Source organism: Gilliamella apicola, from assembly GCF_000599985.1.
Taxonomy (GTDB): Bacteria; Pseudomonadota; Gammaproteobacteria; order Enterobacterales; family Orbaceae; genus Gilliamella; species Gilliamella apicola.
The window spans coordinates 1,901,922-2,017,264 of record NZ_CP007445.1 but is presented as its reverse complement, the minus strand read 5'-3'; the positions used below and the strand labels follow the sequence as shown (position 1 = coordinate 2,017,264).

Genomic DNA, 115,343 nt, shown 5'->3' with positions numbered 1-115,343 from the left:
CTTGGTTGCCGAGAATAATTCCATTTTTATTGGTACGAAAAGTACAATTGCCTGAAATTGTCATCCGATTCTTATCTTATGTGCCTTTATGTATTTTAACGGCTCTTTTTGTGCAAAATCTTTTTATTGTTAAAAAAGGCGAATTTCCTAACTTTAACATTGAGTATTGTTTAGCGGCTATACCAACTACATTGATTGCCATTTTGACTAAAAATTTAATGTGGATTGTCGTTGTTGGTATGTGCTCTATGGCGGTCATTCGGTATTTCTTGGTTTAAATAAACAGGCACAAAAAAAGACAGGGCAAACGCCCTGTTTTTTATGTTCTTTCTTTCGGTTCTAATTTGGTAATTGAATTAAGAATTTTATCCGCTTCAGCTGTTTGACCTAATTGATTAAGATAATTTGCCATCGCTCTTTTATAGGCAACATTATTAACAATCGCTTTGGGTTGTGAATTCCACCATTTTATTAAGGCTAATGGATCACTATCGGTTGATAATTGCTTGATACGACTGACATAGGCAACTTGTTTAAATTGGTCTAATTGCGACTCACTAAACGCTTCTGCTTTATACATAGCAGGCATGAGGTCAATGATTGCTTGATAATCTTGTGTATCATAATAGATTTGATCAGCAAGCCTTAGCACTTCTGGATTACGAGGTTTCTCATTTAATAAACTCTCAATTGTTACTCGTGCTGCATCATATTCACGGTTTTTAATTTGTAAACGTACTTGCACTAATTGAAAAGCAAATAATTCATTCGGCTGACAATGTTTAGCTGCTTGTTCTAGTGATTGATTAGCTGGAATTACTTCATCATTGTCGATTTGCGTCTGTGCAGCAAGTAAGAACGATAACGCTGTATTGGTTGACGCTTTAGCACTCTTCATAAAAAATTTACTGGCTTGTTTATAATCACCTTCAAGTAATGAAAGCTGTGCTTGCTCAAGTCGTTTAGCTGATTTTCTAGGTGATTTTGAGCGCAACCAGTTGCCCAACATTGTTTTGGAATTAAAGATTTTCTCAAATAGCCAATAGCAAATGTATAAACAAAGTAAACCCAGTAATTCTAAGATCACAAAGGATATAAATGACATACTGATTTTATAATTGGCGACCTCAAAAACTGCGGAGCCTTGGTGACCTTGTAATAATGGCCCTAGAAAAAATCCACCCACTAGCGCTAAGAAAATAATTAATATTTTAAGCATCATTATTCTCCTAGTTTGCCAACATTGAATGAACACGAGTTTGCATCAATTTTTCTAACTCACTGATACTTTCTAGTTTATTAGGTACAGATTGGTCGCTAATTGATTGGCTGAGTAAATCATCAAGGTCATCTACGAAAGCTTTAACCGTTGGTGCGTTATTATCAAAATAAGCATTAACCCAAAGTAAAGCATCACTAAGAGCTCTTTGATAGATTAAATCGTGATGTCGAGGTACTGCTTGAGCTGCTATTAAAAGACGAAAACGAATATTTTCTCGCAGATAAAGTGATTGTTCTAAAGTCAATGGTTCTTTAAAAATTTGGCATCTAAGCATCTGTTTTTCATCCAAGCCTGCTTTAGATAGGCAGGTTTTAAAATTATTTTCTTTTTCATCGAGGTTTTCGATGGTAATGAATTTAGCCATAAAGTTTTTCGTGTTAGTCAGTAAATTACTTGACCAATCTGAAATTGACGTAGTAATACTTTGCTTATCATTATGAGTCTTATCAGAATCAACTCCTGAATTTATGCCTTGCGCACTGGTTGTATCAGTATTTGACGATTCTGTATGATTTGAGGCAACTGCATCATCATGTTGTGTCATACCTAAATCTATTTGCTTATAGTTACCAACTAAAGGTAATTCATTCAGGGATTCTGAAAGTCCAATTAAATTCATGATAATGCCATCATAATCAATAAAACTTACCTGAGACAGTGAATTAATATCTTCAGTAATTGCTTGTCTTGCCGGTATTAAACTTGGATCATTTGTTTGTGCAAGACTTGCATCAGCATTTTTTAACAATAACCGAGCGGTCGCATAATCTTGCTCATTCCATATTTTTCTGCCAGCTAAATGCACTAAATAATTAGCTTGAGAAATTAACCAGACGTTGTAATTTGCTGCCGACATGGACGATAAGCGTTCATTAAGGTTATAAATATTTTGCTCATTGAGTTTTAATGCATCATTGATCTGATTGGTTAATTGTTGTTGTGCTTTTTGTTGTTCATTCAATTGATCATCAACTCGCTGTTCTAATGTTGCTAACTGTTGATTCTGTCTATTTACCGCTTCTGTAATATTATTTTGTAAATCATGAATAATACTATCTTTGGTGGTTTGCTTTAAATCAGCTAATTCAGTTTGTAAACTAGCAATCGTCTTTTTTTGGTTTTCAACTTGTGTATGACCGTGATAAAAAACAAAACCTCCAAGACCAAGTGTTAGCGCAATAGCTAAAAGGGATAGTTTTGATACAGGTGCTTTATTGACATTATTAGATGATGCAACTTTTTTTTCAACTGTAGGACTAGATTGGGCGGTTGTTGATGTTTTTTTATCTTCTTTCATAGTCTTGTTCGCTTTATCTAAAGTGGTGATAGTGGAAGATTGGCTAAATGAAGAGGTGCTGATGGTAGAAAGTGTAGCATTGGCACCATAATATCGTAATGGCATAATTGACCTCATTTAGCGTTGATATAATTAACAATATTATGACATAGAGTCATTATAGTTTTAAATAAAATTTGCTATTTGAATTAGTAAACGACCATAATAACTTTTTTTAGCCTTGCTTTGCTATTACTTTCAATAAATTAAAATTTTATTCGACAAAATTTTTTTAAAAATAATTATCCTTGCCATTTAAGCGATAAGCATTTTTCAATTCTATTAGGTTTATTATAACGAGGCAGGGAAGTGTTGTTTTACAGCATTAAAGATAGTTTGATTATCCGCACTTTTTACCAATAACACATTTTGCCATGTTAACTCTTTAGCTTTTGTAAAAATTCTTTGGCTGGTTACCAGTAAATAACTTTGCTTTTTGTGTTCATCACTGCTATAGGATTCAAGTTGGTTGAGGTGTTCAATACTGGTAATAATAATGAGTTGTTGTGAGATATGCTCAGATAAGATATCAGGTTGGTAGATTATAGGAATGCGAGTATAACACTCAATTAATTTTACTTTGGCTTGGCGATTCATTAAGGTTTGTGACAGTAAGGGGCGACCTGAATTACCACATAAGATTAAAATATTTCGTTGTTTTACTGATTGTTGTTGAAGTAATACTAATAATCCTTCACTGTCTTCTCTATCAGGATAATTAACTTCAACTTCGGTGAATTGCTTAAATAATTGTGCGGATTTTTTGCCTATTGCAAAATAACTAATGTTTTTGGGCAAGGTCAAATTGGTAGAATAGTGATTAATGGCATGAGTTACTTGGGGGGAAACCACTATCACGATATCATTGGGTAATAGCTGGTTTAAGTGATGTTGTAACTGTAAAATATCACGGCCTTGTGAAATTTTAAAAAATGGCAAATGTTGTGCAGGTCGATCAATTTTGTTTAATAACTCAGTTAGTTTTTCACCTTCGGGAGAGGGCCTGGTTACAAAAATCATGCGTCTAATAATTCCGTTAAAATTAAATCTGCACCTTGATTTAATAACTGTTGAGCAAGTTCTTCACCTAATGATTCAGCTTCGTTTATACAACCCGTTATCTGCTGTTTAATTATTTTTGAACCGTCAACACGACCCACTAAACCTTGTAACATTAATTGATCATTATTCAGACCGCAATAACCGGCAATGGGTACTTGGCATCCACCTTGTAAAGCGTTATTCATTGCTCTTTCGGCTTGGATACAAGCTCGACTTTTTTTGTCATCAAGAACTGAAATAATGTCCAATATTTGTTTATCGTCAGTGCGACTTTCAATGCCAATCGCGCCTTGTCCAACAGCGGGCAACATTAAATCTGTATCTATGTATTGAGTAATTCTGTGTTCTAAAGATAAACGTTTTAAACCGACTGACGCCAGAATTATGGCATCATATTGCCTATCATCCAATTTATTGAGACGTGTGCCTACATTACCACGAAGATCTTTAATTATTAAATGAGGAAAATGACTGCGCAACTGACATTGGCGCCGTAAACTTGATGTACCAACAATCGCACCTTCAGGTAAATCATTTAGAGAGGTATATTTATTAGCAACAAAGGCATCTCGAACCTCATCTCTTTGGCAGATTGTTGCTAGCATCAAGCCTTCTGGAAACTGGGCAGGAATGTCTTTGATTGAGTGAACCGCAATATCTGCTTCATTATTTAATATTGCTTGTTCTAACTGTTTAACAAAAAGACCTTTTCCACCAATTTTTGATAATGGACTATCAAGTATAATATCACCTTGAGTCACCATTGGAATAAGTTCAACCTTTAAATCTTTATGTGCTAATAATAGATTTTGTTTAACGAAATTAGCTTGCCATAACGCTAATGGGCTTTTCCTTGTTGCAATACGAATCTTCAATTCATTTTCCTAATTTTATAAATGAGGCTTTTGGTTTGGTTAACTCTGTTATTTTTATAGAACTAAGGATGATTATTGATAATCAATCCTTAGCAAAGTTGTTGTTATACGTAATAATTATTGAATTTTATAGCTTATCGACAAAACTGGCTGCAAAACCAATATAATTAGCAGGTGTTAACTGTTTTAAACGTGCTTTTTCTTCCTCAGGTAAATCCAACGATTCAATAAATAGTTGCATACCTTGGGCATCGACACGTTTGCCACGAGTTAGCTCTTTTAATTTTTCGTATGGTTTTTCAATTCCATAACGGCGCATAACAGTTTGTATTGGCTCGGCTAGCACTTCCCAATTACGATTAAGTTCTTCAAGCAAATAACTTTGATTTACTTCAAGTTTGCTTAATCCTTTTAACGTTGATTGATAAGCAATAACTGCATAACCAATACCAACACCTAAATTGCGTAAAACAGTTGAATCGGTAAGATCACGTTGCCAACGAGAAATAGGTAATTTACTACCTAAATGGTTCATGATCGCGTTAGCAAGACCTAAATTGCCTTCTGAATTTTCAAAATCTATTGGATTGACTTTATGTGGCATTGTTGATGAACCAATTTCACCAGCAACGGTTTTTTGTTTAAAATGATTTAATGAAATATAGCCCCATACATCACGATCGAAATCAATTACAATGGTATTGAAGCGGGCAATACAATCAAAAAACTCAGCAATATAATCATGTGGTTCAATTTGAGTAGTATAAGGATTCCATTCTAACCCTAATGAGCAAACAAATTCTTCACTCAATTTATGCCAGTCAACTTGTGGGTAAGCGACCATATGTGCATTGTAATTGCCAGTTGCACCATTAATTTTACCTAAAATCTCAACCGATTGGAGTTGTTTAAATTGACGTTGCAGACGATAAGCAACATTGGCAAACTCTTTACCGATTGTAGATGGAGTTGCTGGTTGCCCATGCGTTCTGGAAAGTAATGGTAAATCTCGATACTCTTTTGCTTGCGAAGTGATTTTATCAATAAGCTGTTGCCAATAGGGTAGTAACACCGTTTCTCTGGCGGTTTTTAGCATTAAAGCGTGCGATAAATTGTTAATATCTTCGGAAGTGCATGCAAAATGGATAAATTCATTGATAGCATGCAGTTCTTCGTTACTACTGACTTTTTCTTTTAAAAAATATTCAACCGCTTTCACATCATGATTGGTAGTTCTTTCAATCTCTTTAATTCGCTGAGCATCTTGCTCATTAAAATTTTCAATGATTTGATTAAGATGTTCAGTTGCCAATTGGCTTAATGCTGGAACTTCAGGAATATTTTCTTGAGATGCTAATTTTTGTAACCAACGGACTTCAACTTGAACGCGGTATTTTAATAAACCATATTCACTAAAAATGGTACGTAATTGTGTTGTTTTTTCTCCATAACGGCCATCAATAGGCGAAAGGGCAGTAAGTGCAGATAATTCCATCGGTTTAACTCCGTTACAATTTTGAAATATCAAATATAAGATATACGTTAATAAGCTGTATCAATTGTTTGTAATAACTGTTGAGCTGCATCACAAATGCGTTTGCGCTGAAACAAAAATTGTAGACGACCACCACCGACTTGATACCATAAAATGGTAGAACGAATACAGCCCAAAAGAGCAGTTCTGACTTTAGCCTGAATAAAAGCATTTTGTAAAAATTTGGCTTTACCCGTTATCTGTATTTTGGTGGATATAGGGCTGACAATATCAGAATAAATTCCAGCTAATGAATAGGATAAATCTTCAATATTATTACCAATTGTTTCATCATTTAAATCAGGATAAAGACTGGTAATGTGTTTTAATCGTTGATCTATCTTGCTTAGTGAATCATTATTTTTTAGTAATTTACTGGTAATATTTAGGGAACTAAAAACATAACGCATTATTTCCATCTGTTCTTTTTGTCCAGATGATAATAGCTCAATAAGTGTTTGTAACCCAATTTTAATGTTGTGTAGACCGCCATAAACATCTAATGTCGTTTTGGGTGAGGTTATAAACACACTTTTTACCGAGCGTTCGTATAATGTAGTATTGCAGATTCCTGAATTAGCTAATTGCGGAATTAATAATGCACTTTGCACAATTCCTGCAAGTGCAATAGCAATATGATGATATTTGCCGTCCATTCTATAACTCCTGTCTACCAATAATTCGCTCTTCAATGATACCGCCACCAAGACACACTTCTTCTTGATAAAAGACGGCTGATTGTCCAGGTGTTACTGCAGCAACAGGATGTGTAAATATCACCTCAATTTTATCTTCTGATAAAGGATTAACTTGGCAAGCGATATCTTCTTGGCGATAACGTGTTTTAACGGTGCATGTAAAAGGTTTACTAACAACTTTACGATCAACCCAATGTAATTGGCTAGCAATTAATCCATCAGAAAATAATGCAGGATGGTCATGTCCTTGCGCAACAATCAATTCATTATTTTGTAAATCTTTGTCTACAACATACCAAGGAGTATCATCAGCTTGCTTTAAACCACCAATCCCTAAGCCTTTACGTTGTCCTAATGTATGATACATAAGCCCTTGGTGCTTTCCAATTATTTCACCATCTACAGTACGAATTGAGCCTGCTTTTGCAGGTAAATAGCGCGCTAAAAAGTCACTAAATTTTCGTTCACCAATAAAACAGATACCTGTAGAATCTTTTTTAGCCGCCGTTGCTAAATCTAATTGTTGGGCTATTTCACGCACTTTCGGTTTCTCAAGTTCTCCCACTGGAAATAAACTTTGTTTAATTTGGGCTTCACTTAGCGTGTAAAGAAAATAACTTTGGTCTTTATTGTTATCCACTCCGCGCAATAATTCAAATTTGCCATTACTTTCTCGTTTGCGCACATAATGACCAGTTGCAATATAGTCTGCACCAAGATCTTCTGCTGCATATTCAAGAAAGGCTTTAAATTTGATCTCTTTATTACATAAAATATCTGGATTTGGCGTGCGACCGGCTTTATATTCAGATAAAAAATGTTCAAAAACATTATCCCAATATTCAGCTGCAAAATTGATAGTGTGTAATTTGATATTCAATTTATCACAGACGGCTTGAGCATCGGCTAAATCAACCGATGCTGAACAATACTCTTCGGTATCATCTTCTTCCCAATTTTTCATAAATAAGCCAACAACATGATAACCTTGTTGTTGTAATAGATAAGCTGATACAGATGAGTCAACGCCGCCAGACATCCCGACAACAACTTTTTTGGGGGTATTTACATTTGACATAATAACAAAATAATAGGCTTAACAATTTTGATAATTTTATCATACCCCAATAAAAAAGCATAAAGTTATACCTTATATTGTGGCTGTATTGACTAAAACATAGGGTTAACCTCAAACTTTTTTACATTTTTTAAACTTATTTTAAAGTTTATAAGAACGGAAAAAAACGAGTTAATAATTCTTTTAATAACTCAGACGTATAATTAGCGACAGAGTTATTAAAATATTATATGAAGGTATTTTACTAAAAATCTTTCAATAAATAGATGACATGTCCAATAATTTCTAAATTTTGTGGTGAATTTTTATCGATTAAAATTGTTGGATACTTAGAATTATCACATAACAAAGCTAAGTTAGTCCCCTGATTTTGAATTCGTTTAACACAAATTTGATCATCATATTGTACAGCATAAAGATAACCATCAATCGGTTTGCAATATGCTTTATTAATGATCAAAATATCATGGTTGGATATAGTCGGATCCATACTGTCACCTTTTGCCCAAATTGCAGTTAAATCCTCACTTTTACAACCTTGATTTTTTATTAAGTTTATTTCAAAAGGTATAGATTCAATTCGTGACAATGGATTAACGTTTTTATTCAAGTCATGAAAAGGAATACGAATTGATTCTGTACCTATAGGATCAGTAAGCAAACGACAATCTCCTTTTCCTGTCGCTAACCACTCAATAGGTACATCGCATTTTTGAGCAATAATAGCTAATCGATTTAAAGATGGGTAGGTTTTACCTGATAAATAATCTCGAATTACAGCTTCTGACATGCCAACTTTTTTGGCAAAAGCGTTACCGGATAGTCCTTCTAATAATAAAGTTAATCTATTTTTAAAATTTATTACGCCTGTTTTTGTCAAAATACTCGTTTTTTCTTGCTCATTTAGCGTTTTAAAATTATTTTCTTTCATTTTTTATTCCATTTTATGAATTTTTTTTGTTTTTATAGTTTTGTTTCGTTTTTTTATGTGTTATCCTTTTTGTGGTAACATTTTACCATTAAATTATTGTAATGCCGATAATCATTACAATAGTAAAGAATTAACCTTAAGAGGATCTCATAATGAGCGAACAAGATCAAGATTGGTCACCATCAAGAGTTGTCGGTGAAATTAAAATTAGAGGTGGAAATTTAAGAGCACTATCAAGATCAAGTGGCTTACAAGCTGATACTTTGAGAAATGCTTTATACAGACATTGCCCTAAATATGAACGAATCATTGCTGAATATTTACAAGTTTCTGTTGAAACTATTTGGCCTTCACGTTATAGCATCCAAGCAAAATAATTTTTTATTACTGTATCATTTTAAATTTTTCCTTAAAAATAGACGCCTTTTCAGGCGTCATTGTTTTATTTTTTAGCTTGTTCTGCCGCTCGAACAATTGCTGTAAAAGCATCTACTTTAAGTGATGCGCCACCTACTAAAGCACCATCAATATCAGGTTGAGTAAATAATTCTGCTGCATTTTTATCATTTACTGAACCGCCATATTGAATAATTACTTGTTCTGCAACTTTTGCATCTTGTTTTGCAATATGATCACGGATGAATTTATGAACAGCTTGAGCTTGAGCTGGAGTCGCAGATTTGCCAGTACCGATAGCCCAAACCGGCTCATATGCAATTACTGCACCGTTAAATGCTTCAACTCCTAACGTATTTATAACAGCATCAATTTGGCGCGCACACACTGATTGAGTTTGACCAGCTTCATTTTCAGCTTCAGTTTCACCGATACAAAGAACAGGTACTAAACCAGACTCTTTCAATATACCAAATTTTTTGGCAATAAACTCATCTGATTCTTTGTGGTAAGTACGACGTTCTGAATGGCCGATAATTACATGAGTTACACCGACTTCCTTTAACATTGTTGCTGATACTTCACCTGTATAAGCACCAGATAAGTTAACATCTACATCTTGGGCACCTAAAATAATATTAGAACCACCTAATTGATGTTTGACAAAGTCTAAATAAACTACTGGTGGAGCAATAGCAATATCACACGCTGCTTCTGTCGATAGTTCTTTTCTTAAACCCTCAACTAAATTTTTAGCCATATCAATACTACCATTGAGTTTCCAGTTACCCATAACGAGAGGTTTTCGCATAATTTTCTCCTACATAAGTTTTAAAAAGGTGTTGATTTCAGAATGAATTCGTTATAATGGTCAATATTATACATCAAATAATATGAGCTTGAGGAAAAATATGACATTAGAAATATTAAATCAGTTAGAAAATAAAATTCAGCATACCGTTAATACTATTACCACATTGCAAAACGAAATTGCGACGTTAAAGCACGGTAATCAAGAATTAGAACAGTTGATCAATGATAGTTCAGATGAAATGAAAGCATTACGCGAAGAAAATGAAAAACTTAAACAAGATCAGCAAGTTTGGCAGCAACGTATCCAAACTTTATTAACCAAAATAGGTGAAATCACACAATAAATCACACTATTTATAAACGCGGCTTATCTTGCGATTGTTTTATATTTCATTAATATAATTGTGAAAATTAACTATAATGCGAGAAGAGTTAAGATCGCTGTGGATTGCTCAGACTATTCATCTAATTGAAAAAGAATCTGGGCGATTTGCAGATCAAGATATTAATCGACAAGTAAGGGTGATTCAAACGTCACTAGTTGATCGTATCGTCATGCGAGCTGTCATGCTATCAAAACAAAATGGTTTGTATGCAGCGCAAAGAAATTTATTAAAAGCAATAAATCTCTCTTTTTTAGTATTCATTTTTTTATCTATTATTTGTGGTACATCATTGGCTTTTAGTACTTTAAGCCAAAATCCAATTAATTTGTATTGGGCACTTTTTAGTTTACTAGGTCTTCATTTAATCACTTTATTTATTTGGTTAGTATCATCTTTTCTTTTTACTAATTTAGGTGGTAGCTTTTTAGTTTATTGCTGGTTATGGTTAGCAAAAAAGTTCTCTCAAAAAAAGACTGTACAACAACTTATTCCTGCTTTTATTGAGTTATTCGGTGGCCGTATCCGTTGGCTAATTGGATTTGTACTTAATCTATTTTGGACAGTAATTTTAAGTAGTGCCTTAATAGTGCTTATTGCCTTATTTTCAACAAAACACTATAGTTTTGAATGGAAAACAACATTACTTAGCTCAGATACAATTATTAGCCTAACTCATTATTTAGGTTGGTTACCCTCTAAACTCGGGTTTATAATTCCTGATGATGATATTATCAGATTAAGCGAACACGCCTTAAATGCTGGAGAAATACGTTCTACTTGGGCAATTTGGTTACTCGGTGTTTTCATCGTTTATGGTTTAGCGATTCGATTTTTATGTATGATAATTTGTGGGATTAATTGGTTAATAAGTTGTCGACAAATTGAATTCAATATCCAACATCCCGATTATCAATTATTAGCAAATGATCTACAATCTGTATTGTTTAATGTTGAAGATGAAGACAAGAAAGATAACGTTAAATTTAAACAATCAATTCCGCATTTGGCTAAAGAGGGTGTAGGCACTTTCTTAGTAGCAATTGATATGCAAGAAGATTGGAATCCACCAACTTCGGTGAGTTTTTTAGGTTTTTTAAATACACGTGAACAACGTCGAAAAATTCTTGACTATTTACAATTAACACCTGCCAAAAAGTTATTAATCGCGATTGATACCGATAGGGCACCGGATCGGGGTATGTTAAATCTAATCAATCAACTGATCAGCAAATCGCAACAAAGTCGGGTATGGTTTATCAATCAAGGTAAACAATTTAATAATTGGCAAGCGTTATCGTTACAATCAGCTTTACCAACGTGGTTAGGCGAGGAATTTTAACATGTTAACAACATTGAAATTAGCTGTGGTTGGGCATGCAAATGTTGGAAAAACATCATTATTACGCACTTTAATTCGTAATAGTAATTTTGGTGATGTATCAGATAAGCCAGGTACAACAAGACATGTCGAATCAATTACCTTACCTGTCGATAGCCAAAATACCATTATTTTTTATGATACACCAGGTTTAGAAGACAGTTTGGCATTGTATGATTACATTCATCAATTAACACCTGCTAATAATAAAAAACTTGATGGTATTGATAAATTAACTTTTTTTTTAAAGAGTCCAGAAGCAGAAAATAGCTTTGATCAAGAAGCTAAAGTAATCAGACAATTATTAAAAAGTGATGCTGCCATTTATGTAATCGATGTACGAGAGCCAGTTTTAGATAAATATCATGATGAATTAGCTATATTAGCCAGTGGTGCCAAACCAATATTAGCAGTATTGAATTTTACCGCTAGCAAACAGCAAAATGAAAATAAATGGAAAAAATTGCTTTCACGGGTTGGTATTCATGCTATCATACGGTTCGATGCAATCGTGCCGCCAATAGATGGTGAAGAACGATTGTATAAAAGTTTATCTTTGTTAATTGAGCCAGCAAAATTGATTTTAGATCAATGGCTAAATAAAATTACGCAAATGCGAGAAACTCGCAATAAAAAGGCTAATTTGATTATTGCTAAAGCTTTGGTTGATGTTACTGCTTTTTATAAAATGGCAAAATCTGATGATAAACAAGCCATTATTGATATGCAAAATCAAGTAAGAACGCGAGAACAGTTGGCAATAAATGAACTGTTAAAACTCTATCAATTTAATTCTGCTTTAGAAAATGAAGAATGCTTGCCTCTGTTAAAAGGTCGTTATAATGCTGATCTATTTAATATAGATGCCCTAACAACAATAGGGATGCATTTGACGAAAGGTTTTGTGTCAGGAGCTACAATTGGAGCGAGTATTGATTTAGTTACCGGTGGCATTACGCTTGGCTCTGCAACGCTCATTGGCGGTGCTGTAGGTAGTTTAGTGCAAACAGCCAAGCATTATGGTTCCAGAATGCGGCATCAGCTTTCTGGTTATTATAAATTAAGTGTTGATGATGTTATTATTTGTTACCTTTCTTTACGACTTGTTAGTCTAAAAGAAAGTTTAAATCATCGCAGCCATGCGAACACTTGTCCCATTAAATTGTCCAAATTAGAGACTGAAGAATGGAAAAAAGGCGTGTTACCTAAAAGTTTAAAAGTAGCAAGGCGCTATTCGCATTGGTCGACGTTAAATAAAGGAACAAAAAGAAATGACAAAAAAAGAGAATCGACAATTGAAAATGTTGCCGAGCAACTTTTTTAGTGTAAAAAAGCGTTTTTTCGTAACATTGCTGTTTTCTATCTTTATGTTATTTGGTTGTAGCAGCACTACAACAGCTACTGTCAATACAAGTTATGGAGTTAAATCGGCAAAAGTGACTAAACAAGATGCACTGATGTTAGCCAAAATCGATTCCCACTATAAAAAATGGTATAAAACACCCTATCGTTATGGTGGTATGACTTTGGCTGGTAGTGATTGTTCCGGTTTGGTTGTTAATTTTTTTAAAAATAAACTTTCTAAAACATTACCAAGAAGTACTGCAGAGCAAGCTCAATTAGGTTACAAAGTTACCACCCCTAAAGCAGGTGATTTAGTGTTTTTCAAAACAGGTCGTAGTCGAAGCGGTTTACATGTTGGCATCTATTATGCAAATGGCAAATTTTTACATGCTTCAACGTCAAAAGGTGTAATTTATTCAAATATGAATGAAGACTATTGGAAAAAACATTACTGGATGACGCGTCGAGTGACCGGTGGTTAAGTTATAGTGTAAAATAGCTTTGTTTATTTAATTTTAAATATGGATAACTAAAAAGCTCTCTAAATCTTGTTCCATTTAGAGAGCTTAATTTTTGCCAATTACGATATTTTCTTAAGAACAATTATGAATTAAATTTTTCCCTTTTCTTTTAATCCACGCATGATATTAGCAACATAGAGCATTTCGCCAGGTGTACCAAGTGAAATACGACACCATTCCGTAGCAGGAGCAAAATCTCGGCCAATCAAAATAAAGTTATTTTTCATTAATTCCCGATACGCTTTTAAGTCAATCGGACTTTTATGAAACATAAAATTGGTTTCAGATTTTAGGTAATGTAAACCTAAATCAGATAAGACGTTTTCCATGATTTGACGTGAAACATCAACTGCTTTTTTTGAATAAGTTAAAAATGCTTGATCATCCATTGAGGTTAATGCTGCACAAACACCACAGTAGTTAAGCTTTTCCCCAGCCACATATCGTGTAATATTTTCGATATTTTCGATGGAACTAACTGCATAACCTACTCGTAACCCTGCCATAGCATGAATTTTTGAAAAAGTTTTTAGAAGTATTATGTTTTCACATCCTTGTGCAATAAGGTAATCGACTGATTTGTAAGCAGGATCGTTAACAAACTCAGCATATGCCTCATCAACAATAAAAATAGTATTTTTAGGTTTGCTTTTAATCCATGATTCGATCTCTTTGGTTGCAAAAACAGTCGAAGTTGGATTATTAGGATTAACTAAATAGACAATTGATGGTCCTTTGTAGTTCTCAACCGCTTTTTGTATACCTTTTAAATCCATTTGCCAATCTGGTAAACATGGTACTTTATTAATGCGCAAATTATAAATTTTAGCAAAATGTTCGCCATCACCGTAGGTAAGTTCTGGGATAACTAATTGGGTATCTGGCTTAGCATAGGCAGCAATGGAACAACGAATCCCTTCAGATGAACCATCTGTTAATAAAATTTGAGATTCATCAACATTATGGTGTTTAGCCAGCCGTTTATTAAGTAATGGTATTTCTGCTTTAGCATAACGATTAGCTTTAGGAACAGCATTAATTGCAGCTTGTTTAGCATTAGGTGACATGCCAAGGGCATTTTCATTAAAATTAAGCCTGACTGGATTGTTTACATCGGGTGTAACTACTTTATCAAGCATCGGCAGGTTATATGATACCGTGTTTTGTACTTCTTGCGCATAGGCTTTGGATAAAAATTGATTGATAGACAAACCAGCTATTGCTGCACTTGAAAATGTTAATAGTTTTCTTCTATTGATATTGATATTAGACACCATGATTCACCTCATGTTTTAGTTGATCCTTATGTGGTCAATAATTATTAATGCAAAAATAATACCAAGTTACAGAATTAATGAATCCTATTGATTTATAATAATAAAATAGTAAAAGAAGAGAGTTGTCAGTAGAGTTTTATTAAAAAACGCACAATATTGATGCTTTATTGCACAAAAAGGGTGTATAAAAAGACCAGTTATTATTTTTTAGTAATACTGGTCTGTTTCATTTTTTATAGGTAATGAATTCTTTATAATTAACTATCAGGTGGGGTTTCAATATCCGAATAGCTTGATAGCATTTGTAAGAATCTATATTTTGATTCAACCATTTTTGTCGAACGTTCATGTAGTATATTAGCAACAGTAGGTTCTAATGTTTCCAAACGTCGGAATCGTTGTTCTTTAAGCAGAATACTTGATAGTGCTTCACTATTTGGTGATTTTGAATCTAAAACTAATCCCGGTTTTCCTTCAGCACTACGGCGTGGATCATAGCGATAGAGAGGCCAGAACCCAGATTTAACTAAATCTTTCATCTGTTCGTGGGATTTAGCTAGGTCATAACCATGTTCCTCACACGGACTATAAGCAATGACAAGTGATGGCCCATCATAGGCTTCTGCTTCCTGTAGCGCTTTTAATGTCTGGTTTAGTTGAGAACCTAAAGCCACTTGAGCCACATAAACATGGCCATACATCATAATACTTACGCCTAAATCTTTACGAGCTTTATGTTTACCCAAATCCGCAAATTTAGATACGGCGCCCATAGGTGTCGCTTTGGACTGTTGACCGCCAGTATTAGAATAACATTGAGTATCTAATACTAAAATATTGACATTATCGGTTAAACTCATTACGTGATCGAGTCCTCCAAAACCAATATCATAAGCCCAACCGTCTCCACCAATTGCCCACACTGATTTATCAATCAGATAATTGGTATCTTCTAATAACTCTTTAGCCTCAGCAGAATCAATGTGTTTTAATTGCTCTCGTAATAAGTCAACTTGAGTTCTTTTTTCAGCAATGGTTGCATCAGAAGATTGCAAAGTGATAACAATTTCTGGCGAAATCTCACCTGCCAAGTGATCAAGTAGACGTAAGGCTCGTTTTCTATGTTGGTTATAAGTGATTCGATAACCTAAAGCAAATTCAGCATTATCTTCGAATAATGAATTAGCCCAAGCCGGTCCGCGACCCGAACGATCGGTGGTATATGGCGTTGATGGCAAATTACCACCATAAATCGATGAGCAACCTGTTGCATTAGCAATAGCCAGATGATCGCCGTAAAGTTGTGTTAATAATTTAATATAAGGTGTTTCACCACAACCTGCGCAAGCACCGGAATATTCAAACAATGGTGTAATTAATTGAGATGTTCGTATATCTATACGATCAAGTGATTTAATATCTCGATCTGGTAATGCAGAAAAGAACTCAAAATTAACTCTTTGTGTATCAAGATTATCAATACGAGGCTGCATATTGATTGCTTTAATATCAAAGTTATTACGATCACGAGATGGACACACTTCAACACATAAATTACAACCAGTACAATCTTCTGGCGCTACTTGCAATACATAACGTTGACCTTTCATATCGCGTGCTTTAACTTCTAGCGATTCTAGCGTATCGGGCGCATTAAGCATTGCATCAGGTTCGACCACCTTGGCTCGAATAGCTGCATGAGGGCAGGCAACAGCACAATGGTTGCATTGTGTACACAATTCTGATTTCCAAATTGGGATCTCTTCAGCGATATTACGTTTTTCCCATTTTGTGGTGCCTGTTGGCCAAGCGCCATCTGGTGGAAATGCCGAAACTGGTAAGCTATCGCCCAAACCTGCTAGCATAGTTGCCGTAACAGTTTTTACAAAATCTGGTGCATTGTTTGGAACAATAGGAGGCATTGATGGACTACTTTGATCCACACAATTAAGTGGAATTTGTTCAAGTGAAGTGATGGCTAAATCTAACGCTTTCCAGTTATTTTCAACCAATTCTTGACCTTTGCTACTGTAGCTTTTAGCTATGACTTCTTTTAGTTGCGAGATGCTAAAATCATTTTTGAAAATATCTGAAAGGTGAAAAAAAGCAGCCTGCATAACTGTATTGATTCTGGCTCCTAAGTTACATTCACGTGCAATTTTAGCTGCATTAATAATATAGAAATGGGCTCTTTTCTTAATTAATTGTACTTGCACTTCTTTAGGTAAGCGATGCCAAATCTCATCTTTGTTATAGGGGGTATTAAGTAAGAAAATACCGTCATTTTTGAGTTTATCAACAATCTGATATTTATCTATAAATTGATCTTGATGACAACCAATAAAATGTGCACTGGTAATCAAGTAAGGCGAATCAATTGGATCTAAGTTTACACGTAGGTGAGAGGTAGTTAATCCACCTGCCTTTTTGGAATCATAAACAAAATAACCTTGCACATAAAAAGGTGAACTGTCTCCAATTATTTTAATATTATTTTTAGTTGCCGAAACTGTTCCATCACTTCCCAAACCATAAAACAGTGCTTCTAACGCTGATTTTTGTGGAATTGTTTTATCCGGTAGTGGTAATGATAGACCCGTGATATCATCATAAATACCCACGGTAAAGCGTGGTCTTGGTTTTTCTAAACTGAGCTCATTGAAAATGCCAAGTACCGAGCGCGGATCAAATTCTTTAGAGGATAATCCATAACGTCCGCCTACAATCTGTGGAATAGTGTTACGTTCACCACGAGACAAGCTCTCAGCAAAAGCTGTCATAATATCCAAATATAACGGCTCGGCTTGTGCTCCTGGCTCTTTTGTTCTATCCAATACAGCAATTTTCTTTACACTATCAGGAATCACAGCAAGTAAGTGTTGAGCTGAAAATGGACGAAATAATCGTACGATAACCACACCAACTTTTTGATTTTCTTTAAGTAGATAATCAATAACCTCTTTACTGGTGCTCGCACCTGAACCCATAATTACAATAATTCGTTCAGCATCACTGGCACCATAATACTCAAAAGGTTGATACTTTCTACCAGTTTGTTTTTCAAAATCCGTCATTGCATCAACAACATGCTGATAGGCATTATCATAATAACTATTTATTGCTTCTCGACATTGAAAATAGGTATCAGGATTAGCTGATGTGCCGCGAATCATTGGTTTGTCGGGTGTTAATGCTCGTGAACGATAAGCTTTGATTGCTTCATGTGGTAAAAGATCATGAATGTCTTCATCTGATAACGGATAAATCTTATTAACTTCGTGTGATGTTCTAAAACCGTCAAAAAAATGGACAAAAGGGATTCGGCTTTTAAAACTAGCAATTTGTGAAATTAACGCTAAATCTTGTGCTTCTTGTACTGAGCTAGAACAAAGCATAGCAAAGCCAGTTTGTCTAACAGACATAACATCAGAATGATCACCAAAAATTGACAAAGCGTGTGTCGCAACTGTACGAGCAGCGACATGTAAAACAAATGGTGTAAGTTCCCCTGCAATTTTATATAAAGAAGGGATCATCAACAATAATCCTTGCGATGATGTAAACGAAGTTGCTAATGCACCTGTCATTAATGCACCATGAACAGTTGCAATTGCTCCTGCTTCGGACTGCATTTCAACTACTCTTGGAATGTCACCAAATACGTTTGGCTTATCAAATTCAGCCCACGTGCTGGCTTGCTCGGCCATTGAAGAACTAGGAGTAATAGGGTAAATAGCAATGACTTCGTTTGCACGATAAGCGACTGAGGACACCGCGCTATTAGCATCTGATATGATCATTAAAAAAACCTTGTAATTTATAGTGTTACGACATTACTTAATTATTATAAATTTTGACTATTGTACCAGAAAGTAAGATAGCTTTTAGTTATTTTTGTATTAAATTTTTGGTAGCATATTAACCAACTAAAAAGATTGCTAAACAAATAAAAATTATTGATTTTTAGATTTCAAAACTGGACAACCTATTCTTCTTTAGGAATACGCAAAAGAGAGTTAAAATTTAGAATGAGTTACGAACAACGAGTAGCATTTGAACAAATTGATCAGTTGGTTGATAAACTCCAATAAGAAACAGGCATTAACCTGTCACAAATGGATAAAAAAGCCATAGAAAATATTAAACAGGATTATGAAGATATCATATTAATTAGTCAAAATAATTTACTGAAATGGTTAATATAAAAATAAAGGCACCATGTGCCTTTTTATTTATCTTCCAGCGGTGGATAATCTGTCCAATATTTATCAAAGGATAATTCACCCATCTTAATGGCATATTTTCGCCATAATTGAGCTTTTTCTATATCCTGTATTTCACCTTTATAGAAATGACTAAGAAAAGTCATAACTTTATAATAACCTTGTATTGATTCTTTAATTAAAAGTCGTTCTTTTAACGGGGTAATTTCACCAATGGTTTCGCCTAAAACAATTGACCAAGTTGGTCTTGGCCAGATATCAATGGGACCAGTATCTTTGTGAAAATTTAATTGATAAATATTATTAAAGAATTTGAATTTTTCAGTTATATAGTCTTCATCACTTGAATTCTCTATTTGAAATTGCTTCCTATGAGGTTTTGTATCATCTTCGATTGTCATTTTTAAAGAATATTTTTTATATTGTTTATCTGTTTCAATACGCCAAATGACATCCCACAAATTATAATCAGGTAAAATACGATAAGCTTGCTCTAAACTGGCAAAAGCTTTGGGTACATCTTGATTCGTTCCTAATCCTTGTATATACATAAAAGCCAATGATTTTAATGCTGGTGCACAGTTTTGTTTCGCCGCTTTTTGATAAAGCTCAAACGCATGTTTTTCATCTTTTGTAACACCGATGCCAAAAAGATAAAAATAAGCTAGATTAGTTTGCGCAAGAGCGTGTCCTTTATCGGCTGCTTTTTGATACCATTCAATGGCTTTGGTTAAATCAGGCTCAACGCCTTGTCCATATTCACTCATAGGATAAACAGCGCGGGAGTAAGGGTCAGACGGTAACTGAAATTCATAAGGGGCGAATTTTGCTTCAATATAAGGTAGGTCAGGGTCGGTATTTTTACCATTTTCGTCAAAATAGTAATTACGAGGCGGTTTGCCACCTGAGCCATTTTCGTAAATATAACCAATACTATTTTGTGCATCTAAATTACCTTGTGCAGCGGCTTTTTCAAACCAACTTAAGGCAATCGGAAAGTTATTAAACTCATCACGGTACATGGCACCTAAATGGTATTGTGCACTTGCCAAACCTTGTTCGGCTGCTTTTTCGAACAATAATCTGGCTTTGGTGTGATAACCTTTATGCCATAGTGCATCTTGATAATAAATTTCCCCCAATTTATCTTGCGCTGATGCATTGCTTTTATCGGCAAGTTGTGTGCAGATAGCAATATTTTCTGGTGTTTTATTTAACGGTAAACAATTGGATTGAGTTTTAGCATAAGCATGACAAAAAGGTAAACACAGAAGTGGAATAAATAACAATGATAATGGCGCGCGAGTAAACATCCTAAAAACCAAACATTTTATATTATTTTTAACTAGTTTAGCATTAAAAAAGAAGTGGTTAAAGATTTGATAAAAGATGAATAATTAATTGAGAATTAGTTTGATATGATTAGTTAGGCAATTAAATCACTATATAAACAATTAAATTTTTAATCTAATATCAACTCCTTTCATTTAAATAAATAGGGCGATTAATACTTTTTAATTATGATTCGATATAAGTGTTATCCATCATAATAATAATTTTGATGGATAACATAAAAGTTAAATTATTCAATCACAACACGATCAGCTGATGTTGAGTGTTTAATCTCGCCTAATAACCATGCTTTTTCACCGTGCTGATTAAGTATAGAAATAGCTTTATCTGCTAGTGGTTTTGGTAAAGCAATAATTAAACCAACGCCACAGTTAAATGTACGGTACATTTCATGACGGCTTACATTACCTGCTTTTTGTAGCCAATCAAATATTGCCGGCCATTGCCAACTTGCTTCGTTTATTATTGCTTGAGTATTATCGGGCAGAACGCGTGGAATGTTTTCCCAAAATCCACCGCCAGTAATATGTGCAATTGCATGTATATCTTTAATTTGAGTAATTAAATTAAGAACAGATTTGACATAGATTTTAGTCGGTGCAAGTAAATGATCAGCAAGTGATTTTCCGTCGAGTTGTTCAATAGCAGGGTTAACACCACTCACTTCAATAATTTTTCGTATTAATGAATAGCCATTGGAGTGGGCACCACTTGATGCTAAAGCAATTAATGCATCACCATCTTGAACTTTAGTACCATCAATCATTTGCGATTTTTCAACGACACCCACACAAAATCCTGCTAAATCATAGTCGTTACCATGATACATGCCTGGCATTTCTGCTGTTTCACCGCCAACTAAAGCACAACCTGATTGTTTACATCCCTCGGCAATACCTGTAACTACCGTTGCGGCGACATCGACATTAAGTTTGCCTGTTGCGTAATAGTCGAGGAAAAATAAGGGTTCAGCACCTTGAACAATGAGGTCATTGACACACATTGCAACCAGATCAATACCAATTGAGTCGTGGCGGTTCAAATCCATTGCCAGTCGTAATTTTGTACCGACACCATCTGTACCAGAGACCAAAATGGGTTCTTTGTATTTTTGTGGAATAGCACACAGTGCTCCAAAGCCACCAAGTCCTCCCATCACTTCTGGACGTTTAGTTTCTTTAACAACTGATTTGATGCGATTAACCAGTTCATTGCCAGCATCGATATCGACACCAGCATCTTTATAACTGAGAGTTTTATTATTTGACACAGCGAGCAATCCTTACAGTAGAAAAATTGCTTTTTATTTTAGCAAGGATGAAATTTGTTGGCGATGAATTATTTAATAAATAACGAATTAATTCAGTTTGCTAATTATTTTCAAACCAACTTTCTAAAATAATGACAGCAGAAGTAGCATCAATATGACCTTTTTCAAGAGCACGATAACCACGAGAAGCAAAAATACGTGATTTTGCCTCAACCGTCGATAAGCGTTCGTCTTGCAGTTGAACTTGATAACCAAATCGTCCATGTAATCGATTAGCGAACTTACGGGCTCTGGCTGTTAACGGTTGTTCAGTTCCATCCATATTTAACGGTAGACCTACGATTAATAAATCAGGTTGCCACTCATTTAAGACTTTTTCAATAGCTTGCCAATTGGGTATACCGTCACGAGCTTTAAATGAGCAAAGTGGATTGGCGGTTCTAGTCACATCTTGACCAATGGCAGCACCAATACTAAAGGTACCAAAATCGAATGCTATTATTGTCGCCATGGGCTACGCATTACCCATTTGATGCGAAATTGTGTTCATATTAACACCCAAAGATTCGGCGGCTTTTTGCCAGCGATTTTCATAAGGTACTTCAAAAATAATTTTAGCGTCAGCATTAGCAACTAACCAATCATTTCTTGCAACTTCATCTTCAAGCTGTAAAGGCTGCCAGCTAGAGTAACCCAATGCTAATAAAAGATCTTTAGGTTGTTGACTTGTACCAATAGATTTTAATAAATCAAGCGAAGTGGTTATCATAACATCATCAGAAATTTGAATACTTGATGAAAAACCAGTTTGCGGTGTGTGCAATATAAAGCCTTGTTCTTCTGCAATAGGACCTCCCGCAAAAACAGGATATTCAAGTTCTGCACAATTTCTTGAAGCAGTAATTTCAAGGCGAGTTAGTATTGTCGAAACATTCAATTCAATGATGGGTTTATTGATAATAATTCCCATAGCCCCATCGCGGTTATGCTCACAAATATACACCACGGAACGAGTAAACAATACGTCGCTCATGGTTGGCATAGCGATTATAAAATGATTTTTTAAATTCATATGCTCACATCTTTAATTGTTTATAAAGCACATTTACCAATTTTAACATTATGCTCAATATCGCAACGTAATAAAAGTTCTAACTCATTACTTTCTTCATTGATTGATTCTGATACGATTTCGAAGTTTTGGGAAAGAAAAAAGTTAACCGCATCAGTATTTTTCTTATAAACATGTACAAAAAGCTCATTATAGCGTTGTTTCGCTTTATTAACTAAAGCTTTACCTGTACCTTGTCGACGATAACCTTGTTCAACAAATAGACCTGAAATATAATTTTCAGTTATACCAACAAAGCCTTTTACACCATCAAGGTCTTGAACATAAACGGTTGACATTGGGATCAACATTTCTACGATATCAAAATTTTGTTTGAAAAAATTACTATCAATAAAGTTATGTGCTTGTTCATTACCTTGTAACCATATTTCCATAACTTTATCTAAATCGGCACTTTTAAATTCTCTAATCATTTTTAACTCAACTTATTTAATCGACGTTCAATGGCATCCATGAGCATGCCAGTAATTGAAAGATTGGGATTTTCTGCTTCAATTTCACGAACACATGTAGGGCTAGTAACGTTTATTTCAGTTAGTTTATCACCGATAATATCTAGACCTACAAATAATAACCCTTTTTCTTTTAAAGTTGGAGCAACACTTTTAGCAATATGCCAATCACTTTCACTTAATGCTCTAACTTCACCATGTCCACCGGCGGCTAGGTTACCTCTTGTTTCACCTTTTTGTGGAATTCTAGCAAGACAAAAAGGGACAGGTTCGCCATCGACAACTAAAACTCTTTTGTCGCCATCTGTTATAGCGGGTATATAAGTTTGCGCCATGCAGTATCGTGTATTGTGTTCGGTTAATGTTTCAATAATAACTGATACGTTTGGGTCACCTTGTTTAATTCTAAATATTGAGGCGCCTCCCATACCATCCAACGGTTTTAAAATAATATCAGAATATTGTTGATGAAACTCTTTAATATGTCGAGTTTGGCGAGTGACTAATGTTTCAGGTGTTAATTGCGCAAACCATGCAGTAAATAGTTTTTCATTACAATCACGTAAACTTTGTGGTTTATTAACCACTAATACACCTTTTGCTTCAGCACGTTCAAGAATGTACGTTGCATAAATAAATTCTGTATCAAAGGGTGGATCTTTACGCATTAAAATTACATCAAGATCACTTAATGGTATAGTTTGTTCTTCGGTAAAATCAAACCAATGGGAATGGTCGTTATAAACCTTTAATGTCTTGGTTGTTGCGTACGCTTCACCATTATGTAAAAAAAGATCATTCATTTCCATATAAAAAAGTTGGTATCCACGTTTTTGTGCCTCATGTAGCATAGCAAAACTTGTGTCTTTCTTAATTTTGATATGACTAATTGGATCCATTACTATACCAAGCTTAATCATGGTAACTCCTTACTGACGTTATTGGTTTTATCGACATTTATGATGATAACATACATTAAAGTTATACTTATTAAAAAGTATACTGAAACCTTATGATAGAATATTACCCACTATTATAAGTAAATTGGCAACTATCATACTCGTTACTGGACTAGTTGCAAATAAACAATTACCTTATTTGTATTTCATTAGCTTAAATCACCCAAATGCACTTGTAAGGCTGTGATAGCAGTAAGTGCTGCTGTTTCAGTGCGTAGTATACGTGGGCCAAGTAGTATATCAGTAAAATCATATTGATGTGTCATATTGATTTCAGCATCGGATAGACCACCTTCTGGACCAATTAGTAGACTAATATCATTTTTATCATTAGGTAGATGTTTAATACCATGTTGCGCTTTAGGATGTAAATTTAATCTTAATTGACTTGTTAAATTTGCGCACCAATTTTCCAGCTTCATCACGGGATTAATGGTAGGTATTACGTTACGACCACTCTGCTCACAGGCTGAAATCACAATTTTCTGCCATTGTTGGACTTTTTTATTCATTCTTTCTTCGTCCAACTTAACACCACAGCGTTCCGACAATAGAGGAGTGATAGAGCTAACGCCTAATTCTACGGATTTTTGAATGGTAAATTCCATTTTTTCCCCGCGCGAAATTACTTGACCTAAATGAATATTTAAAGGTGATTCACGATTATCTAAAATTGTTGTAGCCGTTTTTACAGTGACTGATTTTTTATTTATTTCATGAATAACCGCAGGGGTGATATGATTTGAACCATCAAATAGGATGATTTCTTCACCTCTTTTCATTCTCAATACCCGTATAAGATGATTAAAAGCATCATCATTTAAAGTAATAAGGCTATTTTGATTGATGGTAAAAGGTTGATATATCCGAGTCATAATTACTAATTTCTTATAATATACTGCAATAAATTATAGCGTAATTTATCAAGATTCGGTAATCTCTATTTAATACAGCTCAGCAATCGGAATTAACTATGAAAATTAATAATAAAGACAAAGTATTAATTGAAGGTCTTACTGTCCTAACAACTATTGGTGTTTATGAATGGGAAAAGACCATAAAACAAAAGTTAATACTTGATCTTGAAATGTCATGGGACAACAAGCCTGCGGGTGAGAGCGATGATGTTTCACTGTGTTTAGATTATTTTTTGGTAAGCCAATCGATAACCAGCTTTATTCAATCGACTCAATTTGAGCTCATAGAATGTGTGGCTGAACGTGTAGCGCAATTGGTAATACAAAAATTTTCAGTGCAATGGTTAAAAGTAAAAGTTTCAAAACCTAGTGCGATTGCTAATGCGAGCAATGTAGCTGTGGTGATAGAACGATCCGCTAATTAATCTAGGATTTTACTCGATGATAAATAAGCAAGAAGCTAATAAAAAGGCACATCGTGCGACCCAAAAATTTGAGAACCATGAGCCGTTTACTATCAATTTTGTTAAAACATGGTGGTGGTATCAAAGACGAAAAGTGCTTGAGCCAAAGGGAGGTTATGAAGCATTTAATCAGACTTGGTGTGAGCCTATCGATCTTACGTTACCTGATGATAGAGCTTGGTGGATAGGTCATTCAACTAATTTAATTCGTTTAAATGATAAAATCATTTTAACCGATCCTATTTTTTCTAAGCGTGCTTCACCTTCACAATTTTCTGGACCTAAACGACATAATCCCCCTGCGCTTACGATCGAACAACTACCTAACATTGATTTTGTTATGATTTCGCATAATCATTATGACCATTTGGATGATTATAGTATTCATCAATTAGTTAAGCGATTTCCTAAAGTCGTTTTAGTTGTTCCTTTAGGATTAAAAGATAAGCTTTTAAAATGGGGAGCTAAGCAGGTTTTTGAACTTAATTGGTATGATGCAATCACTTTTGATAGTCTAACTTTTACCGCAACGCCTGCTAGACACTGGAGTAACCGGGGGCTTTTTGATATTAATAAAACACTATGGTGCGGTTGGATAGTGCAGGCAAATGCGGATATTCCCAATAAAACTAAAACCGTTTATTTTATGGGAGATACTGGCTATTCACCGCGTTTAAAAGAGATAGGGCTACGCTTTACTTGTATTGATCTGGCATTAATTCCAATAGGTGCTTATGCACCACGTAGATTATTACAATCGCAACATATTGATCCAGCTCAAGCTGTGCAGTTGTATGATGAACTTAATTGTCATGAAGCGATTGCTATTCATTGGGGAACATTCGAATTATCAGATGAATCGTTAGATGAGCCTGCGCAACAATTATGCGAACATCGAGCTGATCGTCATTTTCATCTATTAAAAATAGGTGGCAGTTTAGCTATTAATCATCATGATTCTGGATTAGAATAACTTTGAAATTCTGAATTCTAAACCATAATTTAGTTATTGATTGCAAAAAAAGGAGGCATAATGAAATTAGCAACGCTCGGATTGACTTGTATCATCCTAAGTTTAACTTTAGTGGCATGTGGTGGAAAGAATGATCAAGGGAAAAAGTATCATTGGTCAAAAGCACATGGCGTTTTAGAAGATTGCAAAGGTATGATGAATAAATCACAACAATGTCAAAATAATTCAAATAATCAGCAGTTCCTTTTTCAAGTTGATAGGTATTAGTATGAGTGCATGGCTTATTTATGCATTGCTCTCAGCTATTACTGCAGCTGGTGTGGCGATTTTAGGTAAAATCGGTTTACAACAGCTTGATGCCAATACAGCTACAGCGATTCGTGCCGTTGTTATGGCAATTTTTTTGGTTGGTGTGGTTGTAGTTCAAGGTAAACTTAATCTTGTTAATACTTTTTTAAATGATAAAAAAGCATTGTTAATTATTGCTCTAAGCGGTATTGCTGGCGCACTGTCTTGGTTATTTTATTTTATGGCAATTAAAGAAGGTAAAGTATCGCAAGTTGCGCCAATCGATAAATTAAGTGTGGTTTTTGCAGTTATATTTGCAGTGATTTTATTTGGCGAAAAAATCTCATTGTTAGCTGGCGTGGGTGTGGCAATGATTGCTGTTGGTGCTATTTTAGTTGCACTCTTCTAAAGATTAAATAACATTAATCACACACTATTTAAATAGTGTATGATTTTGTGTTAATAAGTTAACTTCTATTTTAAATTGATGAAATTACTTCAGTAGGGTATTAAATAGTTCAATCATCACCAATTCGCCTTTGTTTACATTACCGCGTTCTTGTTCAAGAATAATAAAACAATTAGCCTGATTAAATGACTGTGTAATATGTGACCCTTGTTGGCCAGTAGTTACAACTTCTAATTCTCCGTGATCATCAATTTGCAATCTTCCGCGTTGAAAATCTACCCGACCAATACTTTTTTTAAGATCGGTGGCTGCTTTTACTTGGAAGCGAAAATCAATATCGGTTGTTTTAAGCCCAGAAAGTGTCAGAATCAATGGCTGAACGAGTTGATAAAAAGTTACTAAAGTTGAAACTGGATTGCCAGGTAAACCACAAAATAACGCATGACCAATTTGTCCAAAAGCAAAAGGTTTACCTGGTTTCATGGCAATTTTCCAGAAATTGATCTGTCCTAAATCTTCCAAAGCGGTTTTTGTATAATCAGCATCACCCACCGAAACGCCACCACTGGTTATGACAAGATTTGCTTGGTTTGATGCTGTTACTAAAGCTTGTTTGATTTGAGTCGGATCATCAGGAATAATTCCAAGATCAATAATTTCACAGTTAAGTTTTGTTAATAACAATTTTAAAGTAAAGCGATTACTATCATAAATTGCGCCATTGCCTGATAAGGGTGTTCCAATAGGTGTTAGTTCATTACCTGTTGAAAAGATAGCTACTTTCAATTTGTTAAAAACGGTGACTTCACTAATACCAAGTGTTGCAAGGGTTGATAGGGTTGGTAATGTTAATTTGCTACCTGTATCAACTGTTATCGAATTCTTTTTTACATCTTCACCGCACCGACGTATGTTATCACCAGCTTTAATTTCCTTTAAAAAACGAATACCTAAATCGGATTGTTCTGTATGTTCTTGCATTACAACTGCGTCTGCGTCAATCGGGACAGGGGCTCCTGTCATAATGCGTAAACAAGTACCTTCTGGCCATTGTAAATTACTAATATCGTCGCCCGCGAAAATTGCACTGGCTAAAGGTAATGTTTTTGTTTGTTGAATATCCGAAAGTCTGACTGCGTATCCATCCATTGCTGAATTATCAAATCCAGGAACATTAATTGGTGAAATAATTGGTATGGCAGCAATTCTATCTAAAGCGTCAAATAATGAGACTGTCTGATTAGTCAGAGGTTTTGCATTAGTCGCAGTTTCTAATATATTTTGTTTGGCTTGTTTAAAAGTAAGTAACATTGGCGAGTGCTTTCCTTATATGAATAGTCCATTAGTTTTGACAAGAAGTTTCAGGTTAGGTATACGTTTAAGTATAAATTTTATTATATTAAATTTTAATGATAATTAAATATAAGAACAAATATAATAACGTCGCCAAAAGGCGACGTAAAATAGATGGTTATACATTAAATAAAAAGTTCATGATATCGCCATCTTGAACGATATAGTCTTTTCCTTCAGAACGCATTTTTCCTGCTTCTTTAGCACCTTGCTCACCGCCATATTTGATAAAATCATCAAAAGCAATGGTCTGTGCGCGAATAAAGCCTTTTTCAAAGTCGGTATGAATTTTACCCGCTGCTTGTGGGGCAGTATCTCCAACTGAGATTGTCCATGCGCGAACTTCTTTAACACCTGCGGTAAAATATGTTTGTAAATTAAGTAAACTATAACCAGCACGAATAACGCGATTTAAGCCTGGTTCAGTTAACCCTAGATCTTGCATGAACTCATCACGATCAGCATCATCTAGTTCAGCAAGTTCTGCTTCAATGGCTGCACAAACAGGAACAACAACAGATTTTTCTTCAGCGGCGATGGCTTTTACTTTTTCCAAATAAGGATTATTTTCAAATCCATCTTCATTAACATTAGCAATGTACATGGTTGGTTTTAATGTTAAAAAGCTCAGGTATTTAACCGCATCGAGCTCTTCTTTGCTTAAATCCAATAGCAACAGTTTTTTACCTTGCTCTAAATGTGGTAAGCATTTTTCAAGAATTTCGAGTTCAAATTTAGCATCTTTATCGCCACCTTTAGCGCGTTTTTGTAAACGTGTCATTGCTCTTTCACAAGCTTCTAGATCGGCTAACGCAAGTTCAGTATTAATAATTTCAATATCTTCAGCTGGGTCAATTTTGCCTGCAACATGAATGATATTTTCATTTTCAAAACAACGAACAACATGGCCAATGGCTTCAGTTTCACGAATGTTGGCTAAAAATTGGTTACCTAAACCTTCACCTTTTGAGGCACCTTTTACTAATCCTGCAATATCAACAAATTCCATAGTAGTAGGTAAGGTGCGCTGAGGTTTGACAATTTTAGCCAGCTCATCTAAACGTGGATCGGGCATTGGTACTACACCAGTATTTGGTTCGATAGTACAAAATGGAAAGTTAGCTGCTTCAATGCCTGCTTTGGTTAGTGCGTTAAAAAGAGTTGACTTGCCAACATTTGGTAGTCCGACGATACCACATTTAAATCCCATACTGTTTGTTACCTTTTATCAATAAATGTCTTAAATATAAGAGGTAATTATATACTAAATCATGCTATTTATGCCAATGTTCTTATTGACGTGTTGGTAATAGATCTATATCAAATGTTGATATCGGTTTTAACTTGTTACTTTGCTTAAATTTATTAAAAGGGATAAGTTGTGCATGACTTGTTAAATTATTCTTCCAAATTTAAGCCAATTTGATAGAGTTGATTCTTTTTAAGTCCATAAATTTCAGCAGTAATTGCGGCTGCTTTTTTTAATGGTAGCTCTTTTTGTAATAATTTAAGAGTATTTATGGCTTTTGGATCAATATCCTTATTACTTTCTATATACCCAGCCACAATTAAGACAAATTCACCTTTTTGACGAGATACATCTTGATTTAACCAGTCGATAAGCTCATTGACTGGAAAGCTCACAATGGTTTCCCATGTTTTAGTAAGTTCTTTAGCCAAAACGATCTGTTTATCGGCACCAAAAATAGTTTGCATATCCTTAAGGGTCTCTAATAAGCGATGCGTTGATTCATAAAAAATCATGGTGCGCGGTTCGGTAATTAATGATGCTAAACTATCTTGCCGTGCTTTACTTTTAGCGGGTAAAAATCCTTCATAGATAAATTTGTCGGACGGTAATCCAGCTACCGACAAGGCTGCAATGGCAGCACAAGCTCCTGGAATCGGAACTACCTTTATACCATTTTCACGGCAAGCTTTTACTAAATGGTAACCAGGATCATTGATTAACGGCGTACCAGCATCTGAAATCAAGGCAATAGAGATGCCTGCTTGGAGTTTTTCAATCAGAACGTGTGCTTTTTCTTGTTCATTATGATCATGCAAGGAATAAAGTCTAGCTTTAATACCCAAATGCTGTAATAATAAACCACTATGGCGTGTATCTTCAGCAGCTATCAAATCAACACGTTTAAGTGTGTCAATTGCTCTAAGGGTAATATCATCTAAATTTCCAATGGGTGTTGCAACAATATATAGAGTCATTAATTTGAGTCACATTAAAATTTCACAGAAAATAGAATAAATCTACTGTACGAACCAGCATTTTATTGTATATACTCACCACTTTCAAAAATAAATTCTATTTTCCGCTATTTATTATACTAGTTATAGTAAATAAAGATGTTACTAATTAGATGTTGACTATTTGTTGTGCAATCTATTGATAATCGAAAAACAGAAGGTATATTTGTGCGAATTTAGTATAAATTCTGTGGATTGTAATTAATTTAAATTGTATCCTTATCTATTTTATTATAGCTAGCATAATAAGGAACCGATATAATAGCTTTTTATATCAGAAACGATAGAATATGCTCTTAAAACAATATTAACGAATGAAAGGTGTTGCTTTGAAAAAGATTCTTACGCTAACTTGTTTAAGCTTGGTCATTACTGCCTGTACTCAATCCAATCCTGCCCAAATTGAAGATATTTCGGATTTTTCTGGTGGTTCATCAAAAACAGGTTATTCTAAACCTCCTGTTAATATTTCTTCTGGAAGAGGTACTTCTTCACCTTCAGTATCAGCAAATTCCTCTTCAAAACAGTTACCTGGCCCAGTAACGACGTCAAGTTCAAATAGTGTTGATGCAAATAAAAATAGTAATGTAAACAGCAATAATGGTGTTAATGTTACTAACGAACGTACTTCATATAAGCGCAATTATGACGAAATTCCTAAGGGAGGTTATCAAGGTGATACTTATACTGTAAGTCAAGGTGATACATTATATTATATTGCATGGGTAACAGGTAATGATTACCGCTCTTTAGCGGCTAAAAATAATATTAAGAAACCTTACTCTGTTTCTGTTGGACAAGTGTTAGATGTAAGTGGTGGAACTACTGTTGTTACACAACAAGTAACAAAGAGCAATCAAACAACTCAACAAGTGGCGGTTACCAATCAAAAATCTAAAGGAACGGATACTAAAACTGCATCTACGGCTAAAACGTCTACACCGGTACCTACGCCAGTACCTACACCTGTTTTAACTACGACAACTACGACAACAACAACGACTACATCGGGTAAAAACCAGACAACTAGTGTTGTTGAGACAACTCAAACGGAAACCAAACCGGTAGGCAGTACTACAAATGAAATACAATCAACTCCACCAAGTACAGGAAAATCCACTTCTAAGGTTGCTAATATTACATGGCAATGGCCAGCAAAAGGCAAAATTATTGAAAAATTTTCTAATGCTAGCAAAGGTATTGATATAGCAGGTGGATTAGGTAATAAAGTGATGGCTGCCGCAGATGGTCGCGTGGTTTATTCGGGTAATGCTTTACCGGGTTATGGTAATTTAATTATTATAAAGCACGATGATGATTATTTAACCGCATATGCACATAACCAGACGATTTTGGTAAAAGAGCAACAAGCGGTGCGAGCAGGAGAACAAATTGCAACTATGGGAGCAACGGGTACTTCTTCAGTAAGATTGCATTTTGAAATTCGTTATAAAGCAAAATCCGTTGATCCATTAAAATATCTATCTAAAAATTAGTATTTATTAACTGCAAAACAGCTAATGTATGGAATTTATGAGTATTATAAAGATTATTTAATTTAAACAGTTTTATTCTACGTAACAAAGGAGTTAGACTCATGGCAGTAAAAAAATTAGTTCTTATTCGACATGGAGAAAGTGTTTGGAATCAAGAAAACCGTTTTTGTGGTTGGACTGATGTTGATTTATCTGACAAAGGTAATAAAGAAGCAGCCGAAGCAGGTAAATTACTTAAACAAGAAGGTTTCCAATTTGATTACGCTTATACTTCTGTATTAAAACGTGCAATTCATACTTTATGGCATGTTCTTGACGAAGTTGATCAAGCTTGGTTACCTGTTGAAAAATGTTGGAAACTAAATGAACGTCACTATGGTGCGCTGCAAGGTCTAAATAAAGCTGAAACTGCGGCTAAATATGGTGATGAACAAGTAAAATTATGGCGTCGTGGTTTTGCAATTACGCCTCCTGCACTTGAAAAATCAGATAAACGCTTCCCTGGTCATGATTCACGTTACAGCAATTTACCTGAATCAGAATTACCATTAACAGAAAGCCTAGCGTTAACCATTAAACGTGTACTTCCTTATTGGGAATCAACAATTGCACCGCGTGTTGCTAAAGGTGAACGTGTAATTATCGCTGCACATGGTAACTCTCTTCGTGCTTTAGTTAAACATTTAGATAACATCAGTGATGATGATATTATCGAACTAAATATTCCAACTGGTGTACCATTAGTGTATGAATTTGATGACAACATGAAAGTTATCAAACATTATTACTTAGGTAATGCTGATGAAATTGCAGCAAAACAAGCAGCAGTTGCTAACCAAGGTAAAGCTAAATAATTAATCTTTAAGCTTTGAAAAAGGTAAGTTATGTAACTTACCTTTTTGCTATCTAAACTATCTCTTTTATCCATTAATTTTATTTCTGAGAGTCTTATTTTGTCGAAAATTTACTATATTTATGCCGTAATGAACGCAGGTAAATCAACCGAGTTATTACAAATTGACCACAATTATTTAAGTAATAATATGCAGACTTTACTGCTTAAATCTTCGGTCGATACTCGTGATTCGGCGGTTGAAATTGTCTCGCGCTTGGGATTGCGAAAAAAAGCATTACAGCTTGATGATAATAGTGTTGATGAAATTATTGAATTGATTAAAAAAAATAATTACGCTTGCGTATTAATTGATGAAAGCCAGTTTTTATCTCAAAGCACTATCTGGAAGATGTCTGATGTATGTGATGAATATGGTGTACCAATGATGTTTTTTGGTTTAAAGACAGATTATATGGGACATTTATTTGAAGGTTCAAAAACATTATTAGAAATTGCCGATAACTTTAGAGAACTAAAAACAGTTTGCTGGTGTGGAAAAAAAGCAACCATGAATTTACTAGAAGGAAAAGATGGTCAAATTGTTAAATTTGGCAATTCAATTCATTTAGGAGACAGCGAGTTCCACTCAGTTTGTCGCAGACATTGGAAAGCAGGACAGATTAGACCTAAACAATAATCTTCACTATATTTCACACTTATTCAATCAAATCATTTTGCTACATTTATTATTTGATTTTGTAAAAGTGTGAATGACCTCTCATTTTAATGATTTTTCTTTGTGGATTTTGGGTAATTTATGTCATATTGACTGAAACGATTCAGTATTGTTTTATTAACCATGAGAGGAATTACCATGAAAGTTCAATTAGTTTCATTAGCTGCAATACTTAGTTTGGCAAGTTATGGTGCCGATGCTAAAGAATTCATATTAACAGATGTTGAAAAAGGTCTTGCTAAAGGTGACTGGTCTATTTCGAGTGAAGATTTAGGTGTAAAAGAGCATAAATTCACTATCAAAAACACGGTTCTTAAAGGCGGGAAACAAGATGGTAGTGAACTTTTAACTATTGCTAGTGACAATCTTACGATCAAATTAAGTCCTACACGAGGATTGGGTATATTATCTGTTGATGGTGATGGTCTCCGCCTAGGATGGGATTCACCTGTAGATGAAGTTGTCAATCCTAAATACATTAATTTAGAAAGTCGCGGTGGATTGGGTTGGTTAGACGGTTTTAATGAATTGATGGTTCGTTGTGGTTTTGAGTGGACGGGGCATGCGGTACAAGCCGATGGCATGATATATACGCTTCATGGTCGAGCGCAAAACACACCTGTATCAAAATTGATTGTTAATGTATTGGATAAAGCACCTTATACCATAACAGTGAAAGGACTAATTAAAGAAAATACTTTCAAAAAAAGTAATCTTGAAACTTGGGTATCGCTAAGCTACGTTCCGGGTAGTAAGGATTTTATTGTTCATGATGTCGTTACTAATAAGGGTGATTATACTCGAGATTACCAGATTATTTACCACAGCAATTATGGTACGCCGATTCTAGAAGAGGGCGCACGATTTGTTGCACCAATTAAAGAAATTTCACCATTTAATGATTATGCCAAAAATGGCTTAAAAACTTGGCAAACGTATTTAGGTCCAACTAAAGATTTTGATGAGATGGTCTTTAATGTTTATCCTTATGCCGATGATCAAGGACAAACTCAAGTAATGGTTACTAACCGAGCTGGCGATAAAGGAGCTGGTATATCATTTAATACAAATCAATTACCTGTTTTTACTTTATGGAAAAATACCGATACACTTAAACAAGGTTATGTAACTGGTTTAGAACCTGGAACCAGTTTTGCTTACCCAGTTACGATTGAGCGTGAACAAAAACGTGTACGTCAATTAGAACCAGGACAAAGTGCTGAATTTACATTAGTCTATAGTTTATTATCAGATAAAAAAGCAGTTGAACAATACGAGGCTCAAATCAAGTCTATACAAGGTGATAAAGAAACCAAAGTTGTTGAACAACCAATTGCTAAAGAATAAATTTTGTAATACAACTAACAGGGAAGTTAGTTGTAATATTATGATCTATTACTTCGTAACTCTATTATTGTGGCAGTAAAGAATAGATCATAATTCATTGACAGATTCTGTGTTTTTAACAAAAAACAGTATCCAATATTATTGGATAACATAAATTATCTTATTAATTTTCAAATCTAGTTAGCTAAGCTGTTACTTACTTGATAGCAACGTCTTATATCGGTATGATTACTGACATTCAATTATTTGAAATCAATTTTTTAGATTAATAACTTTTAAATGCAGCTTGTATTATTATGAAAGTTGTTTGATTTAATATTGTTTGGAATGGAAGAGATTATTATGGCAAATCCAACTGGATCTTATGATTTGCGTGATGCAATTAATCAGTTAGCACAAATCCCCGATCAACTTGTTACAACTGACACCCCGGTTGATCCTATGGCTGAGTTAGCTGGTGTTTATCGTTTTGTTGGGGCTGGCGGAACTGTAAAAAGACCAACTCGAATTGGTCCTGCAATGATTTTTAATAAAGTAAAAGGATTTGATGATTTTAAAGTCTTAATTGGATTACTTGCTTCGCGTAAACGGGTTGCACATTTATTTGGCTGTAAGCCTGACAAACTTGCATTTTTACTAAAAGATGCTGTAAATAATCCCATAGCACCGATAACCATCGCTCGTGAACAAGCAGTCTGTCAAGAAATCGTGCATAAAGCAACAGATCCAGATTTTGATATTCGTAAACTAGTACCCGCACCAACTAATACCGAAGAAGATGCAGGTCCATACATTACCCTTGGTATGCTCTATGCTAGTGATCCAGAAACTGGTGAAAGCGATGTGACTATTCATCGAATGTGCTATCAAAGCAAAGACGAAATTTCAATCTATTTTGTTCCCGGACGACATATAGATGTATTTCGTGAAAAGGCTGAAAAAGCAGGTAAACCGTTACCTGTCTCAATTAGTATCGGTGTCGACCCGGTGATTGAAGTATCAGCGTGCTTTGAACCACCAACAACACCAATTGGTTTTGATGAACTTTCAATAGCTGGAGGCATACGTGGGCGTGCTGTTGAATTAGTCGATTGCTTAACTGTCAATGCAAAAGCAATTGCTAATGCCGAAGTTGTCATTGAAGGTGAAATCTTACCGAATGTACGAGTCGCTGAAGATCAAAACTCTCACACAGGTAAAGCAATGCCTGAATTTCCTGGTTATACAGGCCCAGCAAATAAATCATTACCGATTATCAAAGTGAAAGCAGTTACTTATCGCAAAAATCCAATTTATCAAACTTGTATTGGACCAAGTGAAGAACATGTTAATATGGCGGGTATTCCTACCGAGGCCAGTATTTTACAAATGGTTGAGGCTGCGATGCCAGGTAAATTATTAAATGTTTACGCACATCGTTCTGGTGGTGGAAAATATTTAGCCATATTACAATTTAAAAAATCTGTTCCTGCTGATGAAGGTAAACATAAACAAGCAGCTATTTTAGCCTTTGCGGCATTTTCCGAACTAAAACATATAATACTTGTCGATGAAGATGTTGATATTTATGATACTGATGATGTATTGTGGGCTATGAATACTCGTTTTCAAGGTGATATAGATATCTCCACCATAACCGGGGTTAGATGCCATCCGCTCGATCCTTCTCAACGTCCAGAATATAGCCCATTTATTAGGCAATTTGGTAGTTCGGCAAAAGTAATTTTTGATTGCACGGTGCCATTTGCTTTAAAAGCAGAATTTGAACGAGCCCGTTTTAAAGAAGTTGATATAAAACGCTTTTTGCCAGACTTTGAATAAAATAGGAATGAATATGACCGTAAAGCGACTGGTAATTGGTATTAGTGGTGCAACAGGTTTTGCTTATGGCATTAAAGCTCTAGAGCTTTTAAAACCATTGGATATTGAAACACATTTAGTAATTTCAAAAGCAGCACAACTAACACACTCTTACGAAATACCTAATATGAGTTTGGAGCAGATTAAATCATTGGCGGATAAAGTTTATTCCGTCAATAATGTTGGCGCTGCAATTGCTAGCGGCTCGTTCAAAACTATGGGGATGTTGGTCGCACCTTGCTCTATGCGCTCTTTAGCTGCTATTGCCCAAAGTTTATCGGATAACTTATTAACTCGCGCTGCCGATGTCGTACTAAAAGAGCGTCGCCGATTGGTTTTAATGATAAGGGAATCACCCTTGCATTTAGGACATATTAAAAATATGGAGATGGTTACTCTTATGGGAGGTGTAATCTTTCCTCCCGTGCCTGCACTTTATCAGCATATCGACAATATCGATGATATGATCACTCACAGTGTTGCACGAGCACTTGATCTATTTGATATCGATATACCATCATTACCACGCTGGGGCGAAGATATGCATTTAAATGTTAAGCCAGAATAATGTATGTCAATCGATCCCAAAATTATTAAGTTTATCAGAAAAAACCATGTATTATCGCTGAGCGTCATTACATCAGATAATTTGCCGTGGGCGTGCAATGTGTTTTATGTATTGGATGAAGAGCGGTTGAATCTCTATTTTTTAACTGAGTTAAAAACACAGCATGCCAAGGCGATGCTAATTCAACCGCAAGTAGCCGGGGCGATTGCGGTAACACCTAAAACAGTTGCTCAGATTCAAGGTATACAATTTCAGGCTCAAGCAAAACTGTTGCAGGGGGAACAAGCTAAAGATGCTTATGATCAATACTATCGTGCCTTTCCTTTTGCCAGAGTGATGAAAGCGCCCATTTGGTCTTTACAATTGCAACAAATAAAAATGACGAACAATCTTTTAGGCTTTGCCCACAAAACGCATTGGCAACGAAAGTAAAAGCTGATTAATTACTAATAAAATCTTAATTGCTCAATATTAAATTTGAATGAACTTTCTTCTTGGCAAGTTTTATATAAATTTTGCAGACTATTTTGTTTCAGTTCTAAAATGATGGCATAAAAACACCTAATCAATCATTGTTTGTTGCTAATTTTGCGTTATAAATAAAAACTATATCTATATATAAATATATTATTTAACAGAAAAAATAGAGTTTTGTATTATACTTACCAACCTTATAATTCTATTATCTAAAGAAACAATGCATAAACTAGCTAATCGACTTGATCATTTTTCTGATTCAGTTATTCGTAGGATGACGCGAATTGCTAATAAATATCAGGCTATCAATTTATCACAAGGTTTTCCTGATTTTGACCCACCAAAACAGCTCATTGATGCGCTTAAGCAAGCCGCTGATAACGGACCTCATCAATATGAAATCACATGGGGATCACAAGAATTTAGGCAACTGTTAGCCAAAAAACAGCAAAAATTAATGAATATTGACATAAACCCAGAAGAGAACGTATTGGTTACTTGTGGCAGTACAGAGGCAATGATGTGTGCGGTAATGACGGTATGTAACCCGAAAGATAAAGTTATCATCTTTTCGCCTTTTTATGAAAACTATGGTGCGGATGCAATACTGTCGGATGCAACGCCTATCTATGTACCACTTATCCCACCAACTTTCGAGTTTGACAAAAAACAGCTTCGCGAAGCGTTCGAGCAAGGTGCGAAAGCATTAATTTTATGTAATCCAAGTAACCCTTGTGGCAAAGTATTCACTAAAGATGAGCTTGAATATATTAGTCAATTAGCAATTGAATTTGATGCTTATGTTATTACTGACGAAGTGTATGAACATATGGTCTATCCACCGCATAAACATCTTTATTTAGCAAGTTTTCCTGACATGCAACAGCGTACGATTAGTTGCAGTTCATTATCTAAAACTTATTCTATTACTGGTTGGCGTCTAGGCTATATTATTGCGGACAAACGCATCATTGATGGCTGCAAAATGATTCATGATTTTCTAACTGTCGGTGCTGCTGCACCATTACAAAAAGCCGCCTGTGCAGGTTTATCATTAGGTGAGGAATATTACCAGCAACTTAACGATACTTATATGGCTAAGCGTCGCTTATTTTTACAAGGTTTAGATAAGATAGGTTTATCTTATTATGAACCTCAAGGTGCTTATTATGTATTGGTTGATATTTCGAAATTGAATCCATTTGCAACCGATTTTGAATTTTGTGAATGGTTAATAAAAGAAGTTGGAGTGGCGGCTGTTCCTGGATCGGCTTTTTTTAAACATCCAGAATATCGCTATATTCGTTTTCATTTTGCAAAACAAGAACAAACCTTGAATGCAGCTTTAGATAGATTATCGAAACTTAAGGAAAAATTATCATGTTTAAAAAACTAATTACATCAACTATAGCCATATTTTCGGTGATGTTGTTATTAACAGGTTGTGACGACGCTAAAAAGGAAAACCAGATTACCGTTGGCGTAGCAGCAGGCCCATATGGTGATATGTTTAAACAAGCGATTGCACCAGGATTAGAAAAAAAAGGTTATAAAATCGAAATCCGTGAATTCAGTGATTATGTACAACCTAATCTGGCTTTAGCTAATAAAGATATTGATATTAATTTATTTCAACATTTGAGCTATCTTGAAAATTTCAAACAAGCACGTAATTTAGCTATCTTAGCGGTTGGCTTTGTACCAACAGCTGGGGCGGGTATTTTTTCGAACAAGATCACTGATTTTTCGCAATTAAAAAAAGGTGATCAAGTCACAATTTCAAATGACGTCACTAACGAAGCGAGAGCGTTAAGAATCTTACAAGCAGCAGGTTTAATTAAGCTCGATCCTGCGATTGATAAAAATAATCTAACACCAAAAAACATTATCGAAAATCCATATGAATTAGAAATTGTACCCATTGAAGCGCCACAAACGCCTAGATCACTGGATAATGTTGTTTTATCCGTTGTAAATGGTAATTATGCGATCGGTGCAGGTTTGGATCTATCTAAAGCACTTTACACAGAAGTCCTTGATAAAGATCATAAAAACGTCATCGCCATTCGCACTGAATCAAAAGATACTTTAGGTAAAGACATTATAGATGTTTTGAAATCAGACGAATATTTACAAGTGATCGAAGACAAAAACGGTATTTTCTATACCTTCCAAAAACCTGATTATCAATTATTTTAACTATGCAAAATACACCACTGATTCAAGTAAAAAATGTATCTGTTCGCTTTGAGGCCAAAGATCAGATCATTGATGCAGTAAAAAATGTTTCATTTGAGGTTAATCATGGCGAGATATTTGGTATTATTGGCTCCAGTGGTGCAGGTAAAAGTACCTTAGTTCGCACTCTTAATCGACTTGCTGAGCCCAGCTCTGGACAGATTATTGTTGGTGGCACTGATATTCAGACGTTAAAAGGCCGACAATTAATGGCCTTTCGTTTTCAAGTCGGCATGATCTTCCAAAATTTCAACCTAGCTTCTTCAAAAACGGTTTATGAAAATATTGCCTTTGTACTAAAAGCTGCGGGTAAAAAAGGGGAAGCAGTCAAAAATAGAGTAGAGGAGTTACTTGCATTAGTGGGATTAAGCGACAAAGCTAAAGCTTATCCTGCTGAACTCAGTGGTGGACAAAAACAACGAGTTGGCATTGCCCGTGCATTAGCTAACGAAGCTAAAATATTACTGTGTGATGAAGCTACCAGCGCACTCGATCCGACCACAACCAGTGCCATTTTAGAATTACTTAAACAGCTTAATCAAAAGTTTTCCTTAACCATAGTGCTCATTACCCATGAAATTGATGTCGTAAAAAAAATCTGCGATCGAGTTGCTGTGATGTCTCAAGGTGAAATAGTTGAAATGGATAAAACCTTCAATTTGTTCGCTAATCCCAAACAGCAATTCACCCAAAATTTTCTTAACATTGATGAAAATACTCATTTGCCTGAACCTATTAGACAAAATGTTAAAGGTAAATTGGTTCGACTTCGCTATATCAACGAAAACACCACTCAACCTATTTTGTATCAATCTGCTTTTGAAACGGGTGTGGCTTTTAATATATTGCATGGTTTTATCGAATATTTTGACCAACAAGCACTAGGCAATTTAGTTATAGAGTTAATTGGTGATCCCAATAATATCCAACAGCTCATTGCGAAACTAGAACATCAAAGCGTGATCATTGAGGAAATAAAATAATGGTAAAACTGACAATCGCTGAAATAATGGAAATGCTATGGAAAGCCGCTGACGAAACGTTCATTATGGTGAGTTGGTCATTACTAGCGGGGCTTGTTTTTGGTACCCTAATTGGATTGCTTCTATTTTTATTATCCAATCCATTTTTTCTAAAAAACAGAGTGATAGGGAATGTGGCTAATTTTATTATTAATGCAACGCGCTCCATTCCTTTTTTAATTTTGATGGTAGCCGTTCTACCGCTTGGAACGTATATTGTCGGTACTACCGTTGGTCCTAAAGCGGTAATTGTCCCGTTGGCAATAGCTGCAATAGCATTTTATGCTAGATTGGCGGAAAACGCTTTTAGCCAAATTGACAAAGGTGTTATTGAAGCAGCCATTGCCAGTGGTGCCTCACACACTCGAATCATCTTTGGCATACTGTTTCCTGAAGCGTTAGCACAGCTAATCCGCCATGCTACAGTCACAACCATATCACTCATAGGTTTTAGTTCAATGGCGGGTGTCGTTGGTGGTGGAGGAATCGGCGATTTAGCGATTCGGTTTGGTTATCAGCGTTATGTCACCGAAGTTCTTATTATCTGTATTATCATTTTAATTATTGTTGTCATGTTAATACAGTATCTAGGTGATAAATTAGCTAATCATTTTGATAGAAGTCACAAATAATCGGTAAAGCAACATGAAAAAATTAACGGATATAATTGTTGATTCAGATCGAATCATAACTAAAGATCATATACCTCAATCTCACTTAACTGATGGGCTTAAATCACATTATGGGCAAGCGGAAATTTTGGTTTATCCCAAAACTACGGATGAAGTTGCACAACTTGTCAAATATGCCAATCAAAATAATCTAAAAATTACAACACGTGGAGCGGGCACCAATCTAGTTGGCTCAACCATTCCTAATGGTGGTATGATTATCGACTTATCGTTAATGAACACCATTATTGAACTAGATAAATCAACATTTACGGTAACGGTACAATCAGGCATCTTATTGCAAGATTTGCAACAGTTTGTTGAAAAGCAGAATCTTTTTTATCCACCTGATCCCGGTGCAAAAAATGCGACCGTTGGTGGCAACATTAGTACTAACGCGGGTGGCATGCGTGCGGTTAAATATGGTGTTACGCGAGATTATGTGCAAGCGCTTGAAGTCGTTATGGCAGATGGCACAGTATTAAATGTTGGTAGTAAAAATATCAAAGATAATACGGGTCTGTCATTAAAACATCTTTTTATCGGCAGCGAAGGAACATTAGGTATTATTACCCAATGTACATTAAAATTGATTGCTAAACCAAGTGTCTTTGAAACATTAATTATTGGATTTAACACGATTGAACAAGCGGTTGCCAATATCACGACAATATTACAGACATTAACACCCACTGCACTGGAATTTGTTGAACGTCAAGTGGCTCAGTGGGGAGAACGTTATTCAGGGTTCCAATTTCCATTGCCAGATTCTAATGCCTATTTAATCATTATGCTTGATGGTGCGAACAAGCAACACATTGTTCAGCAACGCCAACAGTTATTAGCGAATTTAGGCGATTGCAACTATTTTATTGCCGAAACGATCGAACAAGCCAATCAAATTTGGACCGTTCGCGGATCACTGGTTCGTGCTGTTGAAGCTGTAACAGAACAAGATCCGATTGATATTGTCGTTCCGATTAATCGTATCGCCGATTTTATTCATTACACGAAACAGTTACAATCCCAATCAGGTGTTCGTATGCTCGCTTTTGGTCACGCAGGAGACGGCAATATTCACTTATGCATATTGCGTGACGGACGAGACGACAAGCAATGGTCAGAAGCACTTGAGCAAATCCATAATGCCTTATATCAAAAATGTCATGAGTTAGGTGGTCTGCCTTCGGCTGAACATGGTATTGGCACCGCAAAAGTAAAATATTTTAACAATGCCATTGCCCAAGAAAACCGTCAATTAATGCAGCAAATAAAACAGCAATTTGATCCTAATAACATTTTGAATCATCAGGTCTATATTACCCAACTTTAAAAGTGCTATTAACATATAAAATATAAACTAACAGATCCTAATAATCTGTTAGTTTATTGCTTAATGTCTAGTTAATTAAATTAATGGTCTATCTTACTAAAACTGATTAACAGCTCTCTACAAAATAGTGCATAATGCGATTATCTTGTGTTAATTCGGGATGAAATGAACAGACTAAAATATTATTTTGTTTAGCCATTACGCAATGTTCATCAATGAAAGCGAGTTGTTCTACATGCTCACCTGCTTTGGCGATATAGGGAGCACGAATAAAAACAGCAGGGATTTGCTGACCGATTAACTTAACATCTAACTTTGTTTCAAAGCTGTTAATTTGCCGACCAAAACCATTACGCTCAACATGAATATCGATTAAAGCAAGCTGTTCAACTTCATTATGGGTAGTGGTTTTTCCGCATAAAACTAATCCTGCACAAGTTCCCAAAATACCTTTACCTTGTTGAGCAAATTGTTTAATTGGTTCAAACAGTCCATTTTGTCTTATCAAACGGCTAATGGTTGTTGACTCTCCACCAGGAATAATCAGGCCATCTAGTTCAGCTAATTGCTCGGGATGTTTTACTGCGATACCTTGTACGTTATCTAAACTATTTAGCATAGTGATGTGTTCACTAACCGCTCCTTGTAAATTAAGTACACCAACTTTTTTTAACCGTTTGGAAGTTAACGATTGCGTCATTACCAACCTCGATTTTGCATGCGTTCGGATTCGGTAAGTTTACTGATTTCTATTCCTTTCATTGCTTCACCTAAGCCTTTCGATAGTTCCACTAGACGTGGGTAATCATCATAATAGGTTGTAGCTTGCACAATTGCCTTAGCAAATTTTTCAGGATTTTGTGATTTAAAAATACCCGAACCGACAAATACACCATCGGCACCAAGTTGCATCATTAAAGCTGCATCGGCAGGAGTAGCTACGCCACCCGCAGCAAAATTGACGACGGGTAATTTACCGAGTTGCTTAATTTGTTCTACTAATTCAAAAGGTGCACCAATTTCTTTGGCAAAAGTCATTAATTCATCATTAGATTTACTGACAACCATACGAATTTGTTCATTGACTTTACGTATATGGCGCACCGCTTCAACAATATTACCGGTACCAGGCTCACCTTTGGTTCGTAACATTGAGGCACCTTCACCAATACGACGCAATGCTTCGCCTAAATCACGACAACCACACACAAATGGTACGGTAAAATCACTTTTAAGTAGATGATATTGTTCATCGGCAGGGGTTAATACTTCACTTTCATCGATATAATCAACGCCCATTGATTCTAATATACGTGCTTCAACAATATGCCCAATACGTGCTTTCGCCATGACAGGAATCGTCACTGCATTCATTACCTGTTCTACTATTGTTGGATCCGCCATTCGGGCAACGCCTCCAGCAGCTCGAATATCAGAGGGTACACGTTCTAAAGCCATCACTGCGACAGCACCCGCTTGCTCGGCAATTTTTGCTTGTTCGGCATTAACGACATCCATAATAACACCTCCTTTTTGCATTTGCGCCATGCCACGTTTAACGGTTTGTGTTCCTGTAACTTGATTCATGCTTGCTCCTAGTAAAGTTTTTTATAACTAAATTTGTGATTGGGTATCTATTATTCAGAAATATAAGAATGGAATAAACGGCCAATTGGACTATAATCAAACCATCCAATTTTATTTTGTGTTCGGTTATATTAAGACCGTATTAAGTATATCTTTAGACATTGCTTATAATGCCATTATCTCAATAGATCATTTTTGTTTCGCAATACTCAGTGCAATAAAGCAAAGATCATCAATGAGATAAATATTAACTAAAATAAACTTATAAAATTTTTTTTCTTAGGACATAATTTTTTAATGGTAAGAAATGTATATTAAAAAAGTCGAAACCTAATCACACAAAATTGCGATGGCATTAAAAGACTCAACCATTTAATACCAGTTTTAAAAATATTAGACTTATCACTCCGATATAAAAAGAGCAAAATATGTGGCATAAACAAAAACTTGCACCTTTTGAAGGTCCAATTTTCAAAAAAGTTATCCAACTCATTGAGTATTACATTGAACAAGGGATTTTGATTTCTGGTGAAAGATTACTTTCAGAGCGTGAATTGGCTAAACAATTGCAAGTAAATCGCTCGACAATCGTACATGCTTTAGACCTTTTAACTGAACGCGGTGTATTAATTCGTAAACGTGGTAGTGGTACTTATGTAAATAATCAGAAATGGGGTGTGCAAGTTTACTCAACGATTAATTGGCGTTTACCTGGACATTTCTTTTATCAAAACAAACAAACATTGTATCAGCAAAAAATTGATAAATTACGGAACAGTAAAACTCAAATATATGATCTTGCTAATGGAGATTTACCCACTGATTTAATTCCCAAATTACAATTACCTAATATATCGTCCCACGAATTAGTGATGCACGAAAAACAGAGTGATCAGTTACAGTTGGGTTTACCCTCACTTAAAGAACAGATTGTGCACTATATGAAAGCATGTTTTGCTATGCAAGTTGACAGTGATGAGATCTTAATTACTTCAGGTACTCAGCAATCATTGTTCTTAATAACCCAAGGTTTACTCAAACCCGGAGATGCGATTGGCATTGAGTCTCCTTCCTATTTTTATTCATTACCCTTATTTCAAGCGGCGGGATTACGCTTATATGGTATTGAGTGTGACTCTCAAGGTATTGTACTGGAAAGTTTGAAAAAAGTAGTAGAACAATATCAAGTTAAATGGTTGTTCTTAAATCCTGTTTTTCAAAACCCGATGGGATTTGTTATGAGTGATAAACGAAAAAAAAGGATACTTGATTTTTGCCGATCACAATGTATTGGAATTGTCGAAGATGATGCTTATAGTAATCTAGCCTTTAACGATAATTTAGCAATTTCACCGATTAAAAAGTTTGATAATAATGATCAGGTTATCTATTTAGGTTCATTATCGAAATATATTGGTCGAAATATTCGAATTGGTTGGATGATTGCGCCTCGAGCAGTTATCGAAAACTTAGCTAAAATCCGCCAACATATTGATTCAGGGTTAAGCATTTTACCTCAATTATTAGCAGAACAATATTTAAAGAACCACTATCTGGCACATCAACAACTGCTACGTGAAAAACTAAAATGCAGATCAGAGCAATTAATGAATTGGCTAAACACCAAATTTAATGGTGAGATAACTTATCAACCGTCATTAGGTGGCTTTCATTTATATGTAAATTTACCAGTGACAAATACGGCTCAAGAACTAATGTTTTTAAATCATCTGTTATCTCAAGGAATTGTTGTTTCCCAGGGTTCAGATTTTGGGGATAGTTTGGGTAAAGTCAGATTAAGTTATGGACATTTTGTTCAGAATCTGATTTGATGAGCAAACCTAAGTTATTTATCTATTAGTTATTATGGAAAATTTAAAAGTATCATCATTATCAATTAATAAGCTATTACTTGTTGCCGGCACAGGTTGGTTGTTTGATGCAATGGATGTTGGGTTATTATCTTTTATTTTAGCCGCGTTAAAGCAAGATTGGGGACTTTCGCCTGCCCAATTGGGATGGATAGGCAGTGTTAACTCTATCGGCATGGCGGTGGGTGCATTTGTATTTGGTATTTATGCTGATCAAAAAGGGCGTAAATCAGCTTTTTTATTCACTTTACTCATGTTTAGTATTGCCAGTGGATTAAGTGCTTTTGCATGGGGACTAGGTAGCTTGCTTGTATTACGATTTTTTATTGGTATGGGATTAGGTGGCGAATTGCCTGTTGCATCCACATTAGTTAGTGAAAGCGTTGCACCAGAGGTACGTGGTAGGGTCGTAGTATTATTGGAAAGCTTCTGGGCTGTAGGTTGGGTACTTGCAGCGTTGATTGCTTATTTTCTTATCCCGCTTCCAGCCGTTGGCTGGCGTGGCGCTATGATAATTTGTGCGGCTCCTGCTTTTTATGCGCTCTATTTACGATTTAGCCTACCTGATTCACCGACATACATACAGTTAAATTCCGATGCCAAAAAAGATTCTATTCTTAATAAAGTACAATCGTTGTTATCAACAAAGTTTCGTCGTCAAACATTAATGTTATGGATTGTTTGGTTTTGCGTAGTATTTTCGTACTATGGCATGTTCTTATGGTTACCAAGTGTTATGATGATGAAAGGCTTTGGTATGGTTAAAAGCTTTGAATATATTTTGTTAATGACGCTTGCACAGTTACCTGGTTATTTTACAGTAGCGTGGCTAATTGAACGTGTTGGGCGTAAATGGGTGTTAGTTACTTATTTGCTTGGTACATTAATCAGTGCATATCTGTTTGGTGTGTCTGACTCCGCTAACCAATTATTATTCTTTGGTGCATTACTTTCGTTCTTTAATTTAGGTGCGTGGGGAGCGATGTATGCTTACACACCAGAACAATACACCACCAATATTCGGGCAACGGGTGCAGGAATGGCAGCATCAATTGGTCGTATAGGTGGTATTTTAGGTCCATTAATGGTTGGTTTATTGATGGCAAATAATGTATCAATCAGTACGATTTTTGGACTTTTTAGTCTATCGATCTTAGTTGCCATTATCAGTATTGTATTTTTAGGTTATGAAACTAAACAGACTGAACTTAAATAATTTTAGTTAATTTGCAATACTATAACCAATCATTGAAATAAATTGCATTGTGTGGCTTTTATATTACTCGCTAAAAAATCACTCAATGCGATTTATAACCTGATGAATACCTTTAATATCGTTTTTCAACAAAAACAATCTTTATTATTTCATTAAGTTGTCTTAACAATAATGAGTTTTTTAGGTAAAGATCGTGTAATTGCAGGTAATTCCACACCTGATTATAATCACTTCGATATCTTTAAAAATCTAAAAAGGAGACAATTTTGAAACTATCAGAAAAAGCTTTCCATTATTTAGGTATTATTGCAACGGCAGCTTCGTTATGTATGTATATTTCTTATATCCCACAAATTATTGACAATCTTCACGGATTTAAATCAAATCCGACCCAACCATTAGCGGCTGCAATCAACTGTTTACTTTGGGTCTTTTATGGTTTACTACGAGAAAATAAAGATTGGCCAATTGCTATTGCTAATTCTCCTGGTGTTATATTTGGTTTTATTGCATTTTTAACCGCATTATAAATTCAAAAAATGATAATTTGATAATCAAAGGCTTATCATATCAATTTGAATAATTAACAAAATAACGTAATCATTGCAATTAACTATTGACTCTAAACATACGTATTTTAGTGGTATACAGATTGGTCAATTATAATCATTAACTATTTAGATTCCTTGTATGTATTTTGCATTTTAAATATGAATAATGATAAAGCAATAATCAATATTGATATTTGGTTATTGCTTTTTTGTAACTATTTAGACGATATAAAACTTTTTTCTTTAAAAGAAAAAAGTAAAAAAATACTTGCTTTTTTTATGGGAATAAAATTGAAAAATTAACTGGTTAATATTTAACCTTGTTAAAATAATATTATAAATCAATTAAATAAAGAGTTATCAACAGGTTTGTTAAATACTTATCAAATAGTATAGTGAATAATTTTGGCGATATATAATTAAAAAATTTTTATTAATGATTAATCATCGTCCATTGTAAAGGAGTTAATATAATATTATAGTAAAAAGTGCTGGTGATATTTTGATAGCGATTTAATTTTTAGAATAGATGGCACTTGTTATCCGATGTAGTTGATGATATTTACCTAAAAAGACCAGCTATATTAATTTAATAGTTGTGAACTAGGTAACGATGATACAAAAGGAATTAATAGTATGACTGATATAATTTTTTCAGATGATTTGATAAAAGAATTTATCTACTCCGTATACCGTAAGGAAGTATTATTAAATTTAAAAGGTGTAGTATTAACTGAAGATGATCGTAAAAAACTACATGAAAAAAGAGATTTTGTGAATAGTTTATCGGAAGATGAATTAAACGATATTCGAACTTGGATTGTGGATAGATTAAAATTATTGGAAAAACAACATCAGTAATCATTATTTCATTTTTTTTCTAAGTTTGGTTTATCTTTATACACTTTTACTAAGTAATTATGCTCAGCACATATAGACAGATTCATTAATAGTTTTATAATGTTATAAGTTTTATATCAAAAGGAAAGGAAATGAAAAAAATAATCTTGGTTCTTTTACTAGGTTTACCAATGATGGCTGTTGCGTCTAATTGTGAGGATATTAGTGCCAATATAGCTGAAAAAATAAAAAATAATGGTGTTGATGCTTCTCAATTTCAATTGAAACTCATTCCAGTAGATCAAGCCGATCAACAAACAGAAGGTAAAATTGTCGGATCTTGTGATCGTGGTCAACAAAAGATCGTCTATGTGCGTTCTAATGGTATATCTGCAGAGACTGAATCAAACGAACAAGCACCAACTATCCAAGAGCAAAACCAGAAAACTCAATCTGATATTTCTCTTCAACAAGAAGAAGCTACTCCACCCGCTACAGAAAATCAGGAATCCACCCCGATCGAGCCTGAGAATTAATAATAGCATTTAATAAATAGAGTAGGCTAATAAGCTATATCTACAAAGCAACCAGATAAGCCTACTCAACTGCAATACTGAAAATAAAAATTAATGTTTTAGTTAATAATAGATGAATAAATAGAGAGTAAAACTTAATGATAAATTATTACTCATGTAGAATTTTTGTTCATTATTCTAGATATTTTATATAACTATGGTGCTATAGGCTGAGATTAAACCCAGAGAACTTGATTCGGTTAATACCGACGAAGGGGTTTAAAATACGCTTTTTCTGCAAGTCTGTTTTTCGTTAGTAACTGAGTTGTTAAAAAAGGAGCTGTTATGACATCGTTTTACTCACTTATTCGATCATGTCAAACTGATTGGGATCACTATATTCAACATGAATTTATTCAACAGTTAGGTAAAGGTATATTAGATATAGCCTGTTTTCAGCACTATTTAAAACAAGATTATCTTTTTTTAATCAACTTTTCACGAGTTTGGGGACTTGCTGTTTATAAAAGTCATGATATTACAGAAATTAGGCAATCTTTAAATAGCTTAAAAACGATTGCTGAAGTTGAACTCGATTTACATGTTGAATATTGCAAAAAATGGCGAATAACTGAGAATGAACTCAAGACGCTAACGGAAGCCAAAGCAAATACAGACTACACCCAGTTTGTGCTTGATGTTGGATTAAATGGTGATATTTTAGACTTACATATTGTATTGGCTCCCTGTTTAATCGGTTACGGTATGATTGCCAACTGGTTAAGAAAACAACACTGGTACGATGCTAAAAATAACCCATATACCAGTTGGATTAAGATGTATATTAGTAAGGCGTTTCAACAAACAATGCAAAATGAAATTGCTTGGATTGATCAGCGTTTATTAAATATCGATACAAGTCGATTTGAACAATTAACGACAATATTTAAGCAAGCTACTCAACTGGAAGCTAATTTTTGGCAAATGGGATTGGATAGGAGTTTTTAGCAAAAATCATACTTTACCATTTAAGGTAAAGTATGTTTACTGAAACTAAAGTAATTGTGAATAATTTTGTTTGGTTGAATCATCCCAAACGCTAGCTTGGACTTGACCAATATGTTTTTGTTGTAAAAGCAACATAACTAAACGAGATTGACCAATTCCACCGCCAATGGTTTGTAAAAGTTCTCCATTGACTAAAGCTTGGTGCCAAGAAAATTGCAAACGATCCTCATCACCTGTTATTTTCAATTGACGTTTTAATGTTTCAGAGTCTACACGAATACCCATAGATGAAATTTCAAACGCGCTATTTAAAACTGGATTCCAAACAAGAATATCACCATTTAAGCCTTTAGAACCCATTTCATTATCACTGCTCCAATCATCATAATCTGGGGCACGTACGTCATGTTTTTCGTTATTTGCCAACTTACCGCCGATACCAATTAAAAATACTGCGCCAAGCTCTTTAGTTATCGCATTTTCACGCTCTTTAGGGGATAAGTTAGGATAGCGTTTTAAAAGTTGCTCACTGTCCATAAAAGTAATTGATTCAGGTAAAAAACGGGAAAGATGATATTTTTCGGATACTGCTTTTTCGGTCGCTTTAATAGCAGAGTAAATTTTTTCAACTGTTTGTTTTAAATAAGTTAGATTACGATCTTCTGGTCGAATTACTTTTTCCCAATCCCATTGATCTACATAAACAGAATGAATAGGTGATAGACGATCTTCATCAGGACGCAGTGCTTTCATGTTAGCAAATAAGCCTTCACCAACAGCAAAGTGGTGCTCACTTAAAATTTTACGTTTCCATTTAGCAAGTGAATGTACCACCTCAAATTGAGCATTATTAATCGTTTTAACTTTAACCTGCACTGCGTTTTCAGTGCCAGATAGATTATCTTGAACACCATCACCAACTTTACTAAGTAATGGCGCCTGTACTTCGATTAATGATAAGTTTTCCGCTAGCTTATCGGCAAAAAATTGTTTTACAAAGCTAATTCTCTGCTGTTGTTCTTTAAATGATATCTGCATGTTTAGTCTCTAATTATTTATAATTTGTATTGGTAAATTAAACTAGAAAATAAAAATTTGCAAGACACAATAAACCAAATGCAAATAACCAAAATACTGCTCAACAATTTATAGCCTTTTACTAATAAAATGATAGTAATTCAATCTTGTCAAAAAGTTTCAGATTAACTATACGTTTCAGTATAAAAATCAATAAATAATTCAAATTAACTTTATGGTTATAAAGAAAACATAATATTTGGTCAATATAAGCATTTACTTTTAAAATTTAGTAATAGATTTGCAATAACAGCCTTACATAATGGTTTTTACAAAAAAATATAGTTGATTACTTTAAGATTGCTGAAATGATATTAACTAAAAACGAGTATATGAATCATAGATTATGAAAATTTGGTAACTAAGATATACAAACAAACCACTTTAAAAATAGAGTAATTTTGATAACAACAAAACAGTAATAATATCTCAATAAAATCTACTATTTTTTAACTAAATTAAAAATATAAACTTATCGGTAGAATTTCGTAGAATCTAATTTTAATTTCCATCAATTTTAATTAATTAAATAAAAACATAAGGTTATAAATACTGGTTTTGATGAAAAATAGCCTAAAAAATCCGTAGAAATTAAGCAGTCAATATTTTAATTATAAAACAGTATGTTATAATTAGTATGTTCCCTGTATGCACAGGGATAAACCGGGCGTTGCATATAAAACTCCTATTTATTAAAAATGTTCCCTGTATGCACAGGGATAAACCGGTAAATAACATGCGACAAAAACTATTTAATTCATGTTCCCTGTATGCACAGGGATAAACCGCCACCTCGTTTTACGTCAATAAAGTTTTGCATATGTTCCCTGTATGCACAGGGATAAACCGGGAATAATGAAAATGACAAATATTATCGAAATATGTTCCCTGTATGCACAGGGATAAACCGTCTCAGATAAATGTTCTATTGGAGAAGAAAAGATGTTCCCTGTATGCACAGGGATAAACCGTTATCGCACAGCGCTACCGCTAGCACTTTCACATGTTCCCTGTATGCACAGGGATAAACCGATTTGGAATAAAAGGATGAAAAAATGGATACCATGTTCCCTGTATGCACAGGGATAAACCGTCCTGATACCTATATCCGTCAGGATTGGTTGAATGTTCCCTGTATGCACAGGGATAAACCGCGGATTCTCATATTGGTGAAATGTATTTAGATATGTTCCCTGTATGCACAGGGATAAACCGGGGTCGTTTTGCTGTATCTATTATATTATGCTATGTTCCCTGTATACACCTGGTTAAATCTTGGAGGAGCAATGATTGATTCAGCAGTTGCAGATAGCCTTGATGATTAAATAGAGGAGTTTACAAAGTGGAACATACGTTAAATGAAAAAGATCTTTATATTGCTCTTTCAGATCTATTTGTAGATAATGAAGTTGATTACAACCATATAGCCTCTGTAGTAAAATTATTTCCAACATCCTATGTCGAACATGCTTTATTTAATTATGTCGCACCTTATTGTTACCACAATATGCTTACGCCAGTCCCATCTGTATGCTACTTTTTTGATGAAGATGAATTATTAAGTGCAATTGATAATATCAAAAGAAAAGAAAACCGTCCCATTAGTAAAATCAAAATGCGTATTTTAGCTTTCTATCTCAAGTTTAGATTTAAAGATGAATGGCAGAAAATAAAAAGCCTATTATGATTATTTATGTTTAAAATATTATTTAAATTCAATTAATTATATTAATTTGTTATAAACATAGATATGAAATTTTGTCAAAAAGTTTCAGATTAACTATACGTTTTAGTATAAAAATTAATTAATAATTCAAATTAACTTTATGTTTATAAATAAAACATAATATTTGGTCACTATAAGCATTTACTTTTAAAATTGAGTAATAGATTTGAAATAACATCCTTACATAATGGTTTTTACTAAAAAAATATAGTTGATTACTTTAAGATTGCTGAAATGATATTAACTAAAAACGAGTATATGAATCATAGCTTATGAAAATATTGAAATTAAGTTACACAAACAAATCATTCTAAAAATAGAGTAATTTTGATAACAACAAAGCACTAATAATATCTCAATAAAATCATATAAAATAGCAAAAAGTTGGTAGAAATTTTCAAAAAGTATTTTAATTAATAAACAATAATTTATAATAAGTGTTCCCTGTATGTATAGGGACAAGCCGATTAGCGGTACAACATATAATATATACGCTATCGTGTTCCCTGTATACACAGGAATAAATCGCCCTTTTAAAGCCTTTTAAGAGTAAGGAGGAAGTGTTCCCTTTATACACAGAGATAAACCAAAATAGCAACAACAATAGCTTTAAATATAAGTAATAAGTGCGAAAGAATTATAAAAGTTAGTGAAATTATCAATTTTATTCTTGATAGGCATTTAAATAACGAGACGTTAGAACAGATAATACAAGAGTTTATAAAAAATAAGAGGTAAAGTAACGATGAAAAAGATAATGTTTTGTTTTGTTTTATTTTTTATATTAGCCGCATGCGGTGAAAAAACTAATTTTCAAGGAAAATATGAACCACAAGAAACTGACCTAAGAGTTATAACAATAGAAAAAATAAATGATGTTGAGTATACATTTACTAAAGAACCTGATCATCTTGATAAAGTCCTTAAAATGGGGAGAGAAAAACATATCGTAAACATAAAAAATAGTAATCAAATTTATGATTTACGCGGAAATTATATAGGTGAATTTAATGAAAACAAAGACTTTGTAGACAACAAAGGAAGAGTTTATAAAAAAGTTGAATAATTTTATAACGTCAAAAAATTAAATTGTTTATTTAAAGTTCAAATTAATAGGATTTAGTATATATGTCAGCTTTGTGTTTTCCCTGTATATACAGGGATAAACCGAAGCTTTTTACGGGTTGGATGAACGATAGCGGATGTCCCTGTATACACCAGGTTAAATCTTGGAGGATCGATGATTGGTTCAGCAGTTGCATATAGCCTTGATGATGAAATAGAGGAGTTTACAAAATGGAGCATACGTTAAATGAAAAAGATCTTTATATTGCTCTTTCAGATCTATTTGTAGATAATGAAGTCGATTACAACCATATAGCCTCTGTAGCAAAATTATTTCCAACAACCTGTGTTGAACATGCTTTATTTAATTATGTCGCACCTTATTGTTACCACAATGTGCTTACGCCTGCCCCATCTGTATGCTACTTTTTTGATGAAGATGAATTATTAAGTACAATTAATAAAATCAAAAAAAAAGAAAATCGTCCTATAAGTAAAATCAAAATGCGCCTTTTAGCTTTCTATCTCAAGTTTAGATTTAAAGATGAATGGCAAAAAATAAAAAGCTTATTATGATTATTAACGTTTAAGATCTTATTTAAATTCAATTGCTAATATGAATTCCTTAAAAATATCGATATGAAATTTTGTCAAAAAGTTTCAGATTAACTATACGTTTCAGTATAAATATCAATAAATAATTTATTTATCTTAAATCTATTGTTATAAACAAAATACCATGTTGAGCTAACATAAACATTTACTTTTAAAATTGAGTAATAGATTACAAATAACAGCGCTTATAAAATTATTTTCATTCAAAAAATATATTGGATTACTCAAAATTACAGAAATGCACTTACAAAAAACGAGTACTTGAGATTAATTTGTGAAAATTTTATAACCAAGCTACATAAACAAGCAACTTAAAAAGTAGAGTCATTTTGATAACAACAAAGCACTAATAACATCTCAATAAAACTTACCATTTTTTAACTAAATGAGAAATCAGAACTTATCGGTAGAATTCCGTAGAATCTAATTTTAATTTCCATCAATTTTAATTAATTTAATAAAAACATAACGTTATAAATACTGGTTTTAATAAAAAATAGCCTAAAAAATCGGTAGAAATTTAGCAGTCAATATTTTAATTATAAAACAGTATGTTATAATAGGATATTCCCTGTATGCACAGGGATAAACCGATGTCGCGTTACCTAAAACCCAAATCATCACTAATGTTCCCTGTATACACAGGGATAAACCGTTCAAAATTGATCAGTGCATTTATGTTATCTACATGTTCCCTGTATACACAGGGATAAACCGGTTATTTGGGCATCTTAGCAGAATTCGTATTAATGTTCCCTGTATACACAGGGATAAACCGCTCGAACAACTCGAAAAACAGCATCAAATTAAATGTTCCCTGTATACACAGGGATAAACCGGGCGTACGCCTTGTCGCCCTTAGTCAATTTCTATGTTCCCTGTATACACAGGGATAAACCGGCTGTTCGAGCTGGTGCGGTAGTTTTTCGTGAATGTTCCCTGTATACACAGGGATAAACCGAGATAGGAGTTTTTTATGCTGTATTTTGTTAGATTTTTTACGTTAGTATTTATTTATTCTTCTTGTTTTGTAATTCCAGCTCAAAATATTGTAAATGCTGGATTAATCATAATTTTTGATGTGACCATTTATTATCTTGTTTTTTTTAAATATACAAAAGCAGTTGTTAAAAGTTTTAATAAAATAGGGGTAGAAACTTTTAAAAGTAACTATAAAAAAAGCAATTTATATATATCAAGAAATTATGCTAGTGCAATATATTTTGATGACGTTGAAAGAAAAATCCACTTTTTAAATCCAAGAAGATGTGTTTCTAAATTTTGTTATTCAGATTTAGTAGAGGCTGAATTTGAAAAAAATACATTAATTCTATATTTTACTGGAGAAAAAAGGCTGAGTGCACCATTCTATTATAAAAAAGAGGATTTTGGTCATTTACATTCAATGATAGGGGTTATATTTGATAGAGGCTGAATTTAATAAAAATACATTATTTCTATATTTTACGTTACTGAGTGCCATATTATTGGCTACTGTTTTCATTACTTTTTTAAGTAAAAAACAAATTTTATAGTACATAAAATTATATGCAGTCAAGTGAATGCAGCTTTAGATTCTTGAGCAAAAAAATAAACGAAGCGAATAATAAAAAAATCAATAGCAAAGCTAGACTTTGATTAAATGAACTATTTATTTTTTATAAGCGAGTTAAAATTACATCTGCGAAAAGCTAAAGTAGCATTTTAGAAAATTGTTAATAGTAATAAAAACGGACAAAGTCCGTTCTTATTTGTTTCTTAAAGTTTTATAATATTTTAAATCGACTCGATCTGTTATGTTCCCTGTACACACAGGGATAAACCGCCACCAGTCGTCCTCACGCTCATAGTCTGGTAATGTTCCCTGTATGCACAGGAATAAACCAAACGGTCAACATATTCAGACGTTTTAATCATATGCACAGGGATAAAATACAAATCCACTACCGCCTTTGTGGCGGTTTTTAATTGACCTAATGGTTAAATAACACACCATTACCGAAATTTAATTATTAAGGGAATGGTATGAAAAAGATTAAAAAACTTTTATGAAGCTTTTTTGTTTTCAAGATAAAATTTAATTGCATCAATAATCAGTTGCGCTTGAGGTACCTTTAATTGATTGCTTGCTTCCTCAATTAATGCAATATCATCTACATGGAGCTTAAAACCTTTTGTTTTCACACCTCGTTTTTCGTCACTTTTTTTTTGAATTACAGCCCTTGTTAATGCCATATAATCACCATGATTTTTAAATAAAAATTGTTATATTTAAGGCCGCAGGTGAGGACTGCAACCTTCAACCTTTGAAGCAGTTTTAGTAAACTGTACAACTTCAGATTATTAAAACTACGAGAATTAAGATTCTGTTCTTCTTGTTTCTCCCTTAAGCCCTCATCGGAAGCAGAGGGTTCGCTTTATCAACATCCTTTTGATGTTTATAATTATAGGTTAACCTACTGTAAATATCAACGTTTTTTAAAAAATCTTTAAATTTTTTATATTATTTATTTGATTATTTTAAATATATCCTATTAAAAGTCGCTTTGATGGCGGTTTTTTTATGTCTGAGGGAAATATGAAAGCATTTTATTGAATACCTTAAAACAGTTCTACTGCATCAATATTACCAAAAGTTCGCGTTATTAAATTGGTGAAGGCTATAAGCAACGAGTACAGGACGGTGTATTTATATGTTCCCTGTATGCACAGGGATAAACCAGAAATAGGCATGATGATCAAACAATCAGTGCTATCAATACTAAATTGATCAAATACGACTAGGTGGTAAATTAAATCATCGTTGATTTTATTATCGAAATTTCATACCATTACCTAATAATAATTTAGTATATTAGGATAAATTTTATAAAACGGATTTTTTTAGTTGGTTCGATTGGGTTATTTTTGACGGGTTGTAATGATAAATGCGATTCGATGTCTGAGCCTTTTTTATGTCTCAAAATTTTGCCAAGAAAAAACTAAAATTCCCATCTAATACTGAGTTCCGATATATTACTGATGATGGGGTTTATATATTTGGAGATGTAAATAAAAAGGATTAGATGTCTGTAAAAATAGCGTTTATGATTATGTGAAAGCCAAGAATAATTTTGGAATGATAATTAAAAATAATTATACAGTTGATCTGAATTATAAAGTCAAAGATAAAACATGGTTCGCAACTAAATAGTTATTGAATAAAACATAAATAATCAAGCAATAACTATCCTATTGCAATTTTATTACTCACTAGATCGGTATAAGGAGATAAAGACATGGCTAGTTTGAATGTTAAATCTGCAAACTTTACATATAAAAAAATAAGTATTTTGTTTGATAAGATTTTTATTGACAATAAAATCGTACATTTTGACGATATTGAATTATTTGATTTTGCCAGCGAAGATAACATCAAAGAAATTAAAAGTAGTATTAGCTGGGGCGTGGCAGGAGCTCTTACTTTTGGAGTATTTGGTGCAGCAGCAGGGCTCTTATTAGGAGGAAATAAAAAAGAAACAACATTTGTTTTATCTATGAAGAGTGGTAAAGCATTTATCGCATCAACTAAACCTGAAACATTTCTCAAAATACAAAAAAAAATTAATAAACATCGTGATTGTGTTAAAACTATGGGGGATATGTATATTAGCTCCGAATCGTCCCATGACAATTATTATAAGTAGTAGAATTAAAGATGAATTTACTTGTGAGCGTGCCGAAGAATAAAATAATTGTCTATAGATTGTAATAATTCAACCCTCTAATGAGTTTTTTTATTGTCAAAACTTTTGAAATAACATACCATTAACCTTAAAAATTAAGGAGAATGGAATGAAGAAATTAATTTTTATTGTAGCATCGTTTTTTATAACCCCATATGTTTTAGCTGAAACACAATATCCAGATGCGCCACTTGGGTTAAAATGGGGTATGACAGTAACAGAATTGGAGTCTAAAGCTGGCGCTGTATTGTACCCACTACCAATGGATGAACATTTAACACTTTACTCTTTAAAATCCCCACCAATTACATTACCTGGATTTACTGAATATGTTGTGGTAGTTCATAAAGATTTAGGCGCGATAAAAATTATTATGGATAAAGAAATAAAATCAGATGTATATGGTACTGAAGGTAAAAAAGAATATTTTAAATATAAAGAAGCATTAACAAATAAATATGGCAAACCTAAAGATTCTTTTGAATTTGTTGGAAAGAAGCTTTACGAAGAGAGAGATGAATTTTATCAGTGCTTAAAGTATGACGGATGTGGTTATTATCTCTCATATTTTGGAGATCATTTATCTTTACAACTAAATGGGATAGAGAGAGGTAAAGGTAATTTAAGCATTACGTATGAATCTGAGCTATTTGCAAAATATAAAGCAGATGAAGAAAATGAGAATAAAAATAAAATTAAAAACGGATTATAGTTGGTGGTGAAATGTTAAAACATACAATTTATATTTTTTTGTTGCTTTTATTTGTAAGCGGGTGCAATAAACAATTATCAGAAGAAGATAAAGCTAAAGTGGCAGCATTGAATATTGAGTTAACACAGACAAACGATGATATAAAAGTAACCACAGAAAATTATGAACAATATAGTAGCGGATTAATAAAATCGTTAATTGCTGCGAGACTTGAAGTTCTAAAAACAAACAAAAATTTAGTTGAGCAACGGATAAATTCCATTGAATCTGGAGCAGCGGTTAAAGTCGAAACGTTGGTTATAAATCCTAACCCTGAACTTGCTGAGCATTTACAAAGCGAAATACAATCAATGAAACAAGAAATTGAGATTGATAAAAATGAAGCTTCAAAATATAGCGGTGGACTGATTCTATCTATGAAGTTAATGACCATAGCCACTAAAGAACAATCATTAGCTGCGTTGCAACAAAAATATCTTACTGTTAAATATGGTTTAAGCTCTTTACCTAAAATAGATATGGAAATACCGAAACCAATAAAAGAAAGTGATCCAAACGTACCTTTAGAAAGTCGTTTGTAAAATCAAGACTCATTTGTAAAATAAGGTTTAATGAAAGTTTACAGTCGGATAAATAGCTAAAAATTCACTCAAACCGCTCTAGTTGAAGTGACCCCATAAAGTTGGACACTTTTATTAAGCGGCTTGTAAGGCCTGATTTCGATATTCAACCGGAGTCAGGCCTTTTAATTTGGCTTTAATCCGTTTGGTGTTGTAGTATTCTATATATTCTTCTATTTTTTCAATCAATTCATCTGCATCTTGAAAGCATTGTCCATGATACATTTCTGATTTTAATAGACCAAAAAAGTTTTCAGCTACCGCATTATCTAAACAATTTCCTTTTCTGGACATACTTTGTTTGATGCCATTATTAGCTAGTAGCTTCTGATAATGGCAATTTCTATATTGCCAGCCTTGGTCACTATGTAGTAACGGTTTTTCACACTGTTTTAATCGTGATATCCCTTTTTGAAGCATATCTGTCACCAAGGTCAAACGTGCATTTTTAGCCACCTTATAAGCTATTACTTCTTGATTATATAAATCGATAATAGGGGATAGGTAAATTTTCTGTTCATTTACCTTAAATTCTGTGACATCCGTTACCCATTTTTCATTCGGTCTCGATGATTTAAAATCTCTTTTAAGATAATTAGCTGCTGTTTTACCGGTCTCTCCACGATAAGAACGATATTTTTTAGGTCTTACTGTCAATTTAAGATTAAGCTGACCCATTAATCGTTGTACCGTTTTATGATTGAGCTTAATTCCTTCATTTATCAACGCTAAATGAATTCGCCGATAACCATAGCGCCCTTTATGTTCATGGTAAATCGATTCTATACGTTTTAACTCATTTTCATAAGCAGACGGGGTTTTCAACCTATTAACATGATAATAAAAAACACTTTTTGCCAGTTTTGTTGCTGATAGCAAATGTTTTAAGGAATACTGATATTTAAGAGCTAAAACAACTAACGTTTTTTCTTTGTTTGTTGACGTTTTGCTTGCTTCAGCTCTTCCAACTTTTTTAGAACAGCATTTTCTGCTCGTAAATAAGCGATTTCCTCTTTTAATGCTTCAATTGTTTTTTTATCATCACTGTGAGTTGGTTCAATACGGGGTTTCTTCATACATGGTCTTCCTCTGGAATGATATTCAAGCCCTCGGAAACCTTTTTTATGATATCTATCAAGCCAAACAAATAGTAGCCCGGGGGAACTTAAATTAAGCATAGCACTAGTGTGCCCGAGAGACCAATTATTTGTCCACATTAATTTTAGTGCTTGTAATCTTGCTTCGGCATGACGTAAATGAGGTATTGGTTGAAAGGAGTTACCACCATGAATCGCAACCACTTGGGACCAATATCGAATCTGACTAGAAGATATCGCATATTTTTTTGAAAGAATTTCCGATGATTCTCCTGATAAGAATTCATTAGCTATGATAATTTTTAAATCTCGACTATATTTTGACATAAAAAGACCCCCTGTAATTGGTTGTCCAACTATTGGGGGTCACTTCAATTTAAATTGGACACATAGTTAGGTTGAATTGATATGGCAGATCAGAATTCACGCAAAATAAATCGATTTTATTGAAAAAAACTATTAAATAACATAATATTAAAAAAAATAAAGATTAAGGAAATGATATGAAGAAGATTATTTGTTGCTTATTGTTACTCCCATTTTTTGTATTTGCTAAAGAAATTAAGTATAAGGATTGGCACGTTAACATTGATATTGATCCAATAACAGATAAAAAAATGTTTCTATATTTGCTGGTGATGTGACGAAAGCTCAAGCCTGTGAAAGCGCTGCTCTTATGTTTAATTGTGAGTTCGTTGCTCTTGTACCTTTATCAAAAAACTGGGAATACAATCAAGGTAATGCAATTAAAGTCATTTTTAGAGTAGATAAAGAAAAGCCAATTGAAATGGAATGGGTAATGCCTGTTGGCAACCCAATCGCCAAAAAAGAAGACTTTATGAATAAACCAATTCAAAATGGTAAAAAGATCGTCGTAAGGGCTGGAACTGAATCTCCAAGAGATTTTACTTTTTCTTTATCAGGCTAGACAAAAGCTTATAAACGTCTCGAAAAAGAATGTGCAAATTGAAGTGACAATAAACTTTGAGTTCATCACAAAAAACCTCTTACAGGGTTTTTAAAATGATATTTGAGTTACTTCTTTCTATCATTACTAGTTGAATCATATATTCCCTGTGTGTAAAGGGATAAACCGGGATACCGTGCGGTAATTCATGTATTTCAGCAGTGTTCCCTGTATAGACAGGGATCAATCATGTTTTAGATTAAAAGTTGTTAACTTTATAGGGATGGATTCTAAATATTACTTGTACAACGCAGATTTGACTGATTAATGAGTTGTTTAAGCATTATATGGTAAAGTGCAAAATAAATGAGTTTTCAATTATCAGTAGTAGAAAATCGACTAAGCTTATTAATACATAGTTAGATTACTGGTAATGTTCAATAACGCTTATAGAAATTATTTGGTCAATGAACATCATTCTATCTTTCAATAAATTAATTTAGAAAAATTTTTTTTAAAAAGTAGATAATAATTAATTCACCTAACTGCTTCAGCGGTTTTTTGTTGCTCAACTCATATAAATAAAATACTATTATCAAAAATAAGTGTTAGGCTATGAAAAAATTTAGTTATTTTATCATCTGTTTTTATTTAATAATAAATGGAAGTAAGGAATGAAAAATTTAATTGCTGTTTCGATATTAACTTTGATTGGTTTTAGTGCATTTGCTAATGATAATGCAAAAAGATTGACTGAGATGCTTATAAATGAAGATATTAATATTTTTAAAACAGCCGGCGACTCAATTATTGGTGAAAAAATATTAATCGTTTCTGCATCAGATCTTAATAAAGAATTCAGTAACGATCAGACTAAATACGAAAAAAAATACGATAACCAACTGATTAATATTATAACCCAAGCACCTGAAGTAAAAACGGATTTAAATGGTAATCCGTCAATTATTATAAATGGTGATCATCAATCTGAATTGGTTTCTATCGAATTAAAAAATAGAGATGAAGCATTGAATATCAAAAAGGGAAGTGAACTAGACCTGATTTGTTTAGGTACAAAAGATAATGTTAAACTTCCTGTGTTAAAAGATTGTGTAACTGCTGACAGTTATTTTCAAAAGTTTCTTGAAATGAAAATGAATAATATAAGTCAACTAAAAGAAGGAGACACCCCAAAAGATTTTTTTGAAGCGATTTACTTGAGTTTTAAAGAATTTGATATTAAAAATCCTAATAAGTTAGATGGAAAAAAATTAGATGATAATGAAACTGATATGGATGAGATTCTCGAAACTGTAACGGATAGCATTAAAGAAGAATCCAAAGAATTTACAATGCCGAATCCATAAAAAAGCCCGAAAGGGCTCAATTACAAACAGATTAATTTCTACGTAAGATTATTCTAAAAAAGTGTTCCTTGTACATATAGATAAGACATCTCTATTTGTTTGATTAAAACAATAAAGATTATCAGTATATACATTAATTTATCATTTATAATAATACACGTTTTTGTTCCCTGTATGCACAGGGTTAAATCTTGAAGGATAGATTATTGGTCCTGCTGTAGCAGATAGCCTTGATAATGAAATAGAGGATTTACTAAGTGGAACATACGTTAAATGAAGAAGATCTTTATGTAACACTTTCAGATCTTTTTGCAGCAAGTAATATTGATTATGAAAACATTGCCTCAGTAGCAAGACAATTCTCCATAAAGCACATTGAGTCTGTTTTATTTAATTATATTGCACCTATTTGTCACTATAATGTTATCACTTCTTATTGTATGGCTTTTGATTCAACTTCTATAATTAATGCGGTTAATAACATCAAAAAAAATGAAAATCGTTTTATTAATAGAATCAAAATTCGTATTTTGGCTGTCTATTTTAAGTTTAAATTTAAGGATGAATGGCAAAAATTAAAAAGCTTATTATGATTATCACCGTTTTAAAATCTTATTTGAATAAAATTTTTTGTATCCTCTTCCTTATGTATTAGGATTAAAATTTTGTCAAAAAGTTTCAGATTAACTATACGTTTCAGTATAAAAATCAATGAATAATTCAAATTAACTTTATGTTTATAAAGAAAACATAATATTTGGTTAATATAAGCATTTGTTTTAATATCGAGTAAGAGATTCGAAATAACAGAGTTTACTTAATAGCTTTCACTTAAAAAATATATTGGAGTATTTAAAGATCGTTGAGATGATATTAACTAAAAACGAGTATATGAATCATAGATTATGAAAATTTGGTAACTAAGATATACAAACAAACCACTTTAAAAATAGTGTAATTTTGATAACAACAAAGCACTAAAAACATCTCAATAAAACTTATTATTTTTTAACTGAATGAAAAATATAAGCTTATCGGTAGAATTCCGTAGAATCTAATTTTAATTTCCATCAATTTTAATTACTTTAATAAAATCATAATGTTATAAATACTAATTTTGATAAAAAATAACCTAAAAAATCGGTAGAAATTTAGCAGTCAATATTTTAATTATAAAACAGTATGTTATAATTGGTATGTTCCCTGTATGCACAGGGATAAACCGCCGCCCAAAATAGGTCATATAACCCATCCACAATGTTCCCTGTATGCACAGGGATAAACCGCCGATCTCGCTGAAACCCATACATTTAAATGTATGTTCCCTGTATGCACAGGGATAAACCGTAGGCATTAATAGCTCAGAGCTTATATAGGAGATGTTCCCTGTATGCACAGGGATAAACCGCTTTTTCTTTCGATGGCTATGTAGGCGTTTCAATGTTCCCTGTATGCACAGGGATAAACCGCACTACCAAAGTTAATATTTACTGGTCAACAGATGTTCCCTGTATGCACAGGGATAAACCGAAACGGCAGTGATAATTAATGAATTAACAGTAATGTTCCCTGTATGCACAGGGATAAACCATTTACTGGAACAAAAATTAGACCTATCCGAACATGTTCCCTGTATGCACAGGGATAAACCGAATTGTAGCGGATAAGAAGTATTTTTACATAAATGTTCCCTGTATGCACAGGGATAAACCGACGAGTTAGATGCATTGTTAAATGAGGAAAACATGTTCCCTGTATGCACAGGGATAAACCGTGTTTGACATATAAATAGTTCTCCTAATCGGTATGTTCCCTGTATGCACAGGGATAAACCGTTCAATGAGTTAGATAGGTTAGGAGAATGGAAATGTTCCCTGTATACACAGGGATAAACCGCTTATTTAGCAACATAATCAATGGGTCCATATTGGTTTTAGTCTGAATAACAACCGTTAAATCGTGTTAACAGCAATCAAACAGGGCGGTAAAACTGTTTACGTGAATGGGTTGATTTAAATAACTGTCCACAAAAAGGATAATACTATGTTTAAACGGCTTGGAATAATCAACAGAAAATCATAGTGAGATAGTGTTAATGTCTCATGGTAATGAGACAATTTTGTTAGTTGTAGAGACGTATTTATTTGAAGAGATAATTGCATCATGGGTCATAGCAACATTAATTACCATATCTATTTTTTGTTTATACGCAAAATATGTTAGTCCTGAAATTTGGAATTATATAGTCGCGTTTTTATTTGGATGATGTATGAATAAATCAAAAATATTAGGTGCCGCATTAATTGTCGTTATTTTTGTTCTAATTATTTATTTCGGTTACAACAATTATCAGGAAAAAATAGACTCAAAAACGATAAATTAGAATTAACCAATAAAATCGAACATCTACAGCAAACAATCGCCAGAAATAATCAAATCATCGCAGATAACGAGCAATCAAAACGCGAATTAGAAAATCAATCAACCGAACGGCAGGAGCAAATCAATGGGCAACTCAAAGATGACAATTGTGCTAATCAGTTCGTGCCTATTGCTGTGTCTAACAGCCTGTACAACCGAGCGAAAAATTTACTTCAATCAACCGCGATACCTACAAATCTATTAAATGACTGCACGCCTCGTTTACCTCCTAAATCAATGACGTTCGGTGATAGCGTCAGATACAACGAACACCTATTAAATGTTATTGAAATGTGTAATAGGGATAAAAGAGCGATTAGATTAATTAATCAATAATTATTCATTTCTGCCGCATAAACTATAAAAAATCCCGAGCGGTTATAAAAAATAACTACATATTTAATCAAAATTATTAATATGATGATACTAAATAAGAGGTAACTCAATGAAATCACTAACATACGGACAAAAATTAGTAGATATAAATTTTAACCCGGCTGAGTTAGAGTCGGTTGGTATTTGTAAAAAAAATATTGCTACCGCCATCGACCAGTTGAATGATTTGCGAAAAAAAACAGAATCGCCTGAGACAAAGCGGCTATGCTCTATTGCTATTACAGAATTGCAAGGCGCGCAAATGTGGTCAATAAAAGCGCTTACTTGGTCAGATACCAATTTATAGATAAATATTAATTTACACTATTTAACACAAAAAATCAGATTAATTTAGCTAATTTGTATAAACTATATACATATTCACAGTGGCTATAACGATAATGTGAGGGTGTAATATGACCAAGCAAGTAGCTGTTTTGGGTGATGCAACCAATTATGGCGGTAGGATTATCACAGCGTCAGGAAACGGTTATTGTGGTATGGATGGTGTTGCTCTATTAGGTGATTTGGTTTCCTGTCCTAAATGTAGAAGCACAGGCAGAATTATAGAGGGAGCAGACAACTTTATTATCGATGGCAAACCCGTTGCCTATGATGGCTGTATTGTTGCGTGTAAATGCACGCCAGTCGGAGGGCATAGAATCATCGCCTTAAACAGCACTATATTTGTCGGAGTTAGTAGTGGCTCTGTCCAATCTAATTCGTTTGCTGGTAATCAAAAACAATTGAGTTCCGCAAATGATGACGAAAACAATTTAATTAGAATTGATGCACGCCGTCTCTTACAATGTGCTGATGAATTATGTGAAAAGCATCTATATCATGATGATATTAAACAGGCGTTCAAGCAAGACATCAAGTCGTTTGCTAATAATATAGTTGAACAAGTAGACAGTGGCGCAATGACGTATGAGCAAGGCGCGGAAAAAATCAAGGAAGAAGAAGATAGCCTTTTGAGCCAATCATTAATTTGGGCTGAACGAGGATTAGCAATTTTGGGCGGTTTAGCTATGATTTCAACTGGTGCGGCTATGTGCACAACGGGTGTAGGTTGTGTTATTGGTTCATACATTGGTCTGCATGGTGTAAATAGCATACAGGAGGGCTTGACGGGTGGCGATGGTTTTTTAAAATCCACCTATCAGGCTGCAGCTAGGGAATTAGGTATGTCCGAGTCAGTAGGAACGCTGGTTTATGATTTGGTTGATATAGGATTATCTGTACACGGTAAACTCGAACTAGTGCCTAAAATAAACGAATTAGGGATGCCTGTCAAAAAATTGTGGCATTATGGGCGTCAGGATTTGGTTCGGCATTATACGCAAATGAAAAAATGGGCGTTAGTAGGTGAGACGTTCATTGATGTGATTTCATTAATTAGCATTTTTGATGACGTTAAAAGTGTATTCTTTCATAATAATGATACTGACGAATCAGAATTAGTTATCCCTGAGTCTGAAACAATTACGAATGTAGGTGAGTTAGTTCATAGTTGTAACTTTGTTAGCGTTCGTGAGAGCAACGACGGCGTTAGAGAGTATTTCCTCTGTACGACTCCTGACGGTGAGCAATATACAATTGATAGCGAAGGGGAATAATGTTTATTATTTTTATTTATTATTTTTTATCTATAGCCACTTTGTGCGCCTGTTATTATTTCCGCCGTTCTCGTTTCACGGAAAAAGATTATAAATATAACAAACTGTTAAGATGGACTCGACGCATTCTGATAATTTGGATATATTTTTTTGGAGGAATACAGGGCAGTATTTGTTTTAGGAAAAATTATTTCCGTGACGTAGATAATGATTTTATTCTTGGGTCAGCATTATTTTTTTTATTTGCATATATAGTTGCAGTATGTTGGGTAGAAGATATCACATATCCGTTCAATAACAAGAAAAAATAGTAAAGATAGCGGAGCGGAATAATAATGTTTATCATTTTTATTTATTATTTGTTATCTATAGCTACTTTGTGTGCTTGCTATTATTTCCGACGTTCTCGTTTCACGGAAAAGGATTATAAATATAACAAGCCGTTAAGATGGAAGCGAAGACTTCTGATAATCTGGTCATACTTGCTTGGAACAATACATGGTTGTATTTGTTTTAGAGAGTCTATTTTTAGTGACGTAGACAATTATTTTATTAGGGTATCTGCCGCTGTTTTTTTGATTGTCTATATATTTGCTATAGGTTGGGTAGAAGATATTATATATCCTTTCAATAAAAAGAAAAAATAGTAAAGATAGCGAAGCGGATTAATAATGTTTATTATTTTTATTTATTATTTTTTATCTATAGCCACTTTGTGTGTTTGCTATTATTTTCGTCGCGCTCGTTTTACAGAAAAGGATTATAAATATAACAAACCGTTAAGATGGACTCGACTTATTCTGATAATTTGGATGTATTTGCTAGGAACAATACACTGTAGTATTTGTTTTAGGAAAAATTATTTCCATGACGTTATTCTGGCTTTACGCGTTGTCCACTTTATTTTTGTGCACAGCTATTTACCCATATTGTTTCGGTGATTTTGATAAAAAAGTTAAAAACAAAATTGCTAACACATTGGGAAATATATCAACTAGAAATAAATGTCTTAATGTTATCAATATTTCATCATTGGTACTGATAGCGTTTAATGGTTGGATCGTGACTACAATTGTATTTATTGTAACATTCATGTTTTCTCGTTTTCTTATTTATTGTGCTAAAGATAAGTTAAATTATTAGGTCCTCTAAAAGATAGAATGTAAAGCTATAGATTGTTGCACTCACGCATACTCATCAACTGGTTATTGCTATCGGCATTTGTATTTAGTTAAAGCGAATCGAATTGTAAGTAAAGCTGGGTCAATAATGTTCCCTGTGCACATAGGCATAAACCGCGTTACAAATGAACCCGTAAAACTAACCGAATGTTTTCCCTGTATATACAGGAATAAACCAGCGATGCGTCAATTTACATAGCATTTTTTTGCTATTCAAAATATCATAATTCTAAATTTTATTGTTTACCATCTTTTTAATTATATGAAAAATATAAACTTATCGGTGGAATTCCGTAGAATCTAATTTTAATTTTCATCAATTTTAATTACTTGAATAAAAACATAGTGTTATAGATGATGATTTTAATAAAAAAGAGCCTAAAAAATCGGTAGAAATTTGGAAGTCAATATTTTAATTATAAAACAGTATGTTATAATTGGTATGTTCCCTGTATACACAGGGATAAACCGGACTTGCCCAATTTATGCCAGCAACGGCGGATATGTTCCCTGTATACACAGGGATAAACCGAAACACATTGAGCATATAGCGCATCTAATGGTATGTTCCCTGTATACACAGGGATAAACCGGCAAACCCGAGGCAACGGGCATAACATTTAAAATGTTCCCTGTATACACAGGGATAAACCGCATATGAACATACTGCGGTTTTGGAAAGTAGCATGTTCCCTGTATGCACAGGGATAAACCGAATGTACGCCAGCCCAGCCGATACTGTTAACTATGTTCCCTGTACACACAGGGATTAATCACAAATCCATCACAAATCCATCACAAACAGCCCTCGTGGCGGTTTTTATTGCCCTTAATCTTTAAATAACATACCATTACCTAAAAAAGGAGATGGTATGAAAAGAATTGCATTACTAGGATTGGTTTGTTTTACGTTGTTTGGTTGTGGTGATGATGGTGGCGGTAAAGTTACTAATGAGTTTTTGGTTGGTAAGTGGGAGTGTAAATTGGACGGTTACAGTTCGAAAATGAAAAATGGAAAATTTACTGATTATGTTAGCGATGGGTTTAATATAATAAGGAAGGAAGAATTCAAAATAGAAAATAATAAACTGTATAGTATAAGTAAAACTGAAATGGATGGACTTAGTTTTTGGGAATCGAATGATTGGGATGAAAGTGATATAACTATTACTCATACGGGGCAAACAGTAGAGAAAAAGGAAAATAATCTAATAGAAAAATCAACCAATTCTCTAATTAAAAAATCACATGATACTTATTTAATGATTGAGGAATATATTAAAACTCCAAATGAACAATATGATTCAGAAGATGATATTGAGGCATTACGAATAAAAACAGAAGCTTTTTGCACAAGAATAAAATAATTTTTATTAAATTAATTTAAACCTCTGAATTCAATATCGAGAGGGCAAGGAATAAAATACCAGAGATGGAAATAACACCAGTTGGGCTTTTGAGTCTCTCGACACCTATATGTTCCCTGTACACACAGGGATAAACCGTCTATTTTTGACGGCAAAATTGATAACGAAAACATGTTCGCTGTACACACAGGGATTATTGATTAAGAAAATCATAAAAAGTCAATCTTGCTATCTACTGTCTACGTAGAGGAGTTTTTTTATTCTGCAAACTTATTTTTGTGATCATATCGATTGTAATGGATAGCATCGCTTATTAAGTAGTTGTAAATTTCATCTACAATTTCGATTCCATTTTTTAAGTAATTTGCTTCACGTTTTTTACCGCGTTCACCAGGAAAAAATACCTCAGTAATTCCTTTAGCAGGTTTAACCTGTTTTAGTTGATCTAGCATGGCTGACATGTTCTTTTTGAAAGTTTCAAGACCGATAAAATAATCGGGATTGATAACAATATGCAAATGCCCAAGATCTCGTCCTTTGGATAAATCGGCATACATTGATGAGACGTTTTTACCAAATGGTACACCTAATAAAATGCCAGACAATATATCCACCATCATCATTAATCCAAACCCTTTTGCATCTGCTATAGGTAATAGAGCATTGACCTGGTGCGGATCAGTTGTTGGTTCCCCTTGTTTGTCAACCGCCCAAGTCGGTGGAATAGGGACACCTTTGGATTTGGCATACAGTATTTTACCCCACGCTTGTACTGTGGTAGCCATGTCGAACGAAACAATGCGATTATCTTCTGTTGGAGCCGCAAAGGCGATGGGGTTTGTACCAAAAAATTCTTCTGCACCGCCATAAGGTACCGCCATCGGATCGGATTGGCACATTGATATTGCAATAAGGTTTTGTTCAGCGGCCATTTCGGTAAAATAACAAAGAGAACCACTGTGTGACATACGACGAATACCTACCACTGCAATACCATTTTTTTTCGCCATTGCAATTGCTTTATCCATGCCCATTTTAGCGGCTACTAAACCGCATCCATTGTCAAAATCTAATATGCCACTGGCAGGCCCCGTCTCTTGGTAAGTGATGTTAGGGTTGTGAGTCATTCCACCTTTGGCAATGCGTTCAGCATAATATTCAACTCGCACAGCGCCATGCGAATGGATTCCGCGAGCATCAGCGAAAGCTAGGGCATCGGCAGCAATATCTGCGTGTTCGCTTGTTAAACCAGCCTTATGTAATTTTTTGGCGATTAAACGGTGTAAGGTTTGTCTATCAACTCTCATATTAAAACTCCTATCTTTTCCATATATCTATTCACTCATTACTTTGTCCGCTTGATGGGCTGACAATGGTACCTTTTGTGGTATCTAATAACGCCTCAATATCACTCAATGTACCGATATAAGCTCTGTTACCCGTCTTTTCGACAAATTCGATTACCGATTTTACTTTTGGCCCCATTGCACCATCGTCAAGCGCTAGCGGTTTTAGTCGTTCAGGGGTGACATGGCGTAATGCTGTTTGTTCAGGAGTCCCCCCAGTTTTCATATACGGCATCGGCATCTGTTAAGATCATTAGATGATCGGCTTTAAGCTGTGTTGCAAGTTTTGCGGCTGAAAGATCTTTGTCGATAACTGCTTCTATCCCTTTGTATCCTTTAGCATCTTTAATTACTGGTATACCACCACCACCGTTACATATCACAATGGCATCATCGGTCAGCAGTTGTTGTATGGTGTCAATTTCGAGTATTGTTTTTGGTTTTGGTGATGGAACAACTCGGCGAATATATTGACCATCTCTTTTAAATGTCCAACCATATTGTGCTTGTAATTGTTGCTGTTGATCGGGTTGATAGACTGGTCCGATATATTTAGTTGGATGACTAAACGAGGGATCATGCTCATCCACTTCGACTTGTGTCAACACCGTCACAACTTTATTAATATTGTTGTGTTGTTGTAAACTGCGCCCAATCATATAACCTAACATGCCTTGGGTTTGGGCAACTAAAATATCTAGAGGATAGGCAGGTACTTGAAAATAAGCTTGATTTTGCAAAGCCAATAATCCTACTTGTGGTCCATTGCCATGTACGATAACTAAGCGGTATTTACCCGCAAGTTTAGCAATGATTTTTGTAGTTGTATCAATATTTTCATATTGATTATCTACTGTTAAATGTTGATCGCGTCTGGCAATGGCATTGCCACCTAACGCAATGACAATAAGTTCCATTTTGTTTCCTCGATAATGTTTTTTTGCAACAGGTTCTGTGTTTATAATTCAATATCTCGATGGCAATCTTTAGAATAGATATAACTCAATGGTTCTTTACCAACTGAATAACAAGCTTGAAGAGCATAAGCACCCATAAAAATATAATCATCTTTTTTTACTGGTATCCACTCATTGTCAAGCAAATACATGCCTTCACCACTAAGCAAATACGCGCCGTGTTCTTGGAAATGGGTTTCAATATAACCATGGCTCGCACCAGGTTTAAAAGTTAAAATATGAAAGTTCATGTCAAAACCAAGCTCTTTGGGCAGGAGGTCTTGCACAAATACGTTATCCATATCTTCATAACAGATACTATCTAACTTTTCGGCATGGTTGCTTACTACACGAGCTTGATAACCTGCGAGCGGTATATAGCGACGTTTATACAGAAATAATCGAGATAAAACAGTATTATTTTGCAAATACAATTTAATTCCTGCTGGACAATAAACATAACCACCCATTTTTAGGCTAAAGACTTTATCGTCAGCTTTCGCCGTTACTTCGCCACTGATCACATAGACAAATACTTCTATATCTTTACCACCAAAACCTTGTTGATTTTTGCCGTCTTGATACATAGTGACAAGGTAATCGACAAACGATGCTCCCAATTTTGGCGTTGATAGAATAGTGATATCACAGTTTTCAAACCCTGGAATGATATTTTTGACTAACCCATCAGGTGGTATCAATGCGTAGTTATGACGTTTGATAATGGCTCTCGATGCAAGTAAATCTTTTGGATAACCAGTATTATTATTGATATACCCCATTTTTATTCTCCTTGTAACATACTGCTGTTTTTACATAACTTTAGGGTTGTTAAATTATTTGTTTATTGTTATTTAGGTAATAGTCATCCCTACTTGTAAAAAGCAGTTATTTTTATATTGGTTTAACCGGTCATAGGCATCTGACCGGTAATGATATTTATTGGCTGTTAGCCTTTTTCGTATTGATCAGCATGAAGATCAGAGTAGCAATAATCAATATGCCTATGGCGACATAAAATCCAGTGATTTTAGTGCCAGTAAGATCGGCTAAATAACCCGTTAGCGGTGGTGCAATCACTGACGAACTCATACCAAAGAAGTTAAAGACGCCAAAGGATGTACCATAATTGGTTTTTGGTGCAGTTTCAGCAACATGTGAAATTAATATCGGTTCGACAGTCAGTTTGCCAAATAACCCATAAAAGATTAATCCTGCAAGTAAAAAAGTGATGGTTGCAGATTGTACGGTAATAAATAAGGTTCCAGCAGCAATCAGTTCTAATACGATGATAAACAATAGACGTTTACTTCTAAATTTATCGGATATTTTACTGATGATTAATGCACCCGGAATAGCCGCGAAAGCTACCAATGAGGATGCTGAGCCAATACTACCACCCGTAAAGCCGCGTTCAGTTTCTAAAAAGTTTGGTAACCAACTGACAATCATGTAGTAGCCATAACATGTTGCAAAATACATAATGTAAGAGGCAATCATTTCAATGCTAAAGAAACTATGTTTTTGGTCAGATTTAATTGGTGATGTTTGCGCTTGGTTATTCGTTGCGTCATTTTGAATGGGTTGCCTAAACTTTGGTTGTTCTTTGATAACAATAGCAAAGCCTGCAATTAAACAAAGTAACAGCGCAGCAATAATATAGAGCATATATTCCCATGGCATACCCCATGACTTAACTAAAAAGCTGGTTGCCAGTAAACTTATGCCCATCCCTAATGCTGAACCAGTATTGATAATAGCTGAAGCAAAGCCACGATGTTCAGATGGGATATTTTCGGCTGAAAGTGACCAAGCTGAACCATAATAAGAGCCACAACCTAAGCCAGCTAATAAACTACCAACATAAATCATCATAATAGAATGTGCATTACCAATGATTAAAGCTGCAATGGTAAATAATAAGAAACCAGGAATCACCACTGCTTTTTTACCAAACTTATCAACTAACATCCCTGCGGGGATTTGCATAGCGGTATAAGCAAAAAAATAGCAACTAGCAATTAAACCTAACTCGGTATTGGATTGTGGACCTATAGTTTGTTGAACTTCTGGAAAAATAGCAGTTAGAACAGGACGATAGATCCACATTACTGTCCAACCAAGACATAATAATACTACGATTTTGTGCCAGTATTGGATACCACCTGTTTTGGCTGTTGTATTAACAGTTGTCATGTCAGCTCCTTATTACTCTTGGTAAGCTAATTTATAAAGGGCATAGGTTAACGCTCTTATACCTTCGACTAAATCCTCTGTTTTGGTATCTTCTGCGGTATTGTGGCTAATACCTTTGATACTTGGTACAAACAGCATAGCGGTAGGTACTCGTGGCGCAAAAATTTGCGAATCATGACCTGCACCGCTGTGCATTACACGGTAGCTGAGCTTTTCTTCTTTGCAAATGTCTTCTAACATATGAATTAGTTTGTCATTCATTGGAATGGGATCTTCATCCATCCAGCGATTGATTTCAATTTCAAGCCCTAGCTCTTTGGCAATACGCACAATATCGGCTTCGATTTCTTCAGTAAATCCAATTAATTCGGATTTATTGGTATGGCGACAATCCATGGTAAATAGCACTTCACCTGGTACAACGTTAACCACGTTGGGTTTTGGTTCAACATGACCAAAAGTAAGCACGAGTGGATCACCTATTTTTAGTGCTTTATTAATGGATTCATGACATATACGACTAAAGGCATACACCGCATCTTTACGGTATCCCATTGGAGTCGTGCCTGCATGGTTGGCTTCTCCAATCAGTCTGATGTTATAACGGCGCTGACCGACAATACTGGTCACAACTCCAATGCTTTTTTGTTCTTTTTCAAGTACGCCGCCTTGCTCTATATGAATTTCTAGAAAAGCTTTGATATCGCTGCGTGCAGGTTGAGTACTGAATTGAAATCCGCAGGCTTGCATGGCATCAACAAATCTGACGCCTTCCACATCAGTGATATTTTCAACATCTTTTTTGTTTGCAATCGCAAAAACATTTTTACTGCCCCAAAATACATATGGAAAACGGCTGCCTTCCTCTTCTGCCATTGAAATAATCTCTAAAGTACGAAGAGGTTGGCCATAGTTTTCTTTTAGGTATTGCATGGCAAGTAAGGCGGCAATAATACCGAGTTGCCCATCTAACTTTCCACCATTGACAACTGTATCAACATGCGAACCTGACATAATGATCTGATCTTTATATTTACTACCTTCAAAGCGACCATATAAATTGCCAACATCATCAAAATAACATTGCATACCGATATTGGTCATGCGTTCTTTCAATGCATTTTGTGCTGCTAGCCATTGAGGCGTATAAAGTAAACGCGTTGTTCCACCTTGTTCTAGTCCCCCAAAACTCGATATCCATTCCACTGCGTTTGCCACATCATCATATAAGATTTTCATAAGCATCTACCTGTTTTTAATCATTCTATTATTAAGAATTATTTTGGTTATGTTTGCTAAGTAACATACTATTAATAACAAATATTAATGTGATCAAACACTCTTTTTTAGGTTTATAAAATTTAATTAAATTAATCAGTTATTATTATAAAAAAATTTTTAATAATCTGTTATGTGCATGATTTATATAAAATTTTTTTGTGGTAATAAATTAATGTTTTGTGACATCTAACCTATTTATTTGCAGTTTTTTTCGTAAGATATAAACAGCGTACGATTTTAGATTTGATAGATAAAGGTATAAAGATTTATCGGCGTATAGCAAATACCATTTGTAATAGATATCTATCATTTTAGATTTATTGAATATTTAAAAATAAATAATTACTAAATAATTGAGAGGCAATTCTCATGATTCAATCTTTCATAAAAAAAGGCAGCTTTCAAGATTCAGTCAGTTTAATGTTAATTTCAAAAAAACTGAGTGATCTCGACGAAGTTGATGAAGTTTCTGTCATGATGGGAACTCCTGCCAATAAATCCTTGCTTACGGCAACGGGTTTTTGGAGTGATAGGTTTAACGATGCTACACCAAATGATATTTGTGTTGCTATCAAAGCGCATAACGATTCAATTAATGTTGTGGATTTAATCAGTACACAGCTTGAAGATGCTTTAAAAAATATTGCCCAGCAACAACAAGGTGGCAATAAATTACTTAAAGCAAGGCGTTATGCTAGTGCGACCCAAAAATTACCTGATGCTAATTTAGTTCTGATATCGATTGCTGGTGAATACGCAGCAGAACTTGCCGAACAAGCCATAGATGATAATAAAAATGTCATGATATTTTCAGATAATGTGTCTGTGAGTGATGAAATCCGTCTAAAAAACAAAGCTTCAAGTAAAGATTTGATTGTAATGGGACCTGATTGTGGTACGGCCATTATTGCTGGTGCTCCATTAGCTTTTGCCAATGTAATTCCCAAGGGTAATATTGGTGTAATTGGTGCCTCAGGCACTGGTATTCAAGAAGTCATCTCACAAATTGCTTTATTAAACCAAGGGATTACGCAAGCTATTGGTTTGGGTGGGCGCGATTTATCACAAGAGGTAGGGGGAATAAGTGCCCTGACAGCCTTAAAGATGCTCGCCGCAGATGAGCAAAGTCAAGTTATTACTTTTATTTCAAAACCTCCTGCTGAAAGTGTGCGCGAAAAAATTATTTCAGCCATGAAACTGATTAACAAGCCAATTGTGGCACTGTTTTTAGGCTCAACTATCAACAAAATACAAGATGAGAATATCTATTTTGCCAAAACATTGGATGAAGCGGCACGCTTAGCTTGTTTGCTAGCCAAAGTAGAAATAGCCATCCACTCATTACCAAAAGTAACCAAGCAAACGATTTCAGGACTTTATACCGGTGGGACTTTGGCTTCAGAAGCCGCGATGTTACTTGCTCAGGAATTGCATTTATCAGTCAATAAAAATCATGATAAAGGCATAATGCTTGAGGAAAATGGTCACAAAATTATTGATCTTGGTGATGATTTTTATACTGTTGGGCGTCCACATCCAATGATCGACCCTTCAATTCGTAAACAAGAAATTAGTAAGTTAGGAGTACAAAAATCAGTTGGCGTAGTATTACTCGATTTGGTTATTGGTTATGGTGCAAATCCTAATCCTGCCGAATCAATTATTGCCGGTTATAAAGCAGCCTGCGCACAGCGCTCAAGTGATAATCCATTAATCGCTATCGTAACAGTTACGGGGTCACAGCAAGATCCACAATGTCGTAGCCAGCAAATTGATGTTTTAACTGAGAATAACATTGTGGTAATGGATAACTTGCCAGAAGCAATATTATTAGCTAAAAAATTAATTACGCCAACAAAATTAACGGGTTTACTTAAAACATATCCATTACTTAATCATATAAGTGTAATTAATGCTGGACTGCGTAGTTTCTCAGAAGATCTTCAATCATCCAATGTACCTGTTGTGCATTATCAATGGGCTCCAATAGCTGGTGGAAATCAAAAATTAGCGGCTATTTTAAAAAAATTAAATTAAGAGGTTTTGACATATGAATAGGGCAATTAATGAAGCAAACCAAGCCATTATTGAGCGAATTAGATCCGCTAGACCACATTGGATTGGGGTAGTTGCTGGAAAAGATGCTGTACCGGCTTTAGCACAAGGTTATAAATTATTACACGCGGGCCCTCCAATTACTTGGCAAGATATGACAGGTCCAATGCAGGGGGCTTGCATTGGTGCATGTTTGTTTGAAAATTGGGCGAACGATGAAAAACACGCTTTAGATTTATTAGCAAATGGTAAGGTTGAGTTTATTCCATGTCACAGCGTTAATGCAGTCGGACCAATGGGGGGGATAACTTCGGCAAATATGCCAATGTTAGTCGTTGAAAACATCACTCATGGTAATCGAGCATACTGCAATTTAAACGAGGGCATTGGTAAAGTAATGCGCTTTGGTGCCTATGGTGAGGAAGTTCTTAATCGTCACCATTGGATGAAAGAGTCCTTAGGACCAGCATTAAATGATGCCCTTAAGCTATTTGAAAATGGCATTGATCTTACTGCATTAATGGCGCAAGCCATTACTATGGGAGATGAGTTTCACCAACGTAATATTGCAGCTTCGGCTTTATTGCTCAGAACATTGTCACCTAAATTAGCTCTACTTGATCGCAATAAAGCAGAAATGGCGAAAATTTTTGACTTTTTAAGTGTGACTGATCAGTTCTTTTTGAATCTAGCGATGGCGTATTGTAAATCAGTTATGGACAGTGCAGCACAAATTCAAGAAGGTACTATTGTTACTGTAATGACACGTAATGGTAAAGATTTTGGTATTAAAGTGAGTGGCTTAGGTGATGAATGGTTTACCGCGCCAGTTAATACTCCGCAAGGGCTATTTTTCACGGGCTATTCACAAAACGAAGCCAATCCAGATATTGGTGATAGCGCTATTACTGAAACCTTTGGGATTGGTGGTGCTGCCATGGTAGCTGCACCAGGAGTCACTCGATTTGTTGGTGCAGGTGGCGCGGATGTTGCATATGAAGTATCTGAAGAGATGAGTGAAATCTATCTTGACCATAATATGCTGTTACAAATTCCATCTTGGAACTTCCAAGGATGCTGTTTGGGCCTTGATATTCGACGTGTTGTTGAAACTGGCATCACGCCTTTGATTAACACTGGTATTGCCCACAAACAGGCAGGTGTGGGGCAAATTGGTGCAGGAACGGTACGTGCTCCATTAGCCTGTTTTGAAAAAGCACTTGAGGCATTAGCCAAAAAACTTAAAGTTTAATTTATGAAATGTAACTATGCAGAAAATAAATTACTAACAAAAGCGATAAGTACCTCACTTACAGCAACATCATTCGTTGCCGATGCAAATCGGCAGTGTTACCTGTCATCATTCCAAAATAGCTTACAGCAAATTAAACCATTAATCATTAGTGCTCATGCACCAAATGTAAAAAGTGAATTATCGTTATTTAGTGTGCATGAACATACCGTTAATTTAATTAACCATCAGCAACAATTGCTCACTTTACATCGTTATGGCAGTGGCTTATCACCTATGGGCTGGGTTCTTAAAACTAATGATTTTGATGCAATAAAATCTAGACTTGCTAATGGTCATTTAACCATAACACAACAGATCAATGGTGATTTATTACTGAATGATGTTCTGTTAAATTATAACACGCATATTTGCAATATGACGCTAAAGTGCAGGGCAGGCACTCAGTTAAATAAAACCGCGATCAGACAATTATTAGTACAGATAAATTATCCAACTGGTTTATTTGGCTTACTTCAAGAAAATATTATCGATAACCCAGCGCCAGAATTGGTGATTTTGTGTGATCAGTTAAATCGTTTAATGTTGGGGCAATATGCGGATATTACTCGATTTATTGGTTTAGGGCCGGGTTTAACGCCAAGTTTTGATGATATTATGGTCGGGATTTTTGCGGTATTGGTCAGTGATCATCGTTTTAAGCCGAAAATAGAACAATTAAAAACAGCAATGCTGGCTTTACCGTTAGATGCGTTGACAACAACAATTAGCGCTACTTTTTTAAAATATGCCTTACAAGGTCAATTTTCATTATCTGTTTTGAATGTCATTGAACGGCTTAATCAACATAACTATGGTCATCGGGCTTTTCATAATCTTTTAAATTATGGACACACATCGGGAGCCGATCTTTTATTAGGTATTTGGTTGGGTATTGATCGTTTTTTAATAAGGGACTGAATAATGTTAGATACAGAAACTATGCGAACCTTTACTAAAGTAGCTGAGTGTAAAAGCTTTTCCAAAGCAGCCAAATTGTTATTTAAAACACCGGCTGCCATTAGTTATCGCATTAAATCATTGGAAACCGATCTTAATACTCAATTGTTTGAACGTACAACGCGTACTGTATCGTTAACGCTTGCAGGCCAACATCTTTACGAGCATTGTAGTCAGTGGTTACTTTGGTTGACAACCATGCCTGAAGAACTGCATCAAATACGCGATGGTGTTGAACGCAAAATTAATCTGACCATTAATAACTTGCTTTATGATGTTGAGGCAGTTACAGATCTATTGAGTTATTTGCAAGAAAAATTTCCATTTACTAATTTTACATTCAATCGACAGGTATATATGGGCGTTTGGGATTCATTATTGCATGGTGAATGTCATCTTGCTATTGGCGCAACGGGAACGGAGTCATTAGATAATATGATTAATATTTTTCCATTAGGTGAAATTAATTGGGTTTTTGTCGCTGCAAAAAATCATCCTATCACTCATCTAGAAGGACCGTTATCGAACGAAACGTTACGCAAATATCCCGCAATAAATATTGAAGATACATCAATTTATATGAATAAACGCGTAGCATGGCTACTGCCAAGCCAATCTGAAATTATTGTGCCTAATATAACTACCAAATTATCGTGTCATTTAAAAGGTTTAGGAATTGGCTTTTTACCTCGTTCGGTTTGTCAAAAGTATTTAGATTCGGGTGAATTAATTGAATGCCAAGTAATTAATGAACGTAAACCTTCACCATTATCCTTAGCATGGAAAAAATCACATATGGGAAAAGTTATGTGCGAAATTATTAATTTATTTAAGTTTCACCATTCATTAGCCAGTAGTTTTTTGAAAAATATCGATATAAAAAGATAAATAATTCATCACGATTAAACGTGATTGTTAACAAATAAACAAGAACTAACTAAAGGAAAATCAAATGTTAGATTTAGATAAATATGATCAAATTAATCCGCCAGCACGATTACTGATGGGACCGGGCCCAATTAATGCTGATCCACGTGTAACTCGAGCAATGGCTGCCCCTTTAATTGGCCAATTCGATCCTGTTATGACTGATTATATGAATCAAACGATGGCTCTTTACCGTGACATTTTCAAAACCAAAAATGAACAAACTTTTATTATTGACGGCACAGCTAGAGCAGGAATAGAAGCCGTTCTTGTGTCAACTATTCGCCCTGGTGATAAAGTGTTAGTGCCAATATTTGGTCGATTTGGTTTATTACTTTGTGAAATCGCTCACCGCTGCCGAGCCGATGTGCATACTATCGAAGTACCATGGGGTGAAATATTCGATCCTAATGTAATTGAAGATGCCATTAAAAAAATTAAGCCACGTTTGCTACTTTGTGTACAAGGTGACACTTCAACTACTTTACTTCAACCATTAGATAAAATTGGTGAAATTTGTCGTAGGCATGGTGTGCTGTCTTATGTAGATGCAACCGCTTCAATTGTCGGTAACGTTTTAGAAGTCGATAAATGGCAACTTGATGGGGTCTCTGTTAGTTTGCAAAAATGTTTGAGTGGACCTCCGGGTGTGGCTCCTTTAACGTTAAGTCCAAAAATGGTTGAAATCATCCAAGCACGCAAATGTGTTGAACTTGGTATTCGAGCTGAAGGCGATAGTAGTGGCAGTGATGAAATTATTTATTCCAACTATTTCGATATTGATATGATCATTCGTTACTGGGGAGCAGAACGCATTAACCATCACACCGAAGCTACCTCTATGCTTTATGCAGCTAGAGAGTGTGCTCGCATTGTATTACAAGAAGGTTTGGATAATGTTATAGAACGTCACCGCATTAATGGTGCGGCTATGGTGGCAGGTTTACAAGCGATGGGACTTAAACTATTTGGTGATATTAACCATAAAATGAATAATGTGGTTGGGGTGATACGTCCAGAACATATTAACGATCAAGAAGTACGTAACTTAATGCTTAATGATTTTGGCATTGAAATTGGTGCATCTTTTGGCCCTCTTAAAGGTAATGTTTGGCGTATTGGCACAATGGGTTATAACGCTAGAAAACAGTGTGTTTTACAAACATTAACCGCCTTTGAAGCGGTATTAAATCGTGTTGGCTTTAAAACCATTCAAGGCGCAGGATTACAAGCTGCTTGGGATATTTATCAAAAGTAAAATTGTATTATTAATAATAAATATTCATTTAAATCAGTTAACTCTACGTCCATTGCAATCAAAGCAGTGGATGTAACCATGGCTCAACACATAGTACAACATAAATCGTTATTGGTCGTAAAATTACATGGCAAAGCATATTGTTTTAGAACATCGAAAAGCCTAGAACGATTAGCATCAGTTTGTTGAGGATAATATTTTAATTACACCTAAGAAAATTATACGAGTATCTCGAAAAAAACAGCTACATTAAGTGATGATTAAAAACGATGGAAAGGTCGCTACACAATTTTTTATTTTTGTTGTCAGAATAGTTGTTCTCTTTTTTTCATAGAATGGTGATGAATGTATCACTACTATTTATTGGTCATGATTAGGGCATAGGAAAAACGGTAAAAGGACGATTATTTGCGCTTTCTTTATTGGTTATGTGCTATTTTAAATACAGGTAGTTATTTATCCAATAGATTTTATTCGCGAAAAGTGATGGATTAATTGGCAATTTGCTAGTCCATTTTTTCTATGCTTACAAGATTAATTTATTCATTAATTTGTATGATTATTTTGTCACCGTTTTGTGCAAAAACCGTTCTATTAAGAACGGTTTTTATTGATTGATAAAAATTTCAGCAATTAAGCTTTATATTTTTTCATTACAATTGAAGCATTGGTGCCACCAAAGCCAAAGCTATTTGACATAACTGTTGTCAATTCACGTTCGGTAGGTTCAGTAATAATATTCATGCCAACTGCTGCTTCGTCTAATTCATCTATATTAATACTTGGTGTAATAAAGCCATGCTCAAGCATTAATAATGAATAGATAAGTTCTTGCGCGCCTGTTGCACTTAATGAGTGACCTGTCATTGACTTAGTGGATGAGATTGCTGGAATATTGTCACCAAACACTTGTTTGATTGCCCATAACTCTTTTACATCACCAACTGGTGTCGATGTCCCATGAGTATTGATATAATCAACGGGCACATCTAAATCTTGAATAGCAAGTTGCATACAACGCATTGCTCCTTCGCCTGATGGAGCAACCATATCATAACCATCTGATGTAGCACCATAACCGACTAACTCACCGTAAATATGAGCGCCACGGGCTAATGCATGCTCTAACTCTTCAACAACAACCATACCCGCTCCGCCAGCAATAACAAACCCATCACGGTTAGCATCATAAGCTCGTGATGCTTTTTCTGGACAGTCGTTATATTTAGTTGACAGCGCACCCATTGCGTCAAATTCGCAAGACATCTCCCAACAAAGCTCTTCACCACCACCAGCAAAAACAATATCCTGTTTACCTAGTTGAATAAGTTCAGCTGCGTGACCAATACAATGCACAGACGTTGCACAAGCTGAGGTCATAGAATAGCTCACACCTTTAATTTTAAATGGTGTAGCTAAACAAGCTGAAATTGCCGATGACATTGATTTTGTTACAGCATAAGGACCAACACCACGTAATCCTTTTTCTTTCATACCTGCAACGACGTTATATTGAGTTTTAGTTGAACCACCGTAACCTGCAATTAAACCAGTACGTGGATTAGAGACTTGTTCTGGAGTTAATTTAGCGTCTTCAATAGCTTGTTGTAAAGCAAGATAACCATAAATAGAAGCATCATTCATAAAGCGAACTATTTTACGATCAATAAGACCTGTCGTATCTAATTTAACATTTCCGCAAACATGGCTACGCATTCCGCTATCTTTCATTTCTTGTGAAAAGGTAATACCACTACGGCCGATTCTTAAAGATTCTAAAACTTCTTTGGTATTATTTCCAATACTTGAAAGAATTCCTAACCCCGTTATAACAACGCGTTTCATAAAATATTTTGCTCCTAAATTATCTACTTCTAACAAAAAACTAGTGTGATTATAGCGTACACTTGTAAGCTCAACAATACCTGAGTAGTTTTTTTATCTTTTTTTTAAATTAATTTATTGATTATTAATATATTAATTGGGTTACTTCAACTTTAATCTGATTAAGAATCATCAAATTATTGATAGATTAATAACTTAAGTTTCCTAGGTTAATGCGATTAAATAGCAACATACTTGCAGAGTTTAATACAGTTAATGTATACTGTATATAAATACAGTATAGGTGGTGCCAAATGAATGAAAAAATAATTGCTAAGCTTGAGATATTAGCCGAATCGGCAAAGTATGATGTCTCGTGTTCATCAAGTGGATCTACTCGTCGCAATAAAAATAAAGGCATCGGTAATGCAAGCAAAAGTGGTATTTGCCACACATTTACTGCCGATGGGCGATGCGTGTCGTTACTTAAAATTATGTTAACTAATTACTGCATGTTTGATTGTGCTTATTGCATTAACCGACAAAGTAATGATATTCCTAGAGCTGGTTTTACTCCGCGCGAACTGGCTGATCTGACCATTGAATTTTATCGCCGTAACTATATCGAAGGATTATTTATAAGTTCGGGCATTGTGCGCAGCCCTGATCACACTATGGAACGCATGATCCGCGTAGTAAAAATTTTACGTACTGAGCATCATTTTAATGGCTATATTCATATGAAAGCGATCCCTGGTGCTAGTGATGAATTGATTAATCAAGCTGGATTATTGGTTGATAGAATGAGTGTTAACTTAGAAATTCCAACTGAGGAAAATCTTAAATTACTTGCGCCAGATAAAGATCATAAAAGTATCTATCAACCTATGCGCCAAATTCATCAAAATCTACTTGATAATATTGAAGATCGTAAAAAATTTAAATCTACGCCAAAATTTGTACCAGCAGGGCAGAGTACACAAATGATTATTGGTGCAACCGATGAATCGGACAAACAGATATTACAATTAACAGCCAAACTCTATAAGCGACCGAGTATGAAACGAGTCTATTATTCAGGATTTGTTCCAGTTAATGGTTATGATAAACGTTTGCCAGTTGTGCAAGATGTACCGCGTGTGCGTGAAAATAGGCTGTATCAAGCTGATTGGTTATTGCGATTTTATGACTTTAATGTTGATGAAATTGTTAATGATAGATATCCAGATCTTGATTTAACGGTTGATCCTAAACTTTCTTGGGCGATCCGCAACCCGCAGTTTTTTCCAGTTGATATTAATCGTGATAGTTATCAAAAAATATTACGGGTACCGGGTATTGGTGTTAAATCTGCCAAATTAATTGTTATGGCAAGGCGTCATCGTCGGTTAACATTTGAAGCACTTAAACGGATTGGTGTGGTATTAAAGCGCGCGCAATTTTTTATTATTTGTCATGATATGAAAAAATTTAAAATACTTGACTCATCTGCAGAATATATCAAGCTATCTTTGCAAGATACACCATTGTTAGAAGATAAAGCAATTTATCAACCACAACAACTCGTAATGGTGTGGTAAAGCATGTTAGCGTTTTATTACGAAAAAAGTTTTGAAGGAATACTATGTGCGGTATTTGATGCTTTTAAACTCAAAAAAATGCCAGAATGTTTATTAGCTACAGGACAGATAGAGCCACTACTTGTGACAGATAGGCATTATGTGGAATTTCGTGAATTTAAGTATGAACGGGTGCGAGTTGCATTACTTAAAAAATTGAGTAAAACTGCGTTACGACAATTAATGTATGTATGGTTATCTGAATTACCTGATAGTGACTTAATCATCTTTCGTTATATTTGCAAAGTATTTAAAGCCACGAAATCTATTGAAACTGATTTTGCCGATCCCGATGTATTAACCGTGCGCGAAATTGCTAAAAAAGTGAGTAATGAACGTCATCGTATATTAGAGTTTATTCGTTTTAATGCCATAAAAAATCCACTAAAAAAACCGTATGAGCAAGTATCAGATGATGATGAAAATGATGAAAGTGAAAAAATCTACTTTTCTATAATTGGGCCTATTTATAATGTGCTTCCTTTGGTATTAACTTTTTTTAAAGAACGATTTGCTGATCAAAAATGGGCAATATATGATGAAAAACGCCAATATGGTTATGTCTATGATTTAAATAACATAGAGCAAGTATCATTAATTGATAAAGATGATTTAATCATTAATAGTCAAGTTAATCAAAATTATCTAACTGAAGACGAGGCACTGTTTCAAACCATGTGGCTAAGGTATTGCAATGCAATAACCATAAAAGAACGTATAAACCCAAAATTGCAACGTCAACATATGCCAAGTCGGTTTTGGCGTTATCTTCCCGAAATGAAACTTGCCGTAAAAGAACACAATGGAATTTAAAAAAATAGAAGAATATATAGAATACTACAATACTAAACGGATTAAAGCCAAATTAAAAGGCCTGACTCCGGTTGAATATCGAAATCAGGCCTTACAAGTCGCTTAATAAAAGTGTCCAACTTTATGGGGTCACTTCAAAATCAAGGCGATATTATAAAAAATATAACTAATTATACTTATTGAGAATCTATATCATTAATTATGCTATTGATGCTTTCTTGACGTTGCTGTTGTTTTTGCTCGTCAACTTTACCACCAGATGCGTTAAAATCATTACGTTGGAAGTAAGCATTTCGCATAAAGTTATAAGGGTCATCACTATTTTTAAGTAAATCTTCATACTCAATTGCCACAGCGCGAGCTTCAATTCCATCAAATACGCCACGTACTAATGCCCATTCCCAATCTAACCAAACAAGTGGCGGATACAAGGTATCAACAATATCACCACCTTCTTGACGAAGTGTTGCAGAACCATAGAAAGGTAAGACAACATAAGGACCATAAGGTACATTATAATGACCTAATACATCACCAAAACTGCGTTTAGAACCTTTTTGTAATTGTGGATCGGCCATACCTGCTACATCAAATAAACCAGCAACACCAAAAACGGTATTTAAAAAGAATCGAGCTAAATGTTTACCCGCTTCATGACCTTCACCTTGTAGAACACTATTGACCATTGAGGCTGGTTCAGAAAGGTTGGATGAAAAATTAACAACCCCTTTACGTATTGGGGAGGGCACATAATCTTTCCAGACCACTGCTGCAGGTCGCAAAATGTATGGATCAAGCGCATAATAATTTACATTAAACATAGTTTTATTGAACCCAGATAATGGGTCACTATAGCTATTTGTTTCAGGCTGATAGGTTGCACAACTTGTCAGTGTTAAAACCGAAAACATCATACCTATTATTCTTTTTTTCATAATGTTACCGAATAAAAATGATAAAGTGTTGAATACAATGATTGTATCATGTTTGATCAAAATAGAAAATTTTTCATGATTTAAATAGCAATGTTTGTTTAAATTTATTAAAATGCTCGCCGATATGACCTCATAGTTAAATGGATATAACGAGCCCCTCCTAAGGGCTAGTTGCAGGTTCGATTCCTGCTGGGGTCAAAATCAATAAAATGTAACAAAAAGACTTTCGACGATTACCTTCTGATAAAATATAGTTTTATTCCATGTGGTTTTATTTCATGTAGTTTAATGGCGTGGGGCGAACTAAAACATTTAACAACAATATTATTACGGTACTTTCATATTAAATTACAATCAATATTAATTGTAAAATATATAGAAGCTGGAAAAGTTATAAATAAACAATAACAGCGCTACGTTTTTGAAAGTCTCTGTTTATACATTACACCTATTGAGATCTAAACAATTCATTGTTGCTTATCTTTTTTTGCTTTAATCTTTTTTATCTTCTGAAAACCATCTAATAGCATAATTTATAAATAGTGTTTTTATCTGTTTTTGGAAAAACACTATCTGCATAACATACCAACGCAATTATTTTTAAGATTATTCAATTTAAAAAAAGAGTTTTAAAAAAATTCAATACATGGATATAAATTGAATAAATTATTTTATAGCTTAAAAATGGTTGTTAAATGAATTTGTATTATTTAATGACAAACTGTAATCATTTATTAAATAGAGTAAATTGCTTAATCGTATTGAGAAAAAAAGAATAGTTTTAAAGTAATGCGATAGATATCATGAAATATCTATTTTCTAAGCTTTTTTGTTTTAATTTTCCAACTATCAGATGAATATGAATTTAAAAGCAAAATCGTTTATTGTTTTTTTATAAATTCTATTAAGGAATCAAATAAAAGGTTCTTGCTTTAATTGCTATATGGGTAATGTAATAATGGTTATCAAAACAGAATATATGGTTTATAAAAAATGGTTATGTAAAAAACTTTTGCTAAATGTGCAAAAGAACCTTGTTAGCTAATCATCATTGATAAGTGTAAATATTATGTAATATTGAATTAACATTAGATAGAAATTTTGTAAAAAAAATATCAATACAAATTAAATTTAGCTTTGTAAAGCAAATTATCAACTTGAATGAGTTATTGTTGACTTTGTCACACTTAAAAATGCAAATAATTATTGATTCATCATCATAATAATAAATCTAACTAAATGATATTTTAGAACATTGATTTTAATTTTATAATTAGTTTTGTAATGATATCACCAAGAGTGCATTTTATTTTAATTATTAATATTTAAAGTGTAGTTAAGAAAAATCATACAAACAGATAAAAATTATTGTAAAGTAACAAGTTGCTAGTAAATAAAATCAAAATAGAAACTTCAAAAAATTAAGAGGGTAAGAAAAAAAAATTCCCCCGATGATAAAACACCAGAGGATGTATGCAAGGGATGACGCATATAAGGAGAAAGTGTTTAAATGATAGAATTTTTAGAGATATTTTGTCAAATTTGATCTGATAAGAATTCGTTAAATAAATTTCAAAATATTGAAATCGATAGCTAAATGGTTAACATTCAATATACATATAATTTACAGAGCATTTAGGCGGTTATTTAGTTAAAAAATTGCCAGCAATTGTAAGTAATTCGAAAAGCAAAGCAAAAGTTTGATTAATAAATTGGATTTATTTAAACAATAAATGTGAATTTTATAAAAAATCCTATATTAGGTATTATTACTTGATGTAATTCTTTATATAAAATACATAAAATAAATCTTTAAAATTCAAATTTAATTAATTCTTTGCTAATGTTAAGGCAATAAAGTTTTTGATTGTGTTAAATTAATGATATTGGTTAATTATCTATCTAATTTAAATTTATAAAAATTTAAGTTGCTTAAAACAGAGTGTTTAATAACTGTTTTTTAGTTTGCGGTTTGTTAATAACTAATTAAGAGCATTTTTTGTTAATAATAAATTATTCTAATCGCCAAAAAATAAAACTAAAGAATTATTGAGAACAGTAATATAGTATTTTTAGTAATTATTATTTATAACAAAAGGATAACATGGATAGTTATTATGCGATCTGTTAAGAAGTTATCAAATCAATATCTACATTGATAAGACATATTGTAAAAAAATCACCATTGGTGATTAACCGAGACAGTAAAAAATCATGATGAATAACAAACAAGGAAAGTAATAATGCCATCAAAATACCGCCCTCAGCTCTTAGGTTGGTTAAGTGACCTAGATAAAAAACCTTATAGAATGTCAGAGCATGTTCATCAATTAATTTATGCCAATGATAACTACTGTGCCTTTATTCGTCTTGAGGATGATGTCCAATCCTCATGTAACTTTCATAATATTTTAACAACTATTCTGTCAAGTTTTATATTTTTTGTTATGGTTATTATGATGTTTGATTCTGGTTTAAGTAAAGAAACAATAGTTTGTATAGTTATTTTGATTATTGATTGTATTGCTTTATATTTAGTGATTCCTGAACTTTACAAGTATGTATTTTCGAGCATGGGTAATCCTATTATATTCAATCGTAAGACAGGTAAAGTGTATGTTAATGAAAATTATTTTTTTAACTTCAAAGTATTACACAACCCTAAAGTATTTTTACAACCCAAAAAACGTCGTATACAAGAGTATGATTGGAATGATATGCATGGTGTAGTTAACCATAATTTATTACGAGGTATGGCACCTGCAACGTTATTAATGGTATGTCAATCAGGTACAAATCAGGTTATTGATCATGTTATGTTAGATCCTCAGAACGCCGCTTCAGGCAGAATACTTATCTGGAATTGGGTCAATAGTTTTATGGTGTTTTATAAATCAATAGATATAGATAGCGGCAAATATAAAACAGATGAAGAGGCAAAATTCAAAACAGATATAATAGACGGTGAAGGCTGGCCAGAATGGATGGTAGAAGCTTTTAATGCTACATCACTCGAGGAGTTAGCTGCAATTAAACAAAAATATAATATTAAGCCATAATAGCCAACTTAACTGGGCTATCCCGCCCCGGAAACGGTCGACATGGAAAAGGAATTTTTTGAAGTTTTTATAAATAATAAATCCACATCCGATCCAGATTTTTATTTTGACACGACAACCGAAGAATATCGGCAAAAAGACCCGGATGGCGTTAAATGGGTCACCTTTTACCGCGAAGCGCCACCTATACTAGATTATATTACGGTGATTGATACCGAACTGAATGATAATTTTGAAGATAAAAGTAAATAATAACGTCTTGTTACTTATATTAATTCTATTATAAATTCAATTAAATATAAATGAAATGATATAGACTCCTGAATATTTTTTACAAAAATCACTATTTATATATTTAAACATAGCGATTTTTTAAAGTTTTATAATAATCTTTTGATATAATTTAAATTTAACTAAAGATAATAAATTTTTTGATGATTTTTTATTTGAAAATGATGCTTAGAAAAAACTCACCACTTTCTTTATTTACAATTTTCCATCTAACTACTAAACTAATGTCGTTCTCAACGGGGTGCCTTATGGGCTGAGAGTGTTAGGTTTACTAATGCAACTCGTCGAACCTGAACTGGGTCATGCCAGCGGAGGGATTTGAGTTATCGTGTCTGCTCAAACCTTTTGTCTTTTATTCGCTTTTTTGGAGGCAAAATGTTTTGTAATAAATTTTTACTGTCTTTTTTATTCTTTGTATTCTGTGTAGCAACTTCAGCTAATGCTAATATTCATGAAAAACCTACTCTGACGATTTATACTTACAGCTCTTTTATTTCAGAATGGGGGCCAGGTGAAGCAATTAAACAGGGCTTTGAAGCGCAATGTGATTGCCAACTTGATATTGTAACGTTAGGTGATGGTGTGTCGATTTTAAATCGTCTTCGCCTTGAGGGTAACAAAACCAATGCTGATGTTATTTTAGGTTTAGACAATAATCTTTTAGGTCAAGCTAAACAGGCTAATATCATGGCACCTCATCAAATAACCAAACCTAACAATCTTAATACCGATTGGTGGGATGATGAATTTATGCCGTATGATTTCGGTTATTTTGCTTTTATCTATAATAAAGAAAAAATAGATAATCCTCCTCACTCATTGCATGAATTAGTTGACAATAAAGCCAATTGGAAAATTATTTATCAAGATCCTAGAACCAGTACTCCAGGATTAGGATTACTATTTTGGGTAAAAAATATTTATGGTAAGGATGCGATTTCTGCATGGCAAAAAATTGCTAAAAATACCGTAACGGTTACTAAAGGTTGGAGTGAAGCATACGGTATGTTTTTAAAAGGTGAAGCTGATTTTGTGCTTAGTTACAGCACTTCGCCAGTTGCACATATAATTAATGATCAAGATTATCGTTATAATGCCGCTATTTTTGATGAGGGGCATTATCGTCAAGTTGAAATAGCAGGTATCACCAAATATAGTCAACAACCACAATTAGCACGTCGCTTTTTACAATATCTATTAACACCAGAGGTACAACGCCAATTTGCTGAAAAAAATGTTATGTATCCTATTATAAATACGCCATTACCTGCTGCGTTTGATCAGATTAATAAAGTCAGTAAAGCGCTTGAATTTGATGCAGATAAAGTGGTTTATAATCAAAAAGCTTGGATACGTGAATGGCAATCAGCCATTAGTCAGTAATTAAAGAGATTGTTAATTTTTTTATAAAAAGCAATGTTGAATTTTAAAACGTTACTGCCGGGTATCAGCGCTGCTAGTTTGATAATAGCAGTTTTAGGAACTGCATTGTTTGCGCTTTGCTATACAGCCATAAAGTCCGATAATTTAACGCTCTATGTTGATAATTATTTATTGCACATTATTTGGATCACTTTCTTGCAAGCGATATTATCGACGTTTTTGTCGATATTTTTGGCCGTTGCTATGGCTAAAGCATTATCTATGATCAATTTTTTTGGAAAAAGCTTTCTGATACGGATTATGCCTGTAACGTTTATACTTCCAACATTGGTTGTTGTAACCGGGTTATTATTTGTTTATGGTCAACAGGGTTTATTCGCTACTTGTTTTGCCTATTTAGGTTTATCTTTTTCAACTTCAATTTATGGACTAGTTGGAATTTTATTGGCTCATGTGTTTTTGAATTTTCCTTATGCGAGTGGTCTTTTTTATCAAACGTTAAATAGTGTTCCTGTTGAGCAAAAGCAACTGGCAGCACAGCTCAATTTTTCTCATTTTACTTATTTTAAACTAGTAGAATGGCCATTATTGCGTCGGCAACTTTTACCTATGTCAGGACTGATCTTTATGCTTTGCTTTACCAGTTTTGCCATTGTTTTAGCATTGGGTGGAGGACCAAAATATACCACTATTGAAGTAGCTATTTACCAATCGATTCGCGATTTTGATTTGATGCAAGCCGTCATGTTAGCAATCATACAGCTTATTTGCTGTATGAGTTTTGTTTGGGTACTACGAAAAATAAATCATTACCACAATCTTAGTGCGCAGTATATTCGCTACCAATATCGTTTACCAAATACGGTGACTATTAGTTTGGTTAGTGCTGTTATTGTGATTTTGGGCGCAATGTATATTTTGTTGCCAATGGTTACGTTATTGATTGAAGGTATTGGTTATTTTCATTGGTCGCAGTTAAATTGGGCTTTTCAGCAAGCTGTTATCTATTCATTAATAATTGCCTTTGGTTCAGCTATGGTGGCTATATTACTTGCTTTATTAATACTTTGGACTAATAGCCGTCTATTGATTAGCAATCAGCAACAATGGAGCAATCGTTTAATGTTAGTGGGTTCATTAATATTAACTATTCCAAGCATGGTACTTGCATCAGGATTGTTTATTTTGTTATTTCAATATGCTGATAATGCAGTGTTTGTTTGTGGGTTAATGATGCTTTGTAATGGTCTAATGGCCTTACCATTTATTTTAAAAAATCTTGAAGTACCAATGTTTGATGTTACATCACGGTATTGGCAATTATGTCAATCTTTAAACATTGCAGGTATAAGGCATTTTTATCTAATTGAATATAAATCATTAAAAAAACTTCTTACGTTGAGCTTAGTCTTTTCGGCATTATTGTCAATGGGTGATTTTGGTATTATTGCGTTGTTTGGCGGGCAAGCCGTTACCACATTACCTTATTATTTGTATCAACAAATAGCGCATTATCATTATCAAGAGAGCGCCGTGACGGCTGCATTTTTGTTAATCTTATCTTTTAGTTTATTAATTGTGATGGATTATGATCGAACTTAATCAAATTAATTATCAATATGATGATTTTAAGATGCATTTTAATATGCAAATTGCTGCCCAAGAAAAAGTGGTCATTGTGGGGCCGAGTGGTGCGGGTAAAAGTACTTTATTAAGCTTGATCGCAGGATTTATTTTTCCAAGTTCTGGGCAAATCATCCTTAATAATCAAAATATGACTCAAACTTTACCGGGTAAGCGCCCAGTTTCGATGTTGTTTCAAAACAATAATTTATTCGATCATCTAACCGTTGAGCAAAATATTGCTTTAGGCATTAAACCGTCATTAAAACTAACGACTTTTGAGAAGCAAAATATCGCCGATATGTTGGCTAAAGTTGGTTTATCGGGCTTTAATGAACGCTATCCCAATCAACTTTCAGGTGGACAGCGTCAACGGGTTGCTTTGGCTCGCTGTTTAATTCAACATCGTCCGATTTTATTATTGGATGAACCATTTTCGGCATTAGACCAAGCTTTACGGTTTGAAATGTTAGCACTGGTTAATCATATCTGTGATGAATTTGATTTAACGTTACTTATGGTTTCGCATTATCTAGACGAGTCTTTAGATAACTTTTCACGCTGTTTAGTTGTTGATAATGGAAATATCATCTTTAACAATCCTCCTTGGCAACTTCATGAACCAGAAAATAAGATTATTGCTCAATTATTAGGTTTACCATTAAATAAAAACGATTTTATCTAAAAGATAAAATTGAGCGATTAATCTGCTAATTCACATTCAAATATAAAATTATTATTACTTAAGGTTTTATTAATCTAGTTTGTGTAATTTATACACATCTATAACCTATGATATCGAATAAATCTTCATGACAAATGTAAAAGAAAACAGAAAGTTTAGTTGGTCGGCGCTTATCTTTGTTATTTTATTTTTTACTTATTTTTCAATTGGGTTACAACTTTATATCTTTATTTCTGGACACGCCAATGCGATAGGCTTACGTGATTCAATCATTTATAGTTTAATTTGGCTGATCCCAGTTTTAATATTTCCGAATCAGACTCGAAAAATTGTCACTGTCTATGGTTTGATTGTGGGAAGCCTGTCATTGATTTCAATAAGTTATTTTATAATTTATCGTCAGGAATTTTCTCAAAGTGTATTTTTTGTCATGGCTGAGTCGAATTTGACTGAATCAAATGAGTTTATTCAACAGTATTTCAGTTTTAAATTAATGGCTTTAGTTGTTATTTATTGTTTGATTGGTATTTATCTGTGGCGCAAAGTAAGTCCAGTTTATGTTAAAAACACAACCAAATGGGTTGCGTCATTATTAATTGCCATTTATGCGATTATGCCACTGTTTATTAGTGTCACAATCAAAAAATCATCCTTGCAAAAAGCAACAACACATCTATTAACTCGAATGGAAACGACTATACCTTGGCAACTGATTAATAGTTATATCGCTTATCGCTCTCAACTTTCTAATATGGAAGATATAATGCATCATTTGAATGCTTTGCCTCCAGTTGAAAATTTAAAAGATACCAATGGTAATATCCCCAGAACACTGGTGTTAATTATAGGTGAATCAACTACCCGTAATCGAATGAGTATTTATGGATATTCACGTAATACAACGCCACAAATCGAGCAATTTAAAAAGGATAATCCTGAATTTATCGTGTTTAATGATGTTGTGTCATCAAGGCCTTATACCATAGAGGTTTTACAACAAGCTTTAACTTTTGCAGATGAACAACATCCTGACCTTTACCTTACTCAACCTTCGCTAATTCATTTAATGAAACAGGCGGGATATAAAACTTATTGGATAACTAATCAGCAAACGATGACTGAGCGAAATACTATGCTAACGATGTTTTCTAAGCAAGCAGATGAACAGTTTTATATGAATAACGATCGTAATCAAAGTTCAAGGCAATATGATGAATCAGTCTTTGAACCGTTTATGAAAGTGCTTGCTGAACCAGAAGAAAAGAAATTTATCATTATTCATCTGCTCGGTACACATATGAAATATGAGTTTCGTTATCCAAAAGATGGGGAACATGATCGATTTAAAGATAATGCAAGTATCCCATTTAACATTCAAGATGAAGACGTGGATGAATATAATTCTTATGATAATGCAATAAGTTATAATGATTTTGTGACAACCACGTTATTCAATCTATTTAAAAACAGTCATGCAAATGGTTTTATGTTATATTTTTCCGATCATGGCGAAGATGTTTATGAAACTCCACCACATGATATTTTAGGGCGTAATGAAAAGGCGCCAACACGTACCATGTATACTGTGCCATTTATGTTATGGCAATCACCACGTTGGATTGCATCTCACCCTAACCATTATCAAGCATATGTAAATCGAAAATTTAGTACTCAGGATTTGATTCATACTTGGTCTGATTTAGCTGGACTGAGTTATAACTTATATGTGCCAGAAAAAAGTTTGGTAAATCCCAATTATTATGAGGGAAAACGCTGGATTGGTGATCCTTACAATAAAAATGGCTTGGTTGATTTTGATAAATTAAAAAAGTAACACCCAAGACTGTTTACACTAGCATTTAAGGTATGTTATTGTATATTTATACAGTTATGTTTTAAATGCAGTGAAACAGTTATCTATGCGAAAAATTATTCATGTTGATATGGATTGTTTTTATGCCGCAGTTGAAATGAGGGATAACCCGCGTTATCGTAATTTACCGATAGCAGTAGGGGGTGACCCTCGCAAACGCGGTGTTGTTGCTACTGCAAATTATTTAGCTCGTCAATATGGCGTACATAGTGCGATGTCTATGTCACAAGCATTAAAATTATGCCCAAATCTTAAAGTCATCCCAAGTCGTCACGCTGTTTATAAAGAAGTTTCTAATCAAATTCATCAAATATTTCAGCGCTATACTAAAGCCATTGAAACTTTGTCATTGGATGAAGCTTATTTAGATGTAACCGATTGTAAACTTTGTCATGGTTCTGCCACTTTAATTGCTCAAGATATCCGCCAGGCGATATATAAAGAACTCGAATTGACCGCTTCAGCTGGCGTAGCTCCACTTAAATTTTTAGCTAAAATAGCTTCGGATATGAATAAACCTAATGGGCAATATGTAATCACTCCTGATGCTGTTGCAAGCTTTATTGCTCAATTACCGCTTAAAAAAATTCCTGGTGTGGGTAAAGTAACCGAAAAAAAATTAACTGAATTAGGGCTAATTACCTGTAAGGATGTTGTTAATTATGATGTAAGTAAATTACTTAACCAATTTGGTAAATTCGGTCGAGTCTTATATGAAAGATGTCAAGGCATTGATGACCGTGAGGTCTGCAATGATAGACAACGTAAATCGGTAGGGGTAGAGCGCACGTTAGTTAACGACATTCACTCTTGGGATGAGTGTTTATTACAGTTTGATCCATTATTTGAAGAGCTCAAAATTCGGTTGAGTAAAGTTCGTTCTGATTTGTCGATTGCTCGGCAAGGAGTTAAGTTTAAATTTGATGATTTCCAGCTTACTACGCAAGAACATATTTGGTCTAAACTTGATAAGCAGGATTTGATTGAACAAGCCTACAAAGTTTGGCAAGAACGTCGAAATGGTCGTGGTGTGCGTTTAATTGGTTTTCATGTTACTTTAATTGATCCCCAGCTTGATAAGCAGTTGCCCTTTAATTTTTAATCATTTTTATAGATAAAAAAGAGGATGCGTGCAATGCCACAGCATCCTCTCCAAATTACAATTTGCGTGTTTGCGTTATTTTAAATTAGCACCGTTACTGTCAATGACTTGCTTATACCAATCAAATGAATCTTTCTTATAACGTTTCATGGTTCCGTTACCTTCATTATCACGGTCTACATAAATCACACCATAACGTTTTTTCATTTCACCAGTTGTAAAGGATACTACATCAATAATACCCCATGCGGTATAACCTATGATATCAACCCCATCATAATCTATAGCTTTTAACATTGCTTTAATGTGTGCGCCAAGATATTCGATACGTGGTTTATCATGAACTTTATTACCGTTTTCTAATTCATCTATAGCGCCAAAACCATTTTCCACAATAAATAGTGGTAATTGATAGCGATCATATAAACGATTAAGGGTATAACGTAAGCCTTCAGGATCAATTGGCCAGCCCCAATCACTACTTTTTATGTATGGATTTTCAACGGCATTAGGTAAAGCACCATTGACGATGTTGTCACGATTATCATTTTTAGCATCAGCTTTAACAACAGTTGACATGTAATAACTAAAGCCGATGTAATCAACGGTACCTTGTTTTAAAATTGCTAAATCTTCATCGGTGATATCAAGCTTATAACCTTCTCGTTCAAACTCTTTTAAGGCATAAGATGGATAATAACCGCGAACATGCACATCAGGGAAGAAGAAGCGTTGATGCATAGCAATTTCAGATGCCATCATATCTTCTGGATTACAAGAATATGGATAAATCGGCACATGAGAAATCATACAACCAATTTCAAAGTTAGGATTGATTTTTTTACCAGCAATTACCGCTTTGGCACTGGCTAATAGTTCGTAATGTGCCACTTGATAAAGTACTTCTTGTGGATTTTCGCCCGGTTGAACCTGCACACCTGAATTAGTCCAGAAAAAGATCGGATTACTGGTATCCATTTGGTTATTAATTTCGTTAAACGTCATCCAATACTTCACTTTGTTTTTATAACGTTCAAAACACGCTGTTGCAAAACGTTCAAAAAATTCAACTGTTTTACGGTTTCTAAAGCCACCGTAATGACGAGCAATGTGTAATGGCATCTCAAAATGGGATAAAGTAATAACCGGTTCAATACCATTGGCAATTAACTCATCGAACACGTTGTCATAAAAACGTAGACCTTCTTCATTTGGCTCTAATTCATCACCTTTTGGAAAAATACGAGTCCAAGCAATGGATGTACGTAAGCATTTTAAACCTAATTCAGCAAACAGCTTTATGTCTTCTTTATAATGATGATAAAAATCGATGGCAGTTTGGTTTGGATAAAATTTATCTGCTTCAATTTCTTGAGTAATTTGTCTTGCAACGCCATGCGCGCCCGCTGTCATAACATCAACTACGCTCGGCCCTTTTCCGCCTTCATTCCAACCGCCTTCGAATTGATGAGCGGCTAATGCACCGCCCCATAAAAATGGTTTTTTAGTCATTTTTTTGGTTCCTTGTTATTGCTTTATTTCAAAAATGTTATCATCAAGATTTACTTCAGTTTTTTCTGTTAATGTAATTACTTGGTATTGATCAGTATTTACAATAATAATTGGAGTAATTAATGGGTAACCTGCTTGTTTAATTGCTTGAGGATCAAAGCTAATCAGTCGATCACCTTTTTTCACTTTTTGATTCAACTTAACGTGGTATTGAAATTCATTGTTGGTTAAATTAACTGTATCAATACCTACGTGAATTAATAATTCAACACCATTATCTAAAACTAAACCAATAGCGTGTTTTGATGCTTCAAACACAGCGGTTACTTCGCCATCATAAGGAGCATAAACGTTATTATCAGTTGGTTCAATGGCAATACCTTCACCCATAAGTTTTTGCGAAAAAGCAGGGTCAGGTACTTCACTTAATGGTAATGCTTTACCGATCATCGGGCTAGTCACATCGATCTCACCAATTACAATTTTAGGTGTATCGTTTTCTATATTAGATGCTTCATTCTCTGTAGTAGCATTACTTTGTTGAGTTTCATTTGTGCCAAAAATTTGGATAAGAATAACCGGCCCAAATAACGCAATTGCTGAACCAATTAAGACACCGATAAATGATCCAGGATGGTCTGCACTAATCGCATTGACAATAGTCAAAGGACCCGGTAATGCTGCATAGGTATAATAATAAGGTGTGAAAAATCCTGCTGCAATGCCGCCAAGTGCACCACAAATACAACCATAAATAAATGGTCTTTTGAAGCGTAAGTTTACACCATAGATAGCGGGCTCAGTGATACCAAATAGACCTGTAACAAAAGCCGATAAAGATACCCCTTTCATGTCCTTGCTTCGAGTTTTTATATAAAAACCTAATGCGGCGCCAACTTGACCAATAACTGCGATGGTTTGATAAGCTTGGAAAGAGTCTTGTCCATATTGATTGATATTCTCAATAATGACTGGCGTAATCCCCCAATGCACACCAAAAATAACAAATACCTGCCAAACCGCACCGATCATTCCACCTGCTATTGATGGTGCAAGATTAACAATCCAGTTATATCCGCTAGCAATATAGTGTGCAGCACCAGCAGTAATCGGCCCAATAGCCACTAAAGTTAATGGAACCATAATCACTAAGCAGATTAATGGCATTACTAATGGTTTAATGATGCTATGTAAACGAGGCTCTAAAAAACGCTCTAAATAAGAAAGTAACCAAACTAAAAACAGAGGCGGTAAGACCGTTGATGTGTAGGTCGTTTCAGACAATGCTAAGCCAAATAGATTAATTTCTTGACCTGCTTTTATCATCGCAGCAAGCTCTGCCCAAGTCGGTGAAAGTAAGGCAGCACAACAAGCTACCGCAATATAAATGTTGCATCGAAAATGTTGAGATGCGGTAATGGCAATAAAAATAGGTAAAAAAGCAAACGGTGCCCAAGAAATAAAGTTAAAAACTTGACAAGTACCGGTGGCTTCAAATTCAGGGAAGGCTAACTTAATTAAAATCAAGATCCCTTGTAAAATTCCCGATGCAGCTAGTACATATACAAATGGTGCAAATACAGCTGACATAGTTGCAATAACACGATTTAAAATACCGCTTTGTGCATTTTTGGCAATCTTGTTATCGGTATTGATAAGTTGAATAAAAGCATTATAAACTTTTTCAACATTTGTACCGATAACGATCTGTATTTGACCGCCTTTTTCAACAACAGTAATCACACCTGGCATTTTGGCTATAGCTTCCTTGGCTTGGTCAGGTGTTTTTTGCGTTACAATACGCAAACGGGTAGTACAACGAGCGACAGTTACAATATTATTTTCACCACCCAATTCATTTAATATATCAACGGCTAATTTATTATAATCTCTAATTTTAGATGACATTCATTTAACTCCTTTCATCAGTTTAGAAAGCTTATATTATCCCTAAATAAAAAATTGTTAATGACCAATTTTATTGTTTGTGATCCAGATCTCGTTTTAAAACGATTTTTATTTATTAATTTAACTGTGGGTATACAATAAAACCTATTTATCGCAATAATAATAAAGAGTACGAATGCTAAAATACCGAGATGTGGCAAAGAAAATTCAGCAAGCAATTTATCAACAAAATTTGCCTAAAGATACCCAACTGCCTAATATCGAAGGTTTAATTAATCAATATCAAGTTAGTCGAACAACCATTATTAAAGCACTAAACTGCTTAGAAAGGCACGGCGTCATATATCAAGTCCAAGGTAGTGGTATTTTTGTTCGACAACTGCAAAAACGAGGTTATCTGAATTTTTTGGAAAGTCATGGTTTTAGTGTTGATTTAAACAATTCACCAAATTCTTCACAAGTGTTTAATGTTGATATCGTTCAACCGAGTTCGCAAGTCAAACAAAATCTACAATGTGAAGATGGAGAAGAGATCTATTTTATTAAACGGTTACGTAAGTTCGAAGATAAAATTTATGCACTTGAAAGATCTTACTATCGAAAAAAAATGGTGGGTTATTTAAACAAAGAGATTGCCGAACACTCCATATTTAGTTACATAAAAGATATATTAAAAATTAATATCGGTTTTTCTGACAAATATTTTAAAGCGATTAAATTAGACGAGCAGACCGCGAACTATTTAGGATTAAGTGCAGGCGACCCTGCTCTATGTGTTGAAGAAATTTTTTACACCAGTGCTGGCGAACCATTTGATTTTTCAACCATCATATATCATTACGACAATGCTAAGTTTTATGTGCAAAGTAATTCAAAATAACTAAACATTAAGTATTTAATTTAAAAAGAGAAATAATATTAGTTATTTCTCTTTTTATGTTTTTATGATTAATTTATGCCACCAACACCTTTAAATTTCTCAATTAATGCAGCAATTTTTTCAAAAACATTTCGTTTTTTAATTAGATATTGTGGATTTAAAGGACTCATTTTAGGTAATATTTCATTAAGTTCTGTACCATTTTCACTAGCGAATTCACGCTTTAAAGATGTTGCGATATATCGCTTAGTAGCTTCTTCATTTAAATTTTCTTCTTTAATTAATGCATAAAATTCATTTTGTAACTCTTGTTGTGCAAATTGAAAAAATGCATCAATAATTGAAGCTTTGTCAGGAATAGTATTTAAATCAGTCTGTTCAACAAATTCAATCACTAATTCTTCTTTAGCTCGATTTTCAAAACTGGATTTTATTAATCGTTTGGTATTATCTATAATATCTTGTTTTGCTTTTTTCTGTTCATTTTGCTCATATATTAATTCAAGAATATAATCTAAATTAATCTCTTGTGATTTTAATAAATCAACTTCAAATGTTATATCATCCCAATCAAGAGTTTGCTCTTGCTGTTCAGCGACATTTTTTTCACGATAAAGCCAATCACGAATATCATTATAGGTTGAAAGATAATTTTGAATAGTGCGTTCAGAAGGTATACTTATCATTTGCATTTTTTCAATATCTTCATCAGTCACATAATATTGCTCTTTGAATTGTTCAACTGCTTGAGTATTTGAAATATCTAATTGCTGAAATGCTTTTAATGTTACATATTCATCATAGTTTTGTAATATATTATCAACCTTCAAATATTCACTAAAAAGTTTAACGAAGGCTTTTTTATCTTTTTCGGTAATAATTTCATCAGGGTGAGGAAAGTCTTCTTGGAGTTGATTAATTATGGATAAATAACCATTCGGAACTTCATTTGAACGACTCTCTGCGAAACCTTCCATATACTCATCATAACTTTTTTCAAGTACAACTTCTCGAGTATTACTTTTACCAAATAATTTAATAGCATCAATTGTTGCTTGTTCTAAATCACGAAATGCCACAATGTTGCCGAATGTTTTGGTTGCATTATAGATACGATTAGTACGTGAAAAAGCTTGAATCAAACCATGATAACGTAAGTTTTTATCAACATATAATGTATTAAGCTTTGGCGCATCAAAGCCAGTTAAGAACATACCAACAACAATAAGTAAATCGATATCTTGATTTTTTACTCTCAACGATAAATCTCGATAATAATTTTGGAACTCTTCGCTACTAACATTATAACTAGTTTTAAATAACTTATTGTAATCTTCAATAACCGTAGCTAAAAATTCTTTAGCGCTTTGATTCATTGCATCAATTTCAAAACTTTCATCAGGGATACTATTTAAAGCGTCTTGTTCTTCATTGGCTGAATAAGAAAAAATAGTAGCAATTTTTAAAGGATAAGACGAATTCTGTTGTAGTTTTTTAAATGATTGATAATAAAGTTTTGCTGCTTCAATGCTACTAACAGCAAACATAGCATTAAAACCTTTACCGTTAGCAACTAAGCGATGAGTTTTTTGTTTAAAACTAGATAATATATATTGACTAATTTGCTCAATACGTTGCGGGTGAAGTAAGGCTTTTTTATTTTCTGCTGCTGTTAATTTATCTAAATTCTGTTCTTTTTCAATCGATTTGAATTTTGGCCTTACGTCATTGTAATCAACTTTAAACTTTAAAACTTTTTCATCTCGAATGGCATCTGTAATGACATAAGCATGTAATTCCCGACCAAAGATATCTTGAGTGGTAAGAGTACCTTGTGAATTATCAGGCATAATAGGTGTTCCAGTGAAGCCAAATTCATAATATTTTTTAAATTTTCGCTTTAATTTTTTTTGAGCCTCACCGAATTGGGAACGATGTGCTTCATCAAAAATAAATACAACATGTTTATCATAAATTGCCAGATTTGATTCACTCTTCATCAAATTATTCAGTTTTTGAATCGTTGTTACAATAATTTTATTATCTTGTTTCTCAATATTGCGTTTAAGACCAGCCGTACTGTTAGAACCATTAACACTATCAGGAGAAAATTTACGATACTCTTTCATGGTTTGGTAATCAAGATCTTTACGATCAACCACAAAAAAGACTTTATCAATAAAATCTAATTCAGTCGCTAAACGAGCAGTTTTAAAACTGGTAAGTGTTTTACCTGAGCCTGTAGTATGCCAAACAAAACCACTAGCTTGTAAAGTGCTCCATTTTTTTGAGTTATAAGCACTAATAATTTTCCATAAAATTCGTTCGGTTGCTGCAATTTGATAGGGACGCATGATCAATAAAGTATCATTGATATCTAATACAGTATAGGTGATTAATACATTCAATAATGTACGATTAGCAAAAAAGGTTGCAGTAAAATCTTTCAGATCTTTGATAGGTTCATTTTTAACGTTAGCCCAATTCATCGTAAAATCGAAACTATTTTTATCTCTTTGGGTTGTATTAGCAAAGTAACGGGTATCGGTACCATTGGAAATTACAAACATCTGTAAATATTTAAATAACGAATTGTCTTCATTGAAACTTTCTTTGCTGTAACGGTGAATTTGGTTAAAGGCTTCACGAATAGCTATACCACGTTTTTTTAACTCTACTTGCACCAGTGGTAACCCATTAACTAAAATGGTCACATCATAACGATTTGCATAAGTGCCATTCTGTTCGAATTGATTGATTACTTGCAGTTTGTTTTTCGTGACATCTTTTTTATCTAAAATATGGATATTTTGAATATGCCCGTCATCAAAAACAAAATCATAAATATGATTTTGATGGACTTTTCGACTTTTATCGATCATAGATTCATTGGGTTTATCTAAATATTCTTCAACAAAACGTTGCCATTCAGAATTACTAAATTGAATATTATTTAATTTTTCAAGTTGTACTCGAATGTTAGCTAATAATTTATCATGATTATTTAACATTGGCAGGTATTCATAACCTTGTTGAGTCAAATCATGAATAAATTCATTTTCCAATTGGGCTTCAGTTTGATAAGCAACTGTCGGTTCTTCAAGTTTATTATAATTATCTAAAATGATATAGTTATTAGTTTCTGCAATTGGTTTTGTGTAAATAGTCATCATCCATTCCATTTGTTTAGTATTATATTTTTAATTAAATCATCGAATAAACATTCGATAATCCTAAATCTTTTATTGCATTAATGGTATCAATTTATAGTGTTGTAATGTTTTTATGTATTTTTATATATACCTTTATTATTAGCATTATGATTTAGGAAAATCTAATAATAAGTTACGATAATATTCATATTGTTTTTGCCGTAATTCAATCTCACGAGGCAAGCCTTCAGCAATAGAATTGGCTAATGTATCAAATTTATCCAATATTTCCACGATCTGTTTTTGTTTAGAAAGAGGTGGGATTGGAATTACAAAACCATCAGTATCTGAAATAGAAATTTGAGGCATCTGCATTTTGCTTCCGATTTGTTGAAAGAATTTTTCCTTATTTTTTAAATAATAATATATATATTTAATATTAATGTTTTTATTTTTTGAGTGATAAGACCACATTTCATTTTTATGGGAGAATGGTTTGTCATAAAATTCGAACTCAATAATACCTCTAGATTTTACAATTATCGATGGTTCTTTATTTATATTTTTTAGTGGAATATCCTCATAATCAACAAAAGCAAATGTTTTTCCTCCAGCAAAAATTTTTACTTCGGCTTTGTCTTTATGTATTTTCTTCATTTCATTAGCTGTAATTTTAGTCCCTTTAGTGCGCACCAAAATTTCACCCAATTTTTTATGTTCTATTTCATCTTCAGCAAATGATAATAATTTATCACGATAATAATTGTATTGTTTTAATCTTGTATTAAGCTCGGTTGTTAACTCGGTTGTTAACTCGGTTGTTAATGCTGTAAATGTGTCAAGTATATTGACAATTTTGTTTTGTATATCTAAAGGAATTAAAGGTATTGAAAATTTTTCTAGCATTGGTTTTCTTATTGATACAGATGTAGCTCCAACACTTTTACTTAAAATGTATTTTTTAAAAGCCTCTGACATATAATAAAACAGAAATTTAGTATTTAATTCTTTCAATATTGGACTAATTCGGTATGCTCTTTGATGTAGAGCATATTTACCATCTATGTAGTGAAAAATTTCGCCTATTCCTCCTTCACCTGGAATAATAATAGCTTTCTCATCAAATTCATAATTAGTTGCTCTCAATACATTTTTGGAGCGAACATAAAAAGGATATATTCCATTTTCATTTTCATCCTGACGGTTTGAACTGCCAGTGCCAATCTCCGATACATTTTTCAAATACATCCACTTAACATCAACTCCTTTAAGTAGGCTCTTTATAGTATTTGCATCAATCATGATTCGATCTCCGCAACAATTGCATCAATTTGGTAACGCAGTTGATCTATTTTAGTGACTATTTCTGTAATTTCAGCATTCAGTTTTTTAATATCGATAATTTCACGAGTGTCTTTAGTTTCGACATAAGAACTTACAGCTAAATTATATTCGTTATCAATAATGGTTTGTTTTTCAATTGACTTGGCAAAATGCTCAACATCTTGTTTGTTATCGAATGCTTGTATAATAGTGGCAATATGTTCATCGGTTAATATATTGTTGTTGGTCTCTTTTTTGAATAATTCACTGGCATCAATGAATTGTACTGAGCTATCTGGTTTATTTTTGGATAATACTATAATATTTACTGCAATGGATGTGCCATAAAATAAATTAGGTGCTAACGAGATTATGGTTTCAACATAATTATGTTCGACTAAATATTGACGAATCTTTTGTTCTGCACCGCCTCTATAAAAGATACCGGGAAAAGTAACAATGGCTGCACGTCCTTTTTGGGATAGGTAGCTTAAAGAATGCATAATGAATGCAAAATCGGCTTTAGATTTCGGTGCTAAAACTCCTGCTGGTGCATAGCGTTCATCATTAATCAAGGTTGTATCATCACTGCCTACCCATTTAATTGAGTATGGAGGATTTGATACTATAGCATCAAATGGTTTTTCATCTTTGAATTGTGGATTAAGCAAAGTATCGCCTAGTGTTATTTCAAACTTATCATAATTAATATTATGTAAAAACATATTCATACGAGCTAGATTATAGGTAGTGTGATTAATCTCTTGCCCATAAAAACCATCTTCAATGATATGTTTGTCAAATTGTTTTTTAGCCTGTAATAGTAATGAACCTGAACCAGCAGCAGGGTCGTAGATTTTATTTACTGTTTTTTGATTATGTAGTGCTAATTGTGAGATTAGTTTAGATACATTGGTTGGGGTAAAAAATTCACCACCCGACTTACCAGCATTTGATGCATATTTAGAGATCAAAAATTCGTAAGCATCACCAAATAAATCAATTTGGTTTTCTTGAAAATCACCAAAATCTAATTCAGCTACACCATTTAGCACGGCAGCTAAACGTTTATTTTTATCTGCTACCGTATTACCGAGTCGATTACTGGTTGTATCAAAATCAGCAAACAACCCTTTTATATCTGTTTCTGATGGAAAACCATTAGCAGATCCTTCAATTGCATCGAAAATGGCTTTTAAATCAGTATTTAAACTTTCATTCGTATTAGCATTTACAACAACATTACAAAATAATTGAGAAGGGTAGATAAAATAGCCTTTAGTTTTTATTGCATCTTGTTTTATTTCTTTAGTAATAATGTCATCAGATAAAGATGCATAATTAATACTATCATCTCCACCTTCAATATAATCGGCAAAGTTTTCACTAATAAAACGATAAAATAATGAAGCTAAAATATATTGCTTAAAATCCCAACCATCAACAGCGCCACGAACCTCGTCTGCGATTTTCCATATTTGACGTTGTAGTTGTTCACGCTGTTGTATACTCGTAGCAGTAAGACTATTAGTAGAAGTCATATTTATTGAAATTCCTGAAAAAAAATTTATAAAATTATAAGTAGAAGATTATTTATTTAACATTGACCAATTTTAAAAATTGATAATTTTAATGTTGGCATGATATCTAAGATATAACTATTTATCTATTATGTTTTCATCTTATATATATGATTGATGATTATATGATAATAAAAACTACCTTAAAAATAAATCGTTACATGATTTTTATGTGTTCTGTCTGCGTAGGGAAAATAATTAAATAAGGATTAATTGTGGATATAACAATTAATCCTTTAATTAATAAATATTTTTTAATGCATTGATTATTAAAAAACAATGATTTTTCTAAAAATTATTCAGCTTTAATTTTCTTCAAAGTTTCAAATTTGCCAGAAAGAGTGAGTTGTATTTCAAGTTCTGGTGGAGCATAGATATTAATTTTATTTGCTTCATCATCATTTGCGACAGATAACATTGCCATATTCTTTGCTTGAAAGGAGCGTTCCCATCGTTTTGGTGCTTGTTGTTCGTAATTAGCATTTTTCATGTCGAGATATTTTGGATCGCCCACCATATATTCTTTAGTCAGTAGACGTTCAGCTTTGCTAATTAACTTATTCAATAAAAGTCTTTCACGATCATTAATTGCTCGCTCAATCGCATCAGGTGAAACACTATAAAAAATATCATTATTAACTTTGATTTTTAATTCTTGTGCTTTAGCAATAATTTTTTCAACTGCATCAAGTTTATTAATCTTTATTTGTACAGAGTTATATGCATGATGCTGTTTTTTATCAATTTTTTTGGGGGAGGCAAGTTCGGTATCTGATTCAATAATCGAGAAATTATCGAGTTGTATGTTTTTTAATTCATTGGTTATAGTTGTGTATTTCTGGTACACCATGTCCTTTGCTTTGTTTGCAGTAATTGCATTTTCAAAGATACTAAATAAGAACGAATTGTTTTTTTCATTATTATTTAGCCGTTGGACGTTATTTATGTTGTATTTATCAAGTAATTTATTTAATTCTAAAAATTTTTCGTTATCATTTATGTTGATAGAAAGAGTGAGGGTGGCTTTATATAAAGCATCTTCTTCACTGACTTCTTCATAATTATTTTGTATATAGCTACCATAATCGGTTGTGGTTAGATTATTATCTCTAATGTTGAGTGTTGCTAAATAATCCTTAAATTCTTTCATCGTTTTAGCATTGATATTTGATGCCTCATCAAGGGTTGAAGCCTCTGTATCTAATGTAACCGAAAACTCAACCGTATTTGGTTTTAGTTTAATTGAATCAGTAACACTTGCTTCAATTTCTCCAACGGGAATTAAATTTTTGCCATATATTAATTGTTCAACTTTAGGTTCATTATTATTGATATTCCTAATGTTTGCTGAATAGCAGGTAAAACTTGTTCCAATATTGAGTAATATAATAAATATTAATGTTTTTTTCATTCTATATTCCACTATTTTGTTAGTTAATTGTTTATTCGTTGTTTTGAACTATAGTAATAGAATTCTTTACTAGCAAAAAATCTCAAACAGTTTAATTTAAGATATGTAAAAAAAATACCTTAAGTTGAAAAAAGGTGTAAAAAAGCGTCGTAAGACGCTTTTTATATTCCATACTGAGTACGATAGTTTTCGACCAGTTTAACTTGGTTTTGTCGAGAGGGATCTTGGTAGAGGTATTGGATTAAATCATCTAAAGTAATAATCGAAATCACATCACAATGATAAGTTTGTTTGATTTCCTGAATGGCAGATAGTTCACCACGACCTTTTTCTTGACGGTCAAGGCAAATTAATACACCAGCCAGTTTTGATTGATTATCTTCCAAAATTCGCATTGATTCACGAATTGCGGTACCAGCAGTAATTACATCATCAATTAACATAACACGTTGCTGATAGATAGTACTACCAACAAGATTACCGCCTTCACCATGGTCTTTAGCCTCTTTACGGTTGAAGCAATAAGGAACATCAACATTGTAGTGTTCAGATAAAGCCACTACCGTTGATGAAACAATCGGAATTCCTTTATAGGCTGGACCGAAGATGACATCATAGTTTAAATTTGCATCCATTAAAGCGGCAGCATAAAAGCGACCTAATAAAGCCAGATCTTTACCTGTATTAAACAATCCTGCGTTAAAAAAGTAAGGGCTTTTTCGTCCTGATTTTAAGGTGAATTCACCAAATTTTAGTGCTTGCCTATCTAAAGCAAATTCAATAAACTCACTTTTATATGATTTCATCGATCCTCTCCAATTAATCTTTTAAGGCTTGTCTTTGTGCATCAATAATTGTTGCAATACCTTTTTTTGCTAGTTCTAGCAGTTGTAATAATTCATCATGACTAAATGGTTCACCTTCGGCAGTACCTTGTACTTCGATGATGCGTCCGTCATCAGTCATAATAACATTCATATCCGTATCCGCATTTGAATCTTCAATATATTCCAAATCACATACAGCCTGACCCTCTACAATTCCGACAGAGACAGCTGCAACCAATGATTTAATTGGGTTTTGTTTTAATTTACCATCAGCAATCATTTTATTAATTGCATCATTAAGGGCAACACATGCACCAGTGATGGATGCTGTTCGTGTTCCGCCATCGGCTTGAATGACATCACAGTCTAGGGTAATGGTATATTCGCCAAGTAATTTAAGATCAATCATGGCTCTTAATGAACGGGCAATGAGTCGTTGAATTTCCATTGTACGACCGGTTTGTTTACCTTTTGCCGCTTCACGCTGAGTTCTTGAATTGGTTGCGCGTGGTAACATGCCATATTCTGCTGTGACCCAACCTTGGTTTTGACCTTTTAAAAAGCGCGGTACACTTTCCTCAACCGTTGCGTTACACAGTACTTTGGTTTCACCAAATTCAACTAATACAGAACCTTCTGCATGCTTAGTATAATGACGGGTTATTTTGATTGGGCGGACTTGTTCCGCAGCTCGACCAGACGGGCGCATGCAATTCTCCAGCTGTTATATTAAAAAAATGTTTGAATTTATCATTTAGGAGGACATCAATATAAGAAAGGATTGATGTTTAGCCTAAGCTAAGAGCGCATTATACAGAATTTATGATACAATGCCCAGCAAGTTTTTTATAAATTTAGGAACCAATTATGATTTCAAGTATGACTGCCTATGCTCGAAAAGAAATTAACCAATCTTGGGGGACAGCTTCTTGGGAGTTGCGTTCAGTTAATCAACGTTACTTGGAAACCTATATTCGTGTGCCTGAGCAGTTTCGAACACTTGAACCAATTATTCGAGAACGGCTGCGAGGTCGATTGACTCGCGGTAAAATTGAATGCAATTTACGTTTCGAACTCGATCCTGCTTCGCAACATCAAGAATTATCTTTAAATCAGGATCTTGCTAAACAAGTTCTTAGTGCTGTTAATTGGATTCAGACTGAATATAAATCTGGTGACGTTAACCCTATTGATGTATTACGTTGGCCAGGTGTGCTATCAGCTAAAGAACAGAATCTTGATACCATATCACAAGAAATCTTAGCATCATTGGATGAAGCCATTAATGAACTAATTGTAGTACGTGAACGCGAAGGAGAAGTTTTACGTGATCTTATCATCCAACGTTTAGACAGTATTACGACAGAAGTTGAAAAAATTCGTCAATGGATGCCACAAATACTTGAATGGCAAAAAGAGCGCCTGCAAAACAAATTGGCTGAAGCGAATATTGAACTCGACAAGTCAAGATTAGAACAAGAAATCGTATTGATGGCTCAGCGTATTGACGTAGCTGAAGAGCTTGACCGTTTGATGACTCATGTTAAAGAAACTTACGCAATTTTAAAGAAAAACGAAGCAGTAGGGCGCAGACTCGATTTTATGATGCAAGAATTTAACCGCGAATCAAATACTATTGCCTCAAAATCAATTAATGCTGATGTTACCGCTAGCGCGATTGAACTTAAAGTCTTAATCGAGCAAATCCGAGAACAAGTACAAAATATTGAATAATTTATTATTTAATGAATAAATATTTAGGTATTTTAGCCGTTATTTTGGCATCACTATTATGGGGCACAACAGGCACAGCAGCGACGTTTGACCCTACTTTATCTCCTTTATTTATCGGCTCATTTGCTATGGGTATTGGGGGATTTTTACAATGTGGATTGGCTAGCGTTAATATTGTTCATGATCGCGCTTTATTGGTAATGTATCGTCGATTTTTGATCGTTGGAGCATTCGCTGTTGCTATCTATCCTTTAGCTTTTTATTCATCCATGCGTTTATCAGGTGTTACCATAGGTACCGTTGTATCTATTGGTTCAGCCCCAATTTTATCAGCGATAATTGAGTATTTCAGTCGTGATTTTCAAGTCAATAAACAGTGGGCTACGGGAGCTTTATTGGGCATTATTGGAATGGTTATGTTAGCTTTTTCTGATAATGCAAGTACAACAATTCAAAACACTTATGTTTATTTGGGTATTTTATTAGGATTAGTCGCGGGTTTTACTTACGCGCTTTACTCTTGGTCAGCTAGACAATTAATGTTAAAAGGTATTAATACTAAAGCTGCAATGGGGGCTACTTTTGGTTGTGGAGGATTACTATTAATTCCTGTTATGCTAATAACTGGCTCTGCTTTTTTTACTTCATGGACTAACATTGCAGTTGGATTTTATATGGCATTGATACCTATGTTTTTAGGTTATCTTTGCTACGGTTTTGGATTATCAAAAATTTCTGCCAGTATGGCAACAACCATAACTCTACTTGAACCGGTTATTGCCGCAATTCTTGCTATGTTAATTGTGGGTGAATACTTATCAATAATTGGTTGGATTGGTATGCTGCTGATCTTTATTTGTCTGATTATGGTAACTTTATCAAGTTTGGCTAAGAAGTAAACATTTGATATTTTCTTTAGTCATTTTATAAAAAAAATCAATTATTTCAATCAGTTGCTCATCAATACTTATTTTTGTATTTAGCAAGTTAACCAAGAATACTTTCATAAAATTAATAATAGTCCTTTTATTTTGAATAAATAACAAAAATATTAATTTTTTCTATAGAGTATATCGAGTAATAAAGATTAACTCTTCCTATCTAAATAATAAAATTCATATAAATTAGATATACCATTCAACTTTTTATACCTGTAATAAGCAGTTAAAAAATAATATTACACGATACTGGATAATTAGTTAGATGTTGTTAAAATGAATAAGCTATATTTTAATCAAAATATAGCAAATCACAGATAATAAAAAGGTATGATGAATATGAAAAAATTACTTACTACTGGTTTGCTATTTCTATTTTTAGCGGGACCTGCTGGTGCACAAGCAGTTGAAGAATCATTGAAGAATGTTCCTTATGATGAAGTGCTAAAAATGGCAACTGAAAATAATGATCCAAAAGCGCAATATGATCTAGGAGTTCGATACTTTGAAGGTGAGGGCGTTGAGAAAGATCCGTTAAAAGCTAGAGAATGGTATGAAAAGGCAGCTGCACAAGGTCATTCTGGGGCTGAATCTAATTTAGGATATATGTATGAAAATGCCATAACTGTTGAACAAGACTATGCTAAAGCCAAAGAGTATTATGAAAAAGGTGCTGCAAAAAATGACAAATATGCTCTATTTAATCTAGCCAGTGTATACAAAGAAGGGCGAGGAGTTGCTAAAGATCCATTAAAAGCAAAAGAATTATTTGAAAAATCAGCACAGCTTGGTCTTGTAAATGCTCAGTATCATTTAGGAGATATGTATTTAACGGGTGCAGGCATAGATAAAGATCTGAATAAAGCACGATATTGGTTTGAAAAGGCAGCCGAACAAGGGCAACCAGAATCTCAGTTCAATTTGGGTATAATGTATGAAAATGGGATTGCAGGTCTAAAAAGAGATCATAACAAAGCAATGGAATTGATTGAAAAAGGATGTGAAGGCGGTGTAGAACATCAAATTTGTCAATGAGTTTGTTTATCAAGTTACAAATTATAATCAGTAAAGTTAATAGCAATAAGTAATACAGATTCTTAAAATTTAAAAGGGGCAAAATGCCCCTTTCGTTTTCTAATTTTAGTATGTTACGAATTAACTTGTTTAGGATAATGCCGACTTTTAATCGATTTAAAATACCAGTAGAGTGCTGCATAAGCGATACCGGTTGATAAAAGGTCAGCGGTAGGTGATGAAGCCCAAACGCCATCTAAATCGAAAAATAGCGGTAAAATATAAAGTGTTGGCAATAATATTAAAATTTGCCTTGAAAGACTAAGTAAAATAGAAACTCTAGCCATACCAATACATTGGAAAAAGCTTGTTGTCACCATTTGGAAACCAACAAACGCAAATGAAAGCGTTGTATACCTTAGTGCAATTGCTGATATGGCAACTAAGTCCGCTTCAGAACTGAATGCTCTAACTAACACATCAGGTGTGAAGCAACCTAATATAAACCCAGCACTTGTAATCACAGTCGCAATTTTTACTGCGTAAATAAAAGTTTCCTTCACGCGTTTATAA

General features: G+C 33.9%; 102 protein-coding genes, 1 tRNA gene, 2 pseudogenes, 4 CRISPR repeat arrays and 1 riboswitch (2 of these 110 cut by a window edge). Of the genes and pseudogenes, 62 read left to right on the top strand and 43 right to left on the bottom strand.

The window, feature by feature from the left end; translation table 11 throughout:
• Positions 1-278, top strand: the 3' portion of a protein-coding gene (locus GAPWK_RS09120; protein WP_025315926.1) for an AzlD domain-containing protein. It extends 46 nt beyond the left edge of the window; 278 of the gene's 324 nt are visible here — the last part of the coding sequence; the start codon falls outside the window, past its left edge; the stop codon is at positions 276-278.
• A gap of 41 nt (positions 279-319) precedes the next feature.
• Here GAPWK_RS09120 and GAPWK_RS09115 read toward each other — a convergent pair whose 3' ends face one another.
• The 8 genes from GAPWK_RS09115 to GAPWK_RS09075 all read right to left on the bottom strand — a co-directional run bounded on the left by GAPWK_RS09115 (position 320) and on the right by GAPWK_RS09075 (position 8,796).
• Complete coding sequence (locus tag GAPWK_RS09115; protein WP_025315925.1) at positions 320-1,219, bottom strand: heme biosynthesis HemY N-terminal domain-containing protein; 900 nt, start codon at positions 1,217-1,219, stop codon at positions 320-322.
• A gap of 10 nt (positions 1,220-1,229) precedes the next feature.
• Positions 1,230-2,684, bottom strand: a complete 1,455-nt coding sequence (locus GAPWK_RS14290; RefSeq protein WP_025315924.1) for a uroporphyrinogen-III C-methyltransferase — start codon at positions 2,682-2,684, stop codon at positions 1,230-1,232.
• A gap of 225 nt (positions 2,685-2,909) precedes the next feature.
• Positions 2,910-3,638, bottom strand: coding sequence for a uroporphyrinogen-III synthase (locus GAPWK_RS09100; RefSeq protein WP_025315923.1), 729 nt, complete (start codon positions 3,636-3,638; stop codon positions 2,910-2,912).
• Positions 3,635-4,555 (bottom strand): hydroxymethylbilane synthase, encoded by a 921-nt coding sequence (gene hemC / locus GAPWK_RS09095; RefSeq protein WP_025315922.1) that lies wholly within the window; start codon positions 4,553-4,555, stop codon positions 3,635-3,637. Before hemC ends, GAPWK_RS09100 begins: the two co-directional genes overlap by 4 nt.
• A gap of 127 nt (positions 4,556-4,682) precedes the next feature.
• Positions 4,683-6,050 carry an adenylosuccinate lyase gene (gene purB, locus GAPWK_RS09090; RefSeq protein WP_025315921.1) on the bottom strand — a complete coding sequence of 456 codons (1,368 nt, stop codon included), beginning with the start codon at positions 6,048-6,050 and terminating at the stop codon, positions 4,683-4,685.
• Positions 6,051-6,097: 47 nt separating this feature from the next.
• Complete coding sequence (hflD, locus tag GAPWK_RS09085) at positions 6,098-6,745, bottom strand: high frequency lysogenization protein HflD (RefSeq protein WP_025315920.1); 648 nt, start codon at positions 6,743-6,745, stop codon at positions 6,098-6,100.
• Between the two features lies 1 nt (position 6,746).
• Positions 6,747-7,865, bottom strand: coding sequence for a tRNA 2-thiouridine(34) synthase MnmA (gene mnmA, locus GAPWK_RS09080; protein WP_025315919.1), 1,119 nt, complete (start codon positions 7,863-7,865; stop codon positions 6,747-6,749).
• A gap of 244 nt (positions 7,866-8,109) precedes the next feature.
• Positions 8,110-8,796 (bottom strand): LexA family transcriptional regulator, encoded by a 687-nt coding sequence (locus tag GAPWK_RS09075; RefSeq protein WP_025315918.1) that lies wholly within the window; start codon positions 8,794-8,796, stop codon positions 8,110-8,112.
• Between the two features lie 152 nt (positions 8,797-8,948).
• On the opposite strand from GAPWK_RS09075, the gene GAPWK_RS09070 reads away from it, so the two are divergent.
• On the top strand, positions 8,949-9,173 hold the full coding sequence (locus GAPWK_RS09070; protein ID WP_038517432.1) for a helix-turn-helix domain-containing protein: 225 nt from the start codon (positions 8,949-8,951) through the stop codon (positions 9,171-9,173).
• 65 nt (positions 9,174-9,238) lie between these two features.
• On the opposite strand, the gene tpiA is transcribed toward GAPWK_RS09070, so the two are convergent.
• A complete protein-coding gene (gene tpiA, locus GAPWK_RS09065) occupies positions 9,239-10,003 on the bottom strand; it encodes a triose-phosphate isomerase (RefSeq protein ID WP_025315916.1) in 765 nt (254 codons plus the stop codon).
• A 100-nt stretch (positions 10,004-10,103) separates the two neighbouring features.
• On the opposite strand from tpiA, the gene zapB reads away from it, so the two are divergent.
• The 4 genes from zapB to GAPWK_RS09045 all read left to right on the top strand — a co-directional run bounded on the left by zapB (position 10,104) and on the right by GAPWK_RS09045 (position 13,595).
• Complete coding sequence (gene zapB, locus GAPWK_RS09060; protein ID WP_025315915.1) at positions 10,104-10,349, top strand: cell division protein ZapB; 246 nt, start codon at positions 10,104-10,106, stop codon at positions 10,347-10,349.
• Between the two features lie 76 nt (positions 10,350-10,425).
• Positions 10,426-11,730 (top strand): DUF2868 domain-containing protein, encoded by a 1,305-nt coding sequence (locus GAPWK_RS09055; RefSeq protein WP_025315914.1) that lies wholly within the window; start codon positions 10,426-10,428, stop codon positions 11,728-11,730.
• Between the two features lies 1 nt (position 11,731).
• The gene (locus GAPWK_RS09050) at positions 11,732-13,093 is read left to right on the top strand and encodes a DUF3482 domain-containing protein (protein WP_025315913.1); all 1,362 of its coding nucleotides are present in this window, start codon (positions 11,732-11,734) and stop codon (positions 13,091-13,093) included.
• Complete coding sequence (locus tag GAPWK_RS09045; protein WP_025315912.1) at positions 13,041-13,595, top strand: NlpC/P60 family protein; 555 nt, start codon at positions 13,041-13,043, stop codon at positions 13,593-13,595. The genes GAPWK_RS09050 and GAPWK_RS09045 overlap by 53 nt, the downstream gene beginning before the upstream one ends.
• A gap of 128 nt (positions 13,596-13,723) precedes the next feature.
• Here GAPWK_RS09045 and GAPWK_RS09040 read toward each other — a convergent pair whose 3' ends face one another.
• From GAPWK_RS09040 to rsmE, 9 genes are all read right to left on the bottom strand, one after another.
• Positions 13,724-14,911 carry a pyridoxal phosphate-dependent aminotransferase gene (locus GAPWK_RS09040; RefSeq protein ID WP_025315911.1) on the bottom strand — a complete coding sequence of 396 codons (1,188 nt, stop codon included), beginning with the start codon at positions 14,909-14,911 and terminating at the stop codon, positions 13,724-13,726.
• Between the two features lie 257 nt (positions 14,912-15,168).
• The gene (gene nifJ, locus GAPWK_RS09035; RefSeq protein ID WP_025315910.1) at positions 15,169-18,711 is read right to left on the bottom strand and encodes a pyruvate:ferredoxin (flavodoxin) oxidoreductase; all 3,543 of its coding nucleotides are present in this window, start codon (positions 18,709-18,711) and stop codon (positions 15,169-15,171) included.
• Between the two features lie 428 nt (positions 18,712-19,139).
• Complete coding sequence (locus tag GAPWK_RS14285; protein ID WP_025315909.1) at positions 19,140-20,447, bottom strand: tetratricopeptide repeat protein; 1,308 nt, start codon at positions 20,445-20,447, stop codon at positions 19,140-19,142.
• Positions 20,448-20,716: 269 nt separating this feature from the next.
• Entirely contained in the window at positions 20,717-21,757 is a 1,041-nt protein-coding gene (gene purM, locus GAPWK_RS09025; protein WP_025315908.1) for a phosphoribosylformylglycinamidine cyclo-ligase, read from the bottom strand.
• 100 nt (positions 21,758-21,857) lie between these two features.
• Positions 21,858-22,268 carry a Holliday junction resolvase RuvX gene (gene ruvX, locus GAPWK_RS09020; RefSeq protein WP_025315907.1) on the bottom strand — a complete coding sequence of 137 codons (411 nt, stop codon included), beginning with the start codon at positions 22,266-22,268 and terminating at the stop codon, positions 21,858-21,860.
• 3 nt (positions 22,269-22,271) lie between these two features.
• Positions 22,272-22,829: a YqgE/AlgH family protein gene (locus GAPWK_RS09015; RefSeq protein WP_025315906.1), complete on the bottom strand. Its 558-nt coding sequence runs from the start codon at positions 22,827-22,829 to the stop codon at positions 22,272-22,274.
• Positions 22,830-22,849: 20 nt separating this feature from the next.
• A complete protein-coding gene (locus tag GAPWK_RS09010; protein WP_025315905.1) occupies positions 22,850-23,302 on the bottom strand; it encodes a GNAT family N-acetyltransferase in 453 nt (150 codons plus the stop codon).
• 2 nt (positions 23,303-23,304) lie between these two features.
• A complete protein-coding gene (gshB, locus tag GAPWK_RS09005; RefSeq protein ID WP_025315904.1) occupies positions 23,305-24,261 on the bottom strand; it encodes a glutathione synthase in 957 nt (318 codons plus the stop codon).
• Positions 24,262-24,449: 188 nt separating this feature from the next.
• Positions 24,450-25,175, bottom strand: a complete 726-nt coding sequence (gene rsmE, locus GAPWK_RS09000; protein ID WP_038517429.1) for a 16S rRNA (uracil(1498)-N(3))-methyltransferase — start codon at positions 25,173-25,175, stop codon at positions 24,450-24,452.
• Between the two features lie 98 nt (positions 25,176-25,273).
• Between rsmE and folB the strand changes: the two genes are divergently transcribed.
• Genes folB through GAPWK_RS08980 form a run of 4 tightly spaced genes read left to right on the top strand, consistent with a single transcriptional unit; the run spans position 25,274 to position 27,351 of the window.
• A complete protein-coding gene (gene folB / locus GAPWK_RS08995) occupies positions 25,274-25,642 on the top strand; it encodes a dihydroneopterin aldolase (RefSeq protein ID WP_025315902.1) in 369 nt (122 codons plus the stop codon).
• A gap of 16 nt (positions 25,643-25,658) precedes the next feature.
• Positions 25,659-26,654 (top strand): MBL fold metallo-hydrolase, encoded by a 996-nt coding sequence (locus tag GAPWK_RS08990; RefSeq protein WP_025315901.1) that lies wholly within the window; start codon positions 25,659-25,661, stop codon positions 26,652-26,654.
• Between the two features lie 60 nt (positions 26,655-26,714).
• The gene (locus GAPWK_RS08985; RefSeq protein ID WP_025315900.1) at positions 26,715-26,921 is read left to right on the top strand and encodes a hypothetical protein; all 207 of its coding nucleotides are present in this window, start codon (positions 26,715-26,717) and stop codon (positions 26,919-26,921) included.
• 1 nt (position 26,922) lies between these two features.
• Positions 26,923-27,351 (top strand): EamA family transporter, encoded by a 429-nt coding sequence (locus GAPWK_RS08980; protein ID WP_025315899.1) that lies wholly within the window; start codon positions 26,923-26,925, stop codon positions 27,349-27,351.
• Positions 27,352-27,435: 84 nt separating this feature from the next.
• Here GAPWK_RS08980 and moeA read toward each other — a convergent pair whose 3' ends face one another.
• The 3 genes from moeA to rsmI all read right to left on the bottom strand — a co-directional run bounded on the left by moeA (position 27,436) and on the right by rsmI (position 30,930).
• Positions 27,436-28,662, bottom strand: a complete 1,227-nt coding sequence (gene moeA, locus GAPWK_RS08975) for a molybdopterin molybdotransferase MoeA (protein ID WP_025315898.1) — start codon at positions 28,660-28,662, stop codon at positions 27,436-27,438.
• A 160-nt stretch (positions 28,663-28,822) separates the two neighbouring features.
• Positions 28,823-29,914: a redox-regulated ATPase YchF gene (gene ychF, locus GAPWK_RS08970; protein WP_025315897.1), complete on the bottom strand. Its 1,092-nt coding sequence runs from the start codon at positions 29,912-29,914 to the stop codon at positions 28,823-28,825.
• Between the two features lie 188 nt (positions 29,915-30,102).
• Complete coding sequence (rsmI, locus tag GAPWK_RS08965) at positions 30,103-30,930, bottom strand: 16S rRNA (cytidine(1402)-2'-O)-methyltransferase (protein ID WP_025315896.1); 828 nt, start codon at positions 30,928-30,930, stop codon at positions 30,103-30,105.
• Positions 30,931-31,298: 368 nt separating this feature from the next.
• On the opposite strand from rsmI, the gene nlpD reads away from it, so the two are divergent.
• The 12 genes from nlpD to GAPWK_RS08905 all read left to right on the top strand — a co-directional run bounded on the left by nlpD (position 31,299) and on the right by GAPWK_RS08905 (position 43,552).
• The gene (nlpD, locus tag GAPWK_RS08960; RefSeq protein ID WP_158413596.1) at positions 31,299-32,465 is read left to right on the top strand and encodes a murein hydrolase activator NlpD; all 1,167 of its coding nucleotides are present in this window, start codon (positions 31,299-31,301) and stop codon (positions 32,463-32,465) included.
• A gap of 101 nt (positions 32,466-32,566) precedes the next feature.
• Positions 32,567-33,319: a 2,3-diphosphoglycerate-dependent phosphoglycerate mutase gene (gpmA, locus tag GAPWK_RS08955; protein ID WP_025315894.1), complete on the top strand. Its 753-nt coding sequence runs from the start codon at positions 32,567-32,569 to the stop codon at positions 33,317-33,319.
• Positions 33,320-33,418: 99 nt separating this feature from the next.
• Positions 33,419-33,997: a thymidine kinase gene (locus GAPWK_RS08950; RefSeq protein WP_025315893.1), complete on the top strand. Its 579-nt coding sequence runs from the start codon at positions 33,419-33,421 to the stop codon at positions 33,995-33,997.
• Between the two features lie 177 nt (positions 33,998-34,174).
• Complete coding sequence (locus GAPWK_RS08945) at positions 34,175-35,383, top strand: aldose 1-epimerase family protein (RefSeq protein ID WP_025315892.1); 1,209 nt, start codon at positions 34,175-34,177, stop codon at positions 35,381-35,383.
• Positions 35,384-35,725: 342 nt separating this feature from the next.
• Entirely contained in the window at positions 35,726-37,204 is a 1,479-nt protein-coding gene (locus tag GAPWK_RS08940) for a UbiD family decarboxylase (RefSeq protein WP_025315891.1), read from the top strand.
• Positions 37,205-37,217: 13 nt separating this feature from the next.
• Positions 37,218-37,811 carry a UbiX family flavin prenyltransferase gene (locus GAPWK_RS08935; RefSeq protein WP_080692478.1) on the top strand — a complete coding sequence of 198 codons (594 nt, stop codon included), beginning with the start codon at positions 37,218-37,220 and terminating at the stop codon, positions 37,809-37,811.
• A gap of 3 nt (positions 37,812-37,814) precedes the next feature.
• Positions 37,815-38,243, top strand: coding sequence for a PNPOx family protein (locus GAPWK_RS08930; RefSeq protein WP_025315889.1), 429 nt, complete (start codon positions 37,815-37,817; stop codon positions 38,241-38,243).
• 265 nt (positions 38,244-38,508) lie between these two features.
• The gene (locus GAPWK_RS08925; RefSeq protein ID WP_025315888.1) at positions 38,509-39,684 is read left to right on the top strand and encodes a pyridoxal phosphate-dependent aminotransferase; all 1,176 of its coding nucleotides are present in this window, start codon (positions 38,509-38,511) and stop codon (positions 39,682-39,684) included.
• Complete coding sequence (locus GAPWK_RS08920) at positions 39,669-40,487, top strand: MetQ/NlpA family ABC transporter substrate-binding protein (RefSeq protein ID WP_025315887.1); 819 nt, start codon at positions 39,669-39,671, stop codon at positions 40,485-40,487. The genes GAPWK_RS08925 and GAPWK_RS08920 overlap by 16 nt, the downstream gene beginning before the upstream one ends.
• Before the next feature lie 17 nt (positions 40,488-40,504).
• The gene (locus GAPWK_RS08915; RefSeq protein WP_025315886.1) at positions 40,505-41,509 is read left to right on the top strand and encodes a methionine ABC transporter ATP-binding protein; all 1,005 of its coding nucleotides are present in this window, start codon (positions 40,505-40,507) and stop codon (positions 41,507-41,509) included.
• A complete protein-coding gene (locus GAPWK_RS08910) occupies positions 41,509-42,180 on the top strand; it encodes a methionine ABC transporter permease (RefSeq protein ID WP_025315885.1) in 672 nt (223 codons plus the stop codon). Before GAPWK_RS08915 ends, GAPWK_RS08910 begins: the two co-directional genes overlap by 1 nt.
• Before the next feature lie 13 nt (positions 42,181-42,193).
• On the top strand, positions 42,194-43,552 hold the full coding sequence (locus GAPWK_RS08905; RefSeq protein ID WP_025315884.1) for an FAD-binding oxidoreductase: 1,359 nt from the start codon (positions 42,194-42,196) through the stop codon (positions 43,550-43,552).
• 106 nt (positions 43,553-43,658) lie between these two features.
• On the opposite strand, the gene pdxT is transcribed toward GAPWK_RS08905, so the two are convergent.
• Both pdxT and pdxS read right to left on the bottom strand, forming a co-directional pair.
• Complete coding sequence (gene pdxT, locus GAPWK_RS08900; protein WP_025315883.1) at positions 43,659-44,252, bottom strand: pyridoxal 5'-phosphate synthase glutaminase subunit PdxT; 594 nt, start codon at positions 44,250-44,252, stop codon at positions 43,659-43,661.
• Complete coding sequence (gene pdxS / locus GAPWK_RS08895; RefSeq protein WP_025315882.1) at positions 44,252-45,139, bottom strand: pyridoxal 5'-phosphate synthase lyase subunit PdxS; 888 nt, start codon at positions 45,137-45,139, stop codon at positions 44,252-44,254. The genes pdxT and pdxS overlap by 1 nt, the downstream gene beginning before the upstream one ends.
• A gap of 428 nt (positions 45,140-45,567) precedes the next feature.
• Here pdxS and GAPWK_RS08890 point away from each other — a divergent pair, with 428 nt between their 5' ends.
• The 6 genes from GAPWK_RS08890 (at position 45,568) to tenA (ending at position 51,140) form a co-directional block, all read left to right on the top strand.
• Positions 45,568-46,971 carry an aminotransferase-like domain-containing protein gene (locus tag GAPWK_RS08890; RefSeq protein WP_025315881.1) on the top strand — a complete coding sequence of 468 codons (1,404 nt, stop codon included), beginning with the start codon at positions 45,568-45,570 and terminating at the stop codon, positions 46,969-46,971.
• Between the two features lie 34 nt (positions 46,972-47,005).
• Positions 47,006-48,226 (top strand): MFS transporter, encoded by a 1,221-nt coding sequence (locus GAPWK_RS08885; RefSeq protein WP_025315880.1) that lies wholly within the window; start codon positions 47,006-47,008, stop codon positions 48,224-48,226.
• A gap of 266 nt (positions 48,227-48,492) precedes the next feature.
• Positions 48,493-48,756 (top strand): SemiSWEET family transporter, encoded by a 264-nt coding sequence (locus tag GAPWK_RS08880; RefSeq protein WP_025315879.1) that lies wholly within the window; start codon positions 48,493-48,495, stop codon positions 48,754-48,756.
• A gap of 657 nt (positions 48,757-49,413) precedes the next feature.
• The gene (locus GAPWK_RS08875) at positions 49,414-49,638 is read left to right on the top strand and encodes a hypothetical protein (protein WP_025315878.1); all 225 of its coding nucleotides are present in this window, start codon (positions 49,414-49,416) and stop codon (positions 49,636-49,638) included.
• A gap of 131 nt (positions 49,639-49,769) precedes the next feature.
• The gene (locus GAPWK_RS14620; protein ID WP_025315877.1) at positions 49,770-50,153 is read left to right on the top strand and encodes a DUF1161 domain-containing protein; all 384 of its coding nucleotides are present in this window, start codon (positions 49,770-49,772) and stop codon (positions 50,151-50,153) included.
• A 324-nt stretch (positions 50,154-50,477) separates the two neighbouring features.
• On the top strand, positions 50,478-51,140 hold the full coding sequence (gene tenA / locus GAPWK_RS08865; protein WP_025315876.1) for a thiaminase II: 663 nt from the start codon (positions 50,478-50,480) through the stop codon (positions 51,138-51,140).
• Between the two features lie 45 nt (positions 51,141-51,185).
• Here the strand turns inward: tenA and asnA are convergent, their stop codons facing one another.
• Positions 51,186-52,178 carry an aspartate--ammonia ligase gene (asnA, locus tag GAPWK_RS08860; protein ID WP_025315875.1) on the bottom strand — a complete coding sequence of 331 codons (993 nt, stop codon included), beginning with the start codon at positions 52,176-52,178 and terminating at the stop codon, positions 51,186-51,188.
• A 676-nt stretch (positions 52,179-52,854) separates the two neighbouring features.
• A CRISPR array of direct repeats spans positions 52,855-53,432; the repeat unit is 29 nt; unit sequence ATGTTCCCTGTATGCACAGGGATAAACCG.
• Positions 53,433-53,559: 127 nt separating this feature from the next.
• Here asnA and GAPWK_RS08855 point away from each other — a divergent pair.
• From GAPWK_RS08855 to GAPWK_RS08840, 4 genes are all read left to right on the top strand, one after another.
• Positions 53,560-53,904, top strand: a complete 345-nt coding sequence (locus GAPWK_RS08855) for a DUF7079 family protein (RefSeq protein ID WP_025315874.1) — start codon at positions 53,560-53,562, stop codon at positions 53,902-53,904.
• A gap of 784 nt (positions 53,905-54,688) precedes the next feature.
• Positions 54,689-55,009 (top strand): hypothetical protein, encoded by a 321-nt coding sequence (locus GAPWK_RS08850; protein ID WP_025315873.1) that lies wholly within the window; start codon positions 54,689-54,691, stop codon positions 55,007-55,009.
• 230 nt (positions 55,010-55,239) lie between these two features.
• Positions 55,240-55,584, top strand: coding sequence for a DUF7079 family protein (locus GAPWK_RS08845; RefSeq protein WP_025315872.1), 345 nt, complete (start codon positions 55,240-55,242; stop codon positions 55,582-55,584).
• Positions 55,585-56,187: 603 nt separating this feature from the next.
• Positions 56,188-56,584: a CRISPR direct-repeat array (repeat unit 29 nt; unit sequence ATGTTCCCTGTATACACAGGGATAAACCG).
• A 15-nt stretch (positions 56,585-56,599) separates the two neighbouring features.
• Positions 56,600-57,058, top strand: a complete 459-nt coding sequence (locus tag GAPWK_RS08840; protein WP_025315871.1) for a hypothetical protein — start codon at positions 56,600-56,602, stop codon at positions 57,056-57,058.
• Positions 57,059-57,669: 611 nt separating this feature from the next.
• Here GAPWK_RS08840 and GAPWK_RS08835 read toward each other — a convergent pair.
• Positions 57,670-57,858, bottom strand: a complete 189-nt coding sequence (locus tag GAPWK_RS08835; RefSeq protein ID WP_025315870.1) for a hypothetical protein — start codon at positions 57,856-57,858, stop codon at positions 57,670-57,672.
• A 1,043-nt stretch (positions 57,859-58,901) separates the two neighbouring features.
• Between GAPWK_RS08835 and GAPWK_RS14280 the strand changes: the two genes are divergently transcribed.
• The 3 genes from GAPWK_RS14280 to GAPWK_RS08820 all read left to right on the top strand — a co-directional run bounded on the left by GAPWK_RS14280 (position 58,902) and on the right by GAPWK_RS08820 (position 60,641).
• The gene (locus tag GAPWK_RS14280; RefSeq protein ID WP_025315869.1) at positions 58,902-59,309 is read left to right on the top strand and encodes a hypothetical protein; all 408 of its coding nucleotides are present in this window, start codon (positions 58,902-58,904) and stop codon (positions 59,307-59,309) included.
• Positions 59,310-59,457: 148 nt separating this feature from the next.
• Entirely contained in the window at positions 59,458-60,060 is a 603-nt protein-coding gene (locus tag GAPWK_RS08825) for a hypothetical protein (protein ID WP_025315868.1), read from the top strand.
• 11 nt (positions 60,061-60,071) lie between these two features.
• On the top strand, positions 60,072-60,641 hold the full coding sequence (locus GAPWK_RS08820) for a hypothetical protein (protein ID WP_025315867.1): 570 nt from the start codon (positions 60,072-60,074) through the stop codon (positions 60,639-60,641).
• A gap of 114 nt (positions 60,642-60,755) precedes the next feature.
• On the opposite strand, the gene GAPWK_RS08815 is transcribed toward GAPWK_RS08820, so the two are convergent.
• Both GAPWK_RS08815 and GAPWK_RS08810 read right to left on the bottom strand, forming a co-directional pair.
• On the bottom strand, positions 60,756-61,700 hold the full coding sequence (locus tag GAPWK_RS08815) for an IS3 family transposase (RefSeq protein WP_148296404.1): 945 nt from the start codon (positions 61,698-61,700) through the stop codon (positions 60,756-60,758).
• The gene (locus GAPWK_RS08810) at positions 61,598-62,104 is read right to left on the bottom strand and encodes a helix-turn-helix domain-containing protein (protein WP_025315865.1); all 507 of its coding nucleotides are present in this window, start codon (positions 62,102-62,104) and stop codon (positions 61,598-61,600) included. The genes GAPWK_RS08815 and GAPWK_RS08810 overlap by 103 nt, the downstream gene beginning before the upstream one ends.
• Before the next feature lie 349 nt (positions 62,105-62,453).
• On the opposite strand from GAPWK_RS08810, the gene GAPWK_RS08805 reads away from it, so the two are divergent.
• From GAPWK_RS08805 to GAPWK_RS08765, 7 genes are all read left to right on the top strand, one after another.
• Complete coding sequence (locus tag GAPWK_RS08805; RefSeq protein ID WP_146206961.1) at positions 62,454-62,705, top strand: hypothetical protein; 252 nt, start codon at positions 62,454-62,456, stop codon at positions 62,703-62,705.
• A 653-nt stretch (positions 62,706-63,358) separates the two neighbouring features.
• Positions 63,359-64,051 carry an OB-fold protein gene (locus tag GAPWK_RS08800; protein ID WP_025315863.1) on the top strand — a complete coding sequence of 231 codons (693 nt, stop codon included), beginning with the start codon at positions 63,359-63,361 and terminating at the stop codon, positions 64,049-64,051.
• Between the two features lie 257 nt (positions 64,052-64,308).
• Positions 64,309-64,644 (top strand): DUF7079 family protein, encoded by a 336-nt coding sequence (locus tag GAPWK_RS08795; RefSeq protein ID WP_025315862.1) that lies wholly within the window; start codon positions 64,309-64,311, stop codon positions 64,642-64,644.
• Between the two features lie 603 nt (positions 64,645-65,247).
• Positions 65,248-65,947: direct repeats of the CRISPR family, unit length 29 nt; unit sequence ATGTTCCCTGTATGCACAGGGATAAACCG.
• A 648-nt stretch (positions 65,948-66,595) separates the two neighbouring features.
• Entirely contained in the window at positions 66,596-66,808 is a 213-nt protein-coding gene (lysC, locus tag GAPWK_RS15680; protein ID WP_086272185.1) for an Rz1-like lysis system protein LysC, read from the top strand.
• Between the two features lie 109 nt (positions 66,809-66,917).
• Positions 66,918-67,154, top strand: a complete 237-nt coding sequence (locus GAPWK_RS08790) for an Acb2/Tad1 domain-containing protein (protein ID WP_025315861.1) — start codon at positions 66,918-66,920, stop codon at positions 67,152-67,154.
• Between the two features lie 109 nt (positions 67,155-67,263).
• Positions 67,264-68,466: a PAAR domain-containing protein gene (locus GAPWK_RS08780; protein WP_025315860.1), complete on the top strand. Its 1,203-nt coding sequence runs from the start codon at positions 67,264-67,266 to the stop codon at positions 68,464-68,466.
• Between the two features lie 1,622 nt (positions 68,467-70,088).
• Positions 70,089-70,423: a CRISPR direct-repeat array (repeat unit 29 nt; unit sequence ATGTTCCCTGTATACACAGGGATAAACCG).
• A 96-nt stretch (positions 70,424-70,519) separates the two neighbouring features.
• Positions 70,520-71,014, top strand: coding sequence for a hypothetical protein (locus GAPWK_RS08765; protein ID WP_025315857.1), 495 nt, complete (start codon positions 70,520-70,522; stop codon positions 71,012-71,014).
• Positions 71,015-71,271: 257 nt separating this feature from the next.
• Here the strand turns inward: GAPWK_RS08765 and allD are convergent, their stop codons facing one another.
• The 5 genes and pseudogenes from allD to allC form a co-directional block, all read right to left on the bottom strand.
• A complete protein-coding gene (gene allD, locus GAPWK_RS08760; RefSeq protein ID WP_025315856.1) occupies positions 71,272-72,321 on the bottom strand; it encodes an ureidoglycolate dehydrogenase in 1,050 nt (349 codons plus the stop codon).
• Positions 72,322-72,352: 31 nt separating this feature from the next.
• A pseudogene (locus tag GAPWK_RS08755) lies at positions 72,353-73,277 on the bottom strand (carbamate kinase).
• A gap of 41 nt (positions 73,278-73,318) precedes the next feature.
• Positions 73,319-74,098, bottom strand: coding sequence for a (S)-ureidoglycine aminohydrolase (allE, locus tag GAPWK_RS08750; protein WP_025315855.1), 780 nt, complete (start codon positions 74,096-74,098; stop codon positions 73,319-73,321).
• Positions 74,099-74,255: 157 nt separating this feature from the next.
• Positions 74,256-75,512 carry an MFS transporter gene (locus GAPWK_RS08745; RefSeq protein ID WP_025315854.1) on the bottom strand — a complete coding sequence of 419 codons (1,257 nt, stop codon included), beginning with the start codon at positions 75,510-75,512 and terminating at the stop codon, positions 74,256-74,258.
• A 12-nt stretch (positions 75,513-75,524) separates the two neighbouring features.
• The gene (allC, locus tag GAPWK_RS08740; RefSeq protein ID WP_025315853.1) at positions 75,525-76,751 is read right to left on the bottom strand and encodes an allantoate deiminase; all 1,227 of its coding nucleotides are present in this window, start codon (positions 76,749-76,751) and stop codon (positions 75,525-75,527) included.
• A gap of 411 nt (positions 76,752-77,162) precedes the next feature.
• Between allC and fdrA the strand changes: the two genes are divergently transcribed.
• From fdrA to GAPWK_RS08715, 5 genes are all read left to right on the top strand, one after another.
• Positions 77,163-78,830 carry an acyl-CoA synthetase FdrA gene (gene fdrA, locus GAPWK_RS08735; protein ID WP_025315852.1) on the top strand — a complete coding sequence of 556 codons (1,668 nt, stop codon included), beginning with the start codon at positions 77,163-77,165 and terminating at the stop codon, positions 78,828-78,830.
• 13 nt (positions 78,831-78,843) lie between these two features.
• Positions 78,844-80,100 carry a YlbE family protein gene (locus GAPWK_RS08730; protein WP_025315851.1) on the top strand — a complete coding sequence of 419 codons (1,257 nt, stop codon included), beginning with the start codon at positions 78,844-78,846 and terminating at the stop codon, positions 80,098-80,100.
• A 3-nt stretch (positions 80,101-80,103) separates the two neighbouring features.
• Entirely contained in the window at positions 80,104-81,060 is a 957-nt protein-coding gene (locus GAPWK_RS08725; RefSeq protein WP_025315850.1) for a DUF2877 domain-containing protein, read from the top strand.
• Between the two features lie 3 nt (positions 81,061-81,063).
• Complete coding sequence (gene allS / locus GAPWK_RS08720) at positions 81,064-81,987, top strand: HTH-type transcriptional activator AllS (protein ID WP_025315849.1); 924 nt, start codon at positions 81,064-81,066, stop codon at positions 81,985-81,987.
• Positions 81,988-82,051: 64 nt separating this feature from the next.
• Positions 82,052-83,284 carry a pyridoxal-phosphate-dependent aminotransferase family protein gene (locus tag GAPWK_RS08715; protein WP_038517422.1) on the top strand — a complete coding sequence of 411 codons (1,233 nt, stop codon included), beginning with the start codon at positions 82,052-82,054 and terminating at the stop codon, positions 83,282-83,284.
• A 633-nt stretch (positions 83,285-83,917) separates the two neighbouring features.
• Here GAPWK_RS08715 and fabB read toward each other — a convergent pair.
• Positions 83,918-85,129: a beta-ketoacyl-ACP synthase I gene (gene fabB, locus GAPWK_RS08710; RefSeq protein ID WP_025315848.1), complete on the bottom strand. Its 1,212-nt coding sequence runs from the start codon at positions 85,127-85,129 to the stop codon at positions 83,918-83,920.
• 293 nt (positions 85,130-85,422) lie between these two features.
• Between fabB and GAPWK_RS08705 the strand changes: the two genes are divergently transcribed.
• From GAPWK_RS08705 to GAPWK_RS14610, 3 genes and pseudogenes are all read left to right on the top strand, one after another.
• Entirely contained in the window at positions 85,423-86,688 is a 1,266-nt protein-coding gene (locus GAPWK_RS08705; protein ID WP_025315847.1) for a putative DNA modification/repair radical SAM protein, read from the top strand.
• A 3-nt stretch (positions 86,689-86,691) separates the two neighbouring features.
• Entirely contained in the window at positions 86,692-87,540 is an 849-nt protein-coding gene (locus tag GAPWK_RS08700) for a TIGR03915 family putative DNA repair protein (protein ID WP_025315846.1), read from the top strand.
• Positions 87,539-87,646: pseudogene (locus GAPWK_RS14610) on the top strand (IS3 family transposase); the annotation flags it as partial. The gene GAPWK_RS08700 and the pseudogene GAPWK_RS14610, both read left to right, overlap by 2 nt.
• A 70-nt stretch (positions 87,647-87,716) precedes the next feature.
• On the opposite strand, the gene GAPWK_RS08695 reads toward GAPWK_RS14610, so the two are convergent.
• Entirely contained in the window at positions 87,717-88,475 is a 759-nt protein-coding gene (locus GAPWK_RS08695; RefSeq protein WP_025315845.1) for an MlaA family lipoprotein, read from the bottom strand.
• Positions 88,476-88,601: 126 nt separating this feature from the next.
• Here GAPWK_RS08695 and GAPWK_RS08690 point away from each other — a divergent pair.
• The 8 genes from GAPWK_RS08690 (at position 88,602) to dinB (ending at position 98,491) form a co-directional block, all read left to right on the top strand.
• Positions 88,602-88,673: transfer RNA gene (locus GAPWK_RS08690), tRNA-Arg, on the top strand.
• A 2,045-nt stretch (positions 88,674-90,718) separates the two neighbouring features.
• A complete protein-coding gene (locus GAPWK_RS08680; RefSeq protein ID WP_025315844.1) occupies positions 90,719-91,534 on the top strand; it encodes a DUF6708 domain-containing protein in 816 nt (271 codons plus the stop codon).
• Between the two features lie 42 nt (positions 91,535-91,576).
• Complete coding sequence (locus tag GAPWK_RS08675; protein ID WP_025315843.1) at positions 91,577-91,786, top strand: hypothetical protein; 210 nt, start codon at positions 91,577-91,579, stop codon at positions 91,784-91,786.
• A gap of 266 nt (positions 91,787-92,052) precedes the next feature.
• Positions 92,053-92,160, top strand: a riboswitch (TPP riboswitch).
• Between the two features lie 40 nt (positions 92,161-92,200).
• On the top strand, positions 92,201-93,208 hold the full coding sequence (thiB, locus tag GAPWK_RS08670; RefSeq protein ID WP_025315842.1) for a thiamine ABC transporter substrate binding subunit: 1,008 nt from the start codon (positions 92,201-92,203) through the stop codon (positions 93,206-93,208).
• Between the two features lie 33 nt (positions 93,209-93,241).
• On the top strand, positions 93,242-94,810 hold the full coding sequence (gene thiP / locus GAPWK_RS08665; RefSeq protein ID WP_025315841.1) for a thiamine/thiamine pyrophosphate ABC transporter permease: 1,569 nt from the start codon (positions 93,242-93,244) through the stop codon (positions 94,808-94,810).
• The gene (gene thiQ, locus GAPWK_RS08660) at positions 94,797-95,516 is read left to right on the top strand and encodes a thiamine ABC transporter ATP-binding protein ThiQ (protein ID WP_025315840.1); all 720 of its coding nucleotides are present in this window, start codon (positions 94,797-94,799) and stop codon (positions 95,514-95,516) included. Before thiP ends, thiQ begins: the two co-directional genes overlap by 14 nt.
• Before the next feature lie 127 nt (positions 95,517-95,643).
• Positions 95,644-97,350, top strand: coding sequence for a phosphoethanolamine transferase CptA (gene cptA, locus GAPWK_RS08655; RefSeq protein ID WP_038517418.1), 1,707 nt, complete (start codon positions 95,644-95,646; stop codon positions 97,348-97,350).
• A gap of 85 nt (positions 97,351-97,435) precedes the next feature.
• Entirely contained in the window at positions 97,436-98,491 is a 1,056-nt protein-coding gene (gene dinB / locus GAPWK_RS08650) for a DNA polymerase IV (protein WP_025315838.1), read from the top strand.
• 75 nt (positions 98,492-98,566) lie between these two features.
• Here dinB and GAPWK_RS08645 read toward each other — a convergent pair whose 3' ends face one another.
• Positions 98,567-100,003 (bottom strand): 6-phospho-beta-glucosidase, encoded by a 1,437-nt coding sequence (locus tag GAPWK_RS08645; RefSeq protein ID WP_025315837.1) that lies wholly within the window; start codon positions 100,001-100,003, stop codon positions 98,567-98,569.
• A gap of 15 nt (positions 100,004-100,018) precedes the next feature.
• Positions 100,019-101,911, bottom strand: coding sequence for a glucose PTS transporter subunit IIA (locus tag GAPWK_RS08640; RefSeq protein ID WP_025315836.1), 1,893 nt, complete (start codon positions 101,909-101,911; stop codon positions 100,019-100,021).
• Positions 101,912-102,086: 175 nt separating this feature from the next.
• On the opposite strand from GAPWK_RS08640, the gene GAPWK_RS08635 reads away from it, so the two are divergent.
• On the top strand, positions 102,087-102,791 hold the full coding sequence (locus GAPWK_RS08635; RefSeq protein WP_025315835.1) for a GntR family transcriptional regulator: 705 nt from the start codon (positions 102,087-102,089) through the stop codon (positions 102,789-102,791).
• A 68-nt stretch (positions 102,792-102,859) separates the two neighbouring features.
• Here the strand turns inward: GAPWK_RS08635 and GAPWK_RS08630 are convergent, their stop codons facing one another.
• The 6 genes from GAPWK_RS08630 to rph all read right to left on the bottom strand — a co-directional run bounded on the left by GAPWK_RS08630 (position 102,860) and on the right by rph (position 111,793).
• Complete coding sequence (locus GAPWK_RS08630; RefSeq protein WP_025315834.1) at positions 102,860-105,961, bottom strand: type I restriction endonuclease subunit R; 3,102 nt, start codon at positions 105,959-105,961, stop codon at positions 102,860-102,862.
• 147 nt (positions 105,962-106,108) lie between these two features.
• Positions 106,109-107,242, bottom strand: a complete 1,134-nt coding sequence (locus tag GAPWK_RS08625; protein ID WP_407919857.1) for a restriction endonuclease subunit S — start codon at positions 107,240-107,242, stop codon at positions 106,109-106,111.
• Positions 107,242-108,807 carry a type I restriction-modification system subunit M gene (locus GAPWK_RS08620; protein ID WP_025315832.1) on the bottom strand — a complete coding sequence of 522 codons (1,566 nt, stop codon included), beginning with the start codon at positions 108,805-108,807 and terminating at the stop codon, positions 107,242-107,244. The genes GAPWK_RS08625 and GAPWK_RS08620 overlap by 1 nt, the downstream gene beginning before the upstream one ends.
• Before the next feature lie 334 nt (positions 108,808-109,141).
• Positions 109,142-110,257: an SIMPL domain-containing protein gene (locus GAPWK_RS08615; protein WP_025315831.1), complete on the bottom strand. Its 1,116-nt coding sequence runs from the start codon at positions 110,255-110,257 to the stop codon at positions 109,142-109,144.
• A gap of 161 nt (positions 110,258-110,418) precedes the next feature.
• On the bottom strand, positions 110,419-111,063 hold the full coding sequence (pyrE, locus tag GAPWK_RS08610) for an orotate phosphoribosyltransferase (protein WP_025315830.1): 645 nt from the start codon (positions 111,061-111,063) through the stop codon (positions 110,419-110,421).
• Between the two features lie 13 nt (positions 111,064-111,076).
• A complete protein-coding gene (gene rph / locus GAPWK_RS08605; protein WP_025315829.1) occupies positions 111,077-111,793 on the bottom strand; it encodes a ribonuclease PH in 717 nt (238 codons plus the stop codon).
• Positions 111,794-111,951: 158 nt separating this feature from the next.
• On the opposite strand from rph, the gene GAPWK_RS08600 reads away from it, so the two are divergent.
• From GAPWK_RS08600 to GAPWK_RS08590, 3 genes are all read left to right on the top strand, one after another.
• Complete coding sequence (locus GAPWK_RS08600) at positions 111,952-112,818, top strand: YicC/YloC family endoribonuclease (protein ID WP_025315828.1); 867 nt, start codon at positions 111,952-111,954, stop codon at positions 112,816-112,818.
• 11 nt (positions 112,819-112,829) lie between these two features.
• Positions 112,830-113,717, top strand: coding sequence for a DMT family transporter (locus GAPWK_RS08595; protein WP_038517414.1), 888 nt, complete (start codon positions 112,830-112,832; stop codon positions 113,715-113,717).
• 378 nt (positions 113,718-114,095) lie between these two features.
• Positions 114,096-114,791 carry a tetratricopeptide repeat protein gene (locus GAPWK_RS08590; RefSeq protein ID WP_025315827.1) on the top strand — a complete coding sequence of 232 codons (696 nt, stop codon included), beginning with the start codon at positions 114,096-114,098 and terminating at the stop codon, positions 114,789-114,791.
• Positions 114,792-114,904: 113 nt separating this feature from the next.
• On the opposite strand, the gene GAPWK_RS08585 is transcribed toward GAPWK_RS08590, so the two are convergent.
• Positions 114,905-115,343, bottom strand: partial view of an MATE family efflux transporter gene (locus GAPWK_RS08585; protein WP_025315826.1) — the 3' portion only. Its footprint extends 953 nt past the window's final position; only the last 439 of its 1,392 coding nucleotides appear in the window; the start codon falls outside the window, past its right edge; it ends in the stop codon at positions 114,905-114,907.

What these genes read in the sequence shown, in the direction of transcription:
- GAPWK_RS09115 (WP_025315925.1), bottom strand. Translation starts at nt 1,219, where the DNA reads ATGCTTAAAATATTAATTATTTTCTTAGCGCTAGTGGGTGGATTTTTT.
- GAPWK_RS14290 (WP_025315924.1), bottom strand. Translation starts at nt 2,684, where the DNA reads ATGCCATTACGATATTATGGTGCCAATGCTACACTTTCTACCATCAGC.
- GAPWK_RS09100 (WP_025315923.1), bottom strand. Translation starts at nt 3,638, where the DNA reads ATGATTTTTGTAACCAGGCCCTCTCCCGAAGGTGAAAAACTAACTGAG.
- purB (WP_025315921.1), bottom strand. Translation starts at nt 6,050, where the DNA reads ATGGAATTATCTGCACTTACTGCCCTTTCGCCTATTGATGGCCGTTAT.
- hflD (WP_025315920.1), bottom strand. Translation starts at nt 6,745, where the DNA reads ATGGACGGCAAATATCATCATATTGCTATTGCACTTGCAGGAATTGTG.
- mnmA (WP_025315919.1), bottom strand. Translation starts at nt 7,865, where the DNA reads ATGTCAAATGTAAATACCCCCAAAAAAGTTGTTGTCGGGATGTCTGGC.
- GAPWK_RS09075 (WP_025315918.1), bottom strand. Translation starts at nt 8,796, where the DNA reads ATGAAAGAAAATAATTTTAAAACGCTAAATGAGCAAGAAAAAACGAGT.
- GAPWK_RS09070 (WP_038517432.1), top strand. Translation starts at nt 8,949, where the DNA reads ATGAGCGAACAAGATCAAGATTGGTCACCATCAAGAGTTGTCGGTGAA.
- tpiA (WP_025315916.1), bottom strand. Translation starts at nt 10,003, where the DNA reads ATGCGAAAACCTCTCGTTATGGGTAACTGGAAACTCAATGGTAGTATT.
- zapB (WP_025315915.1), top strand. Translation starts at nt 10,104, where the DNA reads ATGACATTAGAAATATTAAATCAGTTAGAAAATAAAATTCAGCATACC.
- GAPWK_RS09055 (WP_025315914.1), top strand. Translation starts at nt 10,426, where the DNA reads ATGCGAGAAGAGTTAAGATCGCTGTGGATTGCTCAGACTATTCATCTA.
- GAPWK_RS09050 (WP_025315913.1), top strand. Translation starts at nt 11,732, where the DNA reads ATGTTAACAACATTGAAATTAGCTGTGGTTGGGCATGCAAATGTTGGA.
- GAPWK_RS09045 (WP_025315912.1), top strand. Translation starts at nt 13,041, where the DNA reads ATGACAAAAAAAGAGAATCGACAATTGAAAATGTTGCCGAGCAACTTT.
- GAPWK_RS09040 (WP_025315911.1), bottom strand. Translation starts at nt 14,911, where the DNA reads ATGGTGTCTAATATCAATATCAATAGAAGAAAACTATTAACATTTTCA.
- nifJ (WP_025315910.1), bottom strand. Translation starts at nt 18,711, where the DNA reads ATGATCATATCAGATGCTAATAGCGCGGTGTCCTCAGTCGCTTATCGT.
- GAPWK_RS14285 (WP_025315909.1), bottom strand. Translation starts at nt 20,447, where the DNA reads ATGTTTACTCGCGCGCCATTATCATTGTTATTTATTCCACTTCTGTGT.
- ruvX (WP_025315907.1), bottom strand. Translation starts at nt 22,268, where the DNA reads ATGGCGACAATAATAGCATTCGATTTTGGTACCTTTAGTATTGGTGCT.
- GAPWK_RS09015 (WP_025315906.1), bottom strand. Translation starts at nt 22,829, where the DNA reads ATGAATTTAAAAAATCATTTTATAATCGCTATGCCAACCATGAGCGAC.
- GAPWK_RS09010 (WP_025315905.1), bottom strand. Translation starts at nt 23,302, where the DNA reads ATGATTAGAGAATTTAAAAGTGCCGATTTAGATAAAGTTATGGAAATA.
- gshB (WP_025315904.1), bottom strand. Translation starts at nt 24,261, where the DNA reads ATGATTAAGCTTGGTATAGTAATGGATCCAATTAGTCATATCAAAATT.
- rsmE (WP_038517429.1), bottom strand. Translation starts at nt 25,175, where the DNA reads ATGACTCGGATATATCAACCTTTTACCATCAATCAAAATAGCCTTATT.
- folB (WP_025315902.1), top strand. Translation starts at nt 25,274, where the DNA reads ATGAAAATTAATAATAAAGACAAAGTATTAATTGAAGGTCTTACTGTC.
- GAPWK_RS08990 (WP_025315901.1), top strand. Translation starts at nt 25,659, where the DNA reads ATGATAAATAAGCAAGAAGCTAATAAAAAGGCACATCGTGCGACCCAA.
- GAPWK_RS08985 (WP_025315900.1), top strand. Translation starts at nt 26,715, where the DNA reads ATGAAATTAGCAACGCTCGGATTGACTTGTATCATCCTAAGTTTAACT.
- GAPWK_RS08980 (WP_025315899.1), top strand. Translation starts at nt 26,923, where the DNA reads ATGAGTGCATGGCTTATTTATGCATTGCTCTCAGCTATTACTGCAGCT.
- moeA (WP_025315898.1), bottom strand. Translation starts at nt 28,662, where the DNA reads ATGTTACTTACTTTTAAACAAGCCAAACAAAATATATTAGAAACTGCG.
- ychF (WP_025315897.1), bottom strand. Translation starts at nt 29,914, where the DNA reads ATGGGATTTAAATGTGGTATCGTCGGACTACCAAATGTTGGCAAGTCA.
- rsmI (WP_025315896.1), bottom strand. Translation starts at nt 30,930, where the DNA reads ATGACTCTATATATTGTTGCAACACCCATTGGAAATTTAGATGATATT.
- gpmA (WP_025315894.1), top strand. Translation starts at nt 32,567, where the DNA reads ATGGCAGTAAAAAAATTAGTTCTTATTCGACATGGAGAAAGTGTTTGG.
- GAPWK_RS08945 (WP_025315892.1), top strand. Translation starts at nt 34,175, where the DNA reads ATGAAAGTTCAATTAGTTTCATTAGCTGCAATACTTAGTTTGGCAAGT.
- GAPWK_RS08940 (WP_025315891.1), top strand. Translation starts at nt 35,726, where the DNA reads ATGGCAAATCCAACTGGATCTTATGATTTGCGTGATGCAATTAATCAG.
- GAPWK_RS08935 (WP_080692478.1), top strand. Translation starts at nt 37,218, where the DNA reads ATGACCGTAAAGCGACTGGTAATTGGTATTAGTGGTGCAACAGGTTTT.
- GAPWK_RS08930 (WP_025315889.1), top strand. Translation starts at nt 37,815, where the DNA reads ATGTCAATCGATCCCAAAATTATTAAGTTTATCAGAAAAAACCATGTA.
- GAPWK_RS08925 (WP_025315888.1), top strand. Translation starts at nt 38,509, where the DNA reads ATGCATAAACTAGCTAATCGACTTGATCATTTTTCTGATTCAGTTATT.
- GAPWK_RS08920 (WP_025315887.1), top strand. Translation starts at nt 39,669, where the DNA reads ATGTTTAAAAAACTAATTACATCAACTATAGCCATATTTTCGGTGATG.
- GAPWK_RS08910 (WP_025315885.1), top strand. Translation starts at nt 41,509, where the DNA reads ATGGTAAAACTGACAATCGCTGAAATAATGGAAATGCTATGGAAAGCC.
- GAPWK_RS08905 (WP_025315884.1), top strand. Translation starts at nt 42,194, where the DNA reads ATGAAAAAATTAACGGATATAATTGTTGATTCAGATCGAATCATAACT.
- pdxT (WP_025315883.1), bottom strand. Translation starts at nt 44,252, where the DNA reads ATGACGCAATCGTTAACTTCCAAACGGTTAAAAAAAGTTGGTGTACTT.
- pdxS (WP_025315882.1), bottom strand. Translation starts at nt 45,139, where the DNA reads ATGAATCAAGTTACAGGAACACAAACCGTTAAACGTGGCATGGCGCAA.
- GAPWK_RS08890 (WP_025315881.1), top strand. Translation starts at nt 45,568, where the DNA reads ATGTGGCATAAACAAAAACTTGCACCTTTTGAAGGTCCAATTTTCAAA.
- GAPWK_RS08885 (WP_025315880.1), top strand. Translation starts at nt 47,006, where the DNA reads ATGGAAAATTTAAAAGTATCATCATTATCAATTAATAAGCTATTACTT.
- GAPWK_RS08875 (WP_025315878.1), top strand. Translation starts at nt 49,414, where the DNA reads ATGACTGATATAATTTTTTCAGATGATTTGATAAAAGAATTTATCTAC.
- GAPWK_RS14620 (WP_025315877.1), top strand. Translation starts at nt 49,770, where the DNA reads ATGAAAAAAATAATCTTGGTTCTTTTACTAGGTTTACCAATGATGGCT.
- tenA (WP_025315876.1), top strand. Translation starts at nt 50,478, where the DNA reads ATGACATCGTTTTACTCACTTATTCGATCATGTCAAACTGATTGGGAT.
- asnA (WP_025315875.1), bottom strand. Translation starts at nt 52,178, where the DNA reads ATGCAGATATCATTTAAAGAACAACAGCAGAGAATTAGCTTTGTAAAA.
- GAPWK_RS08850 (WP_025315873.1), top strand. Translation starts at nt 54,689, where the DNA reads ATGAAAAAGATAATGTTTTGTTTTGTTTTATTTTTTATATTAGCCGCA.
- GAPWK_RS08845 (WP_025315872.1), top strand. Translation starts at nt 55,240, where the DNA reads ATGGAGCATACGTTAAATGAAAAAGATCTTTATATTGCTCTTTCAGAT.
- GAPWK_RS08840 (WP_025315871.1), top strand. Translation starts at nt 56,600, where the DNA reads ATGCTGTATTTTGTTAGATTTTTTACGTTAGTATTTATTTATTCTTCT.
- GAPWK_RS08835 (WP_025315870.1), bottom strand. Translation starts at nt 57,858, where the DNA reads ATGGCATTAACAAGGGCTGTAATTCAAAAAAAAAGTGACGAAAAACGA.
- GAPWK_RS14280 (WP_025315869.1), top strand. Translation starts at nt 58,902, where the DNA reads ATGGCTAGTTTGAATGTTAAATCTGCAAACTTTACATATAAAAAAATA.
- GAPWK_RS08825 (WP_025315868.1), top strand. Translation starts at nt 59,458, where the DNA reads ATGAAGAAATTAATTTTTATTGTAGCATCGTTTTTTATAACCCCATAT.
- GAPWK_RS08820 (WP_025315867.1), top strand. Translation starts at nt 60,072, where the DNA reads ATGTTAAAACATACAATTTATATTTTTTTGTTGCTTTTATTTGTAAGC.
- GAPWK_RS08810 (WP_025315865.1), bottom strand. Translation starts at nt 62,104, where the DNA reads ATGTCAAAATATAGTCGAGATTTAAAAATTATCATAGCTAATGAATTC.
- GAPWK_RS08805 (WP_146206961.1), top strand. Translation starts at nt 62,454, where the DNA reads ATGTTTAATTGTGAGTTCGTTGCTCTTGTACCTTTATCAAAAAACTGG.
- GAPWK_RS08800 (WP_025315863.1), top strand. Translation starts at nt 63,359, where the DNA reads ATGAAAAATTTAATTGCTGTTTCGATATTAACTTTGATTGGTTTTAGT.
- GAPWK_RS08790 (WP_025315861.1), top strand. Translation starts at nt 66,918, where the DNA reads ATGAAATCACTAACATACGGACAAAAATTAGTAGATATAAATTTTAAC.
- GAPWK_RS08780 (WP_025315860.1), top strand. Translation starts at nt 67,264, where the DNA reads ATGACCAAGCAAGTAGCTGTTTTGGGTGATGCAACCAATTATGGCGGT.
- GAPWK_RS08765 (WP_025315857.1), top strand. Translation starts at nt 70,520, where the DNA reads ATGAAAAGAATTGCATTACTAGGATTGGTTTGTTTTACGTTGTTTGGT.
- allD (WP_025315856.1), bottom strand. Translation starts at nt 72,321, where the DNA reads ATGAGAGTTGATAGACAAACCTTACACCGTTTAATCGCCAAAAAATTA.
- allE (WP_025315855.1), bottom strand. Translation starts at nt 74,098, where the DNA reads ATGGGGTATATCAATAATAATACTGGTTATCCAAAAGATTTACTTGCA.
- GAPWK_RS08745 (WP_025315854.1), bottom strand. Translation starts at nt 75,512, where the DNA reads ATGACAACTGTTAATACAACAGCCAAAACAGGTGGTATCCAATACTGG.
- allC (WP_025315853.1), bottom strand. Translation starts at nt 76,751, where the DNA reads ATGAAAATCTTATATGATGATGTGGCAAACGCAGTGGAATGGATATCG.
- fdrA (WP_025315852.1), top strand. Translation starts at nt 77,163, where the DNA reads ATGATTCAATCTTTCATAAAAAAAGGCAGCTTTCAAGATTCAGTCAGT.
- GAPWK_RS08730 (WP_025315851.1), top strand. Translation starts at nt 78,844, where the DNA reads ATGAATAGGGCAATTAATGAAGCAAACCAAGCCATTATTGAGCGAATT.
- GAPWK_RS08725 (WP_025315850.1), top strand. Translation starts at nt 80,104, where the DNA reads ATGAAATGTAACTATGCAGAAAATAAATTACTAACAAAAGCGATAAGT.
- allS (WP_025315849.1), top strand. Translation starts at nt 81,064, where the DNA reads ATGTTAGATACAGAAACTATGCGAACCTTTACTAAAGTAGCTGAGTGT.
- GAPWK_RS08715 (WP_038517422.1), top strand. Translation starts at nt 82,052, where the DNA reads ATGTTAGATTTAGATAAATATGATCAAATTAATCCGCCAGCACGATTA.
- fabB (WP_025315848.1), bottom strand. Translation starts at nt 85,129, where the DNA reads ATGAAACGCGTTGTTATAACGGGGTTAGGAATTCTTTCAAGTATTGGA.
- GAPWK_RS08705 (WP_025315847.1), top strand. Translation starts at nt 85,423, where the DNA reads ATGAATGAAAAAATAATTGCTAAGCTTGAGATATTAGCCGAATCGGCA.
- GAPWK_RS08700 (WP_025315846.1), top strand. Translation starts at nt 86,692, where the DNA reads ATGTTAGCGTTTTATTACGAAAAAAGTTTTGAAGGAATACTATGTGCG.
- GAPWK_RS08695 (WP_025315845.1), bottom strand. Translation starts at nt 88,475, where the DNA reads ATGAAAAAAAGAATAATAGGTATGATGTTTTCGGTTTTAACACTGACA.
- GAPWK_RS08680 (WP_025315844.1), top strand. Translation starts at nt 90,719, where the DNA reads ATGCCATCAAAATACCGCCCTCAGCTCTTAGGTTGGTTAAGTGACCTA.
- GAPWK_RS08675 (WP_025315843.1), top strand. Translation starts at nt 91,577, where the DNA reads ATGGAAAAGGAATTTTTTGAAGTTTTTATAAATAATAAATCCACATCC.
- thiB (WP_025315842.1), top strand. Translation starts at nt 92,201, where the DNA reads ATGTTTTGTAATAAATTTTTACTGTCTTTTTTATTCTTTGTATTCTGT.
- thiP (WP_025315841.1), top strand. Translation starts at nt 93,242, where the DNA reads ATGTTGAATTTTAAAACGTTACTGCCGGGTATCAGCGCTGCTAGTTTG.
- thiQ (WP_025315840.1), top strand. Translation starts at nt 94,797, where the DNA reads ATGATCGAACTTAATCAAATTAATTATCAATATGATGATTTTAAGATG.
- cptA (WP_038517418.1), top strand. Translation starts at nt 95,644, where the DNA reads ATGACAAATGTAAAAGAAAACAGAAAGTTTAGTTGGTCGGCGCTTATC.
- dinB (WP_025315838.1), top strand. Translation starts at nt 97,436, where the DNA reads ATGCGAAAAATTATTCATGTTGATATGGATTGTTTTTATGCCGCAGTT.
- GAPWK_RS08645 (WP_025315837.1), bottom strand. Translation starts at nt 100,003, where the DNA reads ATGACTAAAAAACCATTTTTATGGGGCGGTGCATTAGCCGCTCATCAA.
- GAPWK_RS08640 (WP_025315836.1), bottom strand. Translation starts at nt 101,911, where the DNA reads ATGTCATCTAAAATTAGAGATTATAATAAATTAGCCGTTGATATATTA.
- GAPWK_RS08635 (WP_025315835.1), top strand. Translation starts at nt 102,087, where the DNA reads ATGCTAAAATACCGAGATGTGGCAAAGAAAATTCAGCAAGCAATTTAT.
- GAPWK_RS08630 (WP_025315834.1), bottom strand. Translation starts at nt 105,961, where the DNA reads ATGACTATTTACACAAAACCAATTGCAGAAACTAATAACTATATCATT.
- GAPWK_RS08620 (WP_025315832.1), bottom strand. Translation starts at nt 108,807, where the DNA reads ATGACTTCTACTAATAGTCTTACTGCTACGAGTATACAACAGCGTGAA.
- GAPWK_RS08615 (WP_025315831.1), bottom strand. Translation starts at nt 110,257, where the DNA reads ATGAAAAAAACATTAATATTTATTATATTACTCAATATTGGAACAAGT.
- pyrE (WP_025315830.1), bottom strand. Translation starts at nt 111,063, where the DNA reads ATGAAATCATATAAAAGTGAGTTTATTGAATTTGCTTTAGATAGGCAA.
- rph (WP_025315829.1), bottom strand. Translation starts at nt 111,793, where the DNA reads ATGCGCCCGTCTGGTCGAGCTGCGGAACAAGTCCGCCCAATCAAAATA.
- GAPWK_RS08600 (WP_025315828.1), top strand. Translation starts at nt 111,952, where the DNA reads ATGATTTCAAGTATGACTGCCTATGCTCGAAAAGAAATTAACCAATCT.
- GAPWK_RS08595 (WP_038517414.1), top strand. Translation starts at nt 112,830, where the DNA reads ATGAATAAATATTTAGGTATTTTAGCCGTTATTTTGGCATCACTATTA.
- GAPWK_RS08590 (WP_025315827.1), top strand. Translation starts at nt 114,096, where the DNA reads ATGAAAAAATTACTTACTACTGGTTTGCTATTTCTATTTTTAGCGGGA.